Annotated in this window: 86 protein-coding genes, 2 tRNA genes, 2 pseudogenes and 1 riboswitch; of the genes and pseudogenes, 46 read left to right on the top strand and 44 right to left on the bottom strand. The window is 70.4% G+C overall.

What is annotated here, in order from left to right; translation table 11 throughout:
* Positions 1-150 precede the first annotated feature (150 nt).
* A complete protein-coding gene (lon, locus tag ACYSUO_RS32180) occupies positions 151-2,553 on the bottom strand; it encodes an endopeptidase La (protein ID WP_461779728.1) in 2,403 nt (800 codons plus the stop codon).
* 169 nt (positions 2,554-2,722) lie between these two features.
* Between lon and ACYSUO_RS32175 the strand changes: the two genes are divergently transcribed.
* The 5 genes from ACYSUO_RS32175 to ACYSUO_RS32155 all read left to right on the top strand — a co-directional run bounded on the left by ACYSUO_RS32175 (position 2,723) and on the right by ACYSUO_RS32155 (position 10,184).
* Entirely contained in the window at positions 2,723-3,418 is a 696-nt protein-coding gene (locus tag ACYSUO_RS32175) for a GNAT family N-acetyltransferase (RefSeq protein WP_461779727.1), read from the top strand.
* 62 nt (positions 3,419-3,480) lie between these two features.
* Positions 3,481-4,173: a spermidine synthase family protein gene (locus ACYSUO_RS32170; RefSeq protein WP_461779726.1), complete on the top strand. Its 693-nt coding sequence runs from the start codon at positions 3,481-3,483 to the stop codon at positions 4,171-4,173.
* Between the two features lie 93 nt (positions 4,174-4,266).
* Positions 4,267-5,004, top strand: coding sequence for a response regulator transcription factor (locus ACYSUO_RS32165; RefSeq protein ID WP_266714016.1), 738 nt, complete (start codon positions 4,267-4,269; stop codon positions 5,002-5,004).
* A gap of 23 nt (positions 5,005-5,027) precedes the next feature.
* Positions 5,028-6,143, top strand: coding sequence for a HAMP domain-containing sensor histidine kinase (locus ACYSUO_RS32160; RefSeq protein ID WP_461779734.1), 1,116 nt, complete (start codon positions 5,028-5,030; stop codon positions 6,141-6,143).
* A 240-nt stretch (positions 6,144-6,383) separates the two neighbouring features.
* Complete coding sequence (locus ACYSUO_RS32155; protein WP_461779725.1) at positions 6,384-10,184, top strand: multifunctional oxoglutarate decarboxylase/oxoglutarate dehydrogenase thiamine pyrophosphate-binding subunit/dihydrolipoyllysine-residue succinyltransferase subunit; 3,801 nt, start codon at positions 6,384-6,386, stop codon at positions 10,182-10,184.
* Between the two features lie 73 nt (positions 10,185-10,257).
* Here ACYSUO_RS32155 and fxsT read toward each other — a convergent pair whose 3' ends face one another.
* The 8 genes from fxsT to ACYSUO_RS32115 all read right to left on the bottom strand — a co-directional run bounded on the left by fxsT (position 10,258) and on the right by ACYSUO_RS32115 (position 23,536).
* Positions 10,258-13,269: an FxSxx-COOH system tetratricopeptide repeat protein gene (gene fxsT, locus ACYSUO_RS32150; protein ID WP_461779724.1), complete on the bottom strand. Its 3,012-nt coding sequence runs from the start codon at positions 13,267-13,269 to the stop codon at positions 10,258-10,260.
* A 132-nt stretch (positions 13,270-13,401) separates the two neighbouring features.
* A complete protein-coding gene (locus ACYSUO_RS32145) occupies positions 13,402-14,811 on the bottom strand; it encodes an aKG-HExxH-type peptide beta-hydroxylase (RefSeq protein WP_461779723.1) in 1,410 nt (469 codons plus the stop codon).
* Entirely contained in the window at positions 14,811-15,998 is a 1,188-nt protein-coding gene (locus ACYSUO_RS32140) for an FxsB family cyclophane-forming radical SAM/SPASM peptide maturase (RefSeq protein WP_461779722.1), read from the bottom strand. Before ACYSUO_RS32140 ends, ACYSUO_RS32145 begins: the two co-directional genes overlap by 1 nt.
* 154 nt (positions 15,999-16,152) lie before the next feature.
* The gene (gene fxsA, locus ACYSUO_RS32135) at positions 16,153-16,350 is read right to left on the bottom strand and encodes an FxSxx-COOH cyclophane-containing RiPP peptide (RefSeq protein WP_461779721.1); all 198 of its coding nucleotides are present in this window, start codon (positions 16,348-16,350) and stop codon (positions 16,153-16,155) included.
* 33 nt (positions 16,351-16,383) lie between these two features.
* The gene (locus ACYSUO_RS32130; protein ID WP_461779720.1) at positions 16,384-19,782 is read right to left on the bottom strand and encodes an SAV_2336 N-terminal domain-related protein; all 3,399 of its coding nucleotides are present in this window, start codon (positions 19,780-19,782) and stop codon (positions 16,384-16,386) included.
* A 4-nt stretch (positions 19,783-19,786) separates the two neighbouring features.
* Positions 19,787-20,815: an AAA family ATPase gene (locus ACYSUO_RS32125; RefSeq protein WP_461779719.1), complete on the bottom strand. Its 1,029-nt coding sequence runs from the start codon at positions 20,813-20,815 to the stop codon at positions 19,787-19,789.
* A gap of 187 nt (positions 20,816-21,002) precedes the next feature.
* Positions 21,003-23,102 (bottom strand): VMAP-C domain-containing protein, encoded by a 2,100-nt coding sequence (locus ACYSUO_RS32120; protein ID WP_461779718.1) that lies wholly within the window; start codon positions 23,100-23,102, stop codon positions 21,003-21,005.
* Positions 23,099-23,536 (bottom strand): CU044_2847 family protein, encoded by a 438-nt coding sequence (locus ACYSUO_RS32115; protein ID WP_461779717.1) that lies wholly within the window; start codon positions 23,534-23,536, stop codon positions 23,099-23,101. Before ACYSUO_RS32115 ends, ACYSUO_RS32120 begins: the two co-directional genes overlap by 4 nt.
* Positions 23,537-23,713: 177 nt before the next feature.
* Between ACYSUO_RS32115 and ACYSUO_RS32110 the strand changes: the two genes are divergently transcribed.
* Positions 23,714-23,899 (top strand): DUF6104 family protein, encoded by a 186-nt coding sequence (locus ACYSUO_RS32110; RefSeq protein WP_007266501.1) that lies wholly within the window; start codon positions 23,714-23,716, stop codon positions 23,897-23,899.
* A gap of 154 nt (positions 23,900-24,053) precedes the next feature.
* Here ACYSUO_RS32110 and ACYSUO_RS32105 read toward each other — a convergent pair whose 3' ends face one another.
* Positions 24,054-24,887 carry a hypothetical protein gene (locus ACYSUO_RS32105; protein ID WP_461779716.1) on the bottom strand — a complete coding sequence of 278 codons (834 nt, stop codon included), beginning with the start codon at positions 24,885-24,887 and terminating at the stop codon, positions 24,054-24,056.
* Positions 24,888-25,056: 169 nt separating this feature from the next.
* Between ACYSUO_RS32105 and ACYSUO_RS32100 the strand changes: the two genes are divergently transcribed.
* The 3 genes and pseudogenes from ACYSUO_RS32100 to ACYSUO_RS32090 all read left to right on the top strand — a co-directional run.
* The gene (locus ACYSUO_RS32100) at positions 25,057-25,959 is read left to right on the top strand and encodes a DUF4097 family beta strand repeat-containing protein (protein ID WP_461779715.1); all 903 of its coding nucleotides are present in this window, start codon (positions 25,057-25,059) and stop codon (positions 25,957-25,959) included.
* 1 nt (position 25,960) lies between these two features.
* Positions 25,961-26,146, top strand: a pseudogene (locus ACYSUO_RS32095) (PadR family transcriptional regulator); the annotation flags it as partial.
* A gap of 585 nt (positions 26,147-26,731) precedes the next feature.
* Positions 26,732-26,857, top strand: a pseudogene (locus ACYSUO_RS32090) (PadR family transcriptional regulator); the annotation flags it as partial.
* 565 nt (positions 26,858-27,422) lie between these two features.
* Here the strand turns inward: ACYSUO_RS32090 and ACYSUO_RS32085 are convergent.
* From ACYSUO_RS32085 to ACYSUO_RS32070, 4 genes are all read right to left on the bottom strand, one after another.
* A complete protein-coding gene (locus ACYSUO_RS32085; RefSeq protein ID WP_461779714.1) occupies positions 27,423-27,968 on the bottom strand; it encodes a Clp protease N-terminal domain-containing protein in 546 nt (181 codons plus the stop codon).
* Positions 27,969-27,971: 3 nt separating this feature from the next.
* Positions 27,972-28,181 (bottom strand): helix-turn-helix domain-containing protein, encoded by a 210-nt coding sequence (locus ACYSUO_RS32080; RefSeq protein WP_267069270.1) that lies wholly within the window; start codon positions 28,179-28,181, stop codon positions 27,972-27,974.
* Positions 28,182-28,335: 154 nt separating this feature from the next.
* Positions 28,336-29,298 carry a zinc-binding dehydrogenase gene (locus ACYSUO_RS32075; RefSeq protein WP_461779713.1) on the bottom strand — a complete coding sequence of 321 codons (963 nt, stop codon included), beginning with the start codon at positions 29,296-29,298 and terminating at the stop codon, positions 28,336-28,338.
* Between the two features lie 131 nt (positions 29,299-29,429).
* Complete coding sequence (locus ACYSUO_RS32070; RefSeq protein ID WP_267069272.1) at positions 29,430-30,644, bottom strand: NAD(P)-dependent malic enzyme; 1,215 nt, start codon at positions 30,642-30,644, stop codon at positions 29,430-29,432.
* A gap of 564 nt (positions 30,645-31,208) precedes the next feature.
* Between ACYSUO_RS32070 and ACYSUO_RS32065 the strand changes: the two genes are divergently transcribed.
* From ACYSUO_RS32065 to ACYSUO_RS32055, 3 genes are all read left to right on the top strand, one after another.
* A complete protein-coding gene (locus ACYSUO_RS32065) occupies positions 31,209-32,168 on the top strand; it encodes an ABC transporter substrate-binding protein (protein WP_461779712.1) in 960 nt (319 codons plus the stop codon).
* 71 nt (positions 32,169-32,239) lie between these two features.
* Entirely contained in the window at positions 32,240-33,187 is a 948-nt protein-coding gene (locus ACYSUO_RS32060; RefSeq protein WP_461779711.1) for an amino acid ABC transporter permease, read from the top strand.
* 8 nt (positions 33,188-33,195) lie between these two features.
* Complete coding sequence (locus tag ACYSUO_RS32055) at positions 33,196-33,948, top strand: amino acid ABC transporter ATP-binding protein (protein WP_461779733.1); 753 nt, start codon at positions 33,196-33,198, stop codon at positions 33,946-33,948.
* Positions 33,949-34,102: 154 nt separating this feature from the next.
* Here the strand turns inward: ACYSUO_RS32055 and ACYSUO_RS32050 are convergent, their stop codons facing one another.
* A complete protein-coding gene (locus ACYSUO_RS32050) occupies positions 34,103-34,873 on the bottom strand; it encodes a class I SAM-dependent methyltransferase (protein ID WP_461779710.1) in 771 nt (256 codons plus the stop codon).
* Positions 34,874-34,968: 95 nt separating this feature from the next.
* Here ACYSUO_RS32050 and ACYSUO_RS32045 point away from each other — a divergent pair, with 95 nt between their 5' ends.
* Entirely contained in the window at positions 34,969-35,607 is a 639-nt protein-coding gene (locus ACYSUO_RS32045) for a CGNR zinc finger domain-containing protein (RefSeq protein ID WP_461779709.1), read from the top strand.
* Here ACYSUO_RS32045 and sodX read toward each other — a convergent pair.
* Positions 35,502-35,954 carry a nickel-type superoxide dismutase maturation protease gene (gene sodX, locus ACYSUO_RS32040; protein WP_461779708.1) on the bottom strand — a complete coding sequence of 151 codons (453 nt, stop codon included), beginning with the start codon at positions 35,952-35,954 and terminating at the stop codon, positions 35,502-35,504. The two genes, ACYSUO_RS32045 and sodX, sit on opposite strands and share 106 nt — an antisense overlap.
* A gap of 206 nt (positions 35,955-36,160) precedes the next feature.
* Here sodX and sodN point away from each other — a divergent pair, with 206 nt between their 5' ends.
* The 3 genes from sodN to ACYSUO_RS32025 all read left to right on the top strand — a co-directional run bounded on the left by sodN (position 36,161) and on the right by ACYSUO_RS32025 (position 38,492).
* Positions 36,161-36,556, top strand: coding sequence for a superoxide dismutase, Ni (sodN, locus tag ACYSUO_RS32035; RefSeq protein WP_306323441.1), 396 nt, complete (start codon positions 36,161-36,163; stop codon positions 36,554-36,556).
* 169 nt (positions 36,557-36,725) lie between these two features.
* The gene (locus ACYSUO_RS32030) at positions 36,726-37,550 is read left to right on the top strand and encodes an ATP-grasp domain-containing protein (RefSeq protein ID WP_461779707.1); all 825 of its coding nucleotides are present in this window, start codon (positions 36,726-36,728) and stop codon (positions 37,548-37,550) included.
* Between the two features lie 57 nt (positions 37,551-37,607).
* Complete coding sequence (locus ACYSUO_RS32025; protein ID WP_461779706.1) at positions 37,608-38,492, top strand: NAD(P)-dependent oxidoreductase; 885 nt, start codon at positions 37,608-37,610, stop codon at positions 38,490-38,492.
* 51 nt (positions 38,493-38,543) lie between these two features.
* On the opposite strand, the gene ACYSUO_RS32020 is transcribed toward ACYSUO_RS32025, so the two are convergent.
* The 3 genes from ACYSUO_RS32020 to ACYSUO_RS32010 all read right to left on the bottom strand — a co-directional run bounded on the left by ACYSUO_RS32020 (position 38,544) and on the right by ACYSUO_RS32010 (position 41,889).
* Entirely contained in the window at positions 38,544-39,143 is a 600-nt protein-coding gene (locus ACYSUO_RS32020) for a GNAT family N-acetyltransferase (protein WP_461779705.1), read from the bottom strand.
* Between the two features lie 123 nt (positions 39,144-39,266).
* Positions 39,267-40,370: a family 2 encapsulin nanocompartment cargo protein polyprenyl transferase gene (locus ACYSUO_RS32015; RefSeq protein ID WP_461779704.1), complete on the bottom strand. Its 1,104-nt coding sequence runs from the start codon at positions 40,368-40,370 to the stop codon at positions 39,267-39,269.
* A gap of 112 nt (positions 40,371-40,482) precedes the next feature.
* Positions 40,483-41,889 (bottom strand): family 2B encapsulin nanocompartment shell protein, encoded by a 1,407-nt coding sequence (locus ACYSUO_RS32010; protein WP_461779703.1) that lies wholly within the window; start codon positions 41,887-41,889, stop codon positions 40,483-40,485.
* 221 nt (positions 41,890-42,110) lie between these two features.
* Here ACYSUO_RS32010 and ACYSUO_RS32005 point away from each other — a divergent pair, with 221 nt between their 5' ends.
* From ACYSUO_RS32005 to ACYSUO_RS31995, 3 genes are all read left to right on the top strand, one after another.
* A complete protein-coding gene (locus ACYSUO_RS32005; RefSeq protein WP_461779702.1) occupies positions 42,111-42,344 on the top strand; it encodes a hypothetical protein in 234 nt (77 codons plus the stop codon).
* Between the two features lie 136 nt (positions 42,345-42,480).
* Complete coding sequence (locus ACYSUO_RS32000) at positions 42,481-43,071, top strand: N-acetylmuramoyl-L-alanine amidase (protein ID WP_327661643.1); 591 nt, start codon at positions 42,481-42,483, stop codon at positions 43,069-43,071.
* Between the two features lie 52 nt (positions 43,072-43,123).
* Complete coding sequence (locus ACYSUO_RS31995) at positions 43,124-44,053, top strand: 1-aminocyclopropane-1-carboxylate deaminase/D-cysteine desulfhydrase (RefSeq protein ID WP_461779701.1); 930 nt, start codon at positions 43,124-43,126, stop codon at positions 44,051-44,053.
* Here the strand turns inward: ACYSUO_RS31995 and ACYSUO_RS31990 are convergent.
* Positions 44,032-45,630 (bottom strand): Na+/H+ antiporter, encoded by a 1,599-nt coding sequence (locus ACYSUO_RS31990; protein WP_461779700.1) that lies wholly within the window; start codon positions 45,628-45,630, stop codon positions 44,032-44,034. The two genes, ACYSUO_RS31995 and ACYSUO_RS31990, sit on opposite strands and share 22 nt — an antisense overlap.
* 51 nt (positions 45,631-45,681) lie before the next feature.
* Here ACYSUO_RS31990 and ACYSUO_RS31985 point away from each other — a divergent pair, with 51 nt between their 5' ends.
* From ACYSUO_RS31985 to ACYSUO_RS31975, 3 genes are all read left to right on the top strand, one after another.
* The gene (locus tag ACYSUO_RS31985) at positions 45,682-45,942 is read left to right on the top strand and encodes a UBP-type zinc finger domain-containing protein (protein WP_461779699.1); all 261 of its coding nucleotides are present in this window, start codon (positions 45,682-45,684) and stop codon (positions 45,940-45,942) included.
* Between the two features lie 265 nt (positions 45,943-46,207).
* Positions 46,208-46,621, top strand: a complete 414-nt coding sequence (locus ACYSUO_RS31980) for an ATP-binding protein (RefSeq protein WP_266713954.1) — start codon at positions 46,208-46,210, stop codon at positions 46,619-46,621.
* The gene (locus ACYSUO_RS31975; protein WP_461779698.1) at positions 46,618-47,658 is read left to right on the top strand and encodes an RNA polymerase sigma factor SigF; all 1,041 of its coding nucleotides are present in this window, start codon (positions 46,618-46,620) and stop codon (positions 47,656-47,658) included. Before ACYSUO_RS31980 ends, ACYSUO_RS31975 begins: the two co-directional genes overlap by 4 nt.
* Before the next feature lie 72 nt (positions 47,659-47,730).
* On the opposite strand, the gene ACYSUO_RS31970 is transcribed toward ACYSUO_RS31975, so the two are convergent.
* Complete coding sequence (locus ACYSUO_RS31970) at positions 47,731-48,174, bottom strand: hypothetical protein (protein ID WP_266713950.1); 444 nt, start codon at positions 48,172-48,174, stop codon at positions 47,731-47,733.
* 126 nt (positions 48,175-48,300) lie between these two features.
* Between ACYSUO_RS31970 and ACYSUO_RS31965 the strand changes: the two genes are divergently transcribed.
* A complete protein-coding gene (locus ACYSUO_RS31965) occupies positions 48,301-49,269 on the top strand; it encodes a diacylglycerol/lipid kinase family protein (protein WP_461779697.1) in 969 nt (322 codons plus the stop codon).
* Between the two features lie 319 nt (positions 49,270-49,588).
* Entirely contained in the window at positions 49,589-49,846 is a 258-nt protein-coding gene (locus tag ACYSUO_RS31960) for a WhiB family transcriptional regulator (RefSeq protein ID WP_016639615.1), read from the top strand.
* 215 nt (positions 49,847-50,061) lie between these two features.
* Here the strand turns inward: ACYSUO_RS31960 and ACYSUO_RS31955 are convergent, their stop codons facing one another.
* Entirely contained in the window at positions 50,062-51,528 is a 1,467-nt protein-coding gene (locus ACYSUO_RS31955; protein ID WP_461779732.1) for a sensor histidine kinase, read from the bottom strand.
* A 420-nt stretch (positions 51,529-51,948) separates the two neighbouring features.
* The gene (locus tag ACYSUO_RS31950; protein ID WP_461779696.1) at positions 51,949-53,013 is read right to left on the bottom strand and encodes an SIS domain-containing protein; all 1,065 of its coding nucleotides are present in this window, start codon (positions 53,011-53,013) and stop codon (positions 51,949-51,951) included.
* Between the two features lie 241 nt (positions 53,014-53,254).
* Here ACYSUO_RS31950 and nagB point away from each other — a divergent pair, with 241 nt between their 5' ends.
* A complete protein-coding gene (gene nagB, locus ACYSUO_RS31945) occupies positions 53,255-54,040 on the top strand; it encodes a glucosamine-6-phosphate deaminase (RefSeq protein WP_426901121.1) in 786 nt (261 codons plus the stop codon).
* A 330-nt stretch (positions 54,041-54,370) separates the two neighbouring features.
* Here nagB and ACYSUO_RS31940 read toward each other — a convergent pair whose 3' ends face one another.
* The 4 genes from ACYSUO_RS31940 to ACYSUO_RS31925 form a co-directional block, all read right to left on the bottom strand.
* Positions 54,371-55,855 (bottom strand): glycoside hydrolase family 3 protein, encoded by a 1,485-nt coding sequence (locus tag ACYSUO_RS31940; RefSeq protein WP_461779695.1) that lies wholly within the window; start codon positions 55,853-55,855, stop codon positions 54,371-54,373.
* Between the two features lie 9 nt (positions 55,856-55,864).
* Positions 55,865-56,755, bottom strand: coding sequence for a carbohydrate ABC transporter permease (locus tag ACYSUO_RS31935; protein ID WP_327661650.1), 891 nt, complete (start codon positions 56,753-56,755; stop codon positions 55,865-55,867).
* On the bottom strand, positions 56,752-57,759 hold the full coding sequence (locus ACYSUO_RS31930) for a carbohydrate ABC transporter permease (RefSeq protein WP_461779694.1): 1,008 nt from the start codon (positions 57,757-57,759) through the stop codon (positions 56,752-56,754). Before ACYSUO_RS31930 ends, ACYSUO_RS31935 begins: the two co-directional genes overlap by 4 nt.
* 97 nt (positions 57,760-57,856) lie before the next feature.
* Entirely contained in the window at positions 57,857-59,161 is a 1,305-nt protein-coding gene (locus ACYSUO_RS31925; protein ID WP_461779693.1) for an extracellular solute-binding protein, read from the bottom strand.
* A gap of 341 nt (positions 59,162-59,502) precedes the next feature.
* On the opposite strand from ACYSUO_RS31925, the gene ACYSUO_RS31920 reads away from it, so the two are divergent.
* The 9 genes from ACYSUO_RS31920 to ACYSUO_RS31880 all read left to right on the top strand — a co-directional run bounded on the left by ACYSUO_RS31920 (position 59,503) and on the right by ACYSUO_RS31880 (position 70,052).
* On the top strand, positions 59,503-60,267 hold the full coding sequence (locus ACYSUO_RS31920; protein ID WP_461779692.1) for a GntR family transcriptional regulator: 765 nt from the start codon (positions 59,503-59,505) through the stop codon (positions 60,265-60,267).
* A gap of 180 nt (positions 60,268-60,447) precedes the next feature.
* The gene (locus tag ACYSUO_RS31915) at positions 60,448-62,610 is read left to right on the top strand and encodes a carbon starvation CstA family protein (RefSeq protein WP_461779691.1); all 2,163 of its coding nucleotides are present in this window, start codon (positions 60,448-60,450) and stop codon (positions 62,608-62,610) included.
* A complete protein-coding gene (locus ACYSUO_RS31910; protein ID WP_426901133.1) occupies positions 62,579-62,782 on the top strand; it encodes a YbdD/YjiX family protein in 204 nt (67 codons plus the stop codon). The genes ACYSUO_RS31915 and ACYSUO_RS31910 overlap by 32 nt, the downstream gene beginning before the upstream one ends.
* 126 nt (positions 62,783-62,908) lie before the next feature.
* Positions 62,909-63,175, top strand: coding sequence for a DUF3311 domain-containing protein (locus tag ACYSUO_RS31905; RefSeq protein ID WP_461779690.1), 267 nt, complete (start codon positions 62,909-62,911; stop codon positions 63,173-63,175).
* Positions 63,172-64,800 carry a monocarboxylate uptake permease MctP gene (mctP, locus tag ACYSUO_RS31900; RefSeq protein ID WP_461779689.1) on the top strand — a complete coding sequence of 543 codons (1,629 nt, stop codon included), beginning with the start codon at positions 63,172-63,174 and terminating at the stop codon, positions 64,798-64,800. Before ACYSUO_RS31905 ends, mctP begins: the two co-directional genes overlap by 4 nt.
* Positions 64,801-64,903: 103 nt before the next feature.
* On the top strand, positions 64,904-65,416 hold the full coding sequence (locus ACYSUO_RS31895) for a GNAT family N-acetyltransferase (protein WP_461779688.1): 513 nt from the start codon (positions 64,904-64,906) through the stop codon (positions 65,414-65,416).
* Positions 65,417-65,479: 63 nt separating this feature from the next.
* Positions 65,480-65,610, top strand: a riboswitch (cobalamin riboswitch).
* 127 nt (positions 65,611-65,737) lie between these two features.
* Positions 65,738-68,089: a ribonucleoside-diphosphate reductase subunit alpha gene (locus ACYSUO_RS31890; protein WP_461779687.1), complete on the top strand. Its 2,352-nt coding sequence runs from the start codon at positions 65,738-65,740 to the stop codon at positions 68,087-68,089.
* Positions 68,089-69,108 carry a ribonucleotide-diphosphate reductase subunit beta gene (locus ACYSUO_RS31885; protein ID WP_461779686.1) on the top strand — a complete coding sequence of 340 codons (1,020 nt, stop codon included), beginning with the start codon at positions 68,089-68,091 and terminating at the stop codon, positions 69,106-69,108. Before ACYSUO_RS31890 ends, ACYSUO_RS31885 begins: the two co-directional genes overlap by 1 nt.
* A gap of 113 nt (positions 69,109-69,221) precedes the next feature.
* Positions 69,222-70,052 (top strand): class I SAM-dependent methyltransferase, encoded by an 831-nt coding sequence (locus ACYSUO_RS31880; RefSeq protein ID WP_461779685.1) that lies wholly within the window; start codon positions 69,222-69,224, stop codon positions 70,050-70,052.
* On the opposite strand, the gene ACYSUO_RS31875 is transcribed toward ACYSUO_RS31880, so the two are convergent.
* Positions 70,034-70,198 (bottom strand): hypothetical protein, encoded by a 165-nt coding sequence (locus tag ACYSUO_RS31875; RefSeq protein ID WP_426901145.1) that lies wholly within the window; start codon positions 70,196-70,198, stop codon positions 70,034-70,036. The genes ACYSUO_RS31880 and ACYSUO_RS31875 overlap by 19 nt on opposite strands.
* A gap of 94 nt (positions 70,199-70,292) precedes the next feature.
* Here ACYSUO_RS31875 and ACYSUO_RS31870 point away from each other — a divergent pair, with 94 nt between their 5' ends.
* Positions 70,293-71,255, top strand: a complete 963-nt coding sequence (locus tag ACYSUO_RS31870; protein WP_461779684.1) for a GlxA family transcriptional regulator — start codon at positions 70,293-70,295, stop codon at positions 71,253-71,255.
* Here ACYSUO_RS31870 and ACYSUO_RS31865 read toward each other — a convergent pair.
* The 10 genes from ACYSUO_RS31865 to ACYSUO_RS31820 all read right to left on the bottom strand — a co-directional run bounded on the left by ACYSUO_RS31865 (position 71,252) and on the right by ACYSUO_RS31820 (position 81,817).
* Positions 71,252-72,637, bottom strand: coding sequence for a cytochrome P450 (locus ACYSUO_RS31865; RefSeq protein ID WP_461779683.1), 1,386 nt, complete (start codon positions 72,635-72,637; stop codon positions 71,252-71,254). The two genes, ACYSUO_RS31870 and ACYSUO_RS31865, sit on opposite strands and share 4 nt — an antisense overlap.
* The gene (locus tag ACYSUO_RS31860; RefSeq protein ID WP_461779682.1) at positions 72,634-73,779 is read right to left on the bottom strand and encodes a terpene synthase family protein; all 1,146 of its coding nucleotides are present in this window, start codon (positions 73,777-73,779) and stop codon (positions 72,634-72,636) included. Before ACYSUO_RS31860 ends, ACYSUO_RS31865 begins: the two co-directional genes overlap by 4 nt.
* A 293-nt stretch (positions 73,780-74,072) precedes the next feature.
* Complete coding sequence (gene def, locus ACYSUO_RS31855; RefSeq protein WP_461779681.1) at positions 74,073-74,723, bottom strand: peptide deformylase; 651 nt, start codon at positions 74,721-74,723, stop codon at positions 74,073-74,075.
* A gap of 165 nt (positions 74,724-74,888) precedes the next feature.
* Positions 74,889-75,869: a tetratricopeptide repeat protein gene (locus tag ACYSUO_RS31850; protein ID WP_461779680.1), complete on the bottom strand. Its 981-nt coding sequence runs from the start codon at positions 75,867-75,869 to the stop codon at positions 74,889-74,891.
* Between the two features lie 129 nt (positions 75,870-75,998).
* Positions 75,999-77,228, bottom strand: a complete 1,230-nt coding sequence (locus ACYSUO_RS31845; protein WP_461779731.1) for an HD-GYP domain-containing protein — start codon at positions 77,226-77,228, stop codon at positions 75,999-76,001.
* Positions 77,229-77,587: 359 nt separating this feature from the next.
* On the bottom strand, positions 77,588-78,919 hold the full coding sequence (locus ACYSUO_RS31840) for an HD-GYP domain-containing protein (RefSeq protein WP_461779679.1): 1,332 nt from the start codon (positions 78,917-78,919) through the stop codon (positions 77,588-77,590).
* 142 nt (positions 78,920-79,061) lie between these two features.
* Positions 79,062-79,358, bottom strand: a complete 297-nt coding sequence (gene rsrA, locus ACYSUO_RS31835) for a mycothiol system anti-sigma-R factor (RefSeq protein ID WP_266713907.1) — start codon at positions 79,356-79,358, stop codon at positions 79,062-79,064.
* Positions 79,355-80,038 (bottom strand): RNA polymerase sigma factor SigR, encoded by a 684-nt coding sequence (sigR, locus tag ACYSUO_RS31830; RefSeq protein WP_461779730.1) that lies wholly within the window; start codon positions 80,036-80,038, stop codon positions 79,355-79,357. The genes rsrA and sigR overlap by 4 nt, the downstream gene beginning before the upstream one ends.
* Positions 80,039-80,279: 241 nt before the next feature.
* Positions 80,280-80,918: an alpha/beta hydrolase family protein gene (locus ACYSUO_RS31825; RefSeq protein ID WP_461779678.1), complete on the bottom strand. Its 639-nt coding sequence runs from the start codon at positions 80,916-80,918 to the stop codon at positions 80,280-80,282.
* An 83-nt stretch (positions 80,919-81,001) separates the two neighbouring features.
* Positions 81,002-81,817, bottom strand: a complete 816-nt coding sequence (locus ACYSUO_RS31820) for an SOS response-associated peptidase (RefSeq protein WP_461779677.1) — start codon at positions 81,815-81,817, stop codon at positions 81,002-81,004.
* A 60-nt stretch (positions 81,818-81,877) separates the two neighbouring features.
* Here ACYSUO_RS31820 and ACYSUO_RS31815 point away from each other — a divergent pair, with 60 nt between their 5' ends.
* The 4 genes from ACYSUO_RS31815 to ACYSUO_RS31800 all read left to right on the top strand — a co-directional run bounded on the left by ACYSUO_RS31815 (position 81,878) and on the right by ACYSUO_RS31800 (position 85,396).
* Complete coding sequence (locus ACYSUO_RS31815) at positions 81,878-82,579, top strand: M50 family metallopeptidase (RefSeq protein ID WP_461779676.1); 702 nt, start codon at positions 81,878-81,880, stop codon at positions 82,577-82,579.
* A 36-nt stretch (positions 82,580-82,615) separates the two neighbouring features.
* Complete coding sequence (gene aroA, locus ACYSUO_RS31810) at positions 82,616-83,941, top strand: 3-phosphoshikimate 1-carboxyvinyltransferase (protein WP_461779675.1); 1,326 nt, start codon at positions 82,616-82,618, stop codon at positions 83,939-83,941.
* Between the two features lie 11 nt (positions 83,942-83,952).
* Positions 83,953-84,963 (top strand): ribosome small subunit-dependent GTPase A, encoded by a 1,011-nt coding sequence (gene rsgA, locus ACYSUO_RS31805; RefSeq protein ID WP_461779674.1) that lies wholly within the window; start codon positions 83,953-83,955, stop codon positions 84,961-84,963.
* Positions 84,964-85,072: 109 nt separating this feature from the next.
* Positions 85,073-85,396: a DMT family transporter gene (locus ACYSUO_RS31800; RefSeq protein ID WP_426901168.1), complete on the top strand. Its 324-nt coding sequence runs from the start codon at positions 85,073-85,075 to the stop codon at positions 85,394-85,396.
* Between the two features lie 59 nt (positions 85,397-85,455).
* On the opposite strand, the gene ACYSUO_RS31795 is transcribed toward ACYSUO_RS31800, so the two are convergent.
* On the bottom strand, positions 85,456-86,037 hold the full coding sequence (locus tag ACYSUO_RS31795) for a TetR/AcrR family transcriptional regulator (RefSeq protein ID WP_461779673.1): 582 nt from the start codon (positions 86,035-86,037) through the stop codon (positions 85,456-85,458).
* Between the two features lie 154 nt (positions 86,038-86,191).
* Here ACYSUO_RS31795 and hisN point away from each other — a divergent pair, with 154 nt between their 5' ends.
* Positions 86,192-86,992 carry a histidinol-phosphatase gene (hisN, locus tag ACYSUO_RS31790; protein WP_461779672.1) on the top strand — a complete coding sequence of 267 codons (801 nt, stop codon included), beginning with the start codon at positions 86,192-86,194 and terminating at the stop codon, positions 86,990-86,992.
* 180 nt (positions 86,993-87,172) lie between these two features.
* Positions 87,173-87,574, top strand: a complete 402-nt coding sequence (locus tag ACYSUO_RS31785; protein WP_461779671.1) for a CBS domain-containing protein — start codon at positions 87,173-87,175, stop codon at positions 87,572-87,574.
* A 94-nt stretch (positions 87,575-87,668) separates the two neighbouring features.
* On the opposite strand, the gene katG is transcribed toward ACYSUO_RS31785, so the two are convergent.
* Positions 87,669-89,885, bottom strand: a complete 2,217-nt coding sequence (gene katG, locus ACYSUO_RS31780) for a catalase/peroxidase HPI (RefSeq protein WP_461779670.1) — start codon at positions 89,883-89,885, stop codon at positions 87,669-87,671.
* A 137-nt stretch (positions 89,886-90,022) separates the two neighbouring features.
* On the opposite strand from katG, the gene ACYSUO_RS31775 reads away from it, so the two are divergent.
* The 4 genes from ACYSUO_RS31775 to ACYSUO_RS31760 all read left to right on the top strand — a co-directional run bounded on the left by ACYSUO_RS31775 (position 90,023) and on the right by ACYSUO_RS31760 (position 93,481).
* Positions 90,023-90,442 (top strand): Fur family transcriptional regulator, encoded by a 420-nt coding sequence (locus ACYSUO_RS31775; RefSeq protein WP_461779669.1) that lies wholly within the window; start codon positions 90,023-90,025, stop codon positions 90,440-90,442.
* Between the two features lie 166 nt (positions 90,443-90,608).
* Positions 90,609-91,367, top strand: a complete 759-nt coding sequence (locus tag ACYSUO_RS31770; RefSeq protein ID WP_461779668.1) for an ABC transporter ATP-binding protein — start codon at positions 90,609-90,611, stop codon at positions 91,365-91,367.
* A 49-nt stretch (positions 91,368-91,416) separates the two neighbouring features.
* On the top strand, positions 91,417-92,286 hold the full coding sequence (locus ACYSUO_RS31765) for an ABC transporter permease (RefSeq protein ID WP_461779667.1): 870 nt from the start codon (positions 91,417-91,419) through the stop codon (positions 92,284-92,286).
* A 58-nt stretch (positions 92,287-92,344) separates the two neighbouring features.
* Positions 92,345-93,481 (top strand): ABC transporter substrate-binding protein, encoded by a 1,137-nt coding sequence (locus ACYSUO_RS31760; RefSeq protein WP_461779666.1) that lies wholly within the window; start codon positions 92,345-92,347, stop codon positions 93,479-93,481.
* Positions 93,482-93,528: 47 nt separating this feature from the next.
* Here ACYSUO_RS31760 and ACYSUO_RS31755 read toward each other — a convergent pair.
* The 4 genes from ACYSUO_RS31755 to ACYSUO_RS31740 form a co-directional block, all read right to left on the bottom strand.
* Positions 93,529-93,602, bottom strand: a tRNA-Met gene (locus ACYSUO_RS31755).
* Positions 93,603-93,870: 268 nt separating this feature from the next.
* Positions 93,871-95,667, bottom strand: a complete 1,797-nt coding sequence (locus tag ACYSUO_RS31750; protein WP_461779665.1) for a tetratricopeptide repeat protein — start codon at positions 95,665-95,667, stop codon at positions 93,871-93,873.
* 228 nt (positions 95,668-95,895) lie between these two features.
* Positions 95,896-95,969: transfer RNA gene (locus ACYSUO_RS31745), tRNA-Met, on the bottom strand.
* 47 nt (positions 95,970-96,016) lie between these two features.
* Complete coding sequence (locus ACYSUO_RS31740) at positions 96,017-98,926, bottom strand: UPF0182 family membrane protein (RefSeq protein WP_461779729.1); 2,910 nt, start codon at positions 98,924-98,926, stop codon at positions 96,017-96,019.
* 143 nt (positions 98,927-99,069) lie between these two features.
* Here ACYSUO_RS31740 and ACYSUO_RS31735 point away from each other — a divergent pair, with 143 nt between their 5' ends.
* Positions 99,070-99,612, top strand: a complete 543-nt coding sequence (locus tag ACYSUO_RS31735; RefSeq protein ID WP_426901186.1) for a PPA1309 family protein — start codon at positions 99,070-99,072, stop codon at positions 99,610-99,612.
* The last annotated feature ends 159 nt before the right edge of the window (positions 99,613-99,771 follow it).

Genomic DNA, 99,771 nt, shown 5'->3' with positions numbered 1-99,771 from the left:
CCCCCCACCCCCCCACCCCCCCACCCCCCCCCCCCCCCCCCGGGGGGCCCCCCCCCCCCCCGCGCCCGCCCCCCCCCCCCCCCCCGGGGGGGGGGGGCCCCCCCGGGGGCCCCCCCCCCCCCCCCCCCCCGACCCCGCCCCCGTCGCAGGTCACGCGGCGACGGGCACCTCCACCTCGGCGGGTGCCAGGGCCAGTTCAAGGACCTGCCGCACATCGTTCACCGGGTGCACCTCCAACTTCTCCAGCACCTCCGCAGGAACATCGTCCAGATCCGCCTCGTTCCGCTTCGGGATGATGACGGTCGTGATCCCGGCCCGGTGCGCGGCCAGCAGCTTCTGCTTGACGCCACCGATGGGCAGCACGCGCCCGGTCAGGGACACCTCACCGGTCATCGCCACATCCGTACGGACAAGCCGCCCGCTCAGCAGCGACGCCAGCGCCGTCGTCATCGTGACGCCCGCGCTCGGCCCGTCCTTCGGGACCGCGCCCGCCGGGAAGTGGATGTGCGCGCCGCGCTCCTTCAGGTCGGCGACGGGCAGCTCCAGTTCGGCGCCGTGCGAGCGCAGGAAGGAGAGCGCGATCTGCGCGGACTCCTTCATGACGTCGCCCAGCTGACCCGTGAGGGTCAGGCCCGCCGCGCCCGTCTCCGGGTCGGCGAGGGACGCCTCCACGAAGAGCACGTCACCACCGGCCCCGGTGACCGCGAGCCCGGTCGCCACGCCCGGCACGGACGTGCGCCGCTCGGCCGGGTCCTGCGCCGACTCGGGCACGTGGTGCGGCCGCCCGATCAGCGAGCGCAGATCGCCCTCGCCGACGGTGAACGGCAGCTCCCGCTCGCCCAGTTCGTGCTGCGCGGCCACCTTGCGCAGCACGCGCGTGACGGACCGCTCCAGGTTGCGTACGCCGGCCTCACGCGTGTACTCGCCGGCCAGCTTGCGCAGCGCGTCGTCGCCGATGGTGACCTCGTCGGCGGCGAGACCCGCGCGGTCCAGCTGACGCGGAACCAGGTGGTCACGGGCGATGACGATCTTCTCGTCCTCGGTGTACCCGTCGAGACGCACGAGTTCCATGCGGTCGAGGAGGGCCTCCGGGATGGCCTCCAGGACGTTCGCGGTGGCGAGGAACACCACATCGCTCAGGTCCAGTTCGACCTCCAGGTAGTGGTCCCTGAAGGTGTGGTTCTGGGCCGGGTCGAGGACTTCGAGCAGGGCCGCGGCCGGGTCGCCGCGGAAGTCGGAGCCCACCTTGTCGACCTCGTCGAGGAGGACCACCGGGTTCATCGACCCGGCTTCCTTGATGGCGCGCACGATGCGGCCCGGCAGGGCACCCACGTACGTACGCCGGTGGCCCCGGATCTCCGCCTCGTCCCGTACGCCGCCGAGCGCGACGCGGACGAACTTACGGCCCATCGAGTGCGCGACGGACTCGCCGAGCGAGGTCTTGCCGACGCCGGGCGGGCCGACGAGCGCGAGCACGGCGCCGCCGCGACGGCCGCCGACCACGCCGAGACCGCGGTCCGCGCGGCGCTTGCGCACGGCCAGGTACTCGGTGATCCGCTCCTTCACGTCGTCCAGGCCCGCGTGCTCGGCGTCGAGGACGGCGCGGGCGCCCTGGATGTCGTACTCGTCCTCGGTCCGCTCGTTCCACGGCAGTTCGAGGACCGTGTCGAGCCAGGTCCGGATCCAGGAGCCCTCGGGCGACTGATCGCTCGCCCGCTCCAGCTTCTCGACCTCCTTGAGGGCGGCCTCGCGGACCTTCTCCGGCAGGTCGGCGGCCTCGACGCGGGCACGGTAGTCGTCGGACTCCTCACCTTCCTGTTCGCCGTTCAGGTCGCGCAGCTCCTTGCGCACGGCGTCGAGCTGGCGCCGCAGCAGGAACTCGCGCTGCTGCTTGTCGACGCCTTCCTGTACGTCCTTGGCGATGGACTCGGCGACGTCCTGCTCGGCGAGGTGGTCGCGCAGGTGTCCTGTGGCGAGCTTCAGCCGCTCGACCGGGTCGGCGGCTTCGAGCAGCTCGACCTTCTGGGCGGTGGTGAGGAACGGCGAGTAGCCGGAGTTGTCGGCGAGCGCGGACACGTCGTCGATGGCCTGGACGCGGTCCACGACCTGCCAGGCGCCGCGCTTCTTCAGCCAGTTCGTGGCGAGAGCCTTGTACTCCTTGACGAGTTCGGTGACGGCACCCGGCAGCGGGTCCGGCACTTCCTCCTCGATGGTCAGGCCCTCCACCCACAGGGCGGCGCCGGGCCCGGTCGTGCCGGCGCCGATGCGCACGCGGCCGACGCCGCGGATCAGCGCGCCGGGGTCGCCGTCGGCGAGGCGGCCGACCTGCTCGACGGTGCCGAGCACGCCGGTGTTCGCGTACGTCCCGTCGATACGTGGAACAAGCAGCACCTTCGGCTTGCTGGGTCCACTACGGGCGGCGGCCTGCGCGGCCTCCACCGCGGCTCGTACGTCGGTGTCGCTGAGGTCCAGGGGCACCACCATTCCGGGCAGCACGACCTCGTCGTCGAGGGGCAGCACGGGCAGGGTGAGCGGTGTGGACGTCGAAGCCATGATCTCCCCTTTGGCAGTCAAGTTGAGTTACAAGGACTCAATGCTCGGCAGCCTCCAGATGTTCCGTCCCGCCCGTTCGCTGTCAGCGATCACGACTTCCGGCCCTGATGCCCCGGCGTATGTAATACCTGAAGGGCAAATGAGGGTCTTACGTCGAAGGGGTACGGACATGACGGGCGAGGAACTCGTACGGAACTGGATCGACGGATGGATCGTGTCGCGCGGCGCCGCTCCCCCACTCGTCGAGCCCTGGGGTTACACGATTCACGTGGGCCTGCCGCACCACGTGAGCCGGCACGTCATCGGCGCCACGAACGACGCGGTGCGCAAGGAGGTCGTCCGCAAGGTCGCCGAGTCCACGCGCGGCCGCGGCACCCACCTGAAGGTCTTCGCGGACCCGGAGCGGGTGCTGCCCTGGCTCGGCCCTGAATGGGAGCCGTACGGCTCGGACGACTTCCTCATGTCGACGGAGCTGACCCCGGCCACCGCACCCCCGGCCCCCAGCGGCTACATCCGGCACATGTGGACCCGCGCCGGCGTCACCCGTGTCCTGCTCACCGACACCACGGGCGCGTTCGCCGCACGCGGCCAGATCGCCCCGACCGGCGCGAGCGCGGTCGTCGACCAGATCGAGACCTCGGAACACCACCGCCGCAAGGGCCTCGGCCGCGTGGTCATGGGCACACTCCAATCCACAGCCCACACCCAGGGCGCAACCCGTGCAGTCCTCGCCTGCACCCCGGAGGGCCGACACCTCTACGAGTCGGTGGGCTGGCGCATCGAGGCCCCTCTGACGAACGCCAAGTACGCAGGCCCATCAAGCAGTTGTGGCACTGCGCAGCCCGGTTCGCTTCACCCTCTGTGACGAGTGCCATGTGAGACGTGGGCCACAGAAAATGCCCCCGGTCGCGCACCCCGTCGGCCACAATGGCCGCCATGACGACTCTGCACCACCCCGATCCACCCGTCGTCCTCGATCGCCGCGAAGGGCCCTTCGGCGAGGTGGTCCTGCGCCGTCACGGCGACCTGCTTCAGATCATCGCCAACGGCACGTTCCTGATGGACACCTCCGACGGTCGCTCCGAGCGGCGCCTCGTCGACGCGGCGCTCTCGGCCCTCGGCGATCGACAGAAACCGCGCGTCCTCATCGGCGGGCTCGGCGTCGGCTTCTCCCTCGCGCACGCGGCCGCGGACCCGCGCTGGGGCGGCATCACGGTCCTCGAGCGGGAGCCCGCGATCATCGACTGGCACCGGCGCGGCCCGCTGCGCGAGCTGTCCGCCGGGGCCCTCGCCGACCCTCGTACGGAGGTCGTCGAGGCCGACCTCGTACGGCATCTGCACACGGCGACGGACACCTACGACGCGCTCTGCCTCGACATCGACAACGGTCCGGACTGGACCGTCACAGAGGACAACGACACCCTTTACGGACCGTCCGGGCTCGCCGCCTGCAAGGACCGACTCGACCCGGGCGGTGTTCTCGCCGTATGGTCCGCACAGCCGTCAGCAAATTTCGAAGAAACCTTGCGGAATGCCGGATTCCAGGCGGTGCGCACCGAAGAGATCCCGGTTGTCCGGGGCGTCCCTGACGTGGTGCACCTCGCACTGAGGCCCACGTAGCCGACCGGCGGTAACTCCCCGTACGCTGACGTCCGAAACCCGATCATTCAAGCGTCAAGCGCGTCACGACGGCGCGCACTCAGGGGCGGGGCGATGGAGCAGACACACACCTCCCACAACACCACCACGACGACCCAGGGAGCCCAACGACGGGTCCTGGTCGTCGAGGATGATCCGACGATCGTCGACGCCATCGCCGCCCGGCTGCGCGCCGAGGGATTCCTCGTGCAAACCGCGCAGGACGGCCCGGCGGCGGTGGACACGGCCGAGGCCTGGCAGCCCGACCTGCTGATCCTCGACATCATGCTGCCCGGATTCGACGGGCTCGAGGTCTGCCGGCGCGTGCAGGCCCAGCGGCCGGTGCCGGTCATGATGCTGACCGCGCGCGACGACGAGACGGACATGCTGGTCGGCCTCGGTGTCGGTGCCGACGACTACATGACCAAGCCGTTCTCCATGCGGGAACTGGCGGCGCGCGTGCACGTGCTGCTGCGCCGGGTCGAGCGGGCCGCGCTGGCCGCCACGACACCGCGCAGCGGCATACTGCGACTCGGCGAGCTGGAGATCGACCACGCGCAGCGCCGCGTGCGGGTCAGGAGCGAGGACGTGCACCTCACTCCCACCGAGTTCGACCTCCTCGTGTGCCTGGCGAACACGCCGCGCGCGGTCCTCTCCCGTGAGCAGCTGCTCGCCGAGGTGTGGGACTGGGCGGACGCCTCCGGCACCCGCACGGTCGACAGCCACATCAAGGCGCTGCGCCGGAAGATCGGCGCGGAGCGCATCCGCACCGTGCACGGCGTGGGCTACGCGCTGGAGACGCCGAACCCGTGAGCGCCGGGGACCGGAACCGGGCAGTGGGCGGGCGGCCGCACCGTCCGCCGTTCAACCCTCAGTGGGCGTCCGGCGGTCTGCGCCCCTTCTCCGTCAAGGCGAAGCTCGGCACGCTCGTCGTCGTCTCCGTCTTCATCACCACGGGCCTGCTCATGGTGGCGATGTACACGGCGACGGAGCTGCGCTTCATCACGGTGTTCTCGATCATCGCCACGCTGCTGATCACGCAGTTCGTGGCGCACTCGCTGACGGCTCCGCTCGACGAGATGAACACGGTCGCCCGGTTCATCTCCAACGGCGACTACTCGCGCCGGGTGCGCGGCGCGGGCCGGCGCGACGAGATCGGTGACCTCGCCGTCACCATCAACCGCATGGCCGACGAGCTCGCGGCCCAGGACCAGCAGCGCAAGGAGCTCGTGGCCAATGTGTCGCACGAGCTGCGCACGCCCATCGCGGGCCTGCGCGCGGTCCTGGAGAACGTCGTCGACGGCGTGATGGCCGCCGACCCCGAGACGATGCGCACGGCGCTCAAACAGACGGAGCGGCTCGGCCGCCTCGTCGACACGCTGCTCGACCTGTCCCGCCTGGACAACGGCGTCGTGCCGCTGAGGACGCGCCGCTTCGAGGTCTGGCCGTATCTGTCGGGCGTCCTGAAGGAGGCCAACATGGCGGTCTCCCAGCGCGCCGGACTGGCCTCCGGCTCCGGCACCCATACGCGTACGGACGTCCATCTGCACCTCGACGTCTCGCCGCCCGAGCTGACAGCGCACGCCGACCCGGAGCGCATCCACCAAGTCGTCGCGAACCTCATCGACAACGCGGTGAAGCACTCCCCGCAGCACGGCCGCGTCACCGTGCTCGCCCGGGGCGGCCCCTACCCCGAGTCGCTCGTCCTCGAAGTCCTCGACGAGGGCCCCGGCATCCCGCAGTCCGAGTGGCACAAGGTCTTCGAGCGCTTCAACCGGGGCGACGCCGACTCCGGCGGCGACAAGGGCAAGGGCGACGGCGGCACGGGCCTCGGCCTCGCCATCGCCCGCTGGGCCGTGGAACTGCACGGCGGACAGATCCGGGTGGCCGAATCCGAGCGGGGCTGCCGGATCAAGGTCACTCTTCCGGGAGAGACCGGAACGCAAAGTTGACGTAGGGTTTCGGTCACGCATGGGTCAAGAGCGCGCCGGGCAGACAAGAACACGCCGGGCGCGCATGCGAACGTACCGAAACCCCGCTTGTTTCCCGCCATTTCCAGGCCCGAAACGCAACTTCCGGTGTGACTTACGTGACGGATGACCGGCCCGGTCTGCACGTGCCGTGAATGGAGGCGTAGCCTTTATTCCCGCTGTCCATCACCTTGTGAGAAGCGGAAGAGGGCGGTTACCGCCGTGTCGCCACAGTCCCCCAGTAACTCGAGCATCTCCACCGAGACCGACCAAGCCGGGCAGGGTAAGAACCCTGCGGCCGCGTTCGGACCCAACGAGTGGCTCGTCGACGAGATCTATCAGCAGTACCTCCAGGACCCGAATTCGGTTGACCGAGCCTGGTGGGACTTCTTCGCCGACTACAAGCCAGGTGCCGCGGCCGCGGGGGCCGCGACGACCCCGAAGCCGGCCGAGAAGCCCGCGGCCCCGGCCGCACCCGCAGCGCAGGCCCCCGCCGAGCCCGCGAAGCCCGCAGCCGCAGCTCCCGCACAGGCTGCCGCCGCGCCCGCTCCCGCGAAGCCCGCAGCTCCGGCCGCGCCCACCGCGCCGAAGCCTGCCGCTGCCGCCGCCACCCCCGTACCGAAGAAGGCTGAAGAAGTGACGACCGAGGCCCCTGCCGGCCCCGAGCTCGTGACGCTGCGCGGTCCCGCCGCCGCCGTCGCGAAGAACATGAACAAGTCCATCGAGGTCCCCACGGCGACGTCCGTGCGCGCGGTCCCGGTGAAGCTGCTGTTCGACAACCGCATCGTCATCAACAACCACCTCAAGCGGGCCCGCGGCGGGAAGATCTCCTTCACGCACCTCATCGGGTACGCGATGGTGCAGGCCATCAAGGCCATGCCGTCGATGAACTACTCCTTCCAGGAGAAGGACGGCAAGCCCACCCTGGTCAAGCCGGAGCACATCAACTTCGGTCTCGCCATCGACCTGGTGAAGCCGAACGGCGACCGCCAGCTCGTCGTCGCCGGCATCAAGAAGGCCGAGACGCTGAACTTCTTCGAGTTCTGGCAGGCCTACGAGGACATCGTCCGCCGTGCTCGCGACGGCAAGCTCGGCATGGACGACTTCACCGGTGTCACGGTCTCCCTGACCAACCCCGGTGGCCTCGGCACCGTCCACTCGGTCCCGCGCCTGATGCCCGGACAGTCGGTCATCATGGGCGTCGGCTCGATGGACTACCCGGCGGAGTTCCAGGGCACGTCCCAGGACACGCTGAACAAGCTCGGCATCTCGAAGGTCATGACGCTCACGTCGACCTACGACCACCGGGTCATCCAGGGTGCCGCCTCCGGCGAGTTCCTGCGCATCGTCGCGAACCTCCTCCTCGGTGAGAACGAGTTCTACGACGAGATCTTCAAGGCCCTGCGGATCCCCTACGAGCCGGTCCGCTGGCTCAAGGACATCGACGCCTCGCACGACGACGACGTCACCAAGGCCGCCCGCGTCTTCGAGCTGATCCACTCCTACCGGGTCCGCGGCCACGTCATGGCCGACACCGACCCGCTGGAGTACCAGCAGCGCAAGCACCCCGACCTGGACATCACCGAGCACGGTCTGACGCTCTGGGACCTGGAGCGCGAGTTCGCCGTCGGCGGCTTCGCCGGCAAGTCGATGATGAAGCTGCGCGACGTCCTCGGCGTGCTGCGCGACTCGTACTGCCGCACCACCGGCGTCGAGTTCATGCACATCCAGGACCCGAAGCAGCGCCGCTGGCTGCAGGACCGCATCGAGCGGCCGCACGCCAAGCCGGAGCGCGAGGAGCAGCTGCGCATCCTGCGCCGGCTGAACTCGGCCGAGGCCTTCGAGACCTTCCTTCAGACCAAGTACGTCGGTCAGAAGCGGTTCTCCCTGGAGGGCGGCGAGTCCGTCATCCCGCTGCTCGACGCGGTCATCGACTCCGCCGCCGAGAACCGTCTCGACGAGGTCGTCATCGGCATGGCCCACCGCGGCCGGCTGAACGTCCTGGCGAACATCGTCGGCAAGTCGTACGCGCAGATCTTCCGGGAGTTCGAGGGCAACCTCGACCCGAAGTCGATGCACGGCTCCGGCGACGTGAAGTACCACCTGGGCGCCCAGGGCACCTTCACCGGCCTGGACGGCGAGCAGATCAACGTCTCGCTGGCCGCCAACCCGTCCCACCTGGAGACGGTCGACCCGGTCATCGAGGGCATCACCCGCGCCAAGCAGGACATCATCAACAAGGGCGGCACGGACTTCACGGTCCTGCCGGTCGCCCTGCACGGTGACGCGGCCTTCGCGGGCCAGGGTGTGGTCGCCGAGACGCTCAACATGTCGCAGCTGCGCGGCTACCGCACGGGCGGCACGGTCCACATCGTCATCAACAACCAGGTCGGCTTCACGGCGGCTCCCGAGTCGTCGCGCTCCTCCATGTACGCCACGGACGTGGCCCGCATGATCGAGGCGCCGATCTTCCACGTGAACGGCGACGACCCCGAGGCCGTCGTCCGCGTTGCCCGTCTGGCCTTCGAGTTCCGCCAGGCGTTCAACAAGGACATCGTCATCGACCTCATCTGCTACCGCCGCCGCGGTCACAACGAGTCGGACAACCCGGCGTTCACGCAGCCGCTGATGTACGACCTGATCGACAAGAAGCGCTCGGTGCGCAAGCTCTACACCGAGTCCCTCATCGGTCGCGGCGACATCACCCTGGAAGAGGCCGAGCAGGCGCTCCAGGACTTCCAGGGCCAGCTGGAGAAGGTCTTCACGGAGGTCCGCGAGGCCGTCTCGCACCCGGCCGCCGCCGAGGTCCCCGACCCGCAGGCCGAGTTCCCCGTGGCCGTGCAGACGGCGATCTCCCAGGAGGTCGTCAAGCGCATCGCCGAGTCCCAGGTCAACATCCCGGACCACGTCACGGTGCACCCGCGTCTGCTGCCGCAGCTGCAGCGCCGCGCGTCGATGATCGAGGACGGGACGATCGACTGGGGCATGGGCGAGACCCTCGCCCTCGGCTCGCTGCTCCTCGAAGGCACCCCGGTGCGCCTGTCCGGTCAGGACTCGCGCCGCGGCACCTTCGGCCAGCGTCACGCGGTCCTCATCGACAACAAGACGGGCGAGGACTTCACCCCGCTCCTCTACCTGTCGCCCGACCAGGCCCGCTACAACGTCTACGACTCGCTGCTCTCCGAGTACGCGGTCATGGGCTTCGAGTACGGCTACTCGCTGGCGCGTCCCGAGTCCCTCGTGATGTGGGAGGCGCAGTTCGGTGACTTCGTCAACGGCGCGCAGACCGTCGTCGACGAGTACATCTCGGCCGCCGAGCAGAAGTGGGGCCAGACGAGCGGTGTCACGCTCCTCCTCCCCCACGGCTACGAGGGCCAGGGCCCGGACCACTCGTCCGCGCGTGTGGAGCGCTTCCTCCAGCTCTGCGCCCAGAACAACATGACGGTCGCGATGCCCACGCTGCCGTCGAACTACTTCCACCTCCTGCGGTGGCAGGTGCACAACCCGCACCACAAGCCGCTGGTGGTCTTCACGCCGAAGTCGATGCTGCGCCTCAAGGCCGCCGCGTCGAAGGTGGAGGAGTTCACGACGGGTGGCTTCCGCCCGGTCATCAGCGACGAGTCCGTCTCCCCGAACGCGGTCAAGAAGGTCGTCTTCGTGGCGGGCAAGCTGTACTACGACCTCGAGGCCGAGCGGCAGAAGCGCGGCGACACGGAGACCGCGATCATCCGCGTCGAGCGCCTGTACCCGCTGCCGGGTGCCGAGCTCCAGGCCGAGATCGCCAAGTTCCCGAACGCCGAGAAGTACATCTGGGCGCAGGAGGAGCCGGCGAACCAGGGCGCGTGGCCGTTCATCGCGCTCAACCTGATCGACCACCTGGACCTGGCCGTCGGCGCCGACGTCCCGGGCGCCGAGCGTCTGCGCCGCATCTCGCGGCCGCACGGCTCGTCCCCGGCGGTCGGCTCGGCCAAGCGTCACCAGGCCGAGCAGGAGCAGCTGGTGCGTGAGGTGTTCGAGGCGTAAGGCCCCGAAGCACAGCGAGCAAGGCCGAAGGCCCGGTCCCCGAAAGGGGTCCGGGCCTTCGGCCTGTGCGTGCTCAGGTGGTCTGGGGTTCGAAGTCCCAGTGGGGGCGGTTGCGGGCGCGGGCCGAGATGGTGTGCACATGCTGCTTGCCGAGCGTCGCCTCCAGGTCCGAGAGGGCCTCCTGCTCGATCTTCTCCGCCTGCCTGCGCTCCCGCAGTCCGCGCAGGTCCGCCGCGTGCGCGATGCGCGCGGACAGGGTGAGGGGGTGGGTGCGGCCCAGCGTCTCGATGGCGCGGGTCACCGTGTCGTTGCTGAGCTGGGCGGCGGACTCGGGGTCACCGACGAGGTTGCGCAGGGCCGAGGCGTTGACGGCGCAGCCCAGCGTCCAGGGGTGGTTCTCGCCCACCGCGGCGGACATGTCGGCCAGGGACCGCTCGATGAGGTCGTACGCGTGCTCCCGCTCCCCCACGTTGCGCAGGATGAGCGCCTGGTTGGCGCGGGCCCCGGCGACGAAGGGGTGGCTCTCGGCGAGAGCCAGTTCGTAGCGGGCCACGACGGTCTCGCTCAGTTCCCTCGCCTCGTCGATGTCGCCCTCCTCGCGGGAGAAGCAGCTCTGCGCGCAGGCGAACATGACGGTCCATGGATGGGTCTCGCCCATCACGCGTTCGCCACGCTCCAGTACGCGCGCGAGCGCACGGCCGGCTTTCAGCCGCTCGCCTCTGCGGTAGTGGCAGAGCGCCAGGTTGTACTCCGCCTTGAGCGTCTGCGGGTTGTTCTCCCCCATCACGATGCGGTTCTCGCGCAGGCTCTGCAGCTGGTTCGACTCGGCCTCGTCGTAACGGCCCATCAGACGCAGGTCGATGGCGTACTTGATGTGGGAGTCGAGTGTCCAGGGGTGGCGTCCCTTCAGCAGGGACCTCCGGGATTCCAGGACCTGGCGGTCGATGTCGAGGGCCTCGGAGTAGACGCCGAGCAACCGCAGGGTCACCGCCACGTTGTTCTGCGCGTTCAGGGTCCGCGAGTCCTGTTCGCCGAGGAGCCCCTGATAGGCGGTCAGGGTCCACCGGCACAGTTCGAGCGCCTCGTCGTAGCGTCCGAGGCCGCGCAGGTCGGCGGCGAGGCCGCTGGCGGCCCGCAGGTGCTCCAGGTCGTCCTGCCCCCGCGTCTCCCGCAGGTGCTCGACCGCGGCGCGGTTGAGCACCTCCGTGCGCTCGTACTCACCGGCGGCGCGCAGCACGTTGACGTAGTGGAAGGACAGCTCCCAGATCCGGGGGTGGTTCTCGCCGAGCAGCTCACGCCAGGCCTTCATGGCGCGCTCGCCCAGCTTGATGCCGGCCGTGTACTCCCCGGAGAGGTACATGTAGCGGAGGCAGTTGAGCACGAGCCGCTGGACGTTCGGGTCCCTGCTCCGAAGGACGTCCGCGTACTTGAGGTGGGGCACGATCTCGGCGTAGCCGGGCCACAGCCGTGTGTCCGTGGGCCTGCGCGGGTCGGCGGCGGCCAGGGCCACCTGCACCACCCCGACGAACTCGCGCCGGTCCTCCTCCGGCATGTCGACGTGCACGATCTGGTGGACCATGCGGTGCAGGTAGAGGGCCTCTCCCGAGGAGGTCACGTCGTCCGTCCCCACCTCGTGGGACTCCAGACGGACCACGGAGTACTGGCGCAGCTGGTTGATGGCCTTGTTCCACAGCAGCGGATCGTTCAGCAGCCCCGCGATCTGTTCTGGCAGGTCGTCGCTCGGCATCTCCTTCAGCAGGCGTACGGGGATGAAGCCCGGCGCGAAGAACGTGCACAGTCGCAGCAGATCAACGGATTCCGGAACGGTCTCCCGCAGCTTGTTCAGCAGTATCGACCAGGCCGTCTGGAAGGCGAGCGGGAAGTCGGCGGACACCTTGACCACGTCGTGGTCGATGCCGCCGTCGAGCAGGCCGAGGTACTCCTCGACCGACAGGTCCGAGTCGTTCAGCCAGCCGGCCGTCTGGTCGAGCAGCAGCGGCAGGTCCTCCAGGGCGTCCGCCAGCAGGTCCGCGTCCTCCTCCGTCAGCCGCGGCGCCCGGCGCCGGAGGAAGGCCACCGACTCGTCGCGCTGGTAGACCGGTACTTCCAGCAGCATGCTGTTGTGCTCGCTCCACTCCGGGTTGCGCGAGGTGATGATCACCTGCCCGGGGCCGGTCGGCAGCAGGTCCCAGATCTGGTCCGGTTCGTCGGCGCCGTCGAAGATCAGCAGCCAGCGGCCGTACGGTTCGCCGCGGCGCAGCGCGTCCCGGACGGCACGCAGCCGTTCGCCGTACTCCTGGCCGGTCTGCAGGCCGAGCTTGGGCGCGAGTTCGGCGAGGCCGCGGCGGTAGGTGACACGCTTCTCGGCGTTGACCCACCACACGACGTCGTACTCGGATCCGAAACGGTAGACGTACTCCGCCGCGAGCTGGGTCTTGCCCACGCCCGACATGCCGTGGAAGGTCAGGACGCCCGCGCCCGGCTCGGCCGAGGTGAGCCGGTGGTACGCCTCGTTGAGGATCGTCTCGCGGCCCGTGAACCGGGTGTTGCGGCGCGGCACTCCGCCCCACACCTCGGGCATGGTGGCCGGGAAGCGGGGGCCGCGCCGGGCGCTGCCCACGGTCTCGGGCAGCGGGTCCGTGGGCAGGTCCAGGCGTTCGAGCAGCCGCCGCTCGGCCTCCTCCGCTCCCAGGTTGATCAGGCCGACGGCGCCGAGCACGGCCGTGGCCTGGGGCACCGAGGACGTGGTGAGGGAGACGGCCGCGAAGCGGGACGGGTCGGGCGCGACGACCTCGCGCAGCGCGGCGTTCCACTCCTCATGGGTGCGCGGGCCGAGCTGGAAGTACCACTCGCTCACGATGACGAGGATCCGGCCCTCCGCGAGGCTCAGGTCCCGCAGCAGTTCCACGAGGGGAGTCTCGGCCGGCCCCTCCCAGCGCTGGTACACCACTCGCAGCCCGCGCCGCTCAAGACGGTCGCCGATCCAGGCGGCCCAGGCCCGGTTGAACCCGGCGAAGCTGATCGTGACGGTCCGTTTCGCAGCTTCCCCCACGGTCGCCCCGACCGGCGTACGAGTTCCAGACATCCAGCGTCCTCCTGCTGCGCGTAGTCGCGAAAAAATCGTAGAACCTCGGCGCGACGCTGGTAAGTGCCACACCGCCAACTCCGCCTCGGTTCCAGGATCTTCGCGCAGTGGAACACCGGTCGGTTGCCATGTTCACTCATTCGGCCGGGCGGCCGAGGACTGCCGCTGCTGCCACAACGCCCGCGCGGCGCTCACGTAGGCCTCGGCGCGGGCCGTGTGCCCGCGGGGCGCCGGGTGGGCGGACATCCGTTCGTAGGCGCCGACCATCCGGTCGACGAACCGGCGGCCGCGCACGGTCAGCGCGGGGGACGCGACGAGCGCCGGGAGCACGGCGCCGACCTGGGCCCGGTAGCGGCTGTACTGGGACCAGGCGGATTCCCCGCGGGACGGCTCGGTGAGCGCCCTGCGCTGGAAGAAGTCAGCGAGGGCCAGATGCGCGTAGGCGCCCTGAAGCAGTCCGTCGTAGGGCCGTGGGTCGGGGCGCCAGGGCGCGAAGTACCGGGCCCGGCCGTCGTCCTGATGCAGTTGCAGGGCCTCGCTCAACACGGAGAGCTTGGCGTGCTGGAGTTCGTGGACGACCGTCGCCGCGAGGGCTGCCGGGGTGGGCGGGGTGCTGCTGAGCACGGCGCCGAAGGCCTCGCGCCGGGTGGCGCTGCATCCGCCGCGCCCCTCGGCCCCCGGGGGCATCTCCAGGGGGACCAGGCACCGCAGCAGGGTCAGGGCCTCGGTGAGCCGGTGCTCGCCGCCCGTGCGCAGTACCGCCGCGGTGCCCGACCAGGCGGTCAGCCAGCGTTTGCGTTCGGCGTCGTCCAGCGTCGTCGGTCCGCTCTGCGTACGGTGCCGCGGTCCGGGTGCCGTGCGGTACGGGTCGAGGTCGTCCAGGGGCATGGGCGGGGCCTGTGGGGTGAGGCCGGGCAGCGCATGGGCGGGCGCCCAGGCGAGCGCGCCGGACCACGCCCCGAACCCGCTCTCCAGGAACACGACGACCTCTGGGCCGTCCTCCTGACGCAAGGTCAGACGTCCGCGTGAGAACGACAGTTCGACCTGGCTCTCGCGACTCGTGGTGGTGTGCAGCCGGCCGATCGAGGGCAGGGTCAGCGTCCCGTCGTACGCGGTCAGCCGCACCGTGAAGGGCAGTCCTGCCCTTGCGGCCGTCGCCGCGGCCAGGGCGCTGAAGTGGAACAGGGCGAGTCGCAGTGCGCGTTCCTCGTCCGGCGCCGCGGACGCCGCCGTACGGCCGAGGCCGCGCAGACAGCGCAGGACCCAGGGCCCCGTGAGCGGATAGCGGATCCGTTCCCGCACCGCGCCCGCGGCCCGCGGCAGGTCCTCGGCCCCGATCAGCAGGGCCCAGTCGTCCCGCAGCCGGGCCTTCTGCGCGGCGGTGCACACCCGCGGGTCCGCCGCGTCCGCCGCGTCGAGGAAGGCACGGATCAGCAGCATTCTCCGCGTGTCCTGGTCGCGTACCAGGAGCGCGAGCGTGTCCGGATCGCCTTGGGTCCTGCCGAGTTCGTCCAGGGCCAGGTCCGGGACCACGGTGAGCATCAGGGAGCACTCCTTTCGCCTGAGACCGAGGCGGCGGCGGTGCGCTCGGCGAGCTCCCGGGCCACGTGGCGGATGAACCGCTGCAGGTCGGCGCAGTACACGGAGGGGTTGCCGAACCCGTCGCCCGCCCGGTAGCGGTGGGCGTAGTGGCCGCCGCCGCACACGGTGAGCAGCGGGCAGGCCCGGCACTGGTCGGCCAGCGCTGCCGCGGCCGACTGCCGGGCGACCACCCCGGGGTGGCCCAGCGCCTCGTCGAAGTCGTGCTTGAAGACGTCGAGGCCGGTGGCGGCGGCACCCTCATAGGCCGACTTCAGGGAGTCCACCTGCTCGATCGAGCCGTCCGTCTCGACGACCAAGGCGTCGAAGGGGGCGAGCCCCAGTGACTCGGTGGCCGCGGGCAGGCCGAGGAGGAGCGCGACGCACTCCTCGAAGAGGCGTACCCGGACCTCCCGGCGCCCGGCTCGCCACCAGCGGTCGAACACGGCGCACAGCCAGTCGCCGTACGGCGTGCCCGCACTGCTCCAGTGCGGAGGCGGGTTCGTCCAGTTGCCGTGCGGCAGCAGCAGGTCCAGGGCCGGCGGGCCCAGGGCGATCAGGGACTCGTACGTCGACACGGGTTCCTGGGTGGGGTCCACGACCGCGAGGACGCCGGCGTACGACCTCGGAAAGCGCTCGGCGACCAGTCGCGCTCCCCTGACGGCCGCGGGCCAGGACGGGCGGCCGGCGTGATCGACCCGCCGGGCGTTGCCGGCAGCGGTGCCTCCGTCCAGGCTGATGCCCACCGTGATGTCGTGCCGGGCCAGGGTGGCGAGTCGGTTCTCGGTGAGCAGCGTCGCGTTGGTCTGGACGGTGGCACGGACCGTGCAGCCGGCCGGGGCAAGGCCGCGGACCCGGTCGGTGAACCGGCCGAGGGTGTCGGCACCCGCCAGCAGGGGTTCCCCGCCGTGCAGGACCAGGGAGAGCGCGCTCAGGTCGTGCGCGCGGGCGTGCTCGGCGATACGGGTGGCGGTGCGCTCCAGTACCGCGTCGGACGCGGCGGCGGGACGGCCGCGCCACGTGTGGTCCGGGCCCTCGTACAGATAGCAGTACCGGCAGGCGAGGTTGCACCGGCCGTGCACCTTGACGATGAACTGCCGGAAGGGGAAGGGCGGTCGGGGTGCGTCATGGGGAGTCGCCTCGCTGGACACGCCTACCCCCCATGTCGTACGTACCTGGAACGACGCGCTCGCGAAGGCCGCCTACCGTCACGGGTGGAGCCTCAAACGCGGCGCCTTCCAACTGTCCTGTTCGGTGGAGACCACGACCGAAACCATGCCGACCGGCGGCGGTGCTCCGCGCTTGTCAGGTGAAGGAGTTGTTCCACCCCCAGAGCGCCTCGCCCGGTCGCTCCGCCCGCTCGCGCAGCTCGGCCAGCACCTCGCTCAGCACGGGATGCCGCAGGCCTTCGAGGTCCTTCAGATCGAGCTGCGTCAGGTCGGGCAGCGGCTCGGCCGCGGCCTGCTCCGCATCGTCGTGCCGTGGTTCGTCGCTTCTGGTCACACCATCCTCCTCATGTCAGCAGTCCCGCCCCGCTCACTGAAGTGCGGCCAGCCGCTCCGCCGTGTCGTGGGCCGTCGGAGCGCCCGCTCCCAGGCTGTCCTCCGGCAGCTTCGACCAACCCGCGCGTGCCGCCCGATAGGACTCGCGCGCGGCTCGCGGGCGGGCCGCCGCCTCGTAGGACATACCCCGCCAGTGCTGCGCCTGCGCACCCAATTCCACGGCGTGCCGCCGCCGTTGGTCCGTCGCCGCCTCCTCCTCGGCCTCCCGCGCGCAGTCCGCCGCGAGCCGGAACGCCTCCACGGCCTCACCGAGACGGGCCGGACGGCCGAGGCTGCGGTACGCCTCGTACTGCACCTGTCCCAGCTCCAGCCAGCACTGCGCCGCGAGGAGCGGGTCGTCGGCCTCGGCCGCCGCGAGGCCGAGAAGGTGCTCGGCCTCGCGCAGGTCGACGCGGTCGGCACGCGCGCGGTAGCGGAGCATCAGCGCGCGGCCGAGGAGCAGCAGCCGGCCGGCCAGCTTGGGGCTGCCCGCCGCCGTCTCGCTGCGGCAGTCCCGCAGGACGCGGATGGAGCGGGAGACGGACTGCTGGGCCCGGGGTCCCGACTCCAGCGCGGCGCGGCGCAGCAGTGCCTCGCCCCATTCGGCGAGTACGTCGGCGTGGGCGGGGGCCTCCCGCGGCATGCGCTGCGCGGCGCTCCCGAAGCTGTCGTCCGCTCCCCGGAGTTCGCGCGGGTCGCCCGATTCCTCGAAGCGCGCCACACGGATGCGTCCGGCGCGCAGCAGCAGTCCGGCCCGCAGGCTCTGGTCCGCTGCGAGCGGCAGCGCCTCGTCGACGCGCGCCTGCGCCTCGTCCAGCGCGCCGCCGGCCGCGAGGAGCGCGTCCACCAGGTCGAGGACGATGCGCACCCGCGGCAGGTGCGCGAGGGCGTCGGCGTCGCCGTCGAGGCCCTCGCGCAGCGACTGTGCGCTCTGCTGCGCGTACCGGCGCGCCTGTTCCCGGTCGGACGTCACCCCGGAGAGCCGCAGCAGTACCCGCCCGTGGGCGAGCGGGAGTTCGGGCGGGTGGTGGTGGCCCTGCCAGGTGTCGACGAACGCCTCCAGCATGCCGACCGCGCCCTGGAGCAGCGCGCTGTCACCGCCGAGCCGCCACTGCGCCTCCATGGCGCCGACGCGCTCCAGGGTGAGCCGCAGCGCCTGCCCCTCCTCCAGGTCGGGCGCCGAGCAGGCCACCGCGTACTCCCGGTCGGCCCTGCGCAGCAGTTCCAGCGCGCCGTGCCGGTCGCCGCGGCGCCTGCGGTCCGTGGCGGCGGTGGAGAGCACGCGCGCGAGGACGGCACGTTCGCGCAGCGCGTGCGGGTGGGCGGCGGCGCGCTCGGCGGCCTGCTCGGCCTCGCGCAGCAGCTCCGCGCCGCCCTGCACCTCCCACAGGCGCAGCACACAGAGCGCGTACTCGGCCCACAGCTCGAAGTCCCGCTCCGTGGGCGTCTCGTGTTCGGTGGCGCCGCGCAGCAGTTGCACGGCGTCGATGAGGTCCTGGACCATGCGCTCGTGGTCGAAGCGCGCGGCGAGCTCGCGGGCGCGGGTGACCGCGGGGTGGGTCGGCGGCGTCTCCTGCGGCCCGGTGTGGCCCGGGCTCCCGTACAGCGCGAACTGTTCGGGCAGCGGCATGAAGCGCTCCAGGACCTGCGCGGCGACCTCGGCGAAGGGCTGCGGGACCAGGTCGGCGCCGCCCGCCCCGCCGTCCCCGTTCTCGCCCTCGACGGCGCCAGGCGGCCGGTAGCCGGCGCCCGTGCCGGTGGGGCGCACCGTGCCGACGGCTTCGACTGCCCCTGGTCCGCCGCCGTCCCCGAGCTGCGCCAGCGCCAGCGCCGGGAAGTTCGGGCCGCCCTTGCCGAAGCGGGCCTCGATGTACTCCGAGCAGTGCTTGAGGACCAGCACGGCCTCGTCCCTGCCGAGCGGGCCGAGCAGCGACTCCTGGACGCCCCGCGCGAACTCGTACCACTGGACGCCGTCGCCGTCGTGCTCGCCCTTGGCCCGTGTGAGCAGCCCGCTGAGCAGCACCTCGGCCAGTTCGGAGGGGCCCGAGCCGGGCAGCATGGTCCGCTGCACCAGTTGCATCACCGGCAGGCACAGCGGGGCCGCCGCCAGGAATCCGGCGAGGCGGCTCGCGTCAGGCGACGCGGTGGCGCGGAAGCGGCTGACCAGTTCGAGCACCGAGGGGCGCTGCGCCTGCCGCCCCGCCGAGGCCCGCGGCTGGTCCGCCCTGACCCAGCCGACGGCCCCCGGGACCGGCCCCGCGCCGGCCCCCGAAAGCAGCCGCGCCCAGGCGCCGAGCGCCACCGGCTCGGGCGGCAGGACGGGCACCGGGAGCGCGCCCGCACGGGTCGCGGCCGGGGGCCCCGCCGTCGTCCGCACGCGCAGCGCGGCGGCGCCGCCGATGCCCTCGCCGCGGCTCAACTCACCGTAGGAGACGGGCAGTCGGGTCCGGTTCCACATGCGTTGCGGCAGCGGCTGGAGCACGGCGACGGGGGCCTGCCGCGCCAGCTGGTGCAGGAGACGGTGGGCCCGGCCGCTGCGCCACAGCGGGCCCGCACAGTCGCTGACGAGGAGGGCGAGCTGGCGTCCCGACGGGTCGCTGAGCCGGTCGGTGGAGTGCAGGGGCGCCGCGTACAGCTCGGGGCTGCGGCTGACGGCGGCCTGCGCGTCGGGGCCCTCGTGCAGATAGCTGACCTGGATGTCCGAGAAGGCGCCCAACTGGCTGAAGACCCGCTCCAGTTCGCCGAACATCCGGTCCCACACGCGCATCGACGAGGAGGCGTCCATCACGAGGTGCAGCCGCGCGTCGGCACGGGTCACCGCGCGGAACACCGGCAGTACGAGGCCGCCCGCGCGCGCGGTGCGCTCCGCGGTGGCCGTCTCGTCGAGCACCGAGCGCAGCGGCGGGGCGGCGCTGCGATATCCCTGCAACGGGCGCAGTGCGCGCTGGAGTTCGAGCGGCGCGGGGAAAGCGGGCGCCGCAGGGACGCCGACCGGCAGTGGGGCGGTGCGCCCTCCGCCGCGCGCCCGGCCACCACCGGCGCGCGGCACGGGGTACAGCGCCACCCGCCGGTCACCGCTCGCGTCGTACGCCTGGGGTGTCGGCCCCTCGGGCTCGCTCTCCGGAGGCGTGGGAGGCGGGGTGGTCGGCAGCGGGGCGGGCCGCGGCACCTCGCGGGCGGGCCGCCCGCCGGACGACATATCCGTCTGCTCCGAGGGCTGCTCGGGACGGCGGGCGTACCGGGCCAGCCACAGCGCGTCGCACAGCCCTTCGGCGTCGGGGTCGAGCCCCACCTGCCGCAGCCTGGCGACGAGTTCGGATACCGGGTCGCCGCCCTGGCGTCCGGGCTCCGAGGGCGAACCGGGACCCTGACGCGCCGTCGCGTCGGGAGTCACCGCTTCACCTCGGGCGGTCGAGTCGCTGGATCAGGAGGTCTGCGAAGGATTCGCGGCTGGTGGGGGCGGCCGCGTCGGTCAGGTAGATCGCGTTCAACAGCTGGTCGGTGGCGAGGAGTTCGCTGCGGGAGCGCTCCAGGAACCGGTTGATGAGATCGTCGCCCGCGCGTGCCGCCTCGTCGCCGAGGTGGGCGCGTACGAAGGTGGCGAGCCGGTTGTGGTCGGGCCTGCCGAGTTCGAGGTGGATGCAGCGGCGCATCAGCGGGGCAGGGAAGTCGCGCTCCCCGTTGCTGGTGAGCACCACGAACGGGAAGGCGTTGCAGCGCACCCGGCCGTCGCGGACGCGGACCTTGACGCCGTCGGCGGTGAGCACCTCGGCCTCCCCGTCCGGTAACCGGTCGGCGACCCGCTCCAGTTCGGGTATCGCGAACTCGCCCTCCTCCAGGACGTTCAGCAGGTCGTTCGGAAGATCGATGTCGCTCTTGTCGAGCTCGTCGATGAGCAGCACGCGCGGGGTGGGCGACGGCAGCAGCGCGGTACCCAGCGGCCCGAGCCGGATATAGCTCCCGATGCCCTCGACGGCACCCGGCGACCCGGCCGCCGAGCCGAAACCGCCCTGCGCCGCGATCTGCACGTCCTGGAGGCGGGCGATCGCGTCGTAGTGGTAGAGCCCGTCCTGGAGCGTGGACCGGCTGACGATGGACCACCTCAGTACGTTGCCCAGACCCAGCTCGTACGCCACCGAGTGCGCGAGCGTGCTCTTGCCCGCGCCGGGGCTGCCCGTCACGAGCAAGGGGCGGCGCAGATACAGCGCCGCGTTGATCATTTCGAGCTCCTCGGCTCCGGGCCTGTGCAGCTCCGCCAGGTGCCGGTGCGCGCCGAGCCTGCGGTCCTCGTCACCGTCGCCCGCGGCCGATTCCCCGGTGGCCCGCCCCGAGAAGTCGCGCCAGGGCGGCGGCGGGGGCAGACGGTCGAGGCCCTCGTGGGGTTCGCCGGCGCCACGGTAGATGAGCCACTCACTGGATTCGGTCATGGTCCGGTCCTCGTCGTCACTCGTCCAGCAGGGCAGCCGAAGGGACGTGCCTCACGGTATCGATGGTTCGTGGCGCTGGTAAGGGCTCCGTGGAGAGCTGGCCTGAAGGGCCCATTCGGGGCACGGCAGTTGGGCCTCGTAGCGATCATCGGGCCGGCCGGTCCGGTGGCGGTTGGACGCGATGGCGTCACGGCGCCTCCAGGAGTTCCCCGGCGCCCCCTGGAAGGGGTTGTTCCGGATCGTCGTAGAACAGGGCGATGCCGTCGGCCCAGTACGCCTCCGTGTGGCTGGCCAGGAGCTTTCTGCGCAACTCGTGGACGCGCTCCGGGAGATGCCGCGCCCCGCGCGCGTCGGCCACCGTGACGGCGGCGCCCCGGTGGAACTCGCCGCACACCGCCGCCGAGCGGGCCGGGCCGCGGCGCCACAGGGCGACACCGAAGCCGCCCAGCAGCACCCGGGCCAGCGCCTCGGTGTCGTCCTCGTACCGATGCTCTCCATAGCGACACATCACTGGTACGGATCCGGGCGACAGATTGCGCAACTCGAAGCTCTCCGGCACCGGCCTGGGCACCCCGTCGTCGCAGTCGAGTATCTCGGCCCTGGCACCGTGCGCGTGCAGCCAGCGCCAGCGGTCCGCGCGGTCCGCGTCCGACTCGGGCGGGGCCGGGGCGAAGGCCTCGAACCCCGGCTCGCCGGGTAGCCGGTCCCGGTCGCCGCAGCGCAGCACGACGGGTCCTCGCACGCCCAGCGGCGGTTCGTCCGGCCGCAGCCGCCAGCCGTCCACCGGCAGGTCGAGGCGGGTGTGCGGGAGCACCACCTGGAGGATCGCGGGCCAGCCCGGCTCGTCGCACTGCCGGAAGGCCTCCGCCAGGGGCGCGGCGAGCCGCTCCGGGAGGGCGTCGGTCGGGGTGCGCTCCTCCTGCCGCACGCAGTCGCGCGCGCCGCCCGGCCGGGTCACGTACACCTGCCAGTCCCAGTGGTCCCGCTCCCAGCCGCGCTCGACGAGTTCGAGCAGCGCGGCGGGCCGGGCCGACCGGTCGGGGGCGGGCTCGGGCGCCGTACCTGGTGGTTTGCGCTGCCTCAGGCGCTCGATGCGCTGCTTCTCGATGCGGCGCCTGCGCGCGCCGTCGAGCCGGCCCTCCCCGGCCTGCCGCACCCACTCCCACAGGGCCGCCTCGGCGCCCGCCGTGCCCGGTGTGACGAAGGGGCGCTCGGCCGACAGGACCCGCATCGCGTAGTCGAGTACAAGCCCGCGCACGCCCTCGTCGTGCGCGCCCTCGTACAGGGCCCCGAGTCCGTCCCGCCAGCCGCGCGGCGAAGGCAGCGGGGCGCTCCCCTCGAACTCCGGGAGCGACTCCATGATGTCGAGCAGACCGCGGGTGCTGACCGGGGGCGGCAGGTCCGCGAGCCGGCCGAGCAACTGGACGCGCTCGCCCGCGGTGAGCGTCCGCCCCGGCCGCGCGCCGAGCCGGCTCTGCACATCGGCCCAGGTGTTCCGGGCGGGCTGCGACTGCCGCTGGCGGTCCCGGTGGTAGCGGTCGTGGGCGTGGCAGACCGACTGGTAGAGGTCGTCGTGCTCGACCCGCACCGCCTGCCCCGGCACCGGCGCGGGCAGCGTGCGCAGCTGCTCGATCCCGATGGACGTGCCGCCCCGCCCGTGGTCCGCCCGCGACTTCAGTACGCCGATGACCTCGCCGCGCACCGGGTCGACGACGGGGCCGCCCGAGATCCCGTACGGCAGGTCGTTCTCCCCGAGGCGCAGCTGCACGCCGGACGACCAGTCGCCGATGGTGCCCTTGACGGCGATCGGTCCGTCGAGGCGGCACACCTGTCCGTCCACCACGGTCCAGCCGGCGTAGAAGACCTCCCCCTCGCTGTAGTAGGAGGCGGGACGTTCCGCTACGTAGACGCACTCATGGTCGACGGGTTCGCGCAGCCGCACGAGGGCGAGGTCGGGGGCGGGCCACTTGCCGGGCACCGCCCGTTCGACACCCTCGGGGAGGGTCGCGACGACTTCCCCGGGTACGTGGGTCGTGCCGCGGCCAGGACCGCTCTCGTAGGCCACCGTCAGCTCGCCCCCTTCCCCGCCGCGTGCCACATGTGCGCAGGTCAACACCCAGTTCGGAGCGATGAAGAAGCCGCTCCCGACGAAGCTTCCGGGTTCGTCGGCTGCATACCCGGCCCCTGTGCGATGAATGCGCACGGTGGCCGCCATGACGAGTTCACGCAGTGCAAGGAGGGCGGCATCCCGCTTGCCCGATGCGCCCCCGTCGCGTTCTGGTGTCATGCTCCGGCCCCGGCGACGGTCGGGTCGGTTCCCCCGTGCGCCGGGGCGCCGGGGTACGCGCCGGGGTCCGGATTCTCCAGGTCCGGCGGTCCTTCGTTCCAGGTCAGCGTGACCTTGATGCCCGCCTTCGCCTCACCGTCCGCGAGCAGCCCGACGACCTTGCCCGCCTTGGCCGTCAGCTCGACTCCGAACTCGACGCTCACCTCGTCGGGGCGCACGGCGCGCAGCGGCCGCGCGAGGGAGCGCGCGACCCCCGTCACGAGCGCGTGCAGACTCTCGACGCTCGCCTCCACACGGTCCGTGATCCCGGTGTCGGAGTACGACAACTCCCCTTCGGTCACGCCCAGTTCATCGGCCGCACCGGATATCCGGGCCCACACCGGCGTCCCGTCCGGCAGTGCGATCCGCGCGACCCTGGTCACTTCCTGCCCCATACCGCTCCCCCGTTTCCCGTTCCCCGCGACCTGCCATGCGGGACAAGGGTCCTTCCCTGGATGAGCGGGAGCTACCCCTCGGGCAGGCTCCATGGTCGCCGGTCCCCATAGGCTTGGTGGGCAGTCACACCACGCCCGCGCGCCCGCGCGGGCCCCGCACGCAGGAGAAACAGCCCCATGTACTTCACGGACCGCGGCATCGAAGAGCTGGAGAAGCGGCGAGGCGAGGAGGAGGTCACCTTCGAGTGGCTCGCCGAGCAGCTGCGGACGTTCGTCGACCTCAACCCGGACTTCGAGGTCCCGGTGGAGCGACTCGCCACGTGGCTGGCGCGGCTGGACGACGAGGACGAGGACGACGAGTAGGTCCTGGGGCCTGCGGGTCGCGCGCGTCCTGTCGTACGTGAATCCGAGCGGCCCGTGGCCGGCCTTTCAAGCCCCTGCGGCGATTGAGCAGCGGGGTCCGGGGCGGAGCCCCGAGGCGTGGGGCGGAGGGCGTGCACCCTCCGGCCCCGCGCAATCAGCCACGGCCCGCGCGCAACCTCTCGTACGCGAATCCGAGCGCCCCGTGCAGCAGGAGCAGCGCCCCGGCGGTGGTCCAGCCGCCGCTGCGTCGCCGCAGGCCGTACGCGGTGAGCGGCAGCCCGGCCGCGAGCTGGGCGGCGGCGATGAGCCGCGCCCTGGGCCCGCGCATCCAGGGGCCGACGCCCGTGGCCTCCACGACATCGAGCTCGGCGTGCACGGCGTCCCGCCAGCCCGACCAGCTGATCTGCTGCACGTCCGGCTGGACCCGCGCGACCTCGCGCAGCCGGTCGGCCGGTTCGCCGGGGGTCAGTCCGGCGGGGAGGGCGAGTCCGGTGCCGGTGAGCACCGCGAGCAGGCCCAGCATGCGGGCACGCGCGTCGGCCGCACTGTCGCCGGTGTCGGGCTTCGCGAGGGCTTCGAGGGCCTGTAGGTCGAGTACGGGATCCAGGCCCAGGCGCGCCGCGAAGGTACGCAGCGCCTCGGCCTCGCCGACCGGCGTGCCGTTCGCCAGCCATTCGTAGCCGACGGGGCGGCGGAACCCGGAGGCCAGCGTGAACCCGCTGCGGTCGGCGTCCCACCACAGCGCGAGCACCGGCCAGGGCGCGCCGACGGCGAGCGCGCCCGCCCAGCCGCCGAGCACCCGGTCGACGGGTTCACCGCCGCCGTCCTCCATGGACAGCCACGGCTTCGCCTCGGGCACGAGGACGCTCCACTCACGTCCGGCGCGGGTGAGCAGCATCCGCTCGCGCAGCAGCTGGGCGGCGGGCCCGACGACGGACGGTTCGGCGCGGCAGAGCAGCAGCGCACCGGCGGGTTCGAGGGACGACATGGCTCCACGCTAGGGCAAGTCGGTGCATTCCCGCAGTAATTGGACGGCCTACCGGGCGTCGGGGCACGGACTTCCGCGACAGTCTTGACTTTCCTCATCCGCGATATATCGTGTTTGACAGAGGACGCGATATGGCGCGTTCACTCCCGTCCGTCGAGGAGGTCGCACCATGACCGAGTGGTCCGTCACGGAGCCGCAGAAGCTCGTTTTCGACGAGCCGGTGTCGGCCCTGCATGTACGCATCGTGAGTGGTGCGGTGAATGTGGTGGGGACGGCCGAGGGCCCGGCCCGCCTGGAGGTCTCGGAGATCGAGGGACCGCCCCTGCGCGTGACGCAGTCGGACGGCATCCTCACCGTCGCGTACGACGATCTGCCCTGGAAGGGCTTCCTCAAGTGGCTCGACCGCAAGGGCTGGAACCGCAGCGCGGTCGTCTCGCTCGCGGTGCCGGCGGACACCCGGGTCGAGGTCGGTGTGGTCGGCGCGGGCGCGGTGGTCTCGGGCACGGAGGGGCCGACGGAGGTGAAGGGCGTCACCGGTGACACAACACTCGTCGGCGTCACGGGCCCGGTGCGCACCAGCACGGTGTCCGGTGGCGTCGAGGCACAGGCGGTCACCGGCGACCTCCGGTTCAACTCGGTCTCCGGGGACCTGACCGTCGTGGACGGCTCGGGCTCCTTCGTGAAGGCGGACACGGTGAGCGGGTCGATGATCGTGGACCTGGACCCCGCGGGGCCCACGGACGTGAGCCTGACGAGCGTCTCCGGCGAGATCGCCATCCGCATCCCGCACCCGGCGGACACGGAGGTCGAGGCGAACACGGCGAGCGGAGCGGTCTCGAATGCCTTCGAGGACCTGCGGGTGGCGGGCTCCTGGGGCGCGCACAAGATCACCGGCCGCCTCGGCGCGGGCACCGGCAAACTGAAGGCGACGACGGTCTCCGGATCGATCGCCCTGCTGCGCAGGCCCCCTTCGGAGGAGACCCCGCGCCCTCCGGAGCCCTCGGACACCCCCGAGCCGGGGGACGCCGACCCCGCCGCCCCTGCCGCCCCCGCCGACAAGAAGGTGCTCTGACATGCCCCCCGTCTTCGCCCACGGCCGCCTGCGCCTCTACCTCCTGAAGCTGCTCGACGAGGCGCCGCGCCACGGGTACGAAGTGATCCGGCTGCTCGAAGAACGCTTCCAAGGTCTTTACGCACCCTCGGCCGGCACGGTCTACCCGCGCCTCGCCAAGCTGGAGTCAGAGGGCCTGGTCACGCACACCACGGAGGGCGGCCGGAAGGTCTACGCGATCACCGAGGCGGGCCGGGCCGAACTGGCGGACCGCAGCGGCGAGCTGGCCGACCTCGAGCTGGAGATCCGTGAGTCCGTGGCCGAGCTGGCAGCGGAGATCAGGGACGACGTGCGGGGAGCGGCGGGCGATCTGCGCCGCGAGGTGCGTGCCGCCGCGTCCCGGACCCGCACAGGGCCGGGTGACTTCCCCGACAAGGAGGCCTCGCAGGCCACCAAGGAGGAGGTGCGGCGCGCCAAGCACGAGTGGAAGGAGCAGGCGCGGCGCGCGAAGGACGAGAGCCGGCGGGCCCGCGAGGAGGCCCAGCGGGCGCGCCGCCAGGCCAAGGAGTCGCAGGAGCAGGTGCGGGCGCAGGCGGCGGAGGACTTCCAGCGCATGGCCAAGCGCGTCCAGGAGCAGGTGCAGGACCACTTCACGCGCGGCGACTGGCCGACGGGGGTGCGCGAGGGCCTCACGGAACTGGCCAAGGAATTCGGCGAGTTCGGCAAATCCTGGAGCAAGGACGCCGGGCCCAAGGCGCCGGCCGAGCCCCAGTACCGCCCGCCGAGCGGCGAGGTGCCGGCCGAGTACGTCCCGTCCTGGGCGACGGAGGACGACTCCACCAGCGGCGACCCGGCCCGCGACCTGGACCGCCTCCTGGACCGCTTCCGCGACGACATCCGCGACACGGCCCGCGACCACGGCGTCACGGACCCCCAACTCCGCGCCGCCCGCCACCACTTGTCGAAGGCAGCGGCCCACATCACGGCAACCCTCCGAACACCAAAGGCGTAGGCCCGGGCCAGGCACCGGTACGACGCCCCCGTCACCCACGCCACGGGGCTCCGCCCCGGACCCGGCTGCTCAATCGCCGCAGGGGCTGGAAATACCCACCCGCCGCAGGGATCGAATTGCCCCGCCCGCAGGCGATCGCCCGGCTCCCGCCCATCTCCCACCCACCCGCCCCCTCCGGGGGCATCGGCCCGACGGGGTGCCGCACCACGCCCTGGGCAATCCGCTGGCAGCAACGGCTCCCCACCCTCGGCGGTCGACGCCAACCGCCGTAGGCAATCCGCCACCAACCACGGCTCCCCACCCTTGGCGGTCGACGCCAACCGCCTTGGGCAATCTGCCGCCTGGGGCGGCAGGGTGGGCAAGGCGGCCCCCGGTGCCGCGCACCCATGACGACGGGCGCCGACCACGGACCAGCTCAAAAAGCCCCGCCGCCCCGCCCCCCCCTCACCACAGACGCCGACCCCGGCACGGCTCACACCCCGAGTACCCGCTCGATCCCCGCCACGGTCACCCCGTGCTCCGCCAGCACCTCTGAGGCGACCCCCGGCCGGGTAGCCAGCGCGAGCAGCACGTGCTCGTCACCGATCGCCCGGTCGTGATGAGCGACAGCGATACGCAGGGAGGACTCGAGCACCCCCTTCGCCTCACGGCTGAACGGCCGCCGCCCACCGACCCGCCGCCCACCGGTCAACACCCCCTCCCCATGGGCCTGTTCGACCCGCGCGACGACCTCCTCCACATCGATACCGATCCCCGCAAGCGCCTCCGCGTCGGCCCGCGAAAGCCCCGCCCTGCGCCGAACCCCCGCGAGCGCCCGCCCGATCGACGCCCGCCGCTCCTCCGTATCCGCACCGAGCGCCCCGAGCGCAAACGCGCCGCGCGTCCCACTCCCGCCACTCCCGTCGAGGAGCGCGAGCAGCATGTGCCCCTCGTCGACGCGCTCCGCGCGTTCCCGCTCGGCCTGGGCGACGGCCCCCTTCACCACGTCCCGGGCCCCCTGGGTGAACCTCTCGAACATCGTTCATCGCCTCCCGTACTTCTTGTGCACGGCCTGCCGGCTGACCCCGAGTTCGGCCGCGATCTCCTGCCACGACCAGCCCTGATTGCGCGCACTGCGCACCTGCACCGCTTCCAACTGCTCAAGGAGCCGCCGCAACGCGGCGACCGCCCGCAGCCCGACCCGCGGATCGCGGGCCCCCGCCTGCTCGGCGAGATCCGTCGCATCAGTCATGTTGTCAATGTAAGTTGACAGACGCTACGCGTCAACCACAGTTGACAACCTCCGGGCACCAAAAGGACAAGAAGGCAAGGAGGCAAGGAGGCAAGGAGGCACCAAAAGAAGGGGCGCCCCGGCAGACCACCGGCACGCCCCTCCCCTCGCGACGTCAGACGCTCAGCACGACCTTCCCGAACAGCTCGCCGCCGGCCATCTTCTGGAAGCCCTCGCGGGCCCGGTCCAGCGACAGCACCTCGTCGATCACCGGCCGGACACCCGTCGCGGCGCAGAAGGACAGCAGGTCCTCCAGCTCGTCCTTGGACCCCATGGTGGAGCCGACCACCTTGAGCTCGAGGAAGAAGATCCGGTTCAGCTCCGCGGCCGGCGGGTTCGGCCCGCTCGTCGCGCCCGAGATCACCAGCGTCCCGCCCGGCTTCAGCGACTTCACGGAGTGCGACCACGTCGCGGCACCCACCGTCTCGATCACCGCGTCGACGCGCTCCGGCAGCCGCGCACCGGTCTCGACGGCCTCGACCGCCCCCAGCTCCAGGGCTCGCTTGCGCTTCGCCTCGTCGCGGCTGGTCGCGAAGACCCGCAGCCCCGCCGCCTTGCCGAGCACGATCGCGGCCGTCGCGACCCCGCCGCCCGCGCCCTGCACGAGGACCGAGTCACCGGGACGTACGCCCGCGTTGGTGAAGAGCATCCGGTACGCGGTGAGCCACGCGGTCGGCAGGCACGCGGCCTCCTCGAACGACAACTCGCGAGGCTTGCGCAGCACGTTCCACTCGGGCACGGTGACCTGCTCGGCAAAGGTGCCCTGGTACTTCTCGGTGAGGATCGAGCGCTTCTCGCGGGGCCCGACCCCGTATCCGGTCTGGCCGATGACGGAGTGCAGGACGACCTCGTTGCCCTCGCTGTCGATCCCGGCGGCGTCGCAGCCGAGGATCATCGGCAGGGACTCCTCCCCCAGGCCGACTCCGCGCAGCGACCAGAGGTCGTGGTGGTTGAGGGATGCGGCCTTGACGTTCACGGTGGTCCAGCCGGGCCGGTTCTCGGGGGCGGGCCGCTCCCCCAACTCCAGGCCGTTCAGCGGCTGATCACGGTCGATTCGGGCTGCGTAGGCGGCGAACATGACCTTGACGATAGACGTCCCGCCAGGACCAAGGAACCTCCGCCACCTGTGACACACGTCCCGTAGCCAGGAACGCCCCACACACGGAAAAGGCCCCGCCAGAGGCGGGGCCTTTCACCAAGAAACAGCGGTCAGCGTCGGGCGACGCCCTCGGCCCGCGCGGCAGCGGCAACCGCCGCCGTGACCGCCGGCGCCACCCGCTCGTCGAACGGCGACGGGATCACGTACTCGGCGGACAGCTCGTCACCGACCACCGCGGCCAGCGCCTCGGCCGCCGCGATCTTCATCGTCTCGGTGATCCGGGAGGCCCGGACCTGGAGCGCGCCGGCGAAGATGCCGGGGAACGCGAGCACGTTGTTGATCTGGTTCGGGAAGTCCGAACGCCCGGTCGCCACGACAGCCGCGTACTTGTGCGCGATGTCGGGGTGCACCTCGGGGTTCGGGTTGGCCATCGCGAACACGAAGGAACCCGGCGCCATGGAGGCGACCGCAGGCTCGGGGACCGTACCGCCGGAGACGCCGATGTAGACGTCGGCGCCCGCGAGGGCGTCCTCGAGGGAGCCGGACAGGCCCGCCTTGTTGGTGATCTCGGCGAGCTCACGCTTGACCGGCGTGAGGTCCTCGCGGTCCCGGCTGACGATGCCCTTGCGGTCCGTGACCGCCACGTCGCCGAGGCCCGCCTCAAGGAGGAACTTCGCAATCGCGACGCCCGCCGCACCGGCGCCGGAGATCACGGCACGCAGCTCGCCGAGCGTCCGCCCGCTGAGCCGGGCCGCGTTCTTCAGGGCGGCCAGCGTCACGACGGCGGTGCCGTGCTGGTCGTCGTGGAAGACCGGGATGTCGAGGCGCTCCTGGAGCTTCTTCTCGATCTCGAAGCAGCGCGGGGCCGAGATGTCCTCGAGGTTCACGCCGCCGAAGGACGGGGCGAGGCGCACGACGGTGTCGACGATCTCGTCCACGTCGTTCGTCGAGAGCGCGAGCGGCACCGCGTCCACGCCACCGAACTGCTTGAAGAGAATGGCCTTGCCCTCCATCACCGGGAGGGAGGCCTCGGGACCGATGTCACCGAGTCCGAGAACGGCCGAACCGTCCGTCACGACGGCCACGACGCTCGACTTCCACGTGTAGTCGTGGACGAGCTCGGGCTGCTCGGCGATCGCGCTGCACACCTTCGCGACGCCGGGCGTGTACGCCAGGGACAGGTCGTCCTTGTCGCGGACCGGCACGGTGGCCTGCACGGCCATCTTGCCGCCACGGTGCAGCGCGAAAGCCGGATCGAAGGGCTCGTCGGAGCCCTCGTTGCCGGTACTCGCGTCGCTGCGAGGGTTGACGATCTCCGCTGCCACTTTTCTGACCCCTTAAGTCATGTTGCACAGGTTGAGGGTGGTTCCGTCCCTGATTGAGGGACGGGCGGGCACCGCGCACGCGCCGGACGGTCCTGTTGTGGGCCGCCCTGTGGGCACCTGCGCGACGGACGCGCCGCACGCGCGCCCTGAGCCCCGGATGAGGGGTGTAAGGATCCTTCTTACCTGACGGGCGGTGTCCGGGACGAGCCCGCCCGTGATCGATCACGCCCCGGTGACATGACTCATAGCCGAATATATGGACAAGTCCACAAGTCGATCGCCCAAAACGAGGGAAGTCCGCCCGAATGGTGAGACAGCGGGCGGTCCGCCGGAGGATCTCCGGTCGCGGGGTAAAAGTTCCGCAGATGCTGTAGGCCCCATGCACGCCGAAACCGGGGGTCGTTGGCACTCTTCAGTCACCCGTTATCCGATTTTGACATGGCTGACCTCCTGAATCGGTAAGTCCGAATGGCAAGATGCCTCATCACACGAGGTCGCGACACCCGAAGGTGTGTGCCAAGGCGACCAGCTCGGCAACTCCCACACCCGCCGGAGGAACCAACCATGACCGCAAGCACCACCCAGCGCACGACCGCGAAGTCCGCGAAGTCCCGGATAGCCGCGGTCGGCGCGATCGCGGTCGCCGGCGCTCTGCTGCTGACCGGCTGCGGTGACCAGACGAAGTCCGACGACAGCACCAAGTCCGGCTCCTCGTCCGCGCCGCTCGCGGACAAGCTCCCGAAGGAGATCCGCGACAAGGGCGTCATCCGGGTCGGCTCGGACATCGCGTACGCGCCCGTCGAGTTCAAGGACAAGTCCGGCAAGGCGATCGGCATCGACCCCGACCTCGCGAAGGCCATGGGCAAGCAGCTCGGCGTGAAGTTCGAGTTCCAGAACGCCACGTTCGACACCCTGGTCACGGGCCTGAAGTCGAACCGCTACGACCTCGCCATGTCGGCCATGACCGACACCAAGGACCGTCAGAACGGCGTCGACTCCGACACCGGCAAGAAGGTCGGCGACGGCGTCGACTTCGTCGACTACTTCAACGCGGGTGTCTCGATCTACACCCCGAAGGGCAAGACCCAGGGCATCAAGACCTGGGACGACCTCTGCGGCAAGAAGATCGTCGTGCAGCGCGGCACCGTCTCCCACGACCTCGCCAAGTCGCAGGCCAAGGAGTGCAAGGGCGGCAAGAAGCTCGGCATCCAGTCCTTCGACGACGACCAGCAGGCGCAGACCCGGCTGCGCTCCGGCGGCGCGGACGCCGGCTCCTCCGACTTCCCGGTCGCCGCGTACGCGGTGAAGACCGCGGGCGGCGGCAAGGACTTCGAGCTCGTCGGCGACCAGGTCGAGGCCGCCCCGTACGGCATCGCGGTCTCCAAGGACCAGAAGCAGCTTCGCGACGCCATCAAGGCCGCGATGGACGCGATCATCAAGAACGGCGAGTACGACAAGGTCATCGCCAAGTGGGGCGTCGAGGCGGGTGCCGTGAAGTCGGCGACCGTCAACGGCGGCAAGTGACCGCGCGTTCCACGTCATTGACCGCGCGGCTCACGTCATGGACGTCCGCGACGTCGTGAAAGGCAACATCCGTGTCTGTTGACATAGACAAGACGGGCGGCGGCCCCCAGGACACGCCGCCGCCCGCGGCCCGGCCGGAAGCCATCAAGGCGATTCCGGTGCGGCACTACGGGCGGTATCTCTCGGCGTTCATCGCCGTCGCCCTGCTGGCCCTGATCGTGTACGCCTTCGGCCAGGGCAAGATCAACTGGGGCACCATCCCGGAGTTCTTCTTCGACGAGCGGATCGTCACCGGCGCGCTGAAGACGCTGCTCCTCACGGTCCTCGCGATGGTGATCGGCATCGTCGGCGGCATCGTGCTCGCCGTGATGCGGCTGTCGAAGAACCCGGTGACCAGCTCCATCTCCTGGTTCTACATCTGGTTCTTCCGCGGCACCCCGGTCCTGGTCCAGCTGTTCATCTGGTTCAACCTGGGCCTGGTCTTCGAGTACATCAACCTCGGGCCGATCTACAAGGACTACTGGTCGTCCTTCATGACGCCGTTCCTGACGGCGCTGCTCGGCTTCGGTCTCAACGAGGCCGCGTACATGGCGGAGATCTGCCGTGCAGGGCTCCAGTCGGTCGACGAGGGCCAGACCGAGGCCTCGCACGCGCTCGGCATGAGCCACGGCAAGACGCTGCGCCGCGTGATCATCCCGCAGGCGATGCGCGTGATCGTGCCGCCCACGGGCAACGAAGTCATCAACATGCTGAAGACGACGTCCCTGGTGTCGATGGTGCAGTTCGTCGAGCTGTTCCGGGCCGCCCAGGACATCGGCCAGCAGTCCGGTTCGCCGGTGGAGATGTTCTTCCTCGCCGCCGCCTGGTACCTGATCATGACCTCGATCCTCAGCGTCGGCCAGTACTACATCGAGCGCTACTACGCCCGCGGCACCAGCCGCCAACTGGCGGCCACGCCCTGGCAGAAGGTACGCGGAACCCTGATCTCCCTGGGCCGCCCGAACGGAGGCATGGCATGAGCGAGGCCATGGTCAAGGCCGAACAGGTCCACAAGTCCTTCGGCCACGTCGAGGTCCTCAAGGGCATCGACCTGGAGGTCAAGCAGGGCGAGGTCTTCTGCCTCATCGGCCCCTCCGGCTCCGGCAAGTCGACGTTCCTGCGCTGCATCAACCACCTGGAGAAGGTCAACGCCGGGCGGCTGTACGTCGACGGAAGCCTGGTCGGCTACCGGCAGCAGGGCGACAAGCTGTACGAGCTGCGGGACCGGGAGGTCGCACAGCAGCGCCGGGACATCGGCATGGTGTTCCAGCGCTTCAACCTCTTCCCGCACATGACGGCCGTCGAGAACGTCATGGAGGCGCCCGTCCAGGTCAAGAAGCAGTCGAGGTCCGAGGCCCGTACGCGCGCCAAGGAGCTGCTCGAGCGGGTCGGCCTCGCCGACAAGGCCGACAGCTACCCCTCGCAGCTCTCCGGCGGCCAGCAGCAGCGCGTGGCGATCGCCCGCGCGCTGGCGATGGAACCGAAGCTGATGCTCTTCGACGAGCCGACGTCCGCGCTCGACCCGGAGCTGGTCGGCGAGGTCCTCGACGTCATGCGCGACCTCGCGGAGTCCGGCATGACGATGATCGTCGTCACCCACGAGATGGGCTTCGCCCGCGAGGTCGGCGACAGCCTCGTCTTCATGGACGACGGCGTGGTCGTCGAATCCGGCGACCCCCGCGAGGTCCTCACCAACCCCCAACAGGAACGCACCCAGTCCTTCCTGTCGAAGGTGCTGTAGGCATTTAGAGCCCCTGCGGCGATTGAGCAGGCCTTTCGGCGGCGAGTGAGCAAATCAAGCCCCTGCGGCGGGTGAGCCATTCAAGCCCCTGCGGCGATTGAGCAGCGGGGTCCGGGGCAGAGCCCCGCGACCTCGACGCCGTCGCCGCGGGGGCTTACTTCACGCCCAACACCATCGCGTCGGACGGCGAACACCACACCGCCCGCGCCTCCCCGAACCCGCCCCCGCGCAGCGCCTCCGCATGCCACGCCACCGACGGCGTATCCCCATCCGCATGCTCACCAAAGATCTCGAACCGCTCGGCCGTGGGCCCGCCCAGCACCGGATCCGCGGCGGCAATCTCCCACCACGCGGCCCAGTCCACCGCCCCGTCCCCCTTGGCGGCAGCCATCCGCGCATGCCGCAACGCCCGCTCCGCCGCATTGATCCGCGGCGTCGTCTGGTCGATCATGTGGTCCGCGTTCATGAACACGCCGCCGTCGCGGACGAGCCCGGCGACCTGACCGTAGAGCGTCGCGAGAGGTTCGGAGTGCAGCCAGTGCAGGGCGGTGGCGGTGAGCACCGCGTCGTACGAGTCATGCGGCAGCGCCTCGGTCCACCGCGGGTCCTTGAGGTCGGCGGTCACGAACCGAACCCGCTCGTCCCCCTCGAACGTGCCCCGCGCGATGGCCAGCAGCGCCGGATCGAGGTCGACCCCCACACTCGTGGCGCCGGGGAACCGGTTCAGCAGCCGGTCCGTGATACTCCCCGTACCGCACGCGAGGTCGAGCACCCGGGGCGTGGACCCGACAAACGCCTCGACCATGTCGAGCATCACCCGGAACCGCTCCTCGCGGTCGGGCATGTACCACTCCTGTTGCCTGTCCCAGCTCTCCTGCCAGGCCCGCCAGTCGGTGGTACGAGTGTTGGCAGCGGTCTCGGCCATGAAGCCCTCCCACGATCCCCTGTAATACCCTGACAGCGCGAGCAAGTATTACCCTCGCTCGACAAGACGATAGAGCGCCCCGGTAAGGACTACAAGTGGAACTGGCCTATTACTCGGACTACGCCGTGCGCCTCGTCAACACCGAGGAGCCGAATCGCGGCAAGGACTCCCTGACGTCGGTGGAGGCGGTGCGCGAGCTCTTCGGCACCAACAAGGAGGCGGCCCGCCGCGCCACGGACGCCGATCTGACCCGCTTCAGGGGCGTACGAGGACGGCTGCGCGCGGTGTTCGAGGCGGCCGACGGGGGCGACGAGGAACTCGCGGTGAACCTGTTGAACTCACTGCTCCTGGAGTTCCCGGTGAGCCCGCAGATCTCCGGCCACAACCACCGCGACGACGACGGCCGCCCGCTGTGGCACCTGCACCTGTCCGACCACCCGTCGAACGCGACGGCCGGCTACGCCGCCATCGCCGCGATGGGCCTCGCCTTCCACCTCACCGAGTACGGCGTCGACCGCCTCGGCCTGTGCGAGGCGACGCCCTGCCGCAATGCCTACCTGGACACGTCCACGAACCGCTCCCGGCGCTACTGCTCGGACCGCTGCGCGACCCGCGCCAACGTCGCCGCCTACCGGGCCCGCAAGCGCTTGGAGGCCGACCGTCCCGACCGGTCCCCCAGCACGGGACGTACCGCCGAGAAGACCCAGGACAGCACCGCCGTCACCGAGCGCTGACCCTCACCCTCGACCCACGGCTTACGGCGCCGCAGCCTGCCGCGCACCTTCGCGAGCACCAGCTCGTCCGGCACCACCCCGTACACCGTGCTGTCGCCCCCGGCGCCCGGATTGTCGCCGAGCACCCACCAGCCGCCCTCGCGCCGCTCGGCGATCCGCTTCACCACCAGCAGATCCTGCTGGAAGGGGTGGCGCAGGACGATCACGTCGCCCGCCCGCACCCGCGCGCCGTGCTGCACCAGCATCCAGTCACCGGGGTACAGCGTCGGGACCATGGAGGGCCCCTCCACCTCGATGATCTGAAACGGCACCTTCGCCTCGCGCATCTCCTCGATCGCCTCGGGCATCAGAAAACCTCCCCGGTTCCCACCACTGCTCCCGCCGGCCCGTAGGACCTGGCCCGGTGCCCTTAGGGTCCCATCCTCCACCAGACGCACGGGTCTGGGTCTCACCCCGGACTTTTGTCCTAAGCCGCCGGGGGCACCCGAGAAAAGCCGTTGCTCACGGAGTAATGTCGCACCCGAGAAGACGATCACGAGGAAGGAACAGCTACATGCTTTCCCGCCTGTTCGCCCCCAAGGTGAAGGCCAGCGCTCACTGCGACCTCCCCTGCGGCGTGTACGACCCGGCCCAGGCCCGCATCGAGGCCGAGTCGGTCAAGGCCGTCCAGGAAAAGATGGCCGGTAACGACGACCCGCAGTTCCAGACGCGTGCCATCGGCATCAAGGAGCAGCGCGCCGAGCTCGCGAAGCACCACGTCTCGGTGCTGTGGAGCGACTACTTCAAGCCGCCGCACTTCGAGAAGTACCCGGAGCTGCACCAGCTGGTCAACGACACCCTGAAGGCCCTCTCGGCCGCCAAGGGCTCGTCGGACCCGGCCACGGGCCAGAAGGCTCTGGACTACATCGCCCAGATCGACAAGATCTTCTGGGAGACCAAGAAGGCCTGACCCAGGCCCTGTTCACATCGGCGACCGGCGGGCGGTGCACCCCCGCGGGTCCGTGAACCTCTGAAGGGGCCCGGCCCAGCGGTACTGCCGCTCGGCCGGGCCCCTTCGGCATCCCCCGAAGCGCCGCGCTCCCCCGGCGTCACCCCTTTGCACCATCAGGAGTCCCTTCTTGTCCCCGCGCCGCCCCCGCGTCCTCTACGTCACCGATCTCGCGTATCCCGCCCGGGGGCGCCGGTACTGCGACGAGGACATCCACCTCACCTCCCGGCTGCGCTCCGCGTTCGACCTCGCCCTGTGCCACCCCCTGGACGCGACCGCGCTCATGGACGGCTTCGACGCCGTCGTGGTCCGCAACAGCGGCCCGGTGCTCGGCTACCAGAAGGCGTACGACGAGTTCCGCGCGCGGGCGCTTGAGCGCGGCACGAACGTCTACAACCCGTTGACCGGGCGCGCCGACATGGCCGGCAAGCAGTACCTCCTGGACCTGACCACGGCCGGGTATCCGGTCATCCCGACGGTCGACCGGGCGGCGGACCTGGGCCGGCTGCCGGAGGCCGACACGTACATCGCGAAGCCGAAGCTGGGCGCGGACTCGATAGGGCTGCGCGTCGTCCCCGCCGCCGACCTCGCGGAACTCCCGTACGGGGACGGCCTGCTGGTACAGCCGCGCATCGACTTCCAGTACGAGGTCTCGTTCTACTTCGTCGACGACCAGCTGCTCTACGCCCTGTACGCGCCCGATCCGGCGCGCCGCTGGGAGCTGCGCCCGTACGAACCGACCGCTGCGGACCGGGATTTCGCCCGCTCCTTCGTCGAGTGGAACACGCTCCCGCACGGCATCCAGCGCGTCGACGCCTGCCGCGCCCCGGACGGCGAGCTGCTCCTGGTGGAGCTGGAGGACCTCAACCCGTACCTCTCGCTCGACCTGGTGGACGAGGCGACGCGGGAGGCGTTCGTGACCGCGATGGAGGCCTCGGTACGAGCTAGCGTCTGAGGCGGAGACACCACTGAGGCACCCGCGGAAGGCACCACCCACCCAGGGAGTTCACTCATGAGCAGCACCGACCCGTCCGCCGCAGGCCCCGTCGTCGCCGTGCTCGGCACCGGCACCATGGGCGCGCCGATGGCCCGCAATCTGGCGCGCGCCGGGTTCACCGTGCGGGCCTGGAACCGGACCCGTACGAAGGCCGAGCCGCTGGCGGCGGACGGCGTGACGGTCGCGGACAGCGCGTCCGACGCGGTCCGGGACGCCGATGTCGTCGTGACCGTCCTGCCCGACGGGCCGCGCACCCTGGACGTCGTCCGGGAGGCCACACCGAAGCCCGGCACCGTCTGGGTGCAGTCCGGAACCGTGGGCGAGGACATCGACGAGCTCGCCGAGTACGCGGCCCGCGCCGGGCTCCTACTGGTCGACGCGCCCGTGCTGGGCACGCGGCAGCCCGCCGAGCAGGGCACGCTGACCGTGCTCGCGGCCGGCGCCGACACCACGCGCGCGAGCGCCCAGCCGATCTTCGACGCCATCGGCTCCCGCACGCTGTGGGTCGGCGACGGCAGTCCGGGCGCGGCCAGCCGCCTCAAGCTCGCCCTCAACTCCTGGGTGCTCGCGCTGACCACGGGCGTCGGCGAGGCCCTCGCCCTGGCCCAGGGGCTCGGCGTGGACGCGAACGACCTGGTGGCCGCCGTCACCGGCGGCCCCCTGGACAGCGGCTACTTCCAGTCCAAGTCCGCGGCCATCCGCGGCGACGACTACACCCCCAGCTTCTCCGTGGACAACGCGGCGAAGGACGCGGGCCTGGTACTGGCCGCGGCCGAACGCGCGGGCATCCGCGTGGACGCGGTGGCAGCCGCCCACGCCCGCTTCCAACGCGCGTCCGAACAGGGCCACGGCGAGGACGACATGGCGGCGACATACTTCGCCAGCTTCCCCGACGCCTGACCGAGTACCTGCCCACGTCGGCCTGGTCACGGCTGCCCGCTCACAGCGGTGTCAGCCCGCAGCGGGCTCTCGCCACATGGGCCAGACCGTCGGGCCGTCCGGCAGTTCGATCGCCGTGCCGGTGAAGGCGAAACCGAGCCGTTCGTACAGCTCCCGGCTGCGTGGGTTGCTGGCCTCCAGGTAGGCGGGCAGCCCCTCGCGGTCGCAGCGCTCGAGCACCGGCGCCATCAGCGCGGTCCCCAGGCCCTGGCCCTGCCGCTCGGGCGTGACGCCGATCATCCACAGGTAGGCGTGCGCCCGGCCCACGGGGTGCGCCTGCTCCGTCCACCGGGCTATCTGCTCCACCCGTATGTTGTCGGGGTCGACGGCCGCCCGCACCTGCGCGGGCACGTCCTCGTCCCCCTCGTCCTCCGGCTCGGCCGGCATGTCCACCCACAGGGCGACGGCCGAACCGTCCTCGGTGAGATCCACGTGTCCGTCCGCGAACGTCGCATCCGCGAACACCGCCATGAGCCCGGCGTGCCGCTCCCGGCGCTGCTGCTCACCGGGAAACACCCAGCCGCTGACCGGGTCGTCCATGAACGCCTCGTCGAGCAGCCGCACCACGAGATCCCGGTCCGCCTCCCCCGCACGCCTGATACCCACACCCATCGGTCTCGCCCCTCGCCCAACCAGCTTGTCCTGCACGGCCGTTGGCACTCTAAGCGATCACTCCCGGGTACGCCGCCCCGGCCGGGGTGCCGTAAGCGATCACGGCACCCCGGCCGGCAGGCCTCAGTACCCGCGGCGCGTGACGAACTCCGCCAGAGACAGCAGGCCGTCCGCCGCCTCCGGCACCGGGACCGCCTGCGACAACCGGTCCACCGCGCGGGACATGTGGTCCGCGGCCTGTGCCTGCGCCCAGTCCCGGCCACCGGCCCGCTCTACGGCCAGCGCGATCGCCTCCAGTTCCGCCACTCCTTCCTTCTTCGGTCCCGGCGGCCCGTACAGCGCCGCCAGTTCGGCCGCCGCCGCACCGCCGGAGGCGAGCGCGGCGACGACGGGCAGGGACTTCTTGCGTACGGCCAGGTCCGCGCAGGCCGGCTTGCCGGTGCGGACCGGGTCGCCCCAGATCCCGATCACGTCGTCGATCAGCTGGAACGCCAGTCCGGCACAGCGCCCGAACGCGTCGAGCGCCTCGACCTCCTCCTCGCCGGCCCCCGCGTACAGCCCGCCCACCGCGCAGGCGCAGCCGAGCAGCGCCCCGGTCTTGGCCTCCGCCATGGCCAGCGTCTCCGGCAGGGACACGTCCGCCGGGTCCCGCCCCTCCAGGGCGACGTCGACGGCCTGGCCCTCGCACAGCTCCACCACGCAGGCCGCGAGCCGGGCGGCCGCGGCCGAGGCCGCCGGGTGGCCCTCCTCGGCGAGCATGCGCTGCGCCTGGGCCTGTATCGCGTCGCCCGTGAGGATCGCGTCGGCGTCCCCGAACACGGTCCACGCGGTGGGCCGGTGCCTGCGGGTGGCGTCCCGGTCCATCACGTCGTCGTGCAGCAGCGTGAAGTTGTGGGTCAGCTCCACGGCGGCCGCCGCCCGCACCGCCCGCTCGGGCCGCCCGCCGAGGGCCCGCGCCGCCGCGAGCACGAGGGCGGGCCGCACGGCCTTCCCCGCGTTCCCCGTGGCGGGCGTGCCGTCGGCGTGCTCCCAACCGAAGTGGTAGCGGGCGACGCGACGCATCGACACCGGCAGGGCGTCCACCGCCCGCCGCAGCTCGGGGTCGACGGCGGTCCTGGCCTGCGCCAGGATCTCCGATGCCTCCTGCGCCTCGTACCCCTGTGCCGCGGCCGCCCCGGTCGCCTCTGCTGCCACGCGCGTCTGCTCTCTCACGGCCGGCTGTGTCATGGACTCACCCCCGAAAGGGTGCGGACGGTGGCGGTTCCGCGATGGGTGGGCGCGTACCCCCTCGGTGTACCCGCCCGGCCGGACGGGGACACGGCGAACGGGGCGCGGCTCGTCACCGCCACCTGCCGACCTCGACGTTCTCCAGCACCCCGAGCGCATCGGGCACCAGAACCGCCGCCGAGTAGTACGTCGTCACCAGGTACGAGATGATCGCCTGCTCGCTGATGCCCATGAACCGCACGGACAGGCTCGGCTCGATCTCGTCCGGGATGCCGGACTGGCGCAGCCCGATGACGCCCTGGTCCTCCTCTCCCGTACGCATGCAGATGATGGATGTGGTCCGCGCGTCCGAGACCGGGATCTTGTTGCACGGATAGATCGGCACACCGCGCCAGGTCGGGATGCGGTTCCCGCCGACGTCGATGCTCTCGGGGACCAGGCCGCGCTTGTTGAGCTCGCGGCCGAACGCGGCGATCGCCTTCGGGTGCGCGAGGAACAGCTTGGAGCCGCGCCGCCTGCTGAGCAGTTCGTCCATGTCGTCGGGGCTCGGCGCGCCGTCGTGCGGCTGCAGGCGCTGCTCGTACTCGCAGTTGCTGAGCAGGCCGAACTCCCGGTTGTTGATGAGTTCGTGCTCCTGGCGCTCCTTCAGCGCCTCGACGGTGAGCCGGAGCTGGTGCTCCGTCTGGTTCATGGGCTGGTTGTAGAGATCGGCCACGCGCGAGTGGATGCGCAGCACGGTCTGCGCGACGCTCAACTCGTACTCGCGCGGCGCGGATTCGTAGTCGACGAAGGTCCCGGGCAGGACCGCTTCCCCGACGTGACCGGCCGCGAGGTCGATCTGCTTCTCGCCGTACGCGTTGGCCCGCTGCTCGGGCAGTGAGCGCAGCTGCTGGAGGTGCTCGCGCAGCGATTCGGCGCGCTCGGCGACCTGCTCGAAGTCACCGCGCGGCAGCGTGAGCACGGTGCACGCGGTGGCCGCTCGCGCCGTGTACTCCCAGATGCTCTCCTCGTCGAGCAGCGCCTGGTCGCCGAAGTACGCGCCGTCGGCCAGCACTCCGAGCACCGCGTCGTCCCCGTAGGGACCGGTGCCGACCTTTTCGACGCGGCCGTGTGCGAGCAGGAACACCTCGTCGGCCCGGCTGCCGAACGAGGCGAGCAGCTCGCCGGCCGCGAACTCCCGCTGGGTGCAGCGCTGGGCGAGCTCGCCCAGTACGTCCTCGTCCTCGTAACCCCGCAGCGCGGGGAGCTCCCCCAACTCGGCGGGGATGACCCTGACGTCGTCCCCCGTCTTCACGAACGTGACGCGTCCGTCTCCCACCGAGTAGCTCAACCGTCGGTTGACCCGGTACGTGCCGCCCTTCACATCCACCCAGGGCAGCGTCCGCAGCAGCCAGCGGGAGCTGATCTCCTGCATCTGCGGTGCGGATTTGGTGGTCGTGGCCAGGTTCCGCGCCGCGGACGTACCCAGACTCTTCTGCGGTCCGGGGGTCTGCTCGCGGACCTCTTCGCCTACCGACATGTGCAATGCCCTCCCGATCATGAACTGACCTGCGCGGACAAGCTTTCAGCACGGAGAGCGATCGCACCATTACACAAATGAGCGGGAATGGATGGCGGACCGGCGGGGCATGGGGAGGACACTTTCGCCCCCCTCCCGGCTCATGTTCCGCGACCGGCCGGAACTCGAAGATCCCGGCGCGCGTTGGTCAGGAAACGGTAAAAACGAGAAGGGTGATCACCATGGCGGGATTCATGGACCGGGCCAAGGAGCAGGCGCAGCGCGGCCTGAGCCAGGGCAAGCAGAAGCTGGACGATGTGCAGGCGCAGCGTGCGGGCGGCGATCTGCTCAAGCGACTGGGCGCTGCGTACTACGCGGAGCGCAAGGGCACCGGCAGCCCGGAGGCCACGCAGCAGGCGCTGCAGGCCCTCGAGTCGCACATCGCGGTGAACGGGGACGGCGTCCTGCGCAGCTGAGCGAGCAGGCCGCCGACGCCGCGAACCTTGTGCACGTTATGCGAACTGTAGGTCGCTGAACGGCAGTTCCGGGTAAAAGCGAACCGTACGAGACGGTACGCAGTCGGCGGCCGTCGCTCCCGCGAAGGAGGCGGCCGTGGCCCCACCCATGTCCGCAAGCAGCTTCATCAAGGCTCTCAAGGACGAGGGCCTGACGGTGGTCGAGGTCGGCGACTGGCGGCACCACAACCGCAATCACATCGGCGACTGGGGCCCGTTGAACGGGGTGATGATCCACCACACCGCGACCTCCGGCAGCGCCAGTACGGTGCGCATCTGCCGCGACGGCCACGCGAACCTGCCGGGCCCGCTGTGCCACGGCGTCATCACGAAGGACGGCCGCGTGCACCTGGTCGGCTACGGCCGGGCGAACCACGCGGGCCTGGGTGACGACGACGTGCTGCGCGCGGTGATCGCCGAGAAGGCCCTGCCGCACGACAACGAGGCGAACACGGACGGCAACAGCCGCTTCTACGGCTTCGAGTGCGAGAACCTCGGCAACGGCGACGACCCCTGGCCCGCCGCCCAGTTGGAGGCCATCGAGAAAGCGGCCGCGGCGATCTGCCGCCACCACGGCTGGACCGAGCGCTCGGTCATCGGCCACCTGGAGTGGCAGCCCGGGAAGATCGACCCCAAGGGCTTCACGATGGCGTCGATGCGCAAGCGCATCGGGGACCGGCTCAAGTAGCGGCCCGTCGCCGCGCGGGCGGGGAACCGGCCAGGTGTCCGACAATGGCCGCGTGTCCCGCCCCACCGGCCCCGTCCTGCGCCCCCGCCTCCCGTCTCCCCTCGTGGAGGTCGACGACGAGCGCTTCGCGCGCCACGGCGTGCGTCTGCTGCTCAAGCGGGACGATCTGATCCACCCGGACCTGATCGGCAACAAGTGGCGCAAGCTCGCCCCGAACCTCGACGCGGCGGCGTCCCGGGGCCGCGCGATCGTCACCTTCGGAGGCGCGTACTCGAACCATCTGCGGGCCACGGCCGCGGCGGGCCGGCTCCTGGGCCTGCCCACCATCGGCGTCGTCCGCGGCCAGGAACTCGCCGACCGCCCGCTCAACCCGTCCCTGTCCCGCTGCGCGGCCGACGGGATGCGCCTGCACTTCGTCGACAGGTCGACGTACCGGCGCAAGACCGACCCCGACGTACTGGCCGGGCTCCTCGAAGCCGCCGGCGCCGAGGACGCGTACGTGGTGCCCGAGGGCGGCAGCAACCCCCTCGCCGTTCACGGCTGTACGGACCTCGGCCGGGAGCTGCGCGGTCACGCGGATGTCGTCGCGCTCGCCTGCGGCACGGGCGGCACCCTCGCGGGGCTCGCCGCCGGACTCTCCCCCGACCAGCGCGCCATGGGCGTCGCCGTCCTCAAGGGCGGGTTCCTGGAGGCCGAGGTGCACGCCCTTCAGGAGGCGGCGTTCGGCGGGCCGCGGGGCTCCTGGCGCGTGGAGGACCGGTTCCATTTCGGCGGCTACGCGCGCGTGCCCGAGGAACTCGCGGCGTTCGCCGAGGACTTCGAGAACCGCCACGGCCTGCCCGTTGAACGCCTGTATGTCGCCAAAGCGCTGTACGCACTTGTCGCCCTCACCCGGGAGGGCGCCTTCCCGCGCGGCACGACGCTCGCCGCGGTGATCACGGGCGCCCCCTTCGAAGGCGCTCAGTCGTCGATCTCCCGGTAGGCGGCGGCCTCCTCCAGGTCCAGCTTGCGCAGCAGCGTCCGCAGCATCTCGTCGTCGATCCGCCGCTCGTCCCGCATCCGTACGAAGACCTCGCGTTCGGCCGCGATCGCCTCCCGCGCGAGCCTGCGGTACGTGTCGTCGGCGGACTCGCCGGTCACCGGGTTGGGCTGCCCGAGCCGCTCCCACACGGAGTTGCGGCGGCGCTCAAGAACGGTGCGCAGACGGTCCTGGAGGGGTGTGGGCAGGCAGTTGCGCTCGTCCTGCATCAACTCGTCCACGCGCTCCTCCGCGGCCGTGGAGGCGGCGTTCTGCGCCTGGGCCTCGGCGAGCGTCTCGGCCTGCGTGTCCCGGCCCGGCAGCTTGAGGAGCTTGATGAGCGGCGGCAGCGTGAGCCCCTGGACGACGAGTGTGCCGATGACCGTCGTGAAGGTCAGGAAGAGCACCAGGTTGCGCGAGGGGAACGGCTCCCCGTCCTCCGTGACCAGCGGGATGGAGAACGCGATGGCCAGCGACACCACGCCCCGCATGCCGGCCCAGCTCACGATCAGCGGCCGCTTCCAGTCGGTGTCGCTCTCGCGCGCGCGGATGCGCGACGACATCCACAACGGCAGATAGGTGGCCGGATACGACCACACGAAGCGGATCACGACCACGAAGACGAACACCCCGACCGCGTACCAGATCGCCTGCCACACGCTGTACTCGCCGAGCCCTTCGAGGACGAAGCGCAGCTGGAGGCCGATGAGCGCGAAGACGGCGGACTCCAGGATGAACGCGACGACCTTCCACACCGCGGTCTCCTGGAGCCGTGTCTCGAAATCGACCTGCCAGGAGCGGTGCCCCAGGTAGAGCGCGACGGTCACCACGGCGAGCACCCCGGAGGCGCCCACCTGTTCCGCGACCGCGTACGCGAGGAAGGGGATCAGCAGCGAGAGCGTGTTCTGCAGCAGCGCTTCCTTGAGGTGCGTGCGCAACCAGTGCAGCGGCACCATCAGCAGCAGCCCCACACCGACTCCGCCGACGGCCGCCACCAGGAACTCCTGGATCCCGCCCGCCCAGCTTGCACCCTCGCCCACCGCCGCGGCGAGCGCCACCTTGTAGGCGGTGATCGCGGTCGCGTCGTTCACGAGGGACTCGCCCTGGAGGATCGTCGTGAGCCGCGAGGGCAGCCCCACCCGCCGGGCGATCGCCGTGGCGGCCACCGCGTCCGGTGGCGCGATCACCGCCCCCAGGACGAGCGCGGCGGTCAGCGGCAGATCCGGGATCAGCTCGTACGCCAGCCAGCCCACGGCGAGCGTGGCGAACAGGACGTAGCCCACGGAGAGCAGCGCGACGGGCCTGATGTTCGCCCTCAGGTCGAGGTACGAGCTCTCCAGGGCGGCGGTGTGCAGCAGCGGGGGCAGGATCAGCGGCAGCACCACGTGCGGGTCGAGCACGTACTCCGGGACCCACGGCACGTAGGACGCGATCAGGCCGATGGCGACCAGGAGGAGCGGTGCCGGGACCGGCGTCCTGCGCGCCGCTCCCGCCACAGCCGCGCTCGCGGCGACCAGACCCACCAGAGGCAATACGTCCATGACCCGCCTTCCACCGCCCTGCTCCGCACCGCCCGACGTAACCTGGCCATCATGAACGAGTGCTCGCACGTCGCCGCGCTGCCGCACCCCGAGCCCGCACCCCTGAGCGAGACCTGCTTGGAGTGTCTGGCCGTCGGCAGTCACCCTGTGCAACTACGCCTGTGTCTGGTCTGCGGCCACGTCGGGTGCTGCGACTCGTCCCCGTACAAGCACGCGACGCTCCACCACACCGAGACCGGCCATCCGGTGATGCGCACCTTCGAGCCTGGTGAGAGCTGGCGTTGGTGCTTTGTCGACTCGATTCTGGTCTGACCCGGCGGTTGCCCGGCCCCTCCGGGGTTCGACGCACTGACGCTTGGGTACGTCAAACCGGCGCCCGCTCTTTCCAATTGAGCCCGCACACCCTCTAGCCACTGTCCGTACCCGTAGGCTTACTATGAGTGACAGCAATGGGCCGGGGGTCCCCGGGACAGGAAAGTCGGGCGCGCGGTAGCGTCACCGCAGATATAAGTGGCGCATCACCCGGGGGACGAAGCCTCCGGAGCCCGAAAGTGCTTGTACCACCTTGGAGGTGAGGGTGTCCCAGATCGCAGGCGACCCCGGTAATCAGGACTTCGTGGAAGTCCGACTCCCGGCTGCGGGTGCCTACCTGTCGGTGCTGCGTACGGCGACGGCCGGCCTCGCAGCGCGTTTGGACTTCACCCTCGACGAGATCGAGGACCTGCGCATCGCTGTCGACGAGGCCTGCGCGATCCTGCTTCAGCAGGCCGTCGCGGGGTCCGTGCTCAGCTGCGTGTTCCGGCTGGTCGACGACTCCTTGGAGGTGACGGTCTCCGCGCCGACGACCGACGGCCGGGCCCCGGAGCGCGACACCTTCGCGTGGACGGTGTTGTCGGCCCTCGCGGGCCAGGTCGACTCCACGGTGGCCGAGGACAAGACCGTCTCCATCAGCCTCTACAAGAAGCGCGGCGCGGGCCCCGGCCCGACGTGAGGAACGGGGACGGTCCGGTGCGGGACGACAAGCGCGGCACACGGGATCTCAATCTCCCGGCCGAGGGCACGGACGGGATGCAGCGGCCGACCACCGGCATCCCCGAGCAGCAGGCCCTGCCGCACCCGGAGGACACGGCGGACCCGGCGGCCGACGCGGCACAGCAGGCAGCGCCGACTCCGGGGGCCGTACTTCGCGGGGGCTCAGGGGGATCGGACGCGCGACGGGCGGGATTGATGAGCGACCACGAGCGACACGGTGAGCGGCACGACCGGCACGATCCGCGGGACCGCAGCGGTGCCCGGGCGATGTTCATCGAGCTGCGCGCCCTGAAGGACGGCAGCCCGGAGTACGCGGAGCTGCGCAACAAGCTCGTGCGCATGCATCTGCCCCTGGTCGAGCACCTGGCGCGCCGCTTCCGCAATCGCGGCGAGCCCCTGGACGACCTCACCCAGGTCGCGACGATCGGCCTGATCAAGTCGGTCGACCGTTTCGACCCCGACCGCGGCGTGGAGTTCTCCACGTACGCGACGCCGACGGTCGTCGGCGAGATCAAACGGCACTTCCGCGACAAGGGCTGGGCCGTGCGCGTGCCGCGCCGCCTCCAGGAGCTGCGCCTGGCCCTGACGACGGCGACCGCGGAGCTCTCCCAGGTGAACGGGCGCTCCCCCACGGTCCATGAGCTGGCCGAGAAGCTGGCCATCTCCGAGGAGGAGGTCCTGGAGGGCCTGGAGTCGGCCAACGCGTACTCCACGCTGTCCCTGGACGTCCCGGACACGGACGACGAGTCCCCGGCGGTCGCGGACACGCTGGGGTCCGAGGACGAGGCGCTGGAGGGCGTCGAGTACCGCGAGTCCCTCAAGCCGCTCCTGGAGGACCTGCCGCCGCGCGAGAAGCGCATTCTGCTGCTGCGTTTCTTCGGGAACATGACGCAGTCGCAGATCGCCCAGGAGGTCGGCATCTCCCAGATGCACGTCTCGCGCCTGCTGGCCCGCACGCTGGCCCAGCTCCGGGACCGGCTCCTCGTCGAGGAGTGACCCCCGTACGCACACGAGAAGGCGCCCCCTGCGGATTCGCTGGGGGCGCCTTCTCGTGTGCGATCTTGCGAGCTACTGGGAGGACCCCGGCGTACGGATGCCCAACGCGCGCGTGGTCTCTTGGTTGACGAGCAGCACCAGTGCGGCGATCGACACGGCGGCGAGCGCGATGCCGCCCCCGATGGCCATGCTGTCGGCCTGCAACAGCGTGTAGGCGACCGGCAGCGCCATGATCTGCGTGATGATCGCGGGGCCGCGGCTCCAGCGCTTGCGGGCGAGCAGTCCGCGCGCGGCGAACAGCGGCAGCAGCGCGAGAACGATGAGCGTGACTCCGCCGGTGGCGGCCTGCTCCGGGTTGTCGGGGTGCCCGGCCAGGCCGGCGACCAGCATGTAGGCACCGCCCACGACGAGCGCGAGGCCTTCGAGTCCGGCCAGGGCCGCGGCGGCGGTCAGTCGACCGGGGCGGGGGCCGTCTTCTGCGTCGGTCTCGGGGGCGGGGTTCTGCTCTGAGGTCACCTTTGCAGCGTAGCCGCCTGCCGACGCCGCCCCGAAGCCCGGACCCCACGCGGAATCTGTGGGGAGCGTCACCCGACGAGCACCTCGGTCTGGGCCCGATCAAGGGCGCTGGGTACGCTGCCTTGCATGCGTGCACTTCTCGTGGTCAATCCGGCGGCAACCACCACCAGCGCGCGCACGCGTGATGTCCTGATCCACGCCTTGGCGAGCGAGATGAAGCTCGAGGCCGTGACCACCGAGTATCGGGGCCACGCGCGCGACCTCGGCCGGCAGGCCGCGGAGAGCAAGGACATCGAGCTGGTCGTCGCTCTCGGTGGCGACGGCACGGTCAACGAGGTCGTGAACGGGCTGCTGCACAGCGGCCCCGACCTCGACCGGCTGCCCGGCCTCGCCGTCGTCCCGGGCGGCTCCACGAACGTGTTCGCGCGCGCCCTCGGCCTGCCGAACCACCCCGTGGAGGCCACAGGACAGCTCCTGGACGCCCTGCGCGAGGGCCGTCGGCGCACGGTGGGCCTCGGCCTCGCCTCGGGCACCCCCGGCACGGAGGACGAGGCTGTGCCGGCCCGCTGGTTCACGTTCGCCTCGGGCCTCGGCTTCGACGCGGGCGTGGTGGGCCGGGTGGAGCAGCAGCGGGAGCGCGGCAAGCGTTCGACGCATGCCCTGTACGTGCGACAGGTCGTGCGCCAGTTTCTCGGGGAGGCCGACCGCCGGCACGGCACGATCACGCTCGAACGGCCGGGCGAGGATCCGGTCACCGATCTCGTCGTCTCCATAGTCAGCAACACATCACCGTGGTCCTTCCTGGGTAACCGGCCGCTGTACCCGACGCCCCAGGCGTCCTTCGACACCGGCCTTGACGTGCTGGGACTCAAGAAACTCTCCACTCCCGCGGTGGCCCGTTACGGCACCCAGCTGCTCGCCTCCACACCCGAGCGCGGACCGCACGGCAAGAACGCGGTTACGCTCCACGACCTGACGGACTTCACCTTGCATTCGAAGGCTCCCCTGCCCCTTCAGATGGACGGTGACCACCTGGGGCTACGGACCAGCGTGACGTTCACAGGCGTACGCCGTGCACTGCGTGTGATTGTGTGAGTGGAAGGGACTAAAGTCCTTCATCTCGAACGTTTGGGCCAGCATCCACCCCATGGAAGTACGGCTGTGACCTAGCCGACACCGAGGAATCAAAAAAAACTTTCCAGAAGGGGTTGTATCCGCCGCCGAGGTTTGCGAATCTCTACATGGCGCTCGGGACGGCCCGAAACATCGGCCCCACAGAGAGCCCGAATCCCCTCCCCAAAGAAACGGACATCCGTCGCAGATGTGACGTTCGTCGGTTCACTTGTTGAGGGTTTCGTGAAAGCGTTCACATTCACAAGCAACCTGCACGTAATACCAAGGAGAGGTAGCAGCCATGGACTGGCGTCACAACGCCGTTTGCCGCGAAGAAGACCCCGAGCTCTTCTTCCCCATCGGCAACACTGGTCCTGCGCTGCTGCAGATCGAGGAAGCCAAGGCCGTCTGCCGCCGCTGCCCCGTCATGGAGCAGTGCCTGCAGTGGGCGCTCGAGTCCGGCCAGGACTCCGGCGTCTGGGGTGGCCTCAGCGAGGACGAGCGCCGCGCGATGAAGCGCCGCGCCGCTCGCAACCGGGCCCGTCAGGCCTCCGCCTGATCCCGCACCCCCCACGAGCCTGAGCCCGGCGGCGCGTACATCGAGTACGCATCTCCCGCCCCCGAGCCGCAGCGCGCAGTACCCCCGATGCTCCCCAGGCTCAGCCCGGGACACAGCCCGGGCAACGAGACGACAGTGAGCCCCGGACCGTTCAACGGTCCGGGGCTCACTGCTGTGTTCGGGCCGCCGCGTACGGGCCGCGGCCGACCGATCGGCTATTTGCTGCTGCGTACGGGAATGTCGAGGATGACCTGCGTGCCGCGCTCCGGTGCGGGCACCATGTCGAACGTTCCGCCCAACTCGCCCTCCACCAACGTGCGTACGATCTGCAGGCCCAGGTTCCCCGCGCGCTTCGGGTCGAAGTTCTCGGGCAGACCGACGCCGTCGTCCTGGACGGTGACCAGGAGTCGGGCCTCCTTGCTGGTGCCGCCGCGCACGGCCGAGACCTCGACGCTGCCGGTGTCGCCCTGCCGGAAGCCGTGCTCCAGCGCGTTCTGCAGCACCTCGGTGAGGACCATGGACAGCGGGGTCGCCACCTCGGCGTCCAGGATGCCGAAGCGACCGGTGCGCCTGCCCACCACCTGACCCGGTGAGATCTCCGCCACCATGGCGAGCACCCGGTCCGCGATCTCGTCGAACTCCACGCGCTCGTCCAGGTTCTGGGAGAGCGTCTCGTGCACGATCGCGATGGAACCGACCCGGCGGACCGCTTCCTCCAGGGCCTCGCGCCCCCGGTCGGACTCGATGCGGCGGGCCTGGAGGCGAAGCAGCGCGGCGACCGTCTGGAGGTTGTTCTTCACCCGGTGGTGGATCTCCCGGATGGTCGCGTCCTTGGTGATCAACTCGCGTTCGCGGCGGCGCAGTTCGGTGACGTCGCGCAGGAGGACCAGCGAGCCGATGCGGGTGCCCTTGGGGCTGAGCGGGATCGCGCGCAGCTGGATCGAGCCCTCCTCCCCCTCGACATCGAACTCGCGCGGCGCCCAGCCGCTGGCCACCTTGGCGAGCGCCTCGTCCACCGGGCCGCGGGACGGCGCGAGTTCTGCCGTCGTCGTACCGAGGTGGTGGCCGACCAGATCGGCCTGGAAGCCCAACCGGTGGTACGCGGACAGGGCGTTGGGCGAGGCGTACTGGACCACGCCGTCCGCGTCGAGCCGGATCAGGCCGTCGCCCGCGCGCGGGGAGGCGTCCATGTCGACCTGCTGGTCGGGGAACGGGAAGGTGCCGGCCGCGATCATCTGCGCGAGGTCGGAGGCCGACTGCAGATAGGTCAGCTCCAGGCGCGAGGGCGTCCGGACGGTCAGCAGGTTGGTGTTGCGCGCGATGACGCCGAGGACCCGGCCCTCCCTGCGTACGGGGATGGACTCCACCCGCACCGGGACCTCCTCGCGCCACTCGGGGTCGCCCTCGCGCACGATGCGGCCCTCGTCGAGCGCGACGTCCAGCATGGGGCGGCGGCCGCGCGGGACCAGGTGGCCGACCATGTCGTCCTGGTAGGACGTGGGCCCGGTGTTGGGCCGCATCTGGGCCACGGAGACGTATCGCGTGCCGTCGTGGGTGGGAACCCACAGGACGAGGTCGGCGAAGGAGAGGTCGGAGAGCAACTGCCACTCCGAGACCAGCAGGTGGAGCCACTCGAGATCGGAGTCACCGAGGGCGGTGTGCTGGCGTACGAGATCGTTCATGGAGGGCACGAGCCGAGCTTAACCGCCGGGCGGCGGGGCTCCGAAAGGAGCGAGGAGCCACCGGGCCTCGAAAGACCGACGGGCCGCGGCGCCGGGGGTCGGGACCCTCAGCCCTTCCCCTAGCACCGCAGCCCTTCAGGTGCACCGGCTTCCAGGTGTGCGGTCCCGGCTGCCAGTCGAGGATCCGACGCGGTCAGGGCAGAGAGCGTCGGGTCCTCTGTCCGTCCTCCTGTGCGGGGAGGGCGGAAGCTACAGTTACGCATTGTGGACTAGACCATTCTCCCATGTCTATGCGTCGGCAGAGGTTTGTTCTCGTCTGTTTCTCCGACGATCGCGCCCACCCCCACGTCCACTTCCCCACGTCCACTTCAACGTCCGTACCCCTGCACGAGTGCCGGGCCCGTCCGGTTCATTCGCGGGTCATCGCGTCTCCGTCACCTTCGCGAGGGCGCGCGGGGCGTCGGGGTCCTGACCACGGGCGATGGTCACCTCGTACGCGAGAAGTTGGAGCGGGAGGATTTCGAGCACCGGCTGCACCTCCTCCGCCACCCCGGCGGTCGGCAGGACGAAGCCGGCGGAGGCGCGGGACACCTGGGCCTCGGGGCCGACCACCATCAGATCGGCCCCGCGCCCGCGGAGCCGGTCGAGGACCGGTTGCAGGGCGTCACCGCCCCGGCCGTCGGTGACCACGGCGATCACCGGGGAGACGTTGTCGACCATGGCGAGCGGGCCGTGCAGCAGATCGGCGCCGGAGTACGCGAGGGCGGCGATGTAGCTGGTCTCCATCAGCTTGAGGGCCGCTTCCTTGGCGGTCGGATAGCCGTAGCCGCGCGAGGTGATCACCATGCGTCCGGCGAAGCGGTAGCGGGCGGCCAGGGTGCGGACCTCGTCCTGGCGCGCGAGGACCTGGTCGGCGTGGTCGGGCAGCACGGCGGCGGCCGCTCCGTCGCCCCCGCGCAGGCCCTCCACGAAGAGGTACAGGGCGAGCAGCGAGGCGGTGTACGTCTTCGTCGCGGGCAGCGCCTTCTCCGGTCCCGCCATGATGTCGATGTGGTGCTCGGAGACGGCGGCCAGCGGGGAGTCCGGGTTGTTGGTCACGGCGAGGGTGATCGCGCCGGCCTCGCGGGCGGCCTTCGTGGAGGCGACCAGGTCGGGTGAGCCGCCGGACTGGCTGACCGTGATGACCAGTACGTCGCGCAGATCGGGGCGGGCGCCGTAGGCCGTCGTGGTGGACATGGAGGCGAGGCCGCAGGGCAGGCCGAGCCGGATCTCCAGGAGGTACTTGGCGTAGAGCGCGGCGTGGTCGGAGGTGCCGCGGGCGGTGAGCAGGACGAAGCGGGGGGCGCGGTCGGCGACCCGGCGGGCCACGTCCTGGATGCGCGGGGCGCCGGTGGCGAGGAGACGCCGGAGCACGTCGGGCTGCTCGTGCATCTCCCGCGTCATGATCCGACCGGGGCGCTCCGGGTCGGACGGAGTGGCGTTCATACGGGCACCTCCGGTGGGGCGACGGGGGCCGGGGCCGGGCCGCGTCGGCTCCGGCACCTTCCACTGTGGCCGGTGGGGGCCCGCGCCGCCCACCGGACGCTTCGAGGTGCCGAGCCACAGCGCAGCGCGGAGCATGGACGAAGAGGTGTGGTGAAGGGCCTGACCGGCGGGGTCGCGCTCTGTTAGATTGGTCTATACCACATGTCATCCCGTCTCCTCTGACCAGAACGGCAGGCCCAGCGTGGAAGTTGTGATCGTTCCGGACGCCAAGGCAGGTGGCGAGCTCATCGCCGAGGCCATGGCCCAGCTGCTGCGGCGCAAGCCCGACGCGCTGCTCGGTGTGGCCACCGGCTCGACTCCGCTGCCCATCTACGAGGCGTTGGCGGCCCAGGTGCGCGCCGGTGCGGTCGATGCGTCGAAGGCGCGGATCGCCCAGCTCGACGAGTACGTGGGGCTGCCGACCGGGCATCCCGAGTCGTACCGGGCGACGGTGCTGCGGCAGGTCGTCGAGCCGCTCGGACTCGGCGAGTCCGCGTTCATGGGGCCCGACGGCAGCGCCGACGACGTGCAGGCCGCGTGCGAGGCGTACGACCGTGCGCTGGTCGAGGCCGGGGGTGTGGATCTGCAGCTGCTGGGGATCGGCACGGACGGGCACATCGGGTTCAACGAGCCGTGTTCCTCGCTCGCCTCGCGGACCCGGATCAAGACGCTGACCGAGCAGACGATCGCGGACAACGCGCGGTTCTTCGACGGGGATCTGAGCCAGGTGCCGCGGCATGTGATCACGCAGGGCATCGGGACGATCCTGGAGGCGCGGCACCTGGTGCTGCTGGCCACGGGTGAGGGCAAGGCGGATGCGGTGGCCGCGACCGTCGAGGGGCCGGTCGCCTCCGTGGTGCCGGCGTCGGCGCTCCAGCTGCACCCGCACGCCACCGTGGTGGTGGACGAGGCCGCCGCGTCGAAGCTGAAGCTCGCGGACTACTTCCGCCACACGTACGCCAACAAGCCGGAGTGGCAGGGACTGTAGGCCTGCGGCCCGCACGCATAACGGTGCCGGTCACCCCGAGTGGGGGTGACCGGCACCGTTGCGTGTGCGGGGGGCATGAGCGGCGGCGGGGTGGACGCCTACCGAGGGCGCTGCCCGCGCCGGGGTGCCGCCTTGCCCACCCTGCCGCCCCAGGCGGCAGATTGCCCAAGGCGGGGGCGGCACCCGTCGGACCGACGCCCCTGGAGGGGGCGGGTGGGTGGGAGATGGGCGGGGGCACGGCCATTGCCTGCGGGTGGGCATTTCCAGCCCCGCCGGCGTTTGAGGCGCGGGGTCCGGGGCGGAGCCCCGAGGCGTGGGCCGCCCGGGGCCTCAAGCCCCCGTGATCGCCTCCGCTGCCGCGACCCCGCATACCCTTGCCGCGCCGTGCGTAGCGATGTGCAGGGCCCCGCGCGGCGCCGCCTGGGGGACGCCCATTTCCACGACGATCGTGTCCGGGCGGGCGGACAGCAGGGCGTCCAGGGCCCCGGACATCCACAGGTGGCGGTGCTCGTCGCGGACCACCGCCACCACTCGCCGCTCCCCCGCGGCGGCAAGAGCGGCGCGGCCGGCGTCGGAGCCGGTGTAGGAACCGGTCGTCGTACCGGGCAGCAGGCGTTCGAGTTCGGCGGCGACGCCCCACGGGGTCTCGTCGCCGACCGCGATGTTGGCGACGGGCGTGAAGGCGGCCACGTGCACGGGGCCGGAGACCGGTGCCCCGTCTCCCCCACGCGTCACCGTGACCGCACGGCGCGCCGCGTCGAGCCCCACATCGGGGTTGCCCTCCGGGGCCCCGGTGCGGGCCGACGCCGTCGCCCACTTCGACAGGGCACGCACCCGCGCCGCCGCGTCCGCGAGGCGTTCCTCCGGGAGGTCACCGGAGCGCACCGCGCCCACCAGCGCGTCGCGCAGCCGCAGCACCGTGTCGTCGTCGGCGAGCCCGCCGCCCACGCAGATCGCGTCGGCGCCCGCGGCGATGGCGAGGACGCTGCCGCGCTCGATGCCGTACGTACCGGAGATGGCCTTCATCTCCATGCCGTCCGTGACGATCAGGCCCTCGTAGCCGAACTCCTCGCGCAGCAGGCCCGTGAGGATCCGACGCGACAACGTTGCCGGGTACTCGGGGTCCAGCGCGGGCACCAGGATGTGCGCGCTCATCACGGCCCGCGAGCCCGCCGCGATCGCCGCCCGGAACGGCGCGAGGTCACGGGAGCGCAGCACGTCCAGGTCGACGTCGATGCGCGGCACGTCGTGGTGCGAGTCGACCGCCGTGTCCCCGTGACCCGGGAAGTGCTTCGTACAGGCGGCGACGCCCGAGGCTTGCAGGCCCTCGACGTACGCGGCGGTGTGCCGGGCCACGAGACCGGGGTCCGCGCCGAAGGACCGTACGCCGATCACCGGGTTGTCCGGGTTGGCGTTGACGTCCGCGGAGGGCGCCCAGTTGAGGTTGACCCCGCACTCGGCGAGGCGGCGCCCGAGCTCGGCGGCCACCGCGCGGGTCAGCTCCGCGTCGTCGACCGCGCCGAGCGCGTGGTTGCCCGGGAAGGACGAACCGGTGCGCACTTCGAGGCGGGTGACGTCACCGCCCTCCTCGTCGATGGCGACCAGGACGTCATCGCGCTCGGACCGCAATTGGGCGGTGAGGGCGGCCAGTTGATCGGGGGTGGCGATATTGCGTCCGAACAGCCCGACCGACGCCAGGCCCTCGCCGAGCCGGCGCAGCAGCCAGTCGGGCGCGGACGTGCCGGTGAACCCGGGCTGGAGGACGGTCAGGGCGTCGCGGGTCAAAGTGTCGGTACCACGTGTCAGTGTCGTCATCGTGCGGCGTTATCCCTTCACGGCGCCGGATGTGAGTCCTGTGGCCATCTTCTTCTGGATGAACATGAAGAAGACCACCACCGGCAGAGCGATCATCGTGGACGCGGCCATCAACGCGCCGTAGTCGGTGCCTCGTTCGGTCGTGAACGTCATCAGCCACACGTTGAGCGTGTACTTCGAGTCCTCGTTCATCAGGATGTACGCGAACAGGTACTCGTTCCACGCGTTGACGAGGGCGAAGATCGAGGAGGCGGCGAGGCCGGGGGCGAGCAGCGGGAAGACGACGCGGCGGAACGCGCCCATCCGCGTACAGCCGTCGACCATCGCCGACTCCTCCAGCTCCACGGGGATGTTGACCACGAAGCCGCGGATCATCACCGTGGCGAAGGGCAGCGTGGAGACGAGATAGACGACGATGACGCCCCAGTACTCGTTCAGTCCGCCCATCGCGTTGAGCTGGGTGTAGATGGGGATGAGCATCGCGGTCGGCGGCAGCATCTGGACCAGGATCATCGCCATGAGGAGCGCGCGCCGGCCGGTGAAGCGGAACCGTCCGATGGCGAGGGCCGCGAGGGTCGCGATGACCATGCCGCCGACGACGGCCGTGATCGAGATGATGAGGCTGGACTGGATCGCGGTGCCGAAGTTCGGCTGCTTCACGGCGCGGGCGAAGTTGTCGAAGGTGATCGACGAGGGCCACAGCGTCTGGTCGTAGGAGCGGATCTCGTGGTTGGGGCGCAGCGCCGAGACGATGAGCCAGTAGACCGGGAAGGCCATCACGACGGCGATGACGAGCCCGAGCACGTTGTAGCCGAGCCTGGTCTTCTTGCGGTCGGGACGCAGCCCCTCGGTGGTCGCGGGGCGCAGCCCCTCCTTGACCGGTGCGGTGGAGGCGCTCATTCGACCTCTCCTGTCTTCATGAGCTGGCGCAGGTAGTACACGGCCACGCCGGACAGCATCAGTACGGTGATCAGCGCGATGGCGGTGCCCTGGCTGAAGGACGTCGACGTGAACGCCTTGGAAAAGGAGTAGAGACCGAGGGTCTCGTAGTCCGGTTCGGGCTTGTTGCCGCGCAGCAGCCAGATCTGCCCGAAGACGTTGAAGTCCCAGATCACCGAGAGCGTGGTGACCATGACGAAGACGGGCTTGATGACCGGCCAGGTGACGAAGCGGAAGACGCCGAGGGCGCTCGCGCCGTCGAGCTGTGCGGCCTCCGTCAGCTCCGCGGGGACCTGGGTGAGGGCCGCGTACAAGGTGATCACAACGAACGGGATGGCGCCCCAGATGACGAGCAGCGCGATGATCGAGAAGCCCTGGAGCGGGTCGAGGAACCAGTTGTGGCCGAGGAAGTCCTCGCCGGCGACCTTGGCGATGAGCGTGTTGACCAGGCCGTAGTCGGAGTCGGCGAGCCAGCGGAAGATCGAGGAGGCGACGAGCAGCGGCATCGACCAGGCGGCGATCAGGGCCGTGGTGAGCGTGAGCCGCACCCAGGTCGACAGGCGCATCATCAGCAGGGAGATCAGCAGGCCGATCGCCATGGTGAGCGCGACGCAGACCACCATGAAGACCACCGTGCGGACGGTGACCTGCCAGAACTCCGCGTCGCCGAGGATGTTGGTGAACTGGTCGAAGCCGACCCACGGCGGGCTCTCGCCCGTCCACAGCTCGCGGCGCCCCATGTCCTGGAAGGACATGATCACGGTCTTGACCAGGGGGTACGCATAGACGGCAGCCAGCGCGACGATCGCCGGCAGGATCAGGAGGTAAGGGAGCGACGCCCCCTTCTTCCGCGGGGGGCGGCCGGTGCCGCGGGGACCCTTGATGCCCTTGGTGAGCACGTCCCCTTCCGGAGCGTCCGCCGTGCGGGGCGGCGGCCCGGCGGCCTTGGTGTCGGCGGCAGTCACGTGGCTGACCTTTCTCGTTCTCAGCGAAAGAGGAGAGGAGGGGGAACGGCGGAGCCGAACGGTGTCGGCCCCGCCCCTCGCTCCGGAGCCCGAGGGCTCAGGACTCCTTGTTGATCAGCTCGTCGATCTTGGCGTCGGCCGCCTTGGTGGCCGTGGCGACGGACTTGCCCTTGAGGATGTCGAGAAGCATGTTCTTCAGGACCTCCTCCTTCTCGATCGCGGTCCAGCCCGGGGCGATCGGCGTGAACCAGGCGCTCTCCACCGCGTTCGCCGCGGCTTCGGTCTCCGCCTTCTCCTTCAGCGGCTGCAGCTGCTTGGTGTTGCTCGGCAGCACGTTCTTGGCGGTGAGGACCTCCTGGGACTTCTCGCTCGTGAACATGGAGATCCAGTCCTCGGCGAGGTCCGCGTTCTTCGACTTCTGCGTGACGGCGAGGTCGGAGCCGCCGACGAAGGACGGCAGGGTCTTGCCGTTCGGGCCGGGCATGGAGGCGACGGCGATCTTGTCCTTGAGCTTCGGGTTGCCGTTGGCCTTGCCGTCGACGACGGAGCCGGCCTCCCAGCCGTTGCCGTACAGGACGCCGGCCTTCTCGTTGGCCATCACGTTGGCGTGGTCCTGCTCGTCCTTGGTGATGTCGCCCTTGTTGTACTTCTTCACCAGGTCGATGAAGTGCTGGATGCCTTCCTGCGACTTGGCGTCGGAGAGGGTGCCCTTCCACTTCTTGGTGGCGTCGTCGTACGAGGCGATGCTGCCGCCGTACGCCTGGACGTAGGACATGGCGGCGTACCAGTAGCGGCCCGGCAGGTACAGCGAGGAGAAGCGCTTGTCCTTCGCGCCCTGCTTCGCCGTCTCCTTGTCCATCGCCTTGAGGAACGCGGTCTCGTCGGTGGGCAGCTTGTCGGAGCCGGTGGCCGACTTCAGCAGGTCCTTGTTGTAGATGGCGACGCGCGCGCTGGAGTAGTACGGGACGCAGTACATCTTGCCCTCGAAGGAACAGGTGTCCTTGAGGCCCTTGATCCAGGAGTCGCTGTTGTCGTACTTCTTCGGGTCGATCTCGGCGAGCGCCCCGTTGAGGATGTACTGCATGGTCTCGGTGTTGCCGAGCTCGACGACGTCCGGGAACTTGTCGCCGCCCAGGGCGGTGTCGAGCTTCTTGGCCTTGTCCGCCCACTGCTGGTACGAGACGTTGACCTTGACCTTCGGGTACTTCTTCTTGAACTGCGCGTTGACGTCCTTGACCAGGCCGGGCCAGGTGCTCTGCGCGTCGACCATCAGCCAGACCGTGACGTCTCCGGTGCGGTCCTTCGGGTCCTTGCCGGCATTGCTGCCACCGTCGCCCCCACAGGCCGCGACCGCGGACATCATGGCCGCGACGCCTACGGCCGCTATGAGCTTGCGCTTCATGTCACCCTCCTCAGGGATGCCTGCAACCCCCCACCCACAGCGATGACATACGGCAAGCACACGTCTGCGTACGCGGATCCGGCTGATGGGACTGGGACCTGATCTTTAATGGTGTAGACCAGTACGGGGAGCTTGGCCCAGACCAATAGGGCTGTCAAGAGTGGCCGAGAGAGGTCCTCGCGTCCGTTATCGGAACGACACCCGGGCCGCATACGCCAAGCAGGGCAAGGGTGTTGACCACCTCTGGGCACCCCCGGCGGGTGGACTAGACCAGACGGCCACCGGGCGGTATAAGGAGGGGTCACGGAGTCGCGTGGGCACCGGAGCCGGGAAGGCGGAGCATGAGCACCGACGTCAGCAGTGCGGAGAACGAGAGCGGGGCGCCCGTCCGCACCGCACGCGTGCCCAAGTACTACCGCCTCAAGAAGCACCTGCTCGACATGACGGAGACGATGCCGCCCGGCACCCCCGTCCCACCCGAGCGCACACTCGCCTCCGAGTTCGACACCTCCCGCACCACCGTCCGCCAGGCGCTCCAGGAGCTCGTCGTCGAGGGCCGCCTCGAACGGATCCAGGGCAAGGGCACCTTCGTCGCCAAGCCCAAGGTCTCCCAGGCGCTCCAACTCACCTCGTACACCGAGGACATGAGGGCCCAGGGCCTGGAGCCGACCTCGCAGCTGCTCGACATCGGCTACGTCACCGCCGACGAGACCCTCGCGCAGCTCCTCGACATCGCCGCCGGCGGCCGCGTCCTGCGCATCGAGCGCCTCCGCCTCGCGAGCGGCGAGCCGATGGCCATCGAGACCACGCACCTGTCGGCGAAGCGCTTCCCCGCGCTGCGCCGCAGCCTCGCCAAGTACACGTCCCTCTACACGGCGCTCGCCGAGGTCTACGACGTGCACCTCGCCGAGGCCGAGGAGACCATCGAGACCTCGCTCGCGACACCGCGCGAGGCGGGCCTGCTCGGCACGGACGTCGGCCTGCCGATGCTGATGCTCTCCCGCCACTCGATCGACGGTTCGGGACAGCCGGTGGAGTGGGTGCGCTCGGTGTACCGGGGCGACCGCTACAAGTTCGTGGCGCGGCTCAAGCGGCCGGCGGATTAGGGGTTCGGCTGGGGGTCCGGGGGTTACCCCCCGGGAGAATGCAGCGTCGCGCGGCTCAAGCGGCCCACCGACCGACCCCCGAAAGAGCCCCAACTCCCGCCCCGGATAACGGAGTAGACGCTTTCCCGCACGCGGTGTAGCGCAGATCACATTTCTGGCTTACGGTCCTCCCGTCGTCGCATGGACGGGGAGGACCCACCGGTGCGTACCGCTTCTCCTAAGACCGTGATCCTGTGGACCGTCGTCGCCCTCGTGGGCGCGGCCGGCTGGTCCGTACTAGCGCTCTCCCGCGGCGAGGAGATCTCCGCCGCGTGGATGGTGGCCGCCGCCCTCGGGACGTACGCCATCGCCTACCGCTTCTACGCGAAGTTCATCGCGAACAAGGTGCTGAAGGTCGACGGGAAACGGGCCACGCCCGCCGAGCGGCTCAACAACGGCATGGACTTCCACCCCACCGACCGGCGCGTGCTGCTCGGGCACCACTTCGCGGCCATCGCGGGGGCGGGACCGCTGGTCGGCCCCGTGCTCGCGGCGCAGATGGGGTATCTGCCGGGCACCATCTGGATCATCGTCGGCGTGATCTTCGCGGGCGCCGTGCAGGACATGGTCGTGCTGTTCTTCTCGACGCGGCGCGACGGGCGTTCGCTCGGGCAGATGGCGCGCGAGGAGATCGGCCTGGTCGGTGGGGCCGCCGCCCTGGTCGCCGCCTTCGCCATCATGATCATCCTGCTCGGGGTGCTCGCCCTGGTCGTGGTGAACGCGCTCGCCGAGTCGCCGTGGGGCACCTTCTCCATCGCGATGACCATCCCGATCGCGCTCCTCATGGGCTTCTATCTGCGGGTACTGCGCCCCGGACGGGTGTCCGAGGTGTCGCTCATCGGGGTCGCGCTGCTGCTGATCGCGCTCATCGCGGGCCGCTGGGTCGCCGAGTCCTCGTGGGCCGACACCTTCACGCTCGCACCCGCGACGCTCGTGATCTGGATGGTGATCTACGGGTTCGTCGCCTCGGTCCTGCCGGTGTGGATGCTGCTCGCGCCGCGCGACTACCTGTCGACGTTCATGAAGCTCGGCACCATCGCGCTGCTCGCCATCGGCGTCGTGGTCGCGCTGCCGACGCTGAAGATGGACCCGGTCACCGAGTTCGCCTCGCGCGGCGACGGACCGGTCTTCGCGGGCTCGCTCTTTCCCTTCGTCTTCATCACCATCGCGTGCGGCGCGCTCTCCGGCTTCCACGCGCTGATCTCCTCCGGCACGACGCCGAAGATGATCCAGAAGGAGACGCAGGTCCGGATGATCGGCTACGGCTCCATGCTGATGGAGTCGTCCGTGGCCGTGATGGCGCTCGTCGCCGCGAGCATCATCGACCCCGGGCTCTACTTCGCGATGAACGCACCCGCCGGAGTCATCGGCGACAGCGTGCAGTCCGCGTCGCAGGCCGTCGCGGGCTTCGGATACTCGATCTCGCCGGCGGAGCTCGCGCAGGCCGCGAAGAACGTCGAGGAGTCGAGCCTGCTGTCCCGTACGGGCGGTGCGCCGACGCTCGCCGTCGGCGTCTCGGAGATCTTCTCGCAGGTGACCGGGGGCGGACTGCGCGCCTTCTGGTACCACTTCGCGATCATGTTCGAGGCGCTGTTCATCCTGACCGCGCTCGACGCGGGCACGCGCGTGGGCCGCTTCATGCTCCAGGACATGCTCGGCAACGTCTACAAGCCGTTCAAGAACATCAGTTGGAAGCCGGGTCTGCTGATCACCAGCGCCGTCGTCGTCGGCCTGTGGGGCTACTTCCTGTGGGTCGGCGTGCACGAGCCGCTCGGCGGGATCAACCAGCTCTTCCCGATCTTCGGCATCTCCAACCAGCTGCTCGCCGCGGTCGCCCTCGCCGTCTGCACGACGCTGCTCGTGAAGTCGGGACGGCTCAAGTGGGCCTGGATCACCGGGGTTCCGCTGGTCTGGGACACCGTCGTGACGCTGACCGCCAGCTGGCAGAAGGTGTTCTCGTCCGACCCGCGCGTCGGCTTCTTCCAGCAGCGCTCGAACTACCAGGACGCCATCGACGCCGGAAAGATCCTGCCGCCCGCCAAGACCATGGACGACATGCACACCGTCGTCACCAACTCCACGGTGGACGGCGTCCTTTCGGCCGCGCTCGCCCTCCTCATCATCGTGGTGGTCCTCGACGCGCTGCGGGTATGCGTCAAGCACGTACGGAACCCGCAGTCGTCCAAGCTGAGCGAGGCGCCGTACGTCGAGTCCACGCTGGTGGCACCGGCCGGGCTCGTCCCGACACAGGAGGAGAAGGCGGAGGCGCGCGATGCCGGCGTCGGCAGTTCTACGGGTGGCTAGGTATGTGCGGTGGTTCGTCCGCGAGTTGACGGACGAGAGCGCGTACGAGCGGTACGTGACGCACCTCGGGGAGACCCACCCGGGTGCGTCCGTGCCGTCCCGGCGCGAGTTCGAGCGCATGCGGACGGACCGCCAGGAATCGGATCCGCGGCAGGGTTTCCGCTGCTGCTGAGGCGGCCTGTGAACGATTCCGTTATCCGGACAGGGGTTCCATAGATCAAGACTCTCGCTTAGATTTCCCGCACGTTAAGCATGAGATAAGTGGGATCTCTGATGTGCGAGGGGAACGGAACCGCGAATGTCCGATGCGCCTGAAGTGAAACAACCGGTGGTCACGCCGGTGCGCGTGATCATTGCACTGTGTCTGGTCGCACCGTTCGTCGCGATGCTCTGGGTCAGCTCCTACGCCAAGATCGAACCGACGCTCATCGGCGTCCCGTTCTTCTACTGGTACCAGATGCTCTGGGTGCTCATCTCGACCGCGCTCACGATGATCGCGTACAAGCTGTGGCAGCGCGATCAGCGTGCCCGTAAGTCTGCTCAGTCGGCTGGAGGCCAGGCGTGAACGGCGGCGTCAACGGTGTCGCGCTCACCGTCTTCATCTTCTTCTTCGTGGCCGTCACGGTCATGGGCTTCCTCGCCGCGCGCTGGCGGAAGGCCGAGAACGAGGCCTCGCTCGACGAATGGGGCCTTGGCGGCCGCTCGTTCGGCACCTGGGTCACCTGGTTCCTGCTCGGCGGCGACCTCTACACGGCGTACACCTTCGTCGCCGTCCCCGCGGCGATCTACGCGGCCGGCGCCTCCGGCTTCTTCGCCGTGCCGTACACGATCCTCGTGTACCCGCTGATCTTCACCTTCCTGCCGCGCCTGTGGTCGGTCTCGCACAAGCACGGGTACGTGACGACCTCGGACTTCGTGCGCGGACGCTTCGGCTCGAAGGGCCTCTCGCTCGCGGTCGCGATCACCGGCATCCTCGCCACGATGCCGTACATCGCGCTCCAACTGGTCGGCATCCAGGCGGTCCTCGACGTCATGGGCGTCGGCGGCGGCGAGAACACCAACTGGTTCATCAAGGACCTGCCGCTGCTGCTCGCCTTCGGCGTGCTCGCCGCGTACACGTACTCCTCGGGCCTGCGGGCGCCCGCGCTGATCGCGTTCGTCAAGGACGGCCTGATCTACATCGTGATCGCGGTCGCCATCATCTACATCCCGATCAAGCTCGGCGGGTTCGAGCACATCTTCTCGGCGGCGAACGACAAGTTCGACGCGGCCAACGAAGCCGCCGGCAAACCGGTCGCCGGGCTCGCACCGGGCTCCTCGGGTACGTGGACGTACGCGACGCTCGCGCTCGGTTCGGCCCTGGCGCTGTTCATGTACCCGCACTCGATCACGGCGACGCTCTCCTCCAAGAGCCGCAACGTGATCCGCCGCAACACCACGATCCTGCCGCTGTACTCGCTGATGCTGGGCCTGCTCGGGCTGCTCGGGTTCATGGCGATCGCGGCCGGGATCAAGGTGCAGAACGGGCAGTTGGCCATTCCGCAGCTGTTCGAGAACATGTTCCCGGACTGGTTCACGGGCGTCGCGTTCGCCGCCATCGGCATCGGCGCGCTGGTCCCCGCGGCCATCATGTCCATCGCCGCGGCGAACCTGTTCACGCGCAACATCTACAAGGACTTCATCAAGCCGGACGCGACGCCCGCGCAGGAGACCAAGGTCTCCAAGCTGGTCTCGCTGCTCGTGAAGGTGGGCGCGCTGGCCTTCGTCCTCACCATGGACAAGACCGTCGCGATCAACTTCCAGCTGCTCGGCGGCATCTGGATCCTCCAGACGATGCCGGCGCTGGTCGGCGGCCTGTTCACGCGCTGGTTCCACCGGTGGGCGCTGCTCGCCGGCTGGGCGGTCGGCATGCTGTACGGCACGCTCGCCGCGTACGGCGTCGCGTCGCCGACGCAGGCGCACTTCGGCGGCTCGTCGGCGGAGATCCCCGGCATCGGTGAGATCGGCTACATCGGCCTCACGGCGTTCGTCCTGAACGTCGTCGTGACCGTCGTCGGAACCTTCGTCCTGAAGGCGTTCAAGGCCCCGGACGGCGTCGACGAGACGTCCCGCGAGGACTACACGGCCGACGCGGGCGACAAGGGCGTCCAGGTCGACCTGCCGACGGTCGGCGCGGGCGCCGGTCACTAGGCACGCACATCCGAACGCGTCGGGCCCCTCCACCACGGAGGGGCCCGACGCATTTTCCGGAAAGCGTTGCGACCACGGCATACGGTCGCGTAACCATGGCGTCGTGATCAGAACTGTGCGCCCCGATGAGTACGCCGCGCTCGGCGAGTTGAGTGCCCGCGCCTACCTGGGCAGTGGCCTCCTCGCGTTCGGCGAGGACGACTGGTACGCCGCCGAACTGCGCGATGTCGAGAAACGCGCGCGGCAGGCCGAGGTGCTCGTCGCCGAGGGCCCGGACGGCCGGGTCGTCGGCAGCGTCACCTACGTCCCCTCGCACGACCACGCCTACGCGGAGATCGCCCGCCCCTCCGAGGCCGAGTTCCGGATGCTGGCCGTGGACGTCGAGGCACGCGGGAAGGGCGTCGGCGAGGCGCTCGTGCGGGCCGTGATCGACCGGGCCCGCGCGGCCGGCAAGTCGGCGGTGGTGCTGTGCACCCAGCCGCTCGCGACCGCCTCGCACCGCCTCTACGAGCGCCTCGGCTTCACCCGGATCCCGGACCGCGACTGGTCCCCGATCCCGGAAGTGCTGCTGCGGGCGTACGAGTTGAGGCTGCCGGCCCAGGCGCCGACGGGCTGAGGACGCGGGCGCACCACGGGAACGCCGACACAACATATGGGGCTGACACGGAAGCCCGACACAACATGTATGCTCGCTCTCGCTGTCACCACAGGGGAATCCGGTGCGAATCCGGAACTGTCCCGCAACGGTGTACGTAGGCGTACAAAAACGCCCGCGTGAGTCCGATGACCTGTCGACGGCACGCCCGAGCCGACCGGCCCGGGCGTCGACGACGTCCGGGCCTCGCGGAAAGGGCCGGTGGACGAGGGCCCGCCCGTGCGCGCCCGCGCTGCCACCTCCTCCCCGCAGGCCCCGAGCCGAGCGAGGGAGAGCCTCCACGTGACCATCGCGCCCGCCGAACCGGTCTCAGCCACCCCCCAGGACGGCCCGGGTGCCGCACTGCTGCGCACCCTGACCGAGCTGACCGCCGACCTCCCCGACGCCGATCCCGGCCGGATCGCGGCCGCCGCGCTGCGCGGCCGGTCGGCGCGGGCCGATGAGGCCGAGCTGCGCGATCTCGCCACCGAGGCCGCGGCCGGCCTGATCTCCGAGGACCCCGCCTACTCCCGGCTCGCCGCCCGACTGCTCACCCGCTCCATCGCCGCGGAGGCCGCCTCGCAGGGCGTCACGTCCTTCACGGAGTCGGTCGCGGTCGGCCACCGCGAGGGCCTGATCGCGGACCGCACCGCCGAGTTCGTACGGGTGCACGCGGCGCGCCTCGACGCGCTGATCGACCTCGCGGGCGACGACCGCTTCGGCTACTTCGGCCTGCGCACCCTGCACAGCCGCTACCTGCTGCGGCACCCGATCACCCGGCACGTGATCGAGACGCCGCAGCACTTCATGCTGCGCGTGGCCTGCGGTCTCGCCGAGGACGACAGCATCCGCGCGCTCGACGAAGTGGCCGCCCTGTACGGCCTGATGAGCCGCCTCGACTACCTGCCCTCCTCCCCCACGCTCTTCAACTCCGGCACCCGCCACCCCCAGATGTCGAGCTGCTACCTGCTCGACTCCCCGCTCGACGAGCTCGACTCGATCTACGACCGGTACCACCAGGTCGCCCGCCTCTCGAAGCACGCGGGCGGCATCGGCCTCTCGTTCTCCCGCATCCGCAGCCGCGGTTCGCTGATCCGCGGCACGAACGGGCACTCCAACGGCATCGTCCCGTTCCTGAAGACGCTGGATGCCTCGGTCGCCGCCGTGAACCAGGGAGGCCGCCGCAAGGGCGCCGCGGCGGTCTACCTGGAGACCTGGCACTCCGACATCGAGGAGTTCCTCGAGCTGCGCGACAACACCGGTGAGGACGCGCGCCGCACCCACAACCTGAACCTCGCGCACTGGATCCCCGACGAGTTCATGCGCCGGGTGAACGCGGACCAGCCGTGGTCACTGTTCTCACCGGCCGACGTGCCCGAGCTGGTCGACCTGTGGGGCGAGGAGTTCGACGCCGCGTACCGCAAGGCCGAGGCCGACGGGAAGGCCCAGCGGACCATCCCGGCCCGCGATCTGTACGGCCGCATGATGCGCACCCTCGCGCAGACCGGCAACGGCTGGCTGACCTTCAAGGACGCCGCCAACCGCACCGCCAACCAGACGGCGGAGCCCGGCCACACGGTCCACTCCTCCAACCTCTGCACGGAGATCCTGGAGGTGACGGACGACGGGGAGACGGCGGTCTGCAACCTGGGTTCGGTGAACCTGGGGTCGTTCGTCGTCGAGGGCGACATCGACTGGGAGCGCCTCGACGAGACGGTCCGCACGGCCGTCACCTTCCTCGACCGCGTCGTCGACATCAACTTCTACCCGACCGACCAGGCGGGCCGCTCCAACTCCCGCTGGCGCCCGGTGGGCCTGGGCGCGATGGGCCTCCAGGACGTCTTCTTCAAGCTGCGCCTGCCGTTCGACTCGGCGGAGGCCCGCGCCCTGTCCACCCGCATCTCCGAGCGCATCATGCTCGCGGCGTACGAGGCGTCGGCGGACCTGGCCGAGCGCAACGGCCCCCTTCCCGCCTGGGAGAAGACCCGTACGGCCCGCGGCGTGCTGCACCCCGACCACTACGGCGTGGAGCTGACGTGGCCGGAGCGCTGGGCGGCGCTGCGCGAACGCATCGCGTCGGTCGGCATGCGCAACTCCCTCCTCCTCGCCATCGCGCCCACGGCCACGATCGCCTCGATCGCCGGCGTCTACGAGTGCATCGAGCCGCAGGTCTCCAACCTCTTCAAGCGGGAGACCCTGTCGGGCGAGTTCCTCCAGATCAACGGGTACCTGATCGACGAGCTGAAGAAGCTCGGCGTGTGGGACGCGCAGACCCGTGAGGCGCTGCGCGAGTCCAACGGCTCGGTGCAGGGCTTCACTTGGATCCCGGACGACGTCCGCGCCCTGTACCGCACGGCGTGGGAGATCCCGCAGCGCGGCCTCATCGACATGGCGGCGGCGCGGACCCCGTTCCTCGACCAGGCCCAGTCCCTGAACCTCTTCATGGAGACGCCGACCATCGGCAAGCTCTCCTCGATGTACGCGTACGCCTGGAAGTCGGGCCTGAAGACGACGTACTACCTGCGCTCGCGCCCGGCGACGCGCATCGCGCGGGCGGCGGGCAACAGCACCGTCCCCGCACAGACCGCGACGCCCGACCCCGACGCGGTCGCCTGCTCCCTGGAAAACCCCGAGTCCTGCGAGGCCTGCCAGTAATGACCACGACCCCTTCGGAAAAGAACCTGCTCGACCCGGGCTTCGAACTGACCCTGCGCCCCATGCGCTACCCGGACTTCTACGAGCGCTACCGCGACGCCATCAAGAACACGTGGACGGTGGAGGAGGTCGACCTCCACTCGGACGTCGCCGACCTCGCGAAGCTGTCGCCGGGTGAGCAGCACATGATCGGCCGGCTGGTCGCGTTCTTCGCGACGGGTGACTCGATCGTCGCGAACAACCTGGTGCTCACGCTCTACAAGCACATCAACTCCCCCGAGGCGCGCCTCTACCTCTCGCGTCAGCTGTTCGAGGAGGCCGTGCACGTCCAGTTCTACTTGACGCTGCTCGACACGTACCTCCCCGACCCGGAGGACCGGACGGCGGCGTTCGCGGCCGTGGAGAACATCCCGTCCATCCGCGAGAAGGCGGAGTTCTGCTTCAAGTGGATGGACTCGGTCGAGGAGATGGACCGCCTGGAGTCCCAGGCGGACCGCCGCCGCTTCCTCCTCAACCTCATCTGCTTCGCCGCGTGCATCGAGGGCCTCTTCTTCTACGGTGCCTTCGCCTACGTCTACTGGTTCCGCTCGCGCGGCCTGCTGCACGGCCTCGCCACCGGCACCAACTGGGTGTTCCGCGACGAGACGATGCACATGAGCTTCGCCTTCGACGTGGTCGACACGGTCCGCAAGGAGGAGCCGGAGCTCTTCGACGACGCGCTTCAGCAGCAGGTCACCGACATGCTGCGGGAGGCGGTCGACGCGGAGCTGCAGTTCGGGCGCGACCTGTGCGGCGAGGGCCTGCCGGGCATGAACACGGACTCCATGCGCCAGTACCTGGAGTGCGTCGCCGACCAGCGCCTGCAGCGCCTCGGTTTCGCGCCGATCTACGGCTCGGAGAACCCGTTCTCGTTCATGGAGCTCCAGGGCGTCCAGGAACTGACCAACTTCTTCGAGCGCCGGCCTTCGGCGTACCAGGTCGCGGTCGAGGGCTCGGTCGGCTTCGACGAGGACTTCTGACGGGTCCAGCCGCATGACGGAGCAGGCCCCCTGACGGGTTCGGTTCCAACGGGGCGGTGGGCGACGCTAATTGAGATGCGTCGCCCGCCGCCCCTTCGTCAGACTTTCGGGGCATGACAGCACCCCAGGTCGCAGACGAGGTCCTCACCTACTACTCCACCCAGTTCGACGAGCACGCACGGCTCGGCTCCTCCGCCGCCGGCGTGCTCGAACTCGTACGTACGCAAGAGCTGTTGAGACGTCATCTGCCCGCCGCCCCGGCCTCCGTGCTCGACGTGGGTGGCGGGCCGGGTGCGCACGCGCGGTGGCTGGTCGGGGACGGGTATCGCGTGCATCTCGTCGACCCCGTGGAGCGGCACGTGCGGGAGGCGACGGGCGCCGGGTGCACGGTCGAGCTGGGCGACGCCCGCTCACTGAGCGCGCCGGACTCCTCGTACGACGTGGTGCTGCTGCTCGGGCCGCTGTACCACCTGACCGAACGGGCCGACAGGGAGCGGGTGTTGGGGGAGGCGCTGCGGGTCGTGCGGCCCGGTGGGCTCGTCGTGGCCGCCGGGATCCAGCGGTACGCGGCGCTGTTCGACCACGTCGCGCACGGGCGGCTGCATCTCGACGGGCGGGAGGAGCGGTCGGGGCGGGTCCTGGCGACCGGGAGGAACGAGGGGCGGGAGTTCACTTTTGCCTATTTCCACCGGGCCGAGGAGCTGGCGGCGGAGGTGCGGCGTGCTGGGTTCGACGGCACCCGGTTGTACGGGGTGGAGGGGCCCGGTGACGCTCTCCTGAAGGCCGCGGAGACCGCCACCGGCCGCCAAGTGCCGCGCGATTCGGAGCTGTTCGCGTCGGCTCTGGCGGCGGCCCGGGTGGCCGAGGGGCATCCGGGCCTGCTCGTCGCGAGCTCGCATCTGCTGGCCTTCGGGCGGCGGCCGGGTCAGGCCGCGCGCTCGTAGCGGGAGTGGTGCTCCTCGGCGTTCCGCGCGGCGGCGGCGCGGAGCTGACGGTCGATGCGGCGGTCGTGGGCCATGCCGTACAGGGACGGGGCGGCCAGGAGGAGGAAGACGAAGAGGACTGCGAAGTAGTTCATCGCTGTGTTCATGTCCTCCACTCTCCGCCCGTCGGCGGCCCCGCGGCAGTGGCAGGACCGTCAGCAACCCTCGAATTACTGCCACGTCTGCGGCACACTGTCAGGCATGCTGAAAAACGTGGCCGCCGTGCTGCTGGACGGCGTGCATCCCTTTGAACTCGGCGTCGTGTGCGAGGTGTTCGGCCTCGACCGGAGCGACGCCGGGCTGCCCGTGTACGACTTCGCGGCCGTCTCCACCGAGGGCCCCTCACTCACCACGCACGTGCCCGGCATGACGGTCTCCACCCCGCACGGCCTCGAACGGCTCGCGGAGGCCGACCTCATCGCGATCCCCTCGGCGGGGCGGCGGTTCGGCCAGTACCCGCCGGAACTGCTCGACGCGCTGCGGCAGGCGGTCGACCGGGGCGCGCGCGTGCTCAGCCTCTGCGCGGGGGTGTTCGTCCTCGGCGAGGCCGGGCTGCTCGACGGCCGCCGGTGCGCGGTCCACTGGCGGTACGCGCGCGAGCTCGCCGTCCGCTTCCCGCGCACCCGCGTCGACCCCGATGTGCTGTACGTCGACGAGGGCCCGGTCATCACCTCCGCCGGCACGGCCGCGGGCATCGACGCCTGCCTCCACATCGTCCGCAAGGAGCACGGCTCCGAGGTGGCCAACGCGATCGCCCGCCGCATGGTCGTCCCGCCGCACCGCGACGGCGGCCAGGCCCAGTACGTGGAGCGCCCGCTGCCGGCGACGCGCTGCGACACCGTGGGCGGGGTGCTGGCGTGGATGGAGCGGCATCTGGGAGAGCCGGTGACCGTTGAGGAGCTGGCGGCGCGGGCGCACATGTCGCCGCGCACGTTCGCGCGCCGCTTCCAGCAGGAGACCGGCACGACGCCGTACCGCTGGCTTCTGCGCCAACGCGTCCTGTTCGCCCAGGAGTTGCTGGAAGGCACGGACGAGACGGTGGACGCGATCGCCGCGCGCGCCGGGTTCGGCAACGCGGCGGCGATGCGCCATCAGTTCATGAAGGCGTTGGGGACGACCCCCAACGCCTTCAGAAGGACCTTCCGGGTGCGGCTCGCCTCCTAGCCGCGGGCGCGCACCCGCAGGTTCCCGTTCTTGGGGCCGATGGTGATCCCCAGCTTCGCCGTCGACTCCGTCTCGGGGACCGTCTCGAACCGCCACCGGGACACCAAGGTGCCCAGGATCAGGCTGAGTTCGACCATGCTGAAGTGGTCGCCCGGGCACTTGCGGTTGCCGGTGCCGAACGGCTGGTGCGCCACGTTCGCGACGTCCGTGACACGCTCCGGCAGCCAGCGATCGGGGTCAAAGACGTCCACGTCGTCGAACGAGCGCGGGTCGTGCTGCATCGCGTACGGGCTGTAGACGATGTCCGTACCGGCCGGAATGTGATACCCACCGAGCGTCGTATCGACCGCCGATATGCGCGTGAATATCCACACGCTGGGGCGAATGCGCATCGACTCGGTAAGGAGATTCCGCATATATGCGAGTTTCCCGAGGTCGCCGAAAGCCACCTGCCTGTCGCCACCGGTCGCGGATTCAACCTCTTGGTACAACCGGCTTTCATGGTCCGGGTGTTCGGCGAGGAGTCCGAGCGTCCAAGCCAGCGTCTTGGAGACATTCTCGCCGCCGGCCAACAGGAGGGCCAGAACCTGATCGTGGATCTCTTGGTCGGTGACCGCTTCACCGTCGTCGTCGTGCGCGTCGAGCAATGCCGCGAGAAGGTCTCCGGTGTCGATTCCCTCGGCCGCCTGGGCCCTTCGCTCGACGACGATCTCGTCGACCATGCGGTGCAATTCGGCCATCGCGCGCTCGAAACGCCGATTGGCCGGCAGGGGCAGCCGGTACAGCGGTCCGAAGGACAGGATCATCCGCCGGTACATGCCGGCGAAGACCGTGCCCATCGTCTCGCCGAGGCGGTCCGAGCGGTCGTCCTCCGCGTCGATGTGCAGCATGGCGCGGGCCGTGATCCGGGCCGCCACGCGGAACATCTCGGCGTTGATGTCGACGGTCTGCCCGTCCTGCCAGCGGTCGGCCGCGGCCGCCGCCTCCTCCGCCATCAGAGAGGCGTAGTCGGCCATCCGCTCGGCCCTGAACGCGGGCTGGATGGCGCGGCGCTGGCGCCGGTGCTTCTGCCCGTTGCTGCTCGCCACGCCCTCGCCGAGGAGCACCTCCAGGGCGTCCCACATCGCGCCGCCGATGATGAAGTCCGGGCTCTTGAGGAGCTTCTCGACCAGTACGGGGTCGCAGACCGCGAAGACCGTCTTGGGGCCGAGCCGCAGCCGGACCACGTCGCCGCCGTCCCGCAGCCGGGTCAGGAAGGCCAGCGGGTCGCGGAGCATCTGCGGGGCGTGGCCGAGCAGCGGCGCACCGCCGGGCGCGAGCGGCGGCAGCGACGCTCCCGCCTGGCCGGGCGCCGGGGGCGGCAGCGTGGATTCCACGGTCATGCGCACTCACCTGCCTGTTCGGGGATCCGGTCCGGGATCCGGTGGGGAGCCTGCCTCGGGATGCGGCCCGCGCCGGGCACGCCGTCGGCGCCGACCGGCTCGTCGCTGATGTACGGCGGGTTGCTGCGGTCCTCCCAGTCGTCGACCTGATAGCGGCCCGATTCATGGTGGAACCAGTAGACGGAACTGAACCAGTTCCGCATGTTCTCCAGACATGACCTCATGGCCACGGAGAGGTCTTTTCCTTTTTCTCCGAGCGTCTCGACGCCGTCCGCGATGTTCCCGACCTCGATTTCCGCCTCAAGGAAATCGTCGACACATCCGAGGACTCGGCGCCGCACTTCTGCGGCGGCCTCGGTGACGGAAAGCCCCTCGTGCTCGATGAGGCTTATCCCTAGGTTGTGGAATTCGTTTCCCGCGAGTTCCTTGGGGAGCGAACACAGGTCGTTGTACCAGGCGGAGAAATCCTGGACGGCAAGTGCCGCGCGCATGAACGCCGGCGTTTTACGCACCCACGCCGGGAGTTCGTACTGCGCCGTCGCCTCGAGCAGGTCTATCCAAATCCAGTGCGCGAAGGTCTGCCGGCGCAACTCTATGTACGCGTCGACGCCGGGCACCGTGCCCGTCGTCCGGTTCCTGAACTCCTCGTCGTACGCGTCGATCACCGGGTGGAAATGGCGGGCGAACCGCACGTTCCAGGTGTGGCTCAGCGAGCCGTAGAACCGCTGCAGGCAGTCGGCGAACCCCGCGACCAGCGGATCCCCATGGTCGAGATGGAGCTCGGGCGCCTCGGTCGCCGCGTGTAACTGGGCGACGAGCCGGCCCCAGCTCTCCGCGCGACCGTGGATCACGTCGCGGTCGTGCCGGTCGTCCCAGGCGAAGAACCACGCGCTGTAGTCGCTGATCGTCGCGAGCAGTTCATCGGGTGCGCCGAGGTAGTAGCCCGCGACGAGGTCCGAATAGCACAGACCGTCGGCATATTTCGCCACCTTGTCGGGCGGCATCAGCCCCATTTCCAGGAGCCAGGACCGGGTCCTTCCTTGGAGCTTCGGCCAATACGGGTGAAGTCGGCGAGGAAACCGACTCTCGATCACCGGAAGCGCCACAGCCGCCGGAACCGACGTATGTGAGAAAGCAGGCACGTAGTAACCCCTCTCTGTGGCCTGCAGCGCGCGCCCCTCCCGCTGTGCCGGTCGCGCGCCGTCGTGTAACCCCGCGCTTTCTATTCAGCACCATAACTGACCGCGATGGGAACGGATTTGCTCCCCTCACTACCCCACACTTCCTGATTCTTCACCTGCCATGACCGGATTCGGGCGATACGCGTCCGGGCCGGATACCCCTGTCCGCACATGCGAACGGCGCCCGGCCGGAGGTCACTTCCGCACCGGGCGCCGCTCGACGCCTCAACTCCCCCATGGGGGCGGGTAGTTGTTCAGCTGTTGGGAACCACCGGGTAACGCGGCGTCCCCTCCTCCATCTGCTTCAACGCGCCCTTGCGCTCACGCTTCGAGAGACGGTCGATGTACAGGTATCCGTAGAGGTGGTCGGTCTCGTGCTGGAGGCAGCGCGCGAAGTAGCCGGTGCCGCGCACCGTGATCGGGTTGCCCTTCTCGTCCCGGCCGTCGACCACCGCGTAGTCGGGGCGGGCGAGTTCGGCGTACGCGGTGGGCACGGACAGGCAGCCCTCGTTGGAGTCGTCGAGGCGGCGCTGGTCGGCCGGCAGCTCGCGCAGGACCGGGTTGCAGACGACGCCGGTGTGCCGCACGCCGTCGTCGTCCGGGCAGTCGTAGACGAAGACCTTCAGGTCCACACCGATCTGGTTGGCGGCGAGGCCCACGCCCTCGGCGGTGTGCTGGCTCGCGAACATGTCGTCGACGAGCTTCGCCAGCTCGTCGTCGAACTCGGTGACGTCCTTGCACTCCTTGTGCAGCACCGGGTTCCCGACGACGGTGATCGGCCGCGACGTGCCGCGCTCCCGGTACGCCGCCTCCCGGGCCTCACAGTCCTCGGTGTCGACGACGAACCCCTCGTCATCCACGGGAAGCACGCCGCCGTGCTGCTGATCGGTGTCCTGCTGAGCCATGACGGACGAACGCCTTCCTAGGGAAACAACGAGAGCTAAACAACGAGGTGGAACCCTTACAGGGTACTTTCAGCAACGCGGGGGTCCGGGGGCGCAGCCCCCGGGGACGGGACGGGAAGGGGCGGCGGGGGCGACCAACAAAACCCGCCCCGCACCCACCCGCGCCTAACAAACCTCTTCGAGATCCCGCCAGTCACGCGAGTCCGGCGAATCCGCCACCCACCCATCGAGCAACCCCCGCACCAGCGACGCCGGCGCAGCCACACCACACTCCCGCTCCGGCACCCACAACTGCCCATCGGTCCGATGCCCGAGCGGCCCGGGATGCCCCGGCTCACTGTGGTCGTGCGGATCGAGATGCGTACCGTCCCCCTCGTCGGACGGCATCCGCGACTCCGAACACGTCCGACACAGCAGCCGCACGGACGACGACCAGTCCTCCGCGGCGAAGCCCGCATCGGCGGCCAGCCGCTCCAGCGCGTCCCGGTCGTCCTCGGTGGCGGCCTCGAGCAGCACCACCCAGGTGGGAACCGGAGAGGGCGCCCACAGCTCGATCTCGTCGAAGACCGGGTACGAGTGCCCGGCCGACGTGGTCCGCTCGCCGTGCGGGACGCCGTCGTGCAGCACGACCTCGCCCCAGCGCCGCCCGGACGACGGCAGCGGGATGGAGAGCAGCTCGATGCGCGCGGGGTCGAGCCTGCGCCCCCACACGACCTCCGCCTCGCCCTCCGGCGAGAGCCGCACGGCGGCGCTCCCGAGGTCCATCCCGGTCGGCTCCCCGGCAGCGGCGGCGCCGCCCGGCACCTTCAGCCCGTACGCCTGCCAGGCCCTGCGCGCGAGCGGCCAGTCCTGGAGGGCGGTGGCGGCGATGCCCACGTTCCACCAGTCCGGTGCCCCGCCCTCCTTCTCGAGCAGGGCGACGGCCCGCAGGCCCGTGGTGCGGGCCTGCTCCCAGTCGTGCCGGAACTTGTGCAGCAGCGCGAGGTTGAACCAGGACTCCGACAGCCAGGGCTCCAGGTCGGCGGCGCGCGTGAGCAGCGCTCCCGCGTCCTCGTACCGGCCGTCGCCGATCAGCGTGAACGCGCGATCCGTGGCCTGCCGCCAGGAGGCGGAGGGCCGGTGCCGTCCCTTGCCGAAGATCCTCACGATTCCCGCCTGCCGATACTCGAGGCCTGGGCCCCCGGACGCCGAGTTTTCCGCGTGCCTTGCGTTGCGTGTTCTACCTTGCTTTGCATCCAACCACGTACGGTCGGACGACCGCTCATTACCCATGGGTTACCCAACCGACCCTAGGCTCAGACCGGGCGTTCCAACCACCCTGGCCAGCGCTTCCACGACCTCCGGCTGGTAGTCGCGGCCCGTGGCCAGACGCAGGTTTTCCAGGGCCCTGAGCGGCCCCTGAGGTCCCTGTTCCCTCACCATCTCGTCGTACGCGTTCGCTGTCCGCACAATCCGGGCGATGAGCGGCTGCTCGCGGTACGGGTCCGCCTGCCGCTCGACCACCACCGCCACCTGGGTGTCCACCCCGGTCTGGCGGACGACGGCGCCGCCGAGCAGGGCTATCCGACGCTGCTGGGCGGCCGGCAGCGCGGCGGTGGCGCCCTCGGCCACCGGGTCGACGAGCGAGAGCTGCCCGATGTCGTGCATCAGCGCCGCGTACTCGAGCACCGACAGGTCCGGCTGGGAGAGCCCCAGGTCGCGGCCGACGGCCCGGCTGAGCGCGGCGACCCGGCGGGCGTGCCCGTGCGGGGTGTAGCCGGCGATCTCGGTGGCGCGGGCCAGTGAGGTGATGGTCTGCCGGTACGTGGCCTTGACCACGGCGTACCGGCGGAACGCCAACTGGGTGAGCAGGAGCGGCAGGCTGATCAGGGGCAGCGCCCACAGCCCGGCGACGGCGACGGCGAGCGCCATGACGGCGCCCGTCGCGCACACGGCAGAGCCGATCCCGAGCATCGCCCGCAGCTCGTCGCGCAGCAGCGGGCCGAACGGCCAGCGCGTCCTGGCGTGCGCCATGGCGGCGGCGAGCACGGCATCGCACAGCGCGGTCAGCACCAGCAGCCCGACGATCAGCAGCGCGTAGTACGCCCCGTCCCCGAACCACTCCGCCAACACGCCTTCGTTGTAGAGCGGTTGGAAGCAGACGGCGGCGAACGCGACGGTGAGCACGCGCCGCGTCACGTGGTCGAGCGAGGCGCCCTTGCCGCGTGCCACGTGCGGTATGCAGCCGACGAGCGTGCCCGCGACGACGATCGCGACGACCTGGAGCGCGCCGTGGTGCGTGGGCCGCCCCGCGACCTCGCCGAGCAACGCGTACGCGAGCGCTCCCGCGGCCCCGAGCGGCGCGGCCTCCCGGTCCTCGGCGCCACCCCGCCGCGTCAGCTCCCCGACGGCGACGAGCACGCCAAAAGCCAGCGCATTCCCCCGCTCGACAACGCCGTGCCAAACGGTGTCCCCCACCCCCACGGAGGCAAGCACCACGGCAACCCCGAACACCCCCACGAGCAAGCCACTGAGCCGCCTCCCCGCCCCACGACGCTCGCCGACCCCCACCTCAGCCACGCCGCCCCCTCCGACATCTCCTCGCCCATCTCCCGCCCACCCGCCCCCGCCGGTGGCGTCTGCCCAACGGGGTACCTCCCCCGCCTTGGGCAATCTGCCGCTCTCCACAGCTCCCCCACCCGAGACGGCCGACCCTGCCCCCGCCTTGGGCAATCTGCCACTCTCCACGGCTCCCCCACCCGAGACGGCCGACCCTGCCCCCGCCTTGGGCAATCTGCCGCCTTGGGCGGCAGGGTGGGCAAGGCGGCCCCCGGTGCCGCGCAACGGATCCGAGGCCCCCGCGCCACGCTCCGGCCCGGCCCCCGTCACCGGGACGCCGCCGGCGGAACGGCGACGCTTTCCGCACGGGCCGGAGGCACCACCGCCTCGTCCGCCGTGACCACGGGATGCCACCCGTCCCGCTCAAGCACCCGCACCAGCGCCCCCACCATCACCGGATCGAACTGCGAACCGGCACACCTCTCCAGCTCCGTCAACGCCACCGAAACGGGCCGCGCCCGCGAATACGTACGCGTAGAGGTCATCGCGTCGAACGCGTCCGCCACCGCCACCACCCGCGCGAACTCCGGAATCTGCGCCCCCGCGAGCCCGTACGGATACCCGCTCCCGTCGAGCCGCTCATGGTGATGCAGGATCGCCGCCCGCGCCTCGTCCAGGAACGCGATCCCCCGCACCATCTCGTGCCCGTACTCGGGATGCAGCTGAATGACCTCGCGCTCCTCGGGCGTCAACGGCCCGTCCTTGCGCAACAACCGCGTGGGCACGCCGAGTTTCCCCACGTCGTGCAGGATCCCGGCGAACCGCAGCGCCTCCACCCGCTCCCCCGCCATCCCGAGCTCACGCGCGATCATCATCGACGCCTGCCCGACCCGCTCACTGTGCCCGCGCGTGTAGCCGTCCTTGATGTCGACGGCCTGCACGAGCGCCCTGATCGTGGCCTGGTGGGCCGACCACTCCCGCTGGTACTGGGCGAACACCCAGCAGGAGATGTACATCGGCAGGAGCACGAGGAGGGCGGCGAGCGGACCGTACGAGCTCGTCCACATCGTCGCCATCACCAGGCCCGCGAGCCCGTGCGCGGCCACCGGCGCGAGCATCCGCAGGAAGAGCCCGCGCCAGGCACTGCGCACCGGAACCCGCTCCGCGGTGGCGAGCACGCCCCCGTCGAGCACGGTGAGCGCGACGCAGAACGCGAGGACCGCGGCGCCGCCGGGTACGAGCGCGTACGGGAACCGGGGGTCGGCGACCGCTTCGGGCCCGCCGAGCGCGCCGAAGACCCGCGCCGCGGCCCAGGAGGCGAGGGCGAGTTGGGCCGCGCGCCACACCTTGCGCAGCCAGGCGGGCCGCCGTTCGACAGCGGTGAGCAGGGCGCCGGGCAGGGCGACGAGCGCGGCGGCGGCCGGCGGCAGCAGAAACGCCCCGGCGAGCAGCACGGGAAAGAAGGTGCCCATCCCCTTGGGCGCGCGCCGCCCGACGAGGCGGCAGCGGCCGAGCTGCTCACACCCCGCGTAGAGGAACGCGAGCAGCGCGACGCCGGGCCACGACGTGGTGGTGGAGAACGCGGGGGCGGCACAGACCGCGGCGACGCCGGCGGTCAGGAGCACATACGCACGGGCCACAGGCGGAACCGACCGCATGCCCCAACTCCCTCCCCAAGGCGTCCAGTTCAGGGAGGATAGGACGCGCGGGAAGGCGCTCGCGGCGCATCACGGGGATTGCCCGGACCTCGGGCCCCGGATTCGCACGATCGGGTGAACGGGGCCCGGTTCAGCAGGTACTTCAGGCGAGCGGGTTGCCCATGCCCTCTTCGGGCGTGACCTGGCCTGAGCGGATCACTTCGATCCGCCCCATGACCTTGGCCCGCAGGTCGGTGGGCACGTCGTCATGACCGCAGCACCGCTTGACCAGCTTCTTCACGGCCTGCTCAAGGCCGTACTTCTCCAGGCACGGGGAGCACTCCTCGAAGTGCACCTCGAACTTGGTGCAGTCACTGTCCGGCATCTCGTGATCGAGGAACTCGTAGAGATGGTCCAGGACTTCACTGCAGTCCGTCTCGTGCGGCTCTCCGCAGCTCATGAGCCCGAGCCTTTCGCTTCGTTCGCCTGACCGGCACCGGCCGGGACGAGCCCGCGGTCACGGGCGTAGTCCTCCAGCATGCCGCGCAGCTGGCGACGGCCACGGTGCAGCCGGGACATCACCGTACCGATGGGTGTTCCCATGATGTCCGCGATCTCCTTGTACGCAAAGCCCTCTACGTCCGCGAGATAGACCGCGATGCGGAATTCCTCGGGGATCGCCTGGAGGGCCCGCTTCACGTCCGAGTCGGGCAGGTGGTCGAGCGCCTGCGACTCGGCGGAGCGCAGACCGGTCGACATGTGCGACTCGGCGCGGGCCAGCTGCCAGTCCTCGATCTCCTCGGCGGCACTGCGCTGGGGCTCGCGCTGCTTCTTGCGGTACGAGTTGATGAAAGTGTTCGTGAGGATCCGGTACAGCCACGCCTTGAGGTTCGTGCCCTCACGGAACTGGTGGAACGAGGCGTACGCCTTCGCGTACGTCTCCTGCACCAGGTCCTCGGCGTCGGCCGGGTTGCGCGTCATGCGCAGGGCCGCCGAGTACATCTGGTCGAGAAATTCCAGCGCGTCCCGCTCGAAGCGCGCGTTGCGCTCATCGGTGCTCTCCCCGTTCCCGGGAGTCTCGGGGCGCTCCTCCGCGTGGCCGTGCTCGGTCCCTGCGTCGGTCCCTGTGACCGGACCCACCTCCTCAAGCGATGTCACGGAGCCAAAGGAGACCCCGCTCGAATCGGAGGATAGACGACGATCCGGTCCGCCCGCCGCCCGAACAGGAGCGGTCTTGGCCGCGCTCAGCACGCTCCACTCCAGGTCAGGAGCGGTGGCACGGCTGGGGCAAGCGACTGAACCCATGCGGCGGACTTCCTCTCGTACGAACTCTGTGCACCGACAGTCCGCACAACAGCCGTCCCGGCCTCAACATTCCCGATCACTGGACGAGTGATCCGGCCCACTTCGTGACCGCGTCGGTGATCACGGCGAGGGCCTCGTCCTGGGTGATGTCCGCGCGCTTGGGGACGGCGAAACCATGGTCCCCGTAGGGGACTTCGGTGAGTTCGTACGTACCGGACGCCGGGAACTCCGCGGGCTTGCCGAAGGGATCGTTGCCGCCCTGTACGACGAGGGTGGGCACGCCCGCGCCGAGGAGTTCCTCGGCGCGGGACTTCTCCGGCTTGCCCGGCGGGTGCAGCGGAAAGCTGAGCGCGAGCACGGCGCCGGCGCCGAGCTCCCCCGCGGTACGGCAGGCGACGCGGGCGCCGGCGCTCCTGCCTCCGGCGATCACCGGGAGTCCGGGCTTCTCCAGTGCGGGCCAGATGCCCCGCCACCCCTTGTCGAGCGCCTTCGGGGCGGGCGCGAGCTTCTTCCCCGCGACGCGCCAGGGCTGCTCCACGAGAGCGACGGTCACTCCGTGGGCGGGGAGGACGGCGGCGAGGGCCACAAGGTCGCGCGCCTCGATCCCGCCCCCGGCCCCATGACTGACGCCCAGCACCAGCTTCGGTTTCTTGGCGGGGTGCCAGGTGATGCGCGCGTCGCCGACTTCGGTGGGAATGATTTCGCTACGAGTCACGAGCGCCATTTAAGCCCCGCTCTGGGACGAGAGCCCGCGGGGTCCGGGGCAGAGCCCCGAGTCGTCCACCACGGTCGGCCGCATCAGAAGAGCGTCCCCACCTCCGGCCCCTCCAACTCCCGCACAAGCTCCGCGCCGTTGTTGCGCACATTGCTCACCGCCGTGGACACGGGATACGCCCGCATCAGCCCCTCCGGAGGAGGGGCGAGGAGGGTGCGCAGGTCATCGACGTCCGTACGGGCCGGGTCCAGCCAGTCGTCCCACCGGTCCGGCGTCAGCATCAGCGGCATCCGGGGGTGGATGTCGGCGAGGGACCCCGGCCCCTCCTTCGGCGCGACACCGAGCGGCGCGGTCTCCGCCTCCGTGGTGATCACGGAGCACGTCACCCACCAGGCCAGCGGATGCTCGTCCGGGAGCGTGCGGTCGTGCCAGAACTCGTAGATCCCGGCCATCGCGAAGACCGAGCCGTCCGCGGGCGTCACGAAGTACGGCTGCTTGCGGAGCCGCTTCTTCTTGCCCTCGACCTCCAGTTCGCGCTCGGCCGGCGCGGTCACCCACTCGTAATAGCCGTCCGCGGGCAGGATGCAGCGCCGCGTGGTGAAGGCCTTGCGGTACGAGGGCTTCTCGTGCACGGTCTCGGCCCGCGCGTTGATCATGCGGGCGCCGCCCTCAGGCGTCTTGGACCACGACGGCACCAGCCCCCACTTGAGCTTACGCAGCTGGCGAACCGGACGGGGGTCGTCGGCGTCTTTCACCGGGCGGTCGAGAACCGCGTAGACCTCTTTGGTGGGAGCCACATTGAAGTCGGCCTCATAGGCCTCCTCCGGCTCCCACTTCTCGATCTCAAAGATTCCTGCGAGATCCTCGGGCCTGCGACTCGATGCATAACGTCCGCACATACGTGCCACAGTGCCAGATGCCGACCCGCCACCGAACCCGAACGGGAGCAGCCGAAATACATGGACGCCAGCCTCTGGGACCGGATCTTCGGGACCCAGTCCGACCCCGACCAGTGGGTGACGATCGCCACGGCCGTCGTCGCGCTCGCCGCGATCGTCCCGCACAGCATCTGGCGGCTGTCCCGTAACGCCATCACGATCGCCCACGAGGGCGGCCACGGCCTGATCGCCCTGCTGATGGGCCGCCGCCTCGACGGCATCCGGCTGCACGGCGACACCAGCGGCCTCACCGTGAGCCGCGGCAAACCGACCGGCCTCGGCATGATCCTGACCGCGGCCGCCGGGTACACGGCCCCGCCGCTGCTCGGTCTCGGCGGCGCGGCGCTGCTCTCCGAGGGGCACATCACACTGCTGCTGTGGCTGGCCACGGCGCTGCTCGTGGCGATGCTCGTGATGATCAGGAACGCGTACGGGGTGCTGACCGTCGTCGTCGCCGGCGGCGCCTTCGTCCTCGTCTCCTGGCTCACGGGACCGCAGGTCCAGGCCGCCTTCGCGTACACCGTCGTCTGGTTCCTGCTGCTCGGCGGCGTACGCCCCGCCTTCGAGCTGCAGCGCAAGCGTCACAGGGGAGGCGCGGGCGACTCCGACGCCGACCAGCTCTCGCGCCTCACGCACGTACCCGCGGGAATGTGGCTGTTTTTCTTCCACGCCGTCTCACTGTGCTCACTGCTCGGCGGTGGCCGCTGGCTGCTGGGGCTGTGAGCAGGTGCCTTCCCGGGGGCCGACTAGAGTTGGGGCATGACCACGAACCCGGCCCACACCGCCCTCTGGCCCGCCCCTCTCGCGAGCGGAGCCGTCGACGCGACTGTTCAGGTGCCGGGGTCCAAATCCGTCACCAACCGGGCGCTCGTGCTCGCCGCGCTCGCCGCGGAGCCGGGCTGGCTGCGCCGCCCGCTGCGCTCCCGCGACACGCTGCTGATGGCGGCCGCGCTGCGCGAGATGGGTGTGGGCATCGAGGAAGGCGTGGGGCCCGACGGGTCCGGTGAGGCGTGGCGCGTCATCCCGTCCGGCCTTCAGGGGCCCGCCACGGTCGACGTCGGCAACGCGGGCACCGTGATGCGCTTCCTGCCGCCGGTCGCCTCGCTCGCCGACGGCCCGATCCGGTTCGACGGCGACCCCCGGTCGTACGAGCGTCCGCTGCACGGCGTGATCGACGCGCTGCGCGCGCTCGGCGCCCGGATCGACGACGAGGGACGCGGCGCGCTGCCGCTGACGGTGCACGGCGGGGGCGCCCTGGAGGGCGGCCCGGTCGAGATCGACGCCTCGTCGTCCTCCCAGTTCGTGAGCGCCCTGCTGCTGTCGGGCCCGCGTTTCAACCAGGGAGTCGAGGTCCGGCACACGGGCTCGGCGCTCCCCTCCATGCCGCACATCCGCATGACGGTCGACATGCTGCGCGCGGTCGGCGCCCAGGTCGACACCCCGGAGTCGGGCGGCGAGGCGAACGTGTGGCGGGTCACGCCCGGCGCCCTGCTCGGCCGGGACATCACCATCGAGCCGGACCTCTCGAACGCCCAGCCGTTCCTCGCCGCGGCCCTGGTCACCGGCGGCAAGGTGACGATCCCCGACTGGCCGGAGCACACCACGCAGCCCGGCGACGCGCTGCGCGACATCTTCACGCAGATGGGCGGCAGCTGTGAACTGACCGAGCGCGGGCTCGAGTTCACCGGGTCCGGGTCGATCCACGGCATCGACGTCGACCTGAGCGAGGTCGGCGAGCTGACCCCCGGCATCGCCGCGGTGGCCGCCCTGGCCGACTCCCCGTCCACCCTGCGCGGCGTCGCCCACCTTCGCCTGCACGAGACGGACCGGCTCGCCGCACTCACCAAGGAGATCAATGAGCTGGGCGGTGATGTGACGGAGACCGCCGACGGCCTGCACATCCGCCCGCGCAAGCTGCACGGCGGGATCTTCCACACGTACGACGACCACCGCATGGCCACCGCGGGCGCGATCATCGGCCTCGCGGTCAAGGACGTACAGATCGAGAACGTGGCGACCACCGCGAAGACGCTGCCGGACTTCCCCGACATGTGGGCCGCGATGCTCGGGACCGACCGGGCGTAGGGGCACACGCGATGCGCCGCTACGGCAAGCACACCGACGAGGACGACATCCGGCAGCGCCCGAACCGCAAGGGCAACCGGCCGCGGAGCAACATCCGTCCCAAGCACGAGGACGCGGCCGAGGGCATGGTCCTCACGGTCGACCGCGGCCGCCTCACGGTCCTCATCGACGACGTCCCCGTGACCGCGATGAAGGCCCGCGAGCTGGGCCGCAAGGCGGCGGTCGTGGGCGACCGGGTCTCCGTGGTCGGCGATCTGTCCGGCAAGAAGGACACCCTCGCGCGCATCGTCCGCATCGGAGGCCGCAGCTCCCTGCTGCGCCGCACGGCGGACGACGACGACCCGTACGAGCGGGTGGTCGTCGCCAATGCCGACCAGCTCGCCATCGTCACCGCGCTCGCCGACCCCGAGCCGCGCCCGCGCATGATCGACCGCTGCCTGGTCGCGGCGTTCGACGGCGGCCTCACCCCGCTCCTCGTCCTGACGAAGTCGGACCTGGCCCCGCCGGACAAGATGCTCGACCTGTACGGGGCGCTCGACATCCCGTACGTCGTCACCAGCCGCGAGGAGCTGGAGGACGGCACGGCCGTGGAGCGGGTGCGCGAGCAGCTCGACGGGAAGATCACGGCGTTCGTCGGCCACTCCGGTGTCGGAAAGACGACGCTGGTCAACGCCCTGGTGCCGAACGATCAGCGGCGTACGACGGGGCATGTCAACGCGGTGACCGGGCGCGGTCGGCACACGACGACGTCGGCGCTCGCGCTGCCGTTGTCGGGGGACGCGGGCTGGGTGATCGACACGCCCGGCGTGCGGTCGTTCGGACTGCACCACGTGGACCCGTCGCGCGTCATCAACGCTTTCCCGGACCTGGTGCCGGGCACGGAGAACTGCCCGCGCGCGTGCAGCCACGACGAGCCCGACTGCGCCCTGGACGCCTACGTGGAGGAAGGGCACGCGGATCCGGCCCGGCTGTACTCGCTGCGCCGCCTCCTCGCGACACGGGAGCGCCGGGAGGGCGACTGAGCTCGCGCTTGTTTGCTGCCGCGCCACACAGGTAAGGGCATAATCGCACCAAGCCGGACGCAAGATCACAGACATCCAGAGATCAGTGGAACGCGGGAGGCACAAGGACATGGCGTGGCTGCTGGTCGTCGTCGCGGGGATCCTGGAGACCGGATTCGCCGTCTGCCTGAAGCTCTCCCACGGCTTCACCCGGCTGTGGCCGACGATCGCGTTCGCCGCGTTCGCCCTCGGCAGTTTCGGACTCCTTACGCTTTCTCTGAAGAAGCTCGACGTGGGTCCTGCCTACGCGGTGTGGACGGGCATCGGCGCGGCCGGCACGGCGATCTACGGCATGGTCTTCCTCGGTGACATGGTCTCGGTCCTCAAGATCGTCTCGATCAGCCTGGTGATCGCGGGCGTGATCGGCCTGCAGCTGTCGGGCTCGGCGCACTGACGCGTCCGCGCTACCTCCGTACTGACGCGTCCGCACTACCTCCGCACTGAACGTCCGCGCTACCGCCGCAGGACCTCGCGCACCATCCGCGCGACGCCGCCCTCTCCCGGCGGCGCCATCACGCACGACAGCGCGAGCCGCACCGCCACCTCGCAGTCCCGCGACAGCGCCTCCATCTCGCTCTTCGCGACGCCCGGCACCCCGAGCGCGGCCACGCTCCGGTCGCGCACGGCGGCCACGAAGTCGCCGGGCGCCGGCAGCGGCCCGTCCGCTCTGCGCTGGGCCGGCACGGACGAGGAGGACGGCACGGCGGACAGCGTCGGCGCGGGCAGGCGCTCGCTCCAGCACCCGGTGAGCGCGGCCCGCACCAGCGGATTGCGCCGCGCGCTGGCGACGGTCCACTCGGCCACCCCGTCGAGCCCGCCCTCCTTCAACGCCCGGTCCACGCCCGCGAGATAGGCGTCGGCCTCTCGGCGTACGAGGGCGCGCGCGAGCCCTTCCTTGCTGCCGAACTCGTTGTAGAGGGTCTGCCGGGAGACCCCGGCGAGCGCTGCCACGTCGACCATCCGTACCCCGCCCCACGGCCGCCGACCGAGCGCCGTGTAGGCCGCTTCCAGTAGGGACTCCCGCGCTGCAGGCATCGTCGCCTCCCCGGTTCGCCGGGTTTCGTCAGGCCTGTGTGGTCAGGGTTGACGCGCTCGTACGCGGTGTCAATCCCCCTCGCCGAGCACACCGGGACCGGCGTCGGATCGGTCCCTGTAGCAGTCGGCGTACCACGATCGATACTGTTCACTCATGCCCGACTACCAAGATGATCTGCGGCTCGCCCACGTCCTCGCGGACGTCGCCGATGCCGCGACGATGGACCGGTTCAAGGCTCTCGACCTGAAGGTGGAGACCAAGCCGGACATGACTCCGGTGAGCGAGGCCGACAAGGCCGCCGAGGAGTTGATCCGCGGCAACCTCCAACGGGCACGGCCGCGTGACGCGATCTTGGGCGAGGAGTACGGGGTACAGGGCACGGGCCCGCGCCGCTGGGTCATCGACCCGATCGACGGGACCAAGAACTATGTGCGCGGCGTCCCGGTCTGGGCCACGCTGATCTCCCTGATGGAGGCCGGCGAGGGCGGTTACCAGCCGGTCGTCGGCGTCGTCTCCGCCCCCGCACTGCAGCGCCGCTGGTGGGCGGCGAAGGGAGCGGGCGCGTACACGGGCCGCAGCCTGACCTCCGCGTCGCGCATCCACGCCTCCAAGGTGGGCCGCCTGGAGGACGCCTCGTTCGCGTACTCCTCGCTGACCGGCTGGGAGGAGCAGGGCAGGCTCGACGGTTTCCTCGACCTGTCGCGCGCCGTGTGGCGCACGCGCGGCTACGGGGACTTCTGGCCGTACATGATGGTCGCCGAGGGCTCGATCGACATGTGCGCCGAACCGGAGCTCTCCCTGTGGGACATGGCGGCGCCTGCGATCGTCGTCTCCGAGGCGGGTGGCAGCTACACCGGACTCGACGGACGCCCCGGCCCGCACAGTGGCAACGCGGCGGCCTCGAACGGTCTGCTCCACGACCAACTGCTGAGCTATCTGCGCGCTTCGGTGTGAGTGCGGGGCCTGGCGCGGGTTGAGCTTCTCGCGCCCCTGAACTCGCCTCTCGCGCCCCCTTGTTGGCACTCCCTTTACCTGCAACTCTGAGAGTCCCCCCACTTGTGAACTTGTGAACCGTTTCTCGTTCCGTACGGGCCCGGTGCCACAAGTACCTCACACAGGAAGGTGGCTCCATCCATGCTCGTCCGTGACGCCATGAGCACGATGGTCCTCACCATCGGCCCCAACCACACCCTTCGCCAGGCGGCCCGGCTGATGTCCGCGCGGCACGTCGGCGCCGCCGTCGTCCTCGACCCGGACGGCATCGGCGTCGGCATTCTGACCGAGCGCGACATCCTCAACGCCCTGGGCCAGAACCAGGATCCGGACCTGGAGACCGCAGGCACCCACACCACCACGGACGTCGTCTTCGCGTCCCCGTCGTGGACCGTGGAGGAGGCCGCGGCCGCCATGGCGCACGGCGGCTTCCGGCATCTCATCGTGCTCGACGACCAGGAGCCGGTCGGCATCGTCTCGGTCCGCGACATCATCCGCCGCTGGGCCCCGGCCCGGCGCCAGGCGCCGGCGCTCACCGGGTAGGCATCCGCGACGCACACGACAAGGAGGGCCGGCCCCCCGAAGGGAGCCGGCCCTCATCGCTGTCGCACGCCTAGGCGCGCTCAGTGCTCCGCGATCAGCGCAGGTCGAACCGGTCCAGGTCCATGACCTTGCTCCACGCCGCGGCGAAGTCCTTCACGAACTTCTCCTTGGCGTCGTCGCTCGCGTACACCTCGGCGAGCGCGCGCAGCTCGGAGTTGGAGCCGAAGACCAGGTCGGCGCGGGTGCCGGTCCACTTGACCGCGCCACCGACGCGGCCCTCGAACTCGTCCTGCGCCTCGGACGTGGACTTCCACTCCGTGCCGATGTCGGTCACGTTGACGAAGAAGTCGTTCGTCAGCGTGCCGGGGCGGTCGGTGAAGACGCCGTGCTTCGAGCCGCCCGTGTTGGCGCCGAGGACGCGCAGACCGCCGACGAGGACGGTCATCTCGGGCGCGCTCAGGGTGAGCAGGTTCGCCTTGTCGGTGAGCAGGAACTCCGCCGGGAGGCGGTTGCCCTTGCCGACGTAGTTACGGAAGCCGTCGGCCTTCGGCTCCAGCGCGGAGAACGACTCGATGTCGGTCTTCTCCTGCGAGGCGTCGACACGGCCAGGCGTGAACGGCACCTCGACCTCGACGCCGCCGTCCTTGGCGGCCTTCTCGACGGCCGCGGAACCCGCGAGCACGATCAGGTCGGCCAGCGAGACCTTCTTGCCGCCGCCGGCGTTGAAGGACTCCTGGATGCCCTCGAGCGTGCGCAGCACCTGCGCGAGGTTCTCCGGGTCGTTGACCTCCCAGCCGCGCTGCGGCTCGAGGCGGACGCGGGCACCGTTGGCGCCGCCGCGCTTGTCGCCGCCGCGGAAGGAGGAGGCCGAGGCCCAGGCCGCGGACACCAGCTGCGAAATCGTGAGGTCCGAGCCGAGGATCTGCTGCTTCAGCGCGGCGATGTCGGCGGCGTCGATGACCTCGCCCTCGCGCTCCGGCAGCGGGTCCTGCCACAGCAGCTCCTCGGAGGGGACCTCCGGGCCGAGGTAGCGGACGACCGGGCCCAGGTCACGGTGCGTCAGCTTGTACCAGGCGCGGGCGAAGGCGTCCGCGAACTCCTCGGGGTTCTCGTAGAAGCGCCGCGAGATCGGCTCGTAGATCGGGTCGAACCTCAGCGAGAGGTCGGTCGTCAGCATCGTCGGCAGACGCTTCTGCGACGAGTCCTCGGGGTCCGGGATGGTCGCCTCGGCGTCCTTCGCCACCCACTGGTTGGCACCGGCCGGGGACTGCGTGAGTTCCCACTCGTACCCGAAGAGGTTCTTGAAGAACTCGTTGGACCACTTGGTCGGGGTGGAGGTCCAGGTCACCTCGAGGCCGGAGGTGATGGAGTCACGGCCCTTGCCGGAGCCGTGCCCGGACTTCCAGCCGAGGCCCATCTGCTCCATCGGGGCGCCCTCGGGCTCGGCCTCGACGAGGTCCGCGTCGCCCGCACCGTGGGTCTTGCCGAAGGTGTGGCCACCGGCGATGAGGGCGACGGTCTCCTCGTCGTTCATCGCCATGCGGCGGAACGTCTCACGGATGTCGCGGGCCGCGGCGATCGGGTCCGGGTTCCCGTTGGGACCCTCGGGGTTGACGTAGATGAGGCCCATCTGGACGGCGCCCAGCGGGTCCTCGAGGTCGCGGTCGCCGCTGTAGCGCTGGTCGTCGAGCCAGATCTGCTCGGGGCCCCAGTAGACGTCCTCGTCGGGCTCCCACACGTCCGCGCGGCCGCCGGCGAAGCCGAAGGTCTCGAAGCCCATGGTCTCCAGGGCGACATTGCCGGTGAGGATCAAGAGGTCGGCCCAGGAGATGCTCTGGCCGTACTTCTTCTTCACCGGCCACAGCAGACGGCGGGCCTTGTCGAGGTTGCCGTTGTCCGGCCAGCTGTTGAGCGGGGCGAAGCGCTGCTGGCCCGCACCGGCGCCACCGCGGCCGTCGCTGATGCGGTACGTACCGGCGGAGTGCCACGCCATACGGATCATCAGCGGGCCGTAATGGCCGAAGTCGGCCGGCCACCAGTCCTGGGAAGTGGTGAGCACCTCGGCGATGTCCCGCTTCACGGCGGGCAGGTCGAGGGACTTGAATGCCTCGGCGTAGTCGAACTCCTCACCAAGGGGGTTCGCCACGGCCGGGTTCTTCGCAAGGATCTTCAGATTGAGCCGCTCCGGCCACCACTGGCGGTTGCCACCGCCCTGCGTCGGGTGCGCGGCCCGGTCGTGCGCGACCGGACAACCGCCCGCCGCCTCCGTCTTCGGGTCCGTGACCGGCGGTGCTTCTTGATTCTCGGACATTGGGTGCCCTTCCCGAGTCGTCCTGTCGCTTGGCTATAGCCGAGCTTGATCCTACAATGGACAATGTCTAAGTCAAGGAAAGCTCCAAAGTCACATCCATTCGGGGCCAAGGTCCCCTGACTGTTAGGCTGGCCCTTATGAGTGACCTGTTGGAACGGCTGCGCGGACGTGGCTGGCGGATGACCGCGCAGCGACGCGTCGTGGCCGAGGTCCTCGACGGAGACCACGTCCACCTCACCGCTGACGAGGTGCATGCGCGCGCGACAGCGAAGCTGCCGGAGATCTCACGGGCCACCGTTTACAACACGCTGGGTGAGATGGTGTCGCTCGGCGAGGTGATCGAGGTCGCGACGGACAAGCGCGCCAAGCGCTACGACCCGAACGCGCACCGCCCGCACCAGCACCTGGTCTGCGACCTGTGCGGCCAGATCCGCGACGTGCATCCGGAGGGCAATCCCCTGACGGCCCTCCCCTCGTCGGAGCGCTTCGGCTTCACGATCTCGGACGTCGAGGTCACCTACCGGGGCCTGTGCCCGAGCTGCGCCGCGAAGGTGTAGCCCCTCACCCGGCACCCTCACCTCCGAAAGGCCCGCACCTCACGGTGCGGGCCTTTTGCGTTGCGCCCCTCGGTGCATGCGCCAACCACGCACCCCCTTCCGCAATCTGACGGGCCGTCATATTCTCGCGGTCGCCCACGAGAATCCGCCGCACCCCGGAGGGCCCATGCATCCCAAGCTCCAATCCCGCGCACTCACCAGGACTTTCGGCACCACGCACGCCCTCGGACCGCTCGACCTGACGGTCACCCCCGGCGAGTTCGTCTGCGTCGTCGGCCCCTCGGGCTGCGGGAAGTCCACCCTGCTCCGGATAGCCGCGGGCCTCACCCGCCCCTCCGGCGGCACCCTGGAGATCCGCACCGGCAGCCCCCGCCCCGCCGCGATGATCTTCCAGGACTACGGGATCTACGACTGGAAGACCGTCCTGGCCAACGTCCGCTTCGGCCTCGACATCCAGAAGACCCCGCGCAAGGAGGCGAACGCCCGCGCCCGCGACTGGCTCGCCCGCATGGGCCTTGCCGACTTCGCCGACGCCTACCCGTCCGCCCTCTCCGGCGGCATGCGCCAGCGCGTCGCGATCGCACGGGCGCTGGCGGTGGAGCCGGAGATCCTCCTCATGGACGAGCCCTTCGCGGCCCTCGACGCCCAGCTCCGCACGATCCTCCAGGACGAGCTGCTGGCACTCACGCAGACGACGCGGACCACCACGCTCTTCATCACGCACAGCCTGGAGGAGGCGATCGTCCTCGGCGACCGGGTCCTGGTGATGTCGGCCCGACCCGGCCGCGTGATCGCCGAGCGCAGGCCACCGTTCGAGCGCCCGCGCACCGGCGACATCCGCGACACCCCCGAATTCACGTCCCTGAAGGGCGAGTTGTGGGACCTGCTGCGCGGCGAGGTGCACCAGGAGGCGGTCCCGGCATGACCGCCCTCCCGTCACCCACCACCGTCCTTTCAACGAATGGGCTGCGCCCATGACCAACCTGATTCCGGCCGAGGCCACGGACGACGACCTCCTGGTCCGCGCCCCGGGACCCCAAGAGCTCCACCCCACCCGCGCCCGACGCAAACGCCGCGCCCTCGAACTCTCCCTCGCGATCGCGGTCCCCGTGGTCCTGATCCTGCTCTGGCAGCTCGCGGCCTCCCAGTCCTGGATCGACGAGCGCATCTACCCGGCGCCGTCCACGATCCTCGCCGACGGCTGGCAGCGCGCGGCCGACGGCGAACTGTGGCCGGACGTCTGGGCCACCTTGAAGCGGGTCCTCGCCGGCTACGTCATCGGCACGGTGTCGGGTTATCTCCTCGGTCTCCTCATGGGCTCGATCTCCCTGGTCCGCGCGGCCCTCGAACCCCTCCTCGACGCCCTCTACGTCGTGCCGAAGCTGGCCCTCCTGCCGATCTTCCTGAACATGTTCGGCCTGGGCGAGGGGCCGCAGATCGCACTCGTCGCGGCGACTGTCTTCTTCTTCGTATGGATCTCGACCATGGCGGCGGTCATCTCCGTCCCCACCGGCCACCGGGACGCCGGCCAGGTCTTCGGCGCGTCCCCCTGGCAGATGTTCCGGCACATCCTGCTGCCCGCCTCGCTCCCCGCCGTCCTGGTGGGCGCGCGCATCGCGGCGGGCGTCGCGGTCCTGGTCATCGTCGCTTCGGAACAGATCGCCGCGAACGACGGCCTGGGCCATCTGATCTTCGACGCCCGCGCCCTCTTCCAGAACGACGTGATGTTCGTCGGCATCGTCTGCGTGGCCGCCCTCGGCGTCCTCTTCTCCGAACTGGTGCGCCTGGCAGGCCGGTTCCTCACGCCGTGGGCCCCACGCGACCGGGGCCGCAGCCAGTCCTGACTCTTCCTCTCCCGACTCTTCCTCTCCGCCCTTGCCTGCTCTTGTGTACGGAGGCTCCATGCGCACCAGATACGTAGGTACGACCCTGCTCGCGACCGGCGCCCTGCTGCTCGGCACGACGTCCTGCGCGAAGAACGACACCCCGTCCGACGCCGCCGCGAAGCCCCGCGCGATCAAGGCGGTCGCGGGCTGCGGCAAGGGCTCCTGGACGGATCCGGCGGACCGCTCCCCCGACCGGAAGCCGGCCCGCTGCGACAAGGGCGCGCCCGCCCCGGTCGAGCTCGGCAAGCCGCGCAAGCTGACGATCGCGACGGGCACGCTGAGCGCCGAGTACGTGGCCCCGCTCGAAATGGCCGTCAAGAAGGGCGAGTTCAAGAAGGAGGGCCTGGATGTGAAGCTGAAGGTCCTCCCCACGCCCGACGCCCTCCCGCTCCTCGCCAAGGGTGAGATCGACGCGCAGTGGGCCGCCCCGGAGGCGGCGGTCATGAACGGCATCCTCGGCGGCTTCGACATCAAGTGGGTGTCCGGCAACTTCTCCCCCGACCCCAAGTCCAAGAGCGGGCTGTGGGTGCGCCTCAAGAAGGGGCAGAGCGCGTCCAAGGTCCGGATGGCGGGCAAGAAGATGGGCACGCTGATCGGCAAGGGCTCGGTCGCCTCGTACCCGATGAACATCGCCCTGAGGAAGCACGACGGCGGCCTGAGCAAGATCCAGTTCCAACAGCTCGGCTCGGCCGACGTGCTGACCGGGCTTCAGAACGGCGGGGTCGACTCGGCCTGGCTCCTCGACCCGATCTGGCGCAAGGTCGACGGCGACAAGCGCTACGCGTTCCTCGGCGGCCAGCCCCAGGGCGAGCCGCTCGGCGGCCTCCTGTACGGGCCGAACCTGCTCAGCAAGGACCCGGACGCGGGCGTCGCGTTCCTGCGCGCGTACATCCGGACCGTGAACACGTACTTCCGGGACGACTACAAGAAGGACCCCGCCTTCGTGGCCGAACTGGCCCGTCTCCTGAAGACGGACAAGAAGGTCCTGGAGGAGACGCCGTCCCTGCGGATGGACTGGGAGATCCGCTCCGGCACGACGGACCGGTTGCAGGCGGCGTACAAGGCGGCGGGGGTCTCCGAGGGCGATCCGCTGCCGGAGTCGAAGACGGTGAACAGGAAGCTGTACGAGGAGGCGGTCGGCCACAAGCCGTGAAAACGCCGAGGCCCGGATCCTTAAGGATCCGGGCCTCGGACTTTCAGTAGCGGGGACAGGATTTGAACCTGCGACCTCTGGGTTATGAGCCCAGCGAGCTACCGAGCTGCTCCACCCCGCGCCGTTGTGTTCACAACCTTACGTCATGCCCCCGACCAGCGCAAACCACTTCCCGCGGGGCCTCGGCCTCACGGGGTGCCCCCCCCCGCCGCCTCGGGTAATCCGCCGCCATCCCGCCCGCCCCGGCCGCCTTGGGCAATCTGCCGCCTGGGGCGGCAGGGTGGGCAAGGCGGCACCCCGGCGCGGGCAGCGCCTCCGATCGACCCCCACCCCGGCGCAGCCTGAGATCCCGGTGCAGCCGGATACCCCCGGTGCGGCCGAGCGCAGCGCTACGCCGACAACTCCTGCCGCAACGCATCCCGCAACCGCCCCGCCCGCTCCGCAACCTCCGCAGGTCCCAACTCGACCGCACGGGACGCCCACTTCTGCCCCTCGGCGAGGTCACCCCGCCGCGCACACAGCAACGCGAGCCGCAACGCCGCACGCCCGTGCCCCGCATCGGCCGCCCGCGTCCACCACAACGCCGCCTCCGGCTCGCTCCCCTCGCGGGCGAGCAGCAGCCCAAGGTTGAACGCTCCATTGCGCGACCCGGCCTCCGCGGCCTCCCGGTACCACCGCGCCGCCTCCACCACATCGCCCCGCGCAGCGGCCAGCATCCCGACCCGCACCTGCGCCCGACGGTGCCCGTGCTCGGCGGCCCGCTCGTACCACTCCTCGCACTCGCTCTTCTCGGTGACGGGCTCCCCCAGCTCGTGCCGAACGGCGGGCGGCCGCCGCACATCGAGCAGCGAGGCGAGCCGATACGCGGCCTCCGGGCTGCCGCCCCCGGCCGCACACCGCAGGTGCCGCTCGGCGGCCTGCTCGTCGCCCTCACGCTGCCGCGCGATACCTGCCTGCAACGCCGCCTCGGTGTGCCCACCGGCCGCGGCCCGCTCGTACCACTGCAACGCGGCCGCCTCGTCGTCCCGACTCGCGTACAGGATCCCGAGGTTGAACGCGGCGTCGACGCTCCCGGCCTCCGCGGCCTTGGAGAACCACGGCTCGGCGCCGACCGCGTCCCCGTTCTGCAGGAGCAGCACCGCCAGCGCGTTGGCCGCCTCGCGGTGACCCGCGTAGGCGGCGCGCCGGTACCAGCCCTCGGCCTGCGCGGTGCGGTGCTGCTCGGCGCAGAGCAGGCCGAGGTTGTACGCGCCGTTGTTGTCGCCCGCGTCCATGGCCGCGCGATACCAGCGCTCGGCGGTCTGCGTCTCGCCGCGCTCGGCGTGCAGGGCGCCCAGCGCGTTCGCCGCGTTGCCGTCGCCGTCCTGGGCGGCCCGCAGCCACCACACGGCGGCACTCTCCTCGTCGCCCGCGTCGCGCAGCAGGAACGCGAGGGCGCACGCGGCCCGCGCCTCACCGTCCTTGGCGGAGGTCAGGTACCAGCGTCCGGCCTCTTTCAGCTCGCCACGCTTCTCCAGGATCGAACCGAGGTGCAGCGCGGCCCGCCGGTGTCCACGCGCGGAGGCCTGCCGGTACCACTGCTCGGCCTCCTCGGCCGGGTTCTTGCCGTCGCCGGAGACGAGCACGTCGGTGCCGCCCTTCCGGTCGAGCGCGCGGGCGAGCCGGTACGCGGCCTCACGGTGTCCGCGCTCGGCGGCGACCCGCATCCAGCGCTCGGCACCGACGTCCTGGCGGTGCTCCAGAAGATCGGCGAGCGCGTAGGCGCCCAGGGTGTGACCGTGCTCGGCGGCCTGGCGCAGCCAGTACTCGGCGGCGGGCTCGTCGCCGCGCTCGCGGAAGTAACGGCCCAGGGCATGCGCGGCGGGAGCGGAGCCCGCGACGGCGGCGACACGCCACCAGCCCGCGGCCTCTTCCGCGTAGCCGCGCGTGTGGAGCAGGACTCCGAGGTTGTTGGCCGCGGCCCGGTCACCGGCACCGGTGGCAGCACGAAGAAGGGGCTCGGCTCCGTCGAGATCTCCGCGGCGCAGCAGCATGGCGCCGAGGACGCTCATCGCCTCGACGTCGCCGGCCTCCGCGGCCAGCCGCTGGCGTGCTTCTTCCGCAGCCTCGCCGGGTTCGTCCCGATCTGTCGGCTGCACAAACCGCCCTGTCTCCAACAGAGTTGCCTTGTCCCCCATAACGTCCATCGTCGCACCACCTGCAACCTGGGTACACCTCGTATACCGCAGCCAGTGAGGTCACTTCAGCGTTTTGTCGACATGCCCACAGGGAGACAAGTGAAACACAGTTTTCTCAACTCCCCCCGAGGGGAGCATCGTTCGCACATGCTTCGCACATGCCAGGGGCTCATGACAGCAGGGGCCTCGACGCACCGAAGGCCCGGAAGCCTTAGCTTCCGAGCCTTCGATCATCAGTAGCGGGGACAGGATTTGAACCTGCGACCTCTGGGTTATGAGCCCAGCGAGCTACCGAGCTGCTCCACCCCGCGCCGTTGTGTTGAAACCGTACCACGGCGCGGAGGGGTCACTTGACCGGTCAGCCGCCGGCCGCCTCCTTGTCGTCTCCGTTGCCACTGTTCTTGTCGTTCTTGTTGTCGCCTGCCGCCTTGTCGGCCTTGTTCTGCGCGTCCTCGGCGCGTTCCAAGGCGTCCTGCAGCCGGTCCTGGGCCTTGCCGTAGGCGGTCCAGTCGTTGTCCTTCAGGGCCTCCTGGCCGTCCTTGAAGGCCTCGTCGGCGTCCGCGAGCGCGTCCTTCACCGTCGAGTTCTCCGGCGTCTCGCTCGTGTCCCCGCCGGGCTTCTCCGGCTCGGCCGGTGTGTCCCCGTCCACCTGGAAGGCCTCGTTGAGCGCCTCGGACAGCGAGTCCGCGAAACCGATCTTGTTGCCGTACGAGACCGCGACCTTGCGCATGAGTGGGTACTCGGCATTGCGGCCCTGGGCGTAGATCGGCTCCACGTAGAGGAAGCCCTTGTCGAGCGGCACCGTCAGCAGATTGCCGTACAGGACCGTCGAGTCGGCGCCCTTCATATCGCGCACCCAGTTGGCCACGGAGCCCGAGGAGTTGAGCGTGTTCTGTACCTGCTCGGGTCCTGCGACCTTGTCCTCGGTGACTCTGAGGAGCCTTATGGCGCCGTAGTCCTTACTCGTCGCGTCGGCATCGACCGCCATGAAGGCTCTCAGGTTGGGCCGCCCGCTCGGCGTGAACGTCGTCGTCAGCGAGAACTGCTGGCTGGTCTGACCCGGCATCTTCATGGACAGGTAGTACGGCGGGACCGCGCTGTTGTCCTTCTTGGTCGGGTCGTTCGGCACCTGCCACGCGTCGGACGCGTTGTAGAACTGGTTCGAGTTCGTCACGTGGTAGAGGCTCAGCAGCTCACGCTGCACCTTGAACATGTCCTGCGGGTAGCGCAGGTGCTCCTTCAAGGAGGCCGGGATCGCGCTCTTGGGCTCGACCGTGCCGGGGAACGCCTTCTTCCAGGTCTTGAGGACCGGGTCCTTGTCGTCCCACGTGTAGAGCTTGACCTCGCCCGTGCCCGCATCGACGGTCGCCTTCACCGAGTTGCGGATGTAGTTGACCTGGTTCTGCTGGGCCACCACGGCGCGCTGGCTGTCCGCCTCGTTGAGCGAGTCGGCGGTGCTGTCGCCCAGCGTTGTACGGGACGCGTAGGGATAGCCGTTCGACGTCGTGTAGGCGTCGATGACCCACTTGATCTTGCCGTTCACGACCGTCGGATACGGGTCCCCGTCGATCGTCAGCCACGGCGCGACGGCCTCGACGCGCTCCTTGGGAGTGCGGTTGTAGAGGATCCGCGAGCCCTCACCGATGGCCCCCGAGTAGAGGATCTGCGGCTCGCTGAAGGCGACGGCGTACGCGGCGCGGTTGAGCGGGTTCGCCAGATTGACGCCGCCCTTGCCCTTGTAGCTGGTCGTCTTCTGCGTGCCGTCGTCCTGCTCGTAGTCCAGCTCCTTCTGCGGCCCACCGACGATCGAGTACTGCGAGGTCTTCTCGCCGTAGTAGATGCGCTGGTTGTAGTCGCCGAGGTCGCCGGTGGTCGGCAGGCCCGACTCGGTGAACTGCGGGGCGCCACCGGAGGTCGCCGTGCCCTTCGCCGTCACGGCACCGAAGCCGTGCGTGTAGACGAAGTGGTCGTTGATCCAGTTGCGCTTGTCGAGCTTGCTCAGGTTCAGCTCGCGCAGGCCGACCACGGTGTCCTGGCCGTTGTAGCGGTCCACGTCCAGCGTCGTCGGGAACTGGTAGTACTTCCGCTGCTGCTCGAGCTGCTGGAAGGTCGGCGAGACGATGTTCGGGTCGTTGAGCCGGTAGCTGGCCGCCGAGTCGGACTCCGTCCGCTGCTTCGCGGCGTCGTCCGAACCCTTGCCCTTGTAGTCCACGGGCTTGGCCTTGTCGATGCCGTACGCCTTACGGGTCGCCTCGATGTTCTTCTTGATGTACGGGGCTTCCTTGGACTGCTCGTTCGGCTGGACCTGGAACTTCTGGACGATGGCCGGGTACAGGCCGCCGATCAGGATCGCCGAGAGCACCATCAGGCCGAAGCCGATGACCGGCAGCTGCCAGGTGCGCCGCCACAGGGTCGCGAAGAAGAGGATCGCGCAGATGACGGCGATGCAGAACAGGATCGTCTTCGCCGGCAGATACGCGTTGGCGTCGACGTACCTGAGGCCCGTCCAGTTGTCCGTCGCCTTGAAGTCGCTCTGCTTCACCGCGAGCCCGTACCGGTCGAGCCAGTACGCGACCGCCTTCAGGGCGACGAACACGCCCAGCAGGACGGAGAGGTGACCCGTCGCCGCGGCCGTGGCCCGCGCGCCCGGGCTGGTGATCCGCAGGCCGCCGTACAGGTAGTGCGTCAGCGCCGCGGCGACCAGGCCGATGACGGCTGCCGCGAACCCGAAGCCGAGCAGGAAGCGGTACCAGGGCAGATCGAACGCGTAGAAGGACACGTCCATGTGGAACTGCGGGTCCTTCTGGTTGAACGGCACGCCGTTCACGAACATCAGCCACGTACGCCACTGGCTGGCGGCCGAGGCTCCCGCGATCAGACCCACAAGGGCGGTGATGCCGACGAGCAGCCACCGCTTGAAGGGCGCGATGCCCATCCGGTAGCGATCGAGGCTCTGCTGCTCCATCGACATGGCGCTCAGCGGCGGGCGCAACCGGTGCGCCAGCCAGACGTTCACGCCGACGGCGAGCGCCATCAGCAGTCCGAAGACGAAGAAGAGCCCGATCTTCGTCCACAGCTGAGTCGTGAAGACGGACGAGAACTTGACCGAGCGGTACCAGAGCCAGTCGGTCCAGAATCCGGCGAACATGACGAAGGCCATGCCGAGCACGGCCAGGACGCCCAGCGTCAACAACAGCGTTCGGGCACGCCGGGAGGGTCGGCCGACTCTGATCCGCGGTCCCGTCGGGCCCCCGCCGCGGTCCGGCATCTGGAAAGCCAAGGTGTGCACCTCGAAGTTCGGTATTCGGTCGGTCGGTCGGGCCCCCGAGAAAGCGGACCCATCACCTATGCAACTTACTCACGCTTTACTCAGTTCCCGCTTCGGGGGACGAACGAGGCAGGATTGTGACCATGTCCAACACTCCCATGGCAGCGAGCCCCCTCACCCGAGCCGTACTCGAGATCGATGAGTACGCCGCTGGGCTTGGCTGGGACCAGCCCGCTCGCCTCTTCGCCCTCGTCGACACCGCCGCGCTGCGCGCCCAGGAACCCGCTCTCGCCGCCCAGCTCGGGCTCGAGGGCGAGCAGGAGGCCCCGGGCCTCACCCCGATCGAGCAGGACGAGATCCCTGCCGGAAAGCCGCTGGACGAGTTCCTCGGCACCATCGCGTGGCCCGACGCCGTCGTGGGCTGCGCCCTGACGGTCGAGCGCCTCATGCTGCCGCCGTCGGCGGAGGCGTCCGTCCCGGAGGGCCTCAGCGACGCGAAGCTCACGAAGTGGGTGGCCGAGCACCCGGACCGCCAGGAGGTCCGTATGACGGTCGGCGTGCTGCGCGACGGCACCCGCGACTCGGCGCTGCGGCTGCGCGAGAAGGACGCGACGACGGAGGTCCTCACGGGCTCGAACCTCGTACCGGGTCTCGCGGAGGCCCTGTCGGTGACGTTCGCCGACTGACGTTTTCTTCGTCGACGTAGAGGGGCGGGCCCCCCGGTTGGGGGGGGGGGCCCCCCCGGAGTGGGGTGGGTGGGCCGGGGTGGGCCCAGGGGGGGGGGGGGGGGGGGTGGGGCCGGGCCCCGGGGGGGGGGGGGGGGGGGGGCCGGGGCCCGCCCCCCC

Source organism: Streptomyces sp. UC4497, from assembly GCF_054871485.1.
Note: the sequence above shows the minus strand (reverse complement) of the source record. Positions and strands in the feature narration are given on the sequence as shown.

Excerpts from the sequence above, each read along its gene's own strand:
- ACYSUO_RS32145 (WP_461779723.1), bottom strand. The coding sequence starts at position 14,811 with ATGCTCACCGTGGTCCCGGACCTGGCCCTGGACGAACTCGGCAGGACC.
- rsgA (WP_461779674.1), top strand. The coding sequence starts at position 83,953 with ATGCGCCGCTACGGCAAGCACACCGACGAGGACGACATCCGGCAGCGC.
- hisN (WP_461779672.1), top strand. The coding sequence starts at position 86,192 with ATGCCCGACTACCAAGATGATCTGCGGCTCGCCCACGTCCTCGCGGAC.
- katG (WP_461779670.1), bottom strand. The coding sequence starts at position 89,885 with ATGTCCGAGAATCAAGAAGCACCGCCGGTCACGGACCCGAAGACGGAG.
- ACYSUO_RS32175 (WP_461779727.1), top strand. The coding sequence starts at position 2,723 with ATGACGGGCGAGGAACTCGTACGGAACTGGATCGACGGATGGATCGTG.
- sodN (WP_306323441.1), top strand. The coding sequence starts at position 36,161 with ATGCTTTCCCGCCTGTTCGCCCCCAAGGTGAAGGCCAGCGCTCACTGC.
- ACYSUO_RS31815 (WP_461779676.1), top strand. The coding sequence starts at position 81,878 with ATGGACGCCAGCCTCTGGGACCGGATCTTCGGGACCCAGTCCGACCCC.
- sodX (WP_461779708.1), bottom strand. The coding sequence starts at position 35,954 with ATGCCCGAGGCGATCGAGGAGATGCGCGAGGCGAAGGTGCCGTTTCAG.
- ACYSUO_RS31760 (WP_461779666.1), top strand. The coding sequence starts at position 92,345 with ATGCGCACCAGATACGTAGGTACGACCCTGCTCGCGACCGGCGCCCTG.
- ACYSUO_RS32020 (WP_461779705.1), bottom strand. The coding sequence starts at position 39,143 with ATGGGTGTGGGTATCAGGCGTGCGGGGGAGGCGGACCGGGATCTCGTG.
- ACYSUO_RS31795 (WP_461779673.1), bottom strand. The coding sequence starts at position 86,037 with ATGCCTGCAGCGCGGGAGTCCCTACTGGAAGCGGCCTACACGGCGCTC.
- ACYSUO_RS31920 (WP_461779692.1), top strand. The coding sequence starts at position 59,503 with ATGAGCACCGACGTCAGCAGTGCGGAGAACGAGAGCGGGGCGCCCGTC.
- fxsT (WP_461779724.1), bottom strand. The coding sequence starts at position 13,269 with ATGTCTGGAACTCGTACGCCGGTCGGGGCGACCGTGGGGGAAGCTGCG.
- ACYSUO_RS31925 (WP_461779693.1), bottom strand. The coding sequence starts at position 59,161 with ATGAAGCGCAAGCTCATAGCGGCCGTAGGCGTCGCGGCCATGATGTCC.
- ACYSUO_RS31990 (WP_461779700.1), bottom strand. The coding sequence starts at position 45,630 with ATGGACGTATTGCCTCTGGTGGGTCTGGTCGCCGCGAGCGCGGCTGTG.
- ACYSUO_RS31800 (WP_426901168.1), top strand. The coding sequence starts at position 85,073 with ATGGCGTGGCTGCTGGTCGTCGTCGCGGGGATCCTGGAGACCGGATTC.
- ACYSUO_RS32075 (WP_461779713.1), bottom strand. The coding sequence starts at position 29,298 with ATGTTCGCCGCCTACGCAGCCCGAATCGACCGTGATCAGCCGCTGAAC.
- ACYSUO_RS31880 (WP_461779685.1), top strand. The coding sequence starts at position 69,222 with ATGACAGCACCCCAGGTCGCAGACGAGGTCCTCACCTACTACTCCACC.
- ACYSUO_RS32100 (WP_461779715.1), top strand. The coding sequence starts at position 25,057 with ATGACCGAGTGGTCCGTCACGGAGCCGCAGAAGCTCGTTTTCGACGAG.
- ACYSUO_RS32115 (WP_461779717.1), bottom strand. The coding sequence starts at position 23,536 with ATGGGGCAGGAAGTGACCAGGGTCGCGCGGATCGCACTGCCGGACGGG.
- ACYSUO_RS31985 (WP_461779699.1), top strand. The coding sequence starts at position 45,682 with ATGAACGAGTGCTCGCACGTCGCCGCGCTGCCGCACCCCGAGCCCGCA.
- ACYSUO_RS32065 (WP_461779712.1), top strand. The coding sequence starts at position 31,209 with ATGACCGCAAGCACCACCCAGCGCACGACCGCGAAGTCCGCGAAGTCC.
- ACYSUO_RS31775 (WP_461779669.1), top strand. The coding sequence starts at position 90,023 with ATGAGTGACCTGTTGGAACGGCTGCGCGGACGTGGCTGGCGGATGACC.
- ACYSUO_RS32105 (WP_461779716.1), bottom strand. The coding sequence starts at position 24,887 with ATGTCGTCCCTCGAACCCGCCGGTGCGCTGCTGCTCTGCCGCGCCGAA.
- ACYSUO_RS31910 (WP_426901133.1), top strand. The coding sequence starts at position 62,579 with ATGCCGGCGTCGGCAGTTCTACGGGTGGCTAGGTATGTGCGGTGGTTC.
- ACYSUO_RS31820 (WP_461779677.1), bottom strand. The coding sequence starts at position 81,817 with ATGTGCGGACGTTATGCATCGAGTCGCAGGCCCGAGGATCTCGCAGGA.
- ACYSUO_RS31785 (WP_461779671.1), top strand. The coding sequence starts at position 87,173 with ATGCTCGTCCGTGACGCCATGAGCACGATGGTCCTCACCATCGGCCCC.
- ACYSUO_RS32015 (WP_461779704.1), bottom strand. The coding sequence starts at position 40,370 with ATGACACAGCCGGCCGTGAGAGAGCAGACGCGCGTGGCAGCAGAGGCG.
- ACYSUO_RS31750 (WP_461779665.1), bottom strand. The coding sequence starts at position 95,667 with ATGGACGTTATGGGGGACAAGGCAACTCTGTTGGAGACAGGGCGGTTT.
- ACYSUO_RS31960 (WP_016639615.1), top strand. The coding sequence starts at position 49,589 with ATGGACTGGCGTCACAACGCCGTTTGCCGCGAAGAAGACCCCGAGCTC.
- ACYSUO_RS32170 (WP_461779726.1), top strand. The coding sequence starts at position 3,481 with ATGGCCGCCATGACGACTCTGCACCACCCCGATCCACCCGTCGTCCTC.
- ACYSUO_RS32110 (WP_007266501.1), top strand. The coding sequence starts at position 23,714 with ATGTACTTCACGGACCGCGGCATCGAAGAGCTGGAGAAGCGGCGAGGC.
- lon (WP_461779728.1), bottom strand. The coding sequence starts at position 2,553 with ATGGCTTCGACGTCCACACCGCTCACCCTGCCCGTGCTGCCCCTCGAC.
- ACYSUO_RS32080 (WP_267069270.1), bottom strand. The coding sequence starts at position 28,181 with ATGACTGATGCGACGGATCTCGCCGAGCAGGCGGGGGCCCGCGATCCG.
- ACYSUO_RS31770 (WP_461779668.1), top strand. The coding sequence starts at position 90,609 with ATGCATCCCAAGCTCCAATCCCGCGCACTCACCAGGACTTTCGGCACC.
- ACYSUO_RS31765 (WP_461779667.1), top strand. The coding sequence starts at position 91,417 with ATGACCAACCTGATTCCGGCCGAGGCCACGGACGACGACCTCCTGGTC.
- ACYSUO_RS32055 (WP_461779733.1), top strand. The coding sequence starts at position 33,196 with ATGGTCAAGGCCGAACAGGTCCACAAGTCCTTCGGCCACGTCGAGGTC.
- ACYSUO_RS32005 (WP_461779702.1), top strand. The coding sequence starts at position 42,111 with ATGGCGGGATTCATGGACCGGGCCAAGGAGCAGGCGCAGCGCGGCCTG.
- ACYSUO_RS31870 (WP_461779684.1), top strand. The coding sequence starts at position 70,293 with ATGCTGAAAAACGTGGCCGCCGTGCTGCTGGACGGCGTGCATCCCTTT.
- ACYSUO_RS31865 (WP_461779683.1), bottom strand. The coding sequence starts at position 72,637 with ATGACCGTGGAATCCACGCTGCCGCCCCCGGCGCCCGGCCAGGCGGGA.
- ACYSUO_RS31965 (WP_461779697.1), top strand. The coding sequence starts at position 48,301 with ATGCGTGCACTTCTCGTGGTCAATCCGGCGGCAACCACCACCAGCGCG.
- ACYSUO_RS32050 (WP_461779710.1), bottom strand. The coding sequence starts at position 34,873 with ATGGCCGAGACCGCTGCCAACACTCGTACCACCGACTGGCGGGCCTGG.
- ACYSUO_RS31875 (WP_426901145.1), bottom strand. The coding sequence starts at position 70,198 with ATGAACACAGCGATGAACTACTTCGCAGTCCTCTTCGTCTTCCTCCTC.
- ACYSUO_RS31955 (WP_461779732.1), bottom strand. The coding sequence starts at position 51,528 with ATGAACGATCTCGTACGCCAGCACACCGCCCTCGGTGACTCCGATCTC.
- ACYSUO_RS32120 (WP_461779718.1), bottom strand. The coding sequence starts at position 23,102 with ATGACACCAGAACGCGACGGGGGCGCATCGGGCAAGCGGGATGCCGCC.
- ACYSUO_RS31950 (WP_461779696.1), bottom strand. The coding sequence starts at position 53,013 with ATGAACGCCACTCCGTCCGACCCGGAGCGCCCCGGTCGGATCATGACG.
- ACYSUO_RS31905 (WP_461779690.1), top strand. The coding sequence starts at position 62,909 with ATGTCCGATGCGCCTGAAGTGAAACAACCGGTGGTCACGCCGGTGCGC.
- ACYSUO_RS31935 (WP_327661650.1), bottom strand. The coding sequence starts at position 56,755 with ATGAGCGCCTCCACCGCACCGGTCAAGGAGGGGCTGCGCCCCGCGACC.
- ACYSUO_RS31735 (WP_426901186.1), top strand. The coding sequence starts at position 99,070 with ATGTCCAACACTCCCATGGCAGCGAGCCCCCTCACCCGAGCCGTACTC.
- ACYSUO_RS32010 (WP_461779703.1), bottom strand. The coding sequence starts at position 41,889 with ATGTCGGTAGGCGAAGAGGTCCGCGAGCAGACCCCCGGACCGCAGAAG.
- ACYSUO_RS32025 (WP_461779706.1), top strand. The coding sequence starts at position 37,608 with ATGAGCAGCACCGACCCGTCCGCCGCAGGCCCCGTCGTCGCCGTGCTC.
- def (WP_461779681.1), bottom strand. The coding sequence starts at position 74,723 with ATGGCTCAGCAGGACACCGATCAGCAGCACGGCGGCGTGCTTCCCGTG.
- ACYSUO_RS31915 (WP_461779691.1), top strand. The coding sequence starts at position 60,448 with ATGGACGGGGAGGACCCACCGGTGCGTACCGCTTCTCCTAAGACCGTG.
- aroA (WP_461779675.1), top strand. The coding sequence starts at position 82,616 with ATGACCACGAACCCGGCCCACACCGCCCTCTGGCCCGCCCCTCTCGCG.
- ACYSUO_RS31940 (WP_461779695.1), bottom strand. The coding sequence starts at position 55,855 with ATGACGACACTGACACGTGGTACCGACACTTTGACCCGCGACGCCCTG.
- rsrA (WP_266713907.1), bottom strand. The coding sequence starts at position 79,358 with ATGAGCTGCGGAGAGCCGCACGAGACGGACTGCAGTGAAGTCCTGGAC.
- ACYSUO_RS31885 (WP_461779686.1), top strand. The coding sequence starts at position 68,089 with ATGACCACGACCCCTTCGGAAAAGAACCTGCTCGACCCGGGCTTCGAA.
- ACYSUO_RS32085 (WP_461779714.1), bottom strand. The coding sequence starts at position 27,968 with ATGTTCGAGAGGTTCACCCAGGGGGCCCGGGACGTGGTGAAGGGGGCC.
- ACYSUO_RS31840 (WP_461779679.1), bottom strand. The coding sequence starts at position 78,919 with ATGCGGTCGGTTCCGCCTGTGGCCCGTGCGTATGTGCTCCTGACCGCC.
- ACYSUO_RS31740 (WP_461779729.1), bottom strand. The coding sequence starts at position 98,926 with ATGCCGGACCGCGGCGGGGGCCCGACGGGACCGCGGATCAGAGTCGGC.
- ACYSUO_RS32165 (WP_266714016.1), top strand. The coding sequence starts at position 4,267 with ATGGAGCAGACACACACCTCCCACAACACCACCACGACGACCCAGGGA.
- ACYSUO_RS32125 (WP_461779719.1), bottom strand. The coding sequence starts at position 20,815 with ATGACCGAATCCAGTGAGTGGCTCATCTACCGTGGCGCCGGCGAACCC.